This is a genomic window from Streptomyces sp. NPDC059452, assembly GCF_042750035.1.
Classification (GTDB): domain Bacteria; phylum Actinomycetota; class Actinomycetes; order Streptomycetales; family Streptomycetaceae; genus Streptomyces.
This window is the reverse complement of the sequence record NZ_JBHYVE010000015.1, coordinates 1-111,296: the sequence shown is the minus strand read 5'-3', so window position 1 is coordinate 111,296 and position 111,296 is coordinate 1. Positions and strand designations below refer to the sequence as shown.

Annotated in this window: 98 protein-coding genes and 1 tRNA gene; 43 read left to right on the top strand and 56 right to left on the bottom strand. The window is 72.2% G+C overall.

Translation table 11 applies throughout. The features are described from left to right. Positions 1-103: 103 nt before the first annotated feature. From ACFW9Z_RS20840 to ACFW9Z_RS20825, 4 genes are read left to right on the top strand one after another with little or no spacing between them, the layout of a single operon-like run. Positions 104-1,033, top strand: coding sequence for a branched-chain amino acid ABC transporter permease (locus tag ACFW9Z_RS20840; RefSeq protein WP_384642834.1), 930 nt, complete (start codon positions 104-106; stop codon positions 1,031-1,033). After that, on the top strand, positions 1,030-2,865 hold the full coding sequence (locus tag ACFW9Z_RS20835) for a branched-chain amino acid ABC transporter permease (RefSeq protein ID WP_384642832.1): 1,836 nt from the start codon (positions 1,030-1,032) through the stop codon (positions 2,863-2,865). The genes ACFW9Z_RS20840 and ACFW9Z_RS20835 overlap by 4 nt, the downstream gene beginning before the upstream one ends. A 2-nt stretch (positions 2,866-2,867) precedes the next feature. Beyond that, complete coding sequence (locus tag ACFW9Z_RS20830) at positions 2,868-3,878, top strand: ABC transporter ATP-binding protein (RefSeq protein ID WP_384642829.1); 1,011 nt, start codon at positions 2,868-2,870, stop codon at positions 3,876-3,878. Further along, a complete protein-coding gene (locus tag ACFW9Z_RS20825) occupies positions 3,875-4,591 on the top strand; it encodes an ABC transporter ATP-binding protein (RefSeq protein WP_384642826.1) in 717 nt (238 codons plus the stop codon). Before ACFW9Z_RS20830 ends, ACFW9Z_RS20825 begins: the two co-directional genes overlap by 4 nt. Positions 4,592-4,698: 107 nt before the next feature. On the opposite strand, the gene ACFW9Z_RS20820 is transcribed toward ACFW9Z_RS20825, so the two are convergent. After that, positions 4,699-5,355 carry an ANTAR domain-containing response regulator gene (locus ACFW9Z_RS20820; RefSeq protein ID WP_030567928.1) on the bottom strand — a complete coding sequence of 219 codons (657 nt, stop codon included), beginning with the start codon at positions 5,353-5,355 and terminating at the stop codon, positions 4,699-4,701. Positions 5,356-5,455: 100 nt separating this feature from the next. Between ACFW9Z_RS20820 and ACFW9Z_RS20815 the strand changes: the two genes are divergently transcribed. After that, a tRNA-Leu gene (locus ACFW9Z_RS20815) sits at positions 5,456-5,528 on the top strand. Positions 5,529-5,639: 111 nt separating this feature from the next. Beyond that, positions 5,640-6,419, top strand: a complete 780-nt coding sequence (locus ACFW9Z_RS20810; RefSeq protein ID WP_384642823.1) for a helix-turn-helix domain-containing protein — start codon at positions 5,640-5,642, stop codon at positions 6,417-6,419. A 6-nt stretch (positions 6,420-6,425) separates the two neighbouring features. Here ACFW9Z_RS20810 and pyk read toward each other — a convergent pair whose 3' ends face one another. Both pyk and ACFW9Z_RS20800 read right to left on the bottom strand, forming a co-directional pair. Beyond that, entirely contained in the window at positions 6,426-7,859 is a 1,434-nt protein-coding gene (pyk, locus tag ACFW9Z_RS20805; RefSeq protein ID WP_384642821.1) for a pyruvate kinase, read from the bottom strand. A gap of 120 nt (positions 7,860-7,979) precedes the next feature. Beyond that, positions 7,980-8,702: an SIMPL domain-containing protein gene (locus ACFW9Z_RS20800; RefSeq protein ID WP_384642818.1), complete on the bottom strand. Its 723-nt coding sequence runs from the start codon at positions 8,700-8,702 to the stop codon at positions 7,980-7,982. A 155-nt stretch (positions 8,703-8,857) separates the two neighbouring features. On the opposite strand from ACFW9Z_RS20800, the gene ACFW9Z_RS20795 reads away from it, so the two are divergent. Continuing rightward, positions 8,858-10,687, top strand: coding sequence for a bifunctional metallophosphatase/5'-nucleotidase (locus ACFW9Z_RS20795; protein WP_384642815.1), 1,830 nt, complete (start codon positions 8,858-8,860; stop codon positions 10,685-10,687). 74 nt (positions 10,688-10,761) lie between these two features. Here ACFW9Z_RS20795 and ACFW9Z_RS20790 read toward each other — a convergent pair whose 3' ends face one another. Next, complete coding sequence (locus tag ACFW9Z_RS20790) at positions 10,762-12,237, bottom strand: lysine N(6)-hydroxylase/L-ornithine N(5)-oxygenase family protein (RefSeq protein WP_384642812.1); 1,476 nt, start codon at positions 12,235-12,237, stop codon at positions 10,762-10,764. Then, positions 12,234-13,679: a pyridoxal phosphate-dependent decarboxylase family protein gene (locus tag ACFW9Z_RS20785; protein ID WP_384642809.1), complete on the bottom strand. Its 1,446-nt coding sequence runs from the start codon at positions 13,677-13,679 to the stop codon at positions 12,234-12,236. The genes ACFW9Z_RS20790 and ACFW9Z_RS20785 overlap by 4 nt, the downstream gene beginning before the upstream one ends. Positions 13,680-14,068: 389 nt before the next feature. On the opposite strand from ACFW9Z_RS20785, the gene ACFW9Z_RS20780 reads away from it, so the two are divergent. The 5 genes from ACFW9Z_RS20780 to ACFW9Z_RS20760 all read left to right on the top strand — a co-directional run bounded on the left by ACFW9Z_RS20780 (position 14,069) and on the right by ACFW9Z_RS20760 (position 17,543). After that, positions 14,069-14,410 (top strand): helix-turn-helix transcriptional regulator, encoded by a 342-nt coding sequence (locus tag ACFW9Z_RS20780; protein ID WP_028415692.1) that lies wholly within the window; start codon positions 14,069-14,071, stop codon positions 14,408-14,410. A gap of 14 nt (positions 14,411-14,424) precedes the next feature. Then, on the top strand, positions 14,425-16,263 hold the full coding sequence (locus tag ACFW9Z_RS20775; RefSeq protein WP_384643069.1) for a SulP family inorganic anion transporter: 1,839 nt from the start codon (positions 14,425-14,427) through the stop codon (positions 16,261-16,263). After that, positions 16,260-16,712 (top strand): ATP-binding protein, encoded by a 453-nt coding sequence (locus tag ACFW9Z_RS20770; RefSeq protein WP_384642806.1) that lies wholly within the window; start codon positions 16,260-16,262, stop codon positions 16,710-16,712. The genes ACFW9Z_RS20775 and ACFW9Z_RS20770 overlap by 4 nt, the downstream gene beginning before the upstream one ends. Before the next feature lie 75 nt (positions 16,713-16,787). Then, entirely contained in the window at positions 16,788-17,009 is a 222-nt protein-coding gene (locus tag ACFW9Z_RS20765) for an alkylphosphonate utilization protein (RefSeq protein ID WP_030079631.1), read from the top strand. 159 nt (positions 17,010-17,168) lie between these two features. After that, positions 17,169-17,543 (top strand): ArsR/SmtB family transcription factor, encoded by a 375-nt coding sequence (locus ACFW9Z_RS20760; protein WP_384642803.1) that lies wholly within the window; start codon positions 17,169-17,171, stop codon positions 17,541-17,543. A 135-nt stretch (positions 17,544-17,678) separates the two neighbouring features. On the opposite strand, the gene pepN is transcribed toward ACFW9Z_RS20760, so the two are convergent. After that, positions 17,679-20,204: an aminopeptidase N gene (pepN, locus tag ACFW9Z_RS20755; protein WP_384642800.1), complete on the bottom strand. Its 2,526-nt coding sequence runs from the start codon at positions 20,202-20,204 to the stop codon at positions 17,679-17,681. Between the two features lie 329 nt (positions 20,205-20,533). Between pepN and ACFW9Z_RS20750 the strand changes: the two genes are divergently transcribed. Next, the gene (locus tag ACFW9Z_RS20750) at positions 20,534-21,583 is read left to right on the top strand and encodes an MHYT domain-containing protein (protein WP_384642798.1); all 1,050 of its coding nucleotides are present in this window, start codon (positions 20,534-20,536) and stop codon (positions 21,581-21,583) included. 18 nt (positions 21,584-21,601) lie between these two features. On the opposite strand, the gene ACFW9Z_RS20745 is transcribed toward ACFW9Z_RS20750, so the two are convergent. Next, a complete protein-coding gene (locus ACFW9Z_RS20745) occupies positions 21,602-21,934 on the bottom strand; it encodes a chorismate mutase (protein ID WP_384642795.1) in 333 nt (110 codons plus the stop codon). A gap of 132 nt (positions 21,935-22,066) precedes the next feature. Continuing rightward, positions 22,067-22,945, bottom strand: coding sequence for an AraC family transcriptional regulator (locus ACFW9Z_RS20740; RefSeq protein ID WP_384642793.1), 879 nt, complete (start codon positions 22,943-22,945; stop codon positions 22,067-22,069). 236 nt (positions 22,946-23,181) lie between these two features. On the opposite strand from ACFW9Z_RS20740, the gene ACFW9Z_RS20735 reads away from it, so the two are divergent. Then, entirely contained in the window at positions 23,182-25,068 is a 1,887-nt protein-coding gene (locus tag ACFW9Z_RS20735) for a beta-galactosidase family protein (RefSeq protein ID WP_384642790.1), read from the top strand. 34 nt (positions 25,069-25,102) lie between these two features. Here ACFW9Z_RS20735 and ACFW9Z_RS20730 read toward each other — a convergent pair whose 3' ends face one another. Beyond that, positions 25,103-25,882, bottom strand: coding sequence for a S1 family peptidase (locus ACFW9Z_RS20730; protein WP_384642787.1), 780 nt, complete (start codon positions 25,880-25,882; stop codon positions 25,103-25,105). Positions 25,883-26,149: 267 nt separating this feature from the next. On the opposite strand from ACFW9Z_RS20730, the gene ACFW9Z_RS20725 reads away from it, so the two are divergent. Both ACFW9Z_RS20725 and ACFW9Z_RS20720 read left to right on the top strand, forming a co-directional pair. Then, entirely contained in the window at positions 26,150-27,052 is a 903-nt protein-coding gene (locus ACFW9Z_RS20725; RefSeq protein ID WP_384642785.1) for a hypothetical protein, read from the top strand. Between the two features lie 30 nt (positions 27,053-27,082). Then, positions 27,083-27,838, top strand: a complete 756-nt coding sequence (locus tag ACFW9Z_RS20720; protein WP_384642782.1) for an ankyrin repeat domain-containing protein — start codon at positions 27,083-27,085, stop codon at positions 27,836-27,838. 22 nt (positions 27,839-27,860) lie between these two features. Here the strand turns inward: ACFW9Z_RS20720 and ACFW9Z_RS20715 are convergent, their stop codons facing one another. From ACFW9Z_RS20715 to ACFW9Z_RS20705, 3 genes are all read right to left on the bottom strand, one after another. Next, complete coding sequence (locus tag ACFW9Z_RS20715; RefSeq protein ID WP_384642779.1) at positions 27,861-28,424, bottom strand: GNAT family N-acetyltransferase; 564 nt, start codon at positions 28,422-28,424, stop codon at positions 27,861-27,863. Positions 28,425-28,477: 53 nt separating this feature from the next. Next, complete coding sequence (locus ACFW9Z_RS20710; RefSeq protein WP_384642777.1) at positions 28,478-29,215, bottom strand: VOC family protein; 738 nt, start codon at positions 29,213-29,215, stop codon at positions 28,478-28,480. A 208-nt stretch (positions 29,216-29,423) separates the two neighbouring features. Then, complete coding sequence (locus tag ACFW9Z_RS20705) at positions 29,424-30,350, bottom strand: SDR family oxidoreductase (RefSeq protein WP_384642774.1); 927 nt, start codon at positions 30,348-30,350, stop codon at positions 29,424-29,426. Between the two features lie 96 nt (positions 30,351-30,446). Here ACFW9Z_RS20705 and ACFW9Z_RS20700 point away from each other — a divergent pair, with 96 nt between their 5' ends. Genes ACFW9Z_RS20700 through ACFW9Z_RS20685 form a run of 4 tightly spaced genes read left to right on the top strand, consistent with a single transcriptional unit; the run spans position 30,447 to position 33,888 of the window. Further along, positions 30,447-31,196 (top strand): enoyl-CoA hydratase family protein, encoded by a 750-nt coding sequence (locus ACFW9Z_RS20700; protein ID WP_384642771.1) that lies wholly within the window; start codon positions 30,447-30,449, stop codon positions 31,194-31,196. Positions 31,197-31,199: 3 nt separating this feature from the next. After that, positions 31,200-32,096, top strand: coding sequence for a CoA transferase subunit A (locus ACFW9Z_RS20695; RefSeq protein WP_384642768.1), 897 nt, complete (start codon positions 31,200-31,202; stop codon positions 32,094-32,096). Then, positions 32,093-32,842, top strand: coding sequence for a CoA-transferase subunit beta (locus tag ACFW9Z_RS20690; protein WP_384642765.1), 750 nt, complete (start codon positions 32,093-32,095; stop codon positions 32,840-32,842). Before ACFW9Z_RS20695 ends, ACFW9Z_RS20690 begins: the two co-directional genes overlap by 4 nt. Next, entirely contained in the window at positions 32,842-33,888 is a 1,047-nt protein-coding gene (locus ACFW9Z_RS20685; RefSeq protein WP_384642762.1) for an NAD(P)H-dependent flavin oxidoreductase, read from the top strand. Before ACFW9Z_RS20690 ends, ACFW9Z_RS20685 begins: the two co-directional genes overlap by 1 nt. Positions 33,889-34,163: 275 nt before the next feature. Here ACFW9Z_RS20685 and ACFW9Z_RS20680 read toward each other — a convergent pair whose 3' ends face one another. From ACFW9Z_RS20680 to ACFW9Z_RS20660, 5 genes are all read right to left on the bottom strand, one after another. After that, positions 34,164-35,759 (bottom strand): DEAD/DEAH box helicase, encoded by a 1,596-nt coding sequence (locus tag ACFW9Z_RS20680; protein WP_384642759.1) that lies wholly within the window; start codon positions 35,757-35,759, stop codon positions 34,164-34,166. 202 nt (positions 35,760-35,961) lie between these two features. Further along, on the bottom strand, positions 35,962-36,165 hold the full coding sequence (locus tag ACFW9Z_RS20675; protein WP_003969786.1) for a cold-shock protein: 204 nt from the start codon (positions 36,163-36,165) through the stop codon (positions 35,962-35,964). A gap of 287 nt (positions 36,166-36,452) precedes the next feature. Beyond that, complete coding sequence (locus ACFW9Z_RS20670; RefSeq protein ID WP_384642756.1) at positions 36,453-37,610, bottom strand: acetyl-CoA C-acetyltransferase; 1,158 nt, start codon at positions 37,608-37,610, stop codon at positions 36,453-36,455. A gap of 40 nt (positions 37,611-37,650) precedes the next feature. Further along, on the bottom strand, positions 37,651-38,262 hold the full coding sequence (locus ACFW9Z_RS20665; RefSeq protein WP_384642753.1) for a TetR/AcrR family transcriptional regulator: 612 nt from the start codon (positions 38,260-38,262) through the stop codon (positions 37,651-37,653). 36 nt (positions 38,263-38,298) lie between these two features. Next, positions 38,299-39,081, bottom strand: coding sequence for an SDR family oxidoreductase (locus tag ACFW9Z_RS20660; protein WP_384642746.1), 783 nt, complete (start codon positions 39,079-39,081; stop codon positions 38,299-38,301). Between the two features lie 108 nt (positions 39,082-39,189). Between ACFW9Z_RS20660 and ACFW9Z_RS20655 the strand changes: the two genes are divergently transcribed. Beyond that, positions 39,190-40,335 (top strand): acyl-CoA dehydrogenase family protein, encoded by a 1,146-nt coding sequence (locus tag ACFW9Z_RS20655; protein WP_384642743.1) that lies wholly within the window; start codon positions 39,190-39,192, stop codon positions 40,333-40,335. Next, positions 40,335-41,321 carry an acyl-CoA dehydrogenase family protein gene (locus ACFW9Z_RS20650; protein ID WP_384642740.1) on the top strand — a complete coding sequence of 329 codons (987 nt, stop codon included), beginning with the start codon at positions 40,335-40,337 and terminating at the stop codon, positions 41,319-41,321. Before ACFW9Z_RS20655 ends, ACFW9Z_RS20650 begins: the two co-directional genes overlap by 1 nt. Before the next feature lie 53 nt (positions 41,322-41,374). Here the strand turns inward: ACFW9Z_RS20650 and ACFW9Z_RS20645 are convergent, their stop codons facing one another. From ACFW9Z_RS20645 to ACFW9Z_RS20635, 3 genes are all read right to left on the bottom strand, one after another. Further along, positions 41,375-41,905 (bottom strand): pyridoxamine 5'-phosphate oxidase family protein, encoded by a 531-nt coding sequence (locus ACFW9Z_RS20645; RefSeq protein ID WP_384642737.1) that lies wholly within the window; start codon positions 41,903-41,905, stop codon positions 41,375-41,377. 64 nt (positions 41,906-41,969) lie between these two features. Further along, positions 41,970-42,527: a HutD family protein gene (locus ACFW9Z_RS20640; RefSeq protein WP_384642734.1), complete on the bottom strand. Its 558-nt coding sequence runs from the start codon at positions 42,525-42,527 to the stop codon at positions 41,970-41,972. Continuing rightward, entirely contained in the window at positions 42,524-43,273 is a 750-nt protein-coding gene (locus ACFW9Z_RS20635) for a vWA domain-containing protein (protein WP_384642731.1), read from the bottom strand. Before ACFW9Z_RS20635 ends, ACFW9Z_RS20640 begins: the two co-directional genes overlap by 4 nt. A 173-nt stretch (positions 43,274-43,446) precedes the next feature. Here ACFW9Z_RS20635 and ACFW9Z_RS20630 point away from each other — a divergent pair, with 173 nt between their 5' ends. Next, on the top strand, positions 43,447-44,364 hold the full coding sequence (locus ACFW9Z_RS20630; RefSeq protein WP_384642728.1) for a rhomboid family intramembrane serine protease: 918 nt from the start codon (positions 43,447-43,449) through the stop codon (positions 44,362-44,364). Between the two features lie 193 nt (positions 44,365-44,557). Here the strand turns inward: ACFW9Z_RS20630 and ACFW9Z_RS20625 are convergent, their stop codons facing one another. From ACFW9Z_RS20625 to ACFW9Z_RS20615, 3 genes are all read right to left on the bottom strand, one after another. Beyond that, positions 44,558-46,018, bottom strand: coding sequence for a glutamate synthase subunit beta (locus ACFW9Z_RS20625; protein WP_384642725.1), 1,461 nt, complete (start codon positions 46,016-46,018; stop codon positions 44,558-44,560). Beyond that, on the bottom strand, positions 46,011-50,570 hold the full coding sequence (gene gltB, locus ACFW9Z_RS20620) for a glutamate synthase large subunit (protein ID WP_384642722.1): 4,560 nt from the start codon (positions 50,568-50,570) through the stop codon (positions 46,011-46,013). The genes ACFW9Z_RS20625 and gltB overlap by 8 nt, the downstream gene beginning before the upstream one ends. 556 nt (positions 50,571-51,126) lie before the next feature. Then, positions 51,127-51,858 carry a VIT1/CCC1 transporter family protein gene (locus ACFW9Z_RS20615; protein ID WP_384642719.1) on the bottom strand — a complete coding sequence of 244 codons (732 nt, stop codon included), beginning with the start codon at positions 51,856-51,858 and terminating at the stop codon, positions 51,127-51,129. A gap of 334 nt (positions 51,859-52,192) precedes the next feature. Between ACFW9Z_RS20615 and ACFW9Z_RS20610 the strand changes: the two genes are divergently transcribed. The 7 genes from ACFW9Z_RS20610 to ACFW9Z_RS20580 all read left to right on the top strand — a co-directional run bounded on the left by ACFW9Z_RS20610 (position 52,193) and on the right by ACFW9Z_RS20580 (position 60,456). Continuing rightward, positions 52,193-53,287, top strand: a complete 1,095-nt coding sequence (locus ACFW9Z_RS20610) for an ADP-ribosylglycohydrolase family protein (protein ID WP_384643066.1) — start codon at positions 52,193-52,195, stop codon at positions 53,285-53,287. Then, positions 53,284-54,792: an ADP-ribosylglycohydrolase family protein gene (locus ACFW9Z_RS20605; protein ID WP_384642716.1), complete on the top strand. Its 1,509-nt coding sequence runs from the start codon at positions 53,284-53,286 to the stop codon at positions 54,790-54,792. Before ACFW9Z_RS20610 ends, ACFW9Z_RS20605 begins: the two co-directional genes overlap by 4 nt. After that, positions 54,716-55,912, top strand: a complete 1,197-nt coding sequence (locus ACFW9Z_RS20600; protein ID WP_384642713.1) for an ADP-ribosylglycohydrolase family protein — start codon at positions 54,716-54,718, stop codon at positions 55,910-55,912. The genes ACFW9Z_RS20605 and ACFW9Z_RS20600 overlap by 77 nt, the downstream gene beginning before the upstream one ends. Before the next feature lie 161 nt (positions 55,913-56,073). Then, a complete protein-coding gene (locus ACFW9Z_RS20595; RefSeq protein WP_384642710.1) occupies positions 56,074-57,513 on the top strand; it encodes an ADP-ribosylglycohydrolase family protein in 1,440 nt (479 codons plus the stop codon). Continuing rightward, positions 57,510-58,394 (top strand): ribokinase, encoded by an 885-nt coding sequence (rbsK, locus tag ACFW9Z_RS20590; RefSeq protein ID WP_384642707.1) that lies wholly within the window; start codon positions 57,510-57,512, stop codon positions 58,392-58,394. The genes ACFW9Z_RS20595 and rbsK overlap by 4 nt, the downstream gene beginning before the upstream one ends. Continuing rightward, positions 58,391-59,593, top strand: a complete 1,203-nt coding sequence (locus ACFW9Z_RS20585) for a CaiB/BaiF CoA transferase family protein (protein ID WP_384642704.1) — start codon at positions 58,391-58,393, stop codon at positions 59,591-59,593. The genes rbsK and ACFW9Z_RS20585 overlap by 4 nt, the downstream gene beginning before the upstream one ends. Positions 59,594-59,622: 29 nt before the next feature. Continuing rightward, positions 59,623-60,456 carry an HpcH/HpaI aldolase/citrate lyase family protein gene (locus ACFW9Z_RS20580; protein WP_384643063.1) on the top strand — a complete coding sequence of 278 codons (834 nt, stop codon included), beginning with the start codon at positions 59,623-59,625 and terminating at the stop codon, positions 60,454-60,456. 47 nt (positions 60,457-60,503) lie between these two features. On the opposite strand, the gene lgt is transcribed toward ACFW9Z_RS20580, so the two are convergent. The 11 genes from lgt to hisI all read right to left on the bottom strand — a co-directional run bounded on the left by lgt (position 60,504) and on the right by hisI (position 69,898). After that, positions 60,504-61,514, bottom strand: coding sequence for a prolipoprotein diacylglyceryl transferase (lgt, locus tag ACFW9Z_RS20575; protein WP_384642702.1), 1,011 nt, complete (start codon positions 61,512-61,514; stop codon positions 60,504-60,506). 118 nt (positions 61,515-61,632) lie between these two features. Further along, complete coding sequence (locus tag ACFW9Z_RS20570) at positions 61,633-62,460, bottom strand: DsbA family protein (protein WP_384642699.1); 828 nt, start codon at positions 62,458-62,460, stop codon at positions 61,633-61,635. A gap of 76 nt (positions 62,461-62,536) precedes the next feature. Next, positions 62,537-63,349: a tryptophan synthase subunit alpha gene (trpA, locus tag ACFW9Z_RS20565; RefSeq protein WP_384642696.1), complete on the bottom strand. Its 813-nt coding sequence runs from the start codon at positions 63,347-63,349 to the stop codon at positions 62,537-62,539. Further along, the gene (trpB, locus tag ACFW9Z_RS20560; protein ID WP_384642693.1) at positions 63,346-64,632 is read right to left on the bottom strand and encodes a tryptophan synthase subunit beta; all 1,287 of its coding nucleotides are present in this window, start codon (positions 64,630-64,632) and stop codon (positions 63,346-63,348) included. The genes trpA and trpB overlap by 4 nt, the downstream gene beginning before the upstream one ends. A 144-nt stretch (positions 64,633-64,776) precedes the next feature. Further along, on the bottom strand, positions 64,777-64,992 hold the full coding sequence (trpM, locus tag ACFW9Z_RS20555; protein WP_384642690.1) for a tryptophan biosynthesis modulator TrpM: 216 nt from the start codon (positions 64,990-64,992) through the stop codon (positions 64,777-64,779). A 17-nt stretch (positions 64,993-65,009) separates the two neighbouring features. After that, on the bottom strand, positions 65,010-65,819 hold the full coding sequence (gene trpC / locus ACFW9Z_RS20550; RefSeq protein WP_010064524.1) for an indole-3-glycerol phosphate synthase TrpC: 810 nt from the start codon (positions 65,817-65,819) through the stop codon (positions 65,010-65,012). Between the two features lie 115 nt (positions 65,820-65,934). Beyond that, positions 65,935-66,459 (bottom strand): DUF2752 domain-containing protein, encoded by a 525-nt coding sequence (locus ACFW9Z_RS20545; RefSeq protein ID WP_384642687.1) that lies wholly within the window; start codon positions 66,457-66,459, stop codon positions 65,935-65,937. 484 nt (positions 66,460-66,943) lie between these two features. Beyond that, positions 66,944-67,195, bottom strand: a complete 252-nt coding sequence (locus ACFW9Z_RS20540; protein ID WP_384642684.1) for an HGxxPAAW family protein — start codon at positions 67,193-67,195, stop codon at positions 66,944-66,946. Between the two features lie 119 nt (positions 67,196-67,314). Beyond that, positions 67,315-67,995: a TIGR02234 family membrane protein gene (locus ACFW9Z_RS20535; RefSeq protein WP_384642681.1), complete on the bottom strand. Its 681-nt coding sequence runs from the start codon at positions 67,993-67,995 to the stop codon at positions 67,315-67,317. 14 nt (positions 67,996-68,009) lie between these two features. Continuing rightward, the gene (locus ACFW9Z_RS20530; RefSeq protein ID WP_384642678.1) at positions 68,010-69,503 is read right to left on the bottom strand and encodes an anthranilate synthase component I; all 1,494 of its coding nucleotides are present in this window, start codon (positions 69,501-69,503) and stop codon (positions 68,010-68,012) included. Positions 69,504-69,514: 11 nt separating this feature from the next. Next, the gene (gene hisI / locus ACFW9Z_RS20525; protein ID WP_384642676.1) at positions 69,515-69,898 is read right to left on the bottom strand and encodes a phosphoribosyl-AMP cyclohydrolase; all 384 of its coding nucleotides are present in this window, start codon (positions 69,896-69,898) and stop codon (positions 69,515-69,517) included. Positions 69,899-69,982: 84 nt separating this feature from the next. Between hisI and ACFW9Z_RS20520 the strand changes: the two genes are divergently transcribed. After that, positions 69,983-70,615 (top strand): TIGR03085 family metal-binding protein, encoded by a 633-nt coding sequence (locus ACFW9Z_RS20520; protein WP_384642673.1) that lies wholly within the window; start codon positions 69,983-69,985, stop codon positions 70,613-70,615. Positions 70,616-70,699: 84 nt separating this feature from the next. Here ACFW9Z_RS20520 and ACFW9Z_RS20515 read toward each other — a convergent pair whose 3' ends face one another. The 3 genes from ACFW9Z_RS20515 to ACFW9Z_RS20505 all read right to left on the bottom strand — a co-directional run bounded on the left by ACFW9Z_RS20515 (position 70,700) and on the right by ACFW9Z_RS20505 (position 76,406). After that, on the bottom strand, positions 70,700-72,025 hold the full coding sequence (locus ACFW9Z_RS20515) for a PucR family transcriptional regulator (protein ID WP_384642670.1): 1,326 nt from the start codon (positions 72,023-72,025) through the stop codon (positions 70,700-70,702). A 181-nt stretch (positions 72,026-72,206) separates the two neighbouring features. Next, positions 72,207-75,347 carry a LuxR C-terminal-related transcriptional regulator gene (locus ACFW9Z_RS20510; protein WP_384642667.1) on the bottom strand — a complete coding sequence of 1,047 codons (3,141 nt, stop codon included), beginning with the start codon at positions 75,345-75,347 and terminating at the stop codon, positions 72,207-72,209. A gap of 135 nt (positions 75,348-75,482) precedes the next feature. Next, positions 75,483-76,406: an alpha/beta hydrolase gene (locus ACFW9Z_RS20505; protein ID WP_384642665.1), complete on the bottom strand. Its 924-nt coding sequence runs from the start codon at positions 76,404-76,406 to the stop codon at positions 75,483-75,485. Positions 76,407-76,745: 339 nt separating this feature from the next. Between ACFW9Z_RS20505 and ACFW9Z_RS20500 the strand changes: the two genes are divergently transcribed. Further along, positions 76,746-76,874, top strand: a complete 129-nt coding sequence (locus ACFW9Z_RS20500; RefSeq protein ID WP_384643060.1) for a hypothetical protein — start codon at positions 76,746-76,748, stop codon at positions 76,872-76,874. Positions 76,875-76,922: 48 nt separating this feature from the next. Here ACFW9Z_RS20500 and hisF read toward each other — a convergent pair whose 3' ends face one another. From hisF to hisD, 8 genes are read right to left on the bottom strand one after another with little or no spacing between them, the layout of a single operon-like run. Next, on the bottom strand, positions 76,923-77,678 hold the full coding sequence (gene hisF / locus ACFW9Z_RS20495; RefSeq protein WP_384642662.1) for an imidazole glycerol phosphate synthase subunit HisF: 756 nt from the start codon (positions 77,676-77,678) through the stop codon (positions 76,923-76,925). Further along, on the bottom strand, positions 77,675-78,088 hold the full coding sequence (locus ACFW9Z_RS20490) for a RidA family protein (RefSeq protein ID WP_384642659.1): 414 nt from the start codon (positions 78,086-78,088) through the stop codon (positions 77,675-77,677). Before ACFW9Z_RS20490 ends, hisF begins: the two co-directional genes overlap by 4 nt. Next, complete coding sequence (gene priA / locus ACFW9Z_RS20485; RefSeq protein WP_084745404.1) at positions 78,085-78,810, bottom strand: bifunctional 1-(5-phosphoribosyl)-5-((5-phosphoribosylamino)methylideneamino)imidazole-4-carboxamide isomerase/phosphoribosylanthranilate isomerase PriA; 726 nt, start codon at positions 78,808-78,810, stop codon at positions 78,085-78,087. The genes ACFW9Z_RS20490 and priA overlap by 4 nt, the downstream gene beginning before the upstream one ends. Then, a complete protein-coding gene (gene hisH, locus ACFW9Z_RS20480; RefSeq protein WP_384642656.1) occupies positions 78,810-79,451 on the bottom strand; it encodes an imidazole glycerol phosphate synthase subunit HisH in 642 nt (213 codons plus the stop codon). The genes priA and hisH overlap by 1 nt, the downstream gene beginning before the upstream one ends. Before the next feature lie 10 nt (positions 79,452-79,461). Further along, positions 79,462-79,629, bottom strand: a complete 168-nt coding sequence (locus tag ACFW9Z_RS20475) for a hypothetical protein (RefSeq protein WP_003969742.1) — start codon at positions 79,627-79,629, stop codon at positions 79,462-79,464. Then, on the bottom strand, positions 79,626-80,222 hold the full coding sequence (hisB, locus tag ACFW9Z_RS20470; protein ID WP_015607963.1) for an imidazoleglycerol-phosphate dehydratase HisB: 597 nt from the start codon (positions 80,220-80,222) through the stop codon (positions 79,626-79,628). The genes ACFW9Z_RS20475 and hisB overlap by 4 nt, the downstream gene beginning before the upstream one ends. Continuing rightward, positions 80,219-81,469 carry a histidinol-phosphate transaminase gene (locus ACFW9Z_RS20465; protein ID WP_384642652.1) on the bottom strand — a complete coding sequence of 417 codons (1,251 nt, stop codon included), beginning with the start codon at positions 81,467-81,469 and terminating at the stop codon, positions 80,219-80,221. The genes hisB and ACFW9Z_RS20465 overlap by 4 nt, the downstream gene beginning before the upstream one ends. Continuing rightward, entirely contained in the window at positions 81,466-82,788 is a 1,323-nt protein-coding gene (gene hisD / locus ACFW9Z_RS20460) for a histidinol dehydrogenase (protein WP_384642649.1), read from the bottom strand. The genes ACFW9Z_RS20465 and hisD overlap by 4 nt, the downstream gene beginning before the upstream one ends. A gap of 194 nt (positions 82,789-82,982) precedes the next feature. On the opposite strand from hisD, the gene ACFW9Z_RS20455 reads away from it, so the two are divergent. The 4 genes from ACFW9Z_RS20455 to ybaK all read left to right on the top strand — a co-directional run bounded on the left by ACFW9Z_RS20455 (position 82,983) and on the right by ybaK (position 87,134). After that, a complete protein-coding gene (locus tag ACFW9Z_RS20455) occupies positions 82,983-84,584 on the top strand; it encodes an oxidoreductase (RefSeq protein WP_384642646.1) in 1,602 nt (533 codons plus the stop codon). A 221-nt stretch (positions 84,585-84,805) separates the two neighbouring features. Beyond that, positions 84,806-85,846, top strand: a complete 1,041-nt coding sequence (locus ACFW9Z_RS20450) for a hypothetical protein (RefSeq protein WP_384642644.1) — start codon at positions 84,806-84,808, stop codon at positions 85,844-85,846. A 5-nt stretch (positions 85,847-85,851) separates the two neighbouring features. Then, positions 85,852-86,616: an LON peptidase substrate-binding domain-containing protein gene (locus ACFW9Z_RS20445; RefSeq protein WP_384642641.1), complete on the top strand. Its 765-nt coding sequence runs from the start codon at positions 85,852-85,854 to the stop codon at positions 86,614-86,616. A gap of 17 nt (positions 86,617-86,633) precedes the next feature. Next, positions 86,634-87,134, top strand: a complete 501-nt coding sequence (gene ybaK, locus ACFW9Z_RS20440; RefSeq protein ID WP_384642638.1) for a Cys-tRNA(Pro) deacylase — start codon at positions 86,634-86,636, stop codon at positions 87,132-87,134. A 79-nt stretch (positions 87,135-87,213) separates the two neighbouring features. Here ybaK and ACFW9Z_RS20435 read toward each other — a convergent pair whose 3' ends face one another. The 4 genes from ACFW9Z_RS20435 to ACFW9Z_RS20420 all read right to left on the bottom strand — a co-directional run bounded on the left by ACFW9Z_RS20435 (position 87,214) and on the right by ACFW9Z_RS20420 (position 91,378). Next, complete coding sequence (locus ACFW9Z_RS20435; RefSeq protein WP_384642635.1) at positions 87,214-87,891, bottom strand: ABC transporter permease; 678 nt, start codon at positions 87,889-87,891, stop codon at positions 87,214-87,216. An 86-nt stretch (positions 87,892-87,977) separates the two neighbouring features. Continuing rightward, positions 87,978-88,823, bottom strand: coding sequence for an ABC transporter permease (locus tag ACFW9Z_RS20430; RefSeq protein ID WP_384642632.1), 846 nt, complete (start codon positions 88,821-88,823; stop codon positions 87,978-87,980). 172 nt (positions 88,824-88,995) lie between these two features. Next, the gene (locus ACFW9Z_RS20425; protein WP_384643057.1) at positions 88,996-89,979 is read right to left on the bottom strand and encodes an ABC transporter ATP-binding protein; all 984 of its coding nucleotides are present in this window, start codon (positions 89,977-89,979) and stop codon (positions 88,996-88,998) included. Positions 89,980-90,109: 130 nt separating this feature from the next. Next, positions 90,110-91,378 (bottom strand): NYN domain-containing protein, encoded by a 1,269-nt coding sequence (locus ACFW9Z_RS20420; protein ID WP_384642629.1) that lies wholly within the window; start codon positions 91,376-91,378, stop codon positions 90,110-90,112. Between the two features lie 327 nt (positions 91,379-91,705). On the opposite strand from ACFW9Z_RS20420, the gene ACFW9Z_RS20415 reads away from it, so the two are divergent. Continuing rightward, positions 91,706-91,885 (top strand): hypothetical protein, encoded by a 180-nt coding sequence (locus tag ACFW9Z_RS20415; protein WP_019764018.1) that lies wholly within the window; start codon positions 91,706-91,708, stop codon positions 91,883-91,885. Positions 91,886-91,962: 77 nt separating this feature from the next. Here ACFW9Z_RS20415 and dnaE read toward each other — a convergent pair whose 3' ends face one another. Next, positions 91,963-95,502, bottom strand: a complete 3,540-nt coding sequence (gene dnaE / locus ACFW9Z_RS20410) for a DNA polymerase III subunit alpha (RefSeq protein WP_384642625.1) — start codon at positions 95,500-95,502, stop codon at positions 91,963-91,965. Positions 95,503-95,716: 214 nt separating this feature from the next. Between dnaE and ACFW9Z_RS20405 the strand changes: the two genes are divergently transcribed. From ACFW9Z_RS20405 to ACFW9Z_RS20390, 4 genes are all read left to right on the top strand, one after another. Continuing rightward, positions 95,717-97,042, top strand: coding sequence for a DUF2252 domain-containing protein (locus tag ACFW9Z_RS20405; RefSeq protein ID WP_384642622.1), 1,326 nt, complete (start codon positions 95,717-95,719; stop codon positions 97,040-97,042). A gap of 83 nt (positions 97,043-97,125) precedes the next feature. Beyond that, positions 97,126-97,854: a hypothetical protein gene (locus ACFW9Z_RS20400; protein ID WP_384642619.1), complete on the top strand. Its 729-nt coding sequence runs from the start codon at positions 97,126-97,128 to the stop codon at positions 97,852-97,854. 67 nt (positions 97,855-97,921) lie between these two features. Then, positions 97,922-98,737: a DsbA family protein gene (locus ACFW9Z_RS20395; protein WP_384642617.1), complete on the top strand. Its 816-nt coding sequence runs from the start codon at positions 97,922-97,924 to the stop codon at positions 98,735-98,737. Between the two features lie 195 nt (positions 98,738-98,932). Next, entirely contained in the window at positions 98,933-100,618 is a 1,686-nt protein-coding gene (locus tag ACFW9Z_RS20390) for an alkaline phosphatase D family protein (RefSeq protein ID WP_384642614.1), read from the top strand. A gap of 7 nt (positions 100,619-100,625) precedes the next feature. Here ACFW9Z_RS20390 and ACFW9Z_RS20385 read toward each other — a convergent pair whose 3' ends face one another. Further along, positions 100,626-101,204, bottom strand: coding sequence for a dienelactone hydrolase family protein (locus tag ACFW9Z_RS20385; RefSeq protein WP_384642611.1), 579 nt, complete (start codon positions 101,202-101,204; stop codon positions 100,626-100,628). Positions 101,205-101,241: 37 nt separating this feature from the next. Between ACFW9Z_RS20385 and ACFW9Z_RS20380 the strand changes: the two genes are divergently transcribed. Then, positions 101,242-102,393, top strand: a complete 1,152-nt coding sequence (locus ACFW9Z_RS20380; RefSeq protein WP_384643054.1) for a mechanosensitive ion channel family protein — start codon at positions 101,242-101,244, stop codon at positions 102,391-102,393. Between the two features lie 74 nt (positions 102,394-102,467). Here ACFW9Z_RS20380 and ACFW9Z_RS20375 read toward each other — a convergent pair whose 3' ends face one another. The 5 genes from ACFW9Z_RS20375 to ACFW9Z_RS20355 all read right to left on the bottom strand — a co-directional run bounded on the left by ACFW9Z_RS20375 (position 102,468) and on the right by ACFW9Z_RS20355 (position 107,315). Next, positions 102,468-104,054 carry a Na+/H+ antiporter gene (locus ACFW9Z_RS20375; RefSeq protein ID WP_384642608.1) on the bottom strand — a complete coding sequence of 529 codons (1,587 nt, stop codon included), beginning with the start codon at positions 104,052-104,054 and terminating at the stop codon, positions 102,468-102,470. A gap of 227 nt (positions 104,055-104,281) precedes the next feature. Beyond that, positions 104,282-104,767, bottom strand: coding sequence for a GNAT family N-acetyltransferase (locus tag ACFW9Z_RS20370; protein ID WP_384642606.1), 486 nt, complete (start codon positions 104,765-104,767; stop codon positions 104,282-104,284). After that, the gene (locus ACFW9Z_RS20365) at positions 104,764-105,705 is read right to left on the bottom strand and encodes an RluA family pseudouridine synthase (RefSeq protein WP_384642604.1); all 942 of its coding nucleotides are present in this window, start codon (positions 105,703-105,705) and stop codon (positions 104,764-104,766) included. The genes ACFW9Z_RS20370 and ACFW9Z_RS20365 overlap by 4 nt, the downstream gene beginning before the upstream one ends. A gap of 43 nt (positions 105,706-105,748) precedes the next feature. Beyond that, a complete protein-coding gene (lspA, locus tag ACFW9Z_RS20360; RefSeq protein ID WP_384642602.1) occupies positions 105,749-106,339 on the bottom strand; it encodes a signal peptidase II in 591 nt (196 codons plus the stop codon). A gap of 58 nt (positions 106,340-106,397) precedes the next feature. Beyond that, complete coding sequence (locus tag ACFW9Z_RS20355) at positions 106,398-107,315, bottom strand: TraR/DksA family transcriptional regulator (protein WP_384642598.1); 918 nt, start codon at positions 107,313-107,315, stop codon at positions 106,398-106,400. 576 nt (positions 107,316-107,891) lie between these two features. On the opposite strand from ACFW9Z_RS20355, the gene ileS reads away from it, so the two are divergent. Next, the gene (gene ileS / locus ACFW9Z_RS20350) at positions 107,892-111,035 is read left to right on the top strand and encodes an isoleucine--tRNA ligase (RefSeq protein WP_384642595.1); all 3,144 of its coding nucleotides are present in this window, start codon (positions 107,892-107,894) and stop codon (positions 111,033-111,035) included. Positions 111,036-111,296 lie beyond the last annotated feature (261 nt).

Here is a 111,296-nt window from a genome sequence, read left to right as displayed (position 1 = left end):
CCCAGAACAAACCCACCCCCCACACCCCCCCCCGGCCGCGGGGGGCCCCCCCCCCCGCCCCCCCCGCGGCTCTATATCCGGCGAAAGACACGGAGGACCCGCGGTGAACGAACTGCCGCAACAGCTGGTCAACGGCCTGCTACTCGGATCGATGTACGGGCTGGTCGCCATCGGCTACACAATGGTCTACGGCATTGTCCAGCTCATCAACTTCGCCCATGGCGAGATCTTCATGACCGGCGGCTTCGGGGCCCTCTCGGTCTGGCTCATGCTCCCCAGCGGCACCAGCGTGCTGCTCGCACTGCCCCTCATGATCATCGGCGCGATCATCGTCGCCACCCTCATCGCGGTCGGAGCGGAACGTTTCGCCTACCGACCGCTGCGCGGCGGACCACGCCTCGCACCCCTCATCACCGCCATCGGCCTCTCGCTCGCCCTCCAGCAAGCCGTATGGGCCTGGTACCCGGGCGCCAAATCCGCCCGCGCCTTCCCCGAGATCCCCGGCGGCCCCTTCGAACTCGGCCCCGTCACCATCCAGACCGGTGACGTCTTCCTGTTCATCGCCGCCCCCCTCTCCATGGCCTTCCTCGGCTACTTCGTCGTGAAGACCCGCACCGGCCGCGGCATGCAGGCCACCGCGCAGGACCCGGACACCGCCAAGCTCATGGGCATCAACACCGACCGCATCATCGTGGTCGCGTTCGCCCTCGGCGCCGCGTTCGCCGCCATCGGCGCCGTCGCCTACGGCCTCAAGTACGGCGAAGTCCAGTTCCGCATGGGCTTCCTCCTCGGCCTCAAGGCCTTCACCGCAGCCGTCCTCGGCGGCATCGGCAACATCTACGGCGCCATGATCGGCGGCCTCACCCTCGGCGTCGCCGAGACCATGGCCTCCGCCTACGTCTCCGAGATACCCGGCCTCGAACAGCTCGGCGGACAGTCCTGGGCCAACGCCTGGGCGTTCGTACTCCTCATCCTCGTGCTCCTCTTCCGGCCCCAAGGCATCATGGGCGAGCGCGTCACGGACAGGGCGTGACCACCATGACCACCACACAGACCACCACGGTCACCGCACCCGCACCGGCCGCCCCGGCCACCCGCGGCCCCCTCACCCTCCCGCCGCACATCGCCCGGGCCACCGCCACCGCCGGCGGCGCACTCTCCGTCGTCTCCGCCTTCCTCGCCTGGACCTGGACCTCCGCCTTCCCCGGCAACCTCACGGTCTACGGCTACCCCGGCGGCCTCCAGTGGCTCGTCCTCGTCAGCGGCGCACTGCTCGCCCTCTTCGGCCTCTCCTCCTACGGGATCAAGGGCCTGACCTGGCTCACCCCCCAGGGCGCCGACGCCGCGATCCGGCTCTCCGCCTACGCGGCACTGTTCACCGCCTGGTTCTCGATCATCGCCATCAGCGTCCAGCTCGGCGGCGTCGTCAACCTCGAACCCGGCGCCTACGTCGCCCTCGTCGCCACCCTCATCGGCTGGACCGGCGCCCGCTCCCTGCCCTACGAGCGGCCCGAGAACCACCCGGCCGACCCCGAGGACAGCTCCTTCGCACAGTTCAAGCACAACCTGGGCAACCGCTGGGCCACCTACAAGGCCACCTTCACCACCGGCACCGCCCAGCCCGCGAAGCCCCTCCCCTCGTACGTCGAGATCCTCATCGTCGCGGTCGTCCTCGCCCTCGGCCTGGTCGTCTTCACCTACGGCATCACCACCGAGTACGACGAGCTGTTCATCGGCTTCCTGATCACCGCCGGCTTCGGCTTCGCGGCGATCCAGAAAGCCGGACTCATCCAGCGCGTCGCCGCCCTCACGGCACGCCACCGCAACGTGACCCTCGTCGGCGCCTTCGCCGCCGCCGCGGCCTTCCCGTTCACCCAGTCCGACGACCAGTACGCGACCATCGGCGTCAACATCCTCATCTTCGCCACCGTCGCCCTCGGTCTGAACATCGTCGTCGGCCTCGCCGGACTCCTCGACCTCGGCTACGTCGCCTTCCTCGGCGTCGGCGCCTACGCCGCCGCCTTGGTCTCCGGCTCGCCCACCTCCCCGCTCGGCATCCAGCTGCCGTTCTGGCAGGCGATCCTGGTCGGCGCCGCCGCATCCATGGTCTTCGGCGTCCTCATCGGCGCCCCCACCCTGCGGCTGCGCGGCGACTACCTCGCCATCGTGACCCTCGGCTTCGGAGAGATCTTCCGCATCGCCGTCCTCAACCTCGACGGCACCTCCGGACCCGACATCACCAACGGCTCCAACGGCATCTCCTCGATCCCGAACCTCACCATCTTCGGCTTCGACTTCGGCGCCACCCACACCATCGCCGGATTCACCATCGGCCGCTTCGCCAACTACTTCTTCCTGATGCTCCTGGTCACCTTCATCGTGGTCCTGGTCTTCAGGCGAAGCTCCGAATCCCGCATCGGCCGCGCCTGGGTCGCCATCCGCGAGGACGAGACCGCCGCAGAAGCCATGGGCATCAACGGCTTCCGCACCAAGCTCATCGCCTTCGCCCTCGGCGCCACCCTCGCCGGCCTCGCCGGAGCCGTCCAGGCACACGTCACCTACACCGTGACACCCGAGCAGTACGAGTTCGCCCGCTCCGTCCCGCCCAACTCGGCCTTCCTCCTCGCGGCGGTCGTCCTCGGCGGCATGGGCACCATCAGCGGACCCCTCATCGGCGGCGCACTGCTCTTCCTCATCCCCAACAAGCTCCAGTTCATGAGCGACTACCAGCTCCTCGCCTTCGGGCTCGCGCTGGTCCTCCTGATGCGCTTCCGCCCCGAAGGCCTCATCGCCAGCCGACGCCAGAAACTCGAATTCCACGAGAAGGACGAAGCGCCCGCCACGCTCACCAAGGCAGGGACCTGACGATGACCACCGACACCACCACCGCCGAGGCAGCAGCCGTGAGCGCACCCGGCGAGACCGTCCTCGACGCCCGCGGCGTCACGATGCGGTTCGGCGGCCTCACCGCCGTCCGGTCCGTCGACCTCACCGTCAACTCCGGTGAGATCGTCGGCCTCATCGGCCCCAACGGCGCGGGCAAGACCACCTTCTTCAACTGCCTCACCGGCCTCTACATCCCCACCGAAGGCGAAGTCCGCTACAAGGGCACCGTCCTCCCCGCCAAATCCTTCAAGATCACGGCGGCCGGGATCGCCCGCACCTTCCAGAACATCCGGCTCTTCTCCAACATGACCGTCCTGGAGAACGTCCTCGTCGGACGCCACACCCGCACCAGGGAAGGCCTCTGGTCCGCCCTGCTCCGCGGCCCCGGCTTCCACCGCGCCGAGGCCGAGTCCAAGGCCCGGGCCATGGAGCTGCTGGAGTTCGTCGGCCTCGCGCACAAGGCCGAACACCTCTCCCGCAACCTCCCCTACGGCGAGCAGCGCAAGCTGGAGATCGCCCGCGCCCTCGCCAGCGAACCCGGCCTCCTCCTCCTGGACGAGCCCACCGCCGGCATGAACCCGCAGGAGACCCGCGCGGCCGAAGAACTCATCTTCGCCATCCGGGACAAGGGCATCGCCGTCCTCGTCATCGAGCACGACATGCGCTTCATCTTCAACCTCTGCGACCGGGTGGCCTGCCTCGTCCAGGGCGAGAAGCTCGTCGAAGGCACCGCCGCCGAGGTCCAGGGCGACGAACGCGTCGTCGCCGCCTACCTCGGCGAACCCTTCGAGGGCGACCCGGGCGCAGCCGAAGTCGCCGAGGTCGAAGCCGCCGAGGCCCACGCCGCCGCCGCAACGGAGACCGAGGCCCCCGCCCCGGCACCCGAGGCCACGCCCCCGGCCGCACCCGACGCCGAGGCCGCTCCGGCGCCCGAAGCCGACGACGCCGGCACCGCCCCCGGCGAGAGCACCAGCAAGGAGAACGACCGATGACCGCACTTCTCGAAGTCGAGGACCTGCGCGTCGCCTACGGCAAGATCGAGGCCGTCAAGGGAATCTCGTTCAAGGTCGAAGAAGGCGAAGTCGTCACCCTCATCGGCACCAACGGCGCCGGTAAGACGACCACGCTGCGCACCCTCTCCGGACTGATCAAGCCGCTCACCGGCCAGATCAAGTTCAACGGCAAGTCCCTGCGCAAGGTCCCGGCCCACCAGGTCGTGTCCCTGGGACTCGCCCACTCCCCCGAGGGCCGCCACATCTTCCCCCGCATGTCCATCGAGGACAACTTGCGCCTCGGCGCGTTCCTCCGCAAGGACAACGACGGGATCGCCAAGGACATCCAGCGCGCCTACGACCTCTTCCCCATCCTCGGGGAACGCCGGAAGCAGGCCGCGGGCACCCTGTCCGGCGGCGAGCAGCAGATGCTCGCGATGGGCCGGGCGCTGATGTCCCAGCCGAAGCTGCTCATGCTCGACGAGCCCTCCATGGGTCTCTCCCCGATCATGATGCAGAAGATCATGGCGACCATCACCGAGCTGCGTGAGCAGGGCACCACCATCCTGCTGGTCGAGCAGAACGCCCAGGCGGCGCTCTCGCTCGCCAACCACGCGCATGTGATGGAGGTCGGCAACATCGTCCTCTCCGGCACCGGCCAGGACCTGCTGCACGACGACTCGGTCCGCAAGGCGTACCTGGGCGAGGACTGAGGTCCTTCCCCCCTCGTGCGCGGAGAGGCCCGCACCCGGTTCTTTTGAGCCGGGTGCGGGCCTCTCTTCTCTTCCTTTGTACGTTGGCGTACCTACGGGGTACGGGGCTACTCGGCCGCCTTCTTCTTCTCCTCGGCGTCCTCGATCAGCGCCTCCGCGAGCTGCTGCATCGACATCCGGCGGTCCATCGACGTCTTCTGGATCCACCGGAACGCGGCCGGCTCGGAGAGCCCGTAGTCGGTCTGGAGAATGCTCTTCGCCCGGTCCACCAGCTTCCGGGTCTCCAGCCGCTGGGAGAGGTCCGCGATCTCGCTCTCCAGCGCCTTCAGCTCCGCGAACCGGGAGACGGCCATCTCGATGGCGGGCACCACGTCGCTCTTGCTGAACGGCTTCACCAGGTACGCCATCGCCCCGGCGTCCCGGGCCCGCTCGACGAGGTCGCGCTGCGAGAAGGCGGTGAGCATGAGGACGGGCGCGATGGACTCCTCGGCGATCTTCTCGGCGGCGGAGATCCCGTCGAGGACCGGCATCTTCACGTCCAGGATCACCAGGTCCGGCTTGTGCTCCCGGGCCAGCTCGACGGCCTGCTGCCCGTCGCCCGCCTCACCGACGACGGAGTAGCCCTCCTCCTCCAGCATCTCCTTGAGGTCGAGGCGGATGAGGGCCTCGTCCTCGGCGATGACGACACGGGTCGTCAGCGGCGGGACGTGCGACTTGTCGTCGTCGACGGCGTCTACGGGCTGGGGCGACTCGGGGGTGGTCACGGGGCTCCTTGGGAAGGACAGGGGTGCAGCTCCCAAGAGCCTACCTAGTTACGGTATGTTTGAGGCACGGAGGGTCCTCGGTATCCTTCGTTTCGAAGGGGCCCCGGTAGCCCAGCGGCAGAGGCGATGGATTCAAAACCCATACAGCGTCGGTTCGAATCCGACTCGGGGCACTTCTCCTTGGATTCCAAGGTCGAGCGATAATTTGGCGATCTTCACCCTTGCCGGTGAACGCACCTTCGATCCGGGCACGCGCCTTCGAAGGTCGCAGGAAACTGCGCTGCATGGAGCAGCACAACCCCTCGATACGTGATGAAGCGCTTGCCCTCCTGCGGAGCGGGACCACCAATCGAGCAGTGGCGGAACACCTCAACGTCCCACGCGGAACCGTCGGCTGGTGGCTGCACGAGGACCGCAAGCGACGCGGCGTGCAGTACGAGGAGCCCACCGACTGCCCCGTGTGCACGGGCCGGGAGCTCGACAGCCCCGCGTACGCCTACTTGCTGGGTCTCTATCTCGGCGACGGCCACATCACGTCGAAGCCCAAGCAGCATCATCTGTCGATCTTCTGCGACGCCATCTGGCCGGGCGTGATCGACGAGGCGGAATCGGCCATGCGCAAGGTCATGCCCATGCCGCGCACCGGTCGGCGGCAGAGAAACAACTGCGTCGAGGTGAAGTCGTACAGCAAGCACTGGACCTGCGTCTTTCCTCAGCACGGACCGGGCAAGAAGCACGAGCGGCCGATCATCCTCGAAGCATGGCAACAGGAGATCGTCGACGCCCACCCCTGGCACTTCGTCCGAGGCCTCGTCCACTCCGACGGCTGCCGGAACATGAACTGGACGACCAGGATCGTGAAGGGCGAACGGAAGCGCTACGAGTACCCGCGGTACTACTTCACCAACGTCTCCGACGACATCCGCGGGCTCTACACCGCCACCCTCGACGCGCTCGGCATCGTCTGGACGCACTGCACACGTGCGGGCAAGCCCTACAACATCTCCGTAGCCCGACGGGCATCCGTCGCCCTCATGGATGCGCACGTCGGGCCGAAGTACTGAGCTGCCCTACTTCGGGCTGTCGTCCTCGCCGATGTGGTGGACGCGGACCAGGTTGGTGGAGCCTGCCACGCCGGGCGGGGAGCCGGCGGTGATCACTACGATGTCGCCCTTCGCACAGCGGCCGATGCGCAGGAGTTCCTCGTCGACCTGGGCCACCATCGCGTCCGTGGAGTCCACCTTCGGGCCGAGGAAGGTCTCGACGCCCCAGGTCAGGTTCAGCTGGGCGCGGGTCGCTTCGTCGGGGGTGAAGGCGAGGAGCGGGATGGGTGAGCGGTAGCGGGAGAGCCGTTTGACCGTGTCGCCGCTCTGGGTGAAGGCGACGAGGAACTTGGCGCCGAGGAAGTCGCCCATCTCGGCGGCCGCCCTCGCGACCGCGCCGCCCTGGGTGCGGGGCTTGTTGCGTTCGGTGAGGGGCGGGAGGCCCTTGGCGAGGATGTCCTCCTCGGCCGCTTCGACGATGCGGGACATGGTGCGTACGGTCTCGACGGGGTACTTGCCCACGCTGGTCTCGCCGGAGAGCATCACCGCGTCGGTGCCGTCGATGATCGCGTTGGCGACGTCGGAGGCCTCGGCGCGGGTGGGGCGGGAGTTGTCGATCATCGAGTCGAGCATCTGGGTGGCGACGATGACCGGTTTGGCGTTGCGCTTGGCGAGCTTGATGGCGCGCTTCTGGACGATCGGGACCTGTTCCAGGGGCATTTCGACGCCGAGGTCGCCGCGGGCGACCATGATGCCGTCGAAGGCGGCGACGATGTCGTCGATGTTCTCGACGGCCTGGGGCTTCTCGACCTTGGCGATGACGGGGAGGCGGCGGGCTTCCTCGTCCATGATGCGGTGGACGTCGTCGATGTCGCGTCCGGTGCGGACGAAGGAGAGGGCGATGAGGTCGGCGCCGGTGCGCAGGGCCCAGCGGAGGTCGTCGATGTCCTTCTCGGAGAGGGCGGGGACGGAGACGGCGACTCCGGGGAGGTTGAGTCCCTTGTTGTCGGAGACCATGCCGCCTTCGATGACGGTGGTGTGGACGCGGGGGCCGTCGACGTCGGTGACTTCGAGGGTGACGCGGCCGTCGTCGACGAGGATGCGTTCGCCGGTGGTGACGTCGGCGGCGAGGCCGTCGTAGGTGGTGCCGCAGATGTTGCCGTCGCCTTCGAGGGGTTCGACGGTGATGGTGAAGGTGTCGCCGCGTTCAAGGAGTACGGGGCCTTCGCGGAAGCGTCCGAGGCGGATCTTCGGGCCTTGAAGGTCGGCGAGGATGCCGACGCTGCGGCCGGTCTCTTCGGATGCCTTGCGTACGTGCTGGTATCGCTGCTCGTGTTCGGCGTAGGAGCCGTGGCTGAGGTTGAAGCGGGCGATGTCCATTCCCGCTTCGACCAAGGCCTTGATCTGGTCGTATGTGTCGGTTGCCGGTCCCAGGGTACAAACGATTTTCGCTCGGCGCATGATTCGAGCCTAGACCTTACCTACGGGTAGGTATTTGGCTCCTCATGACACCTCAACAACCTTTGAGTGAAGGGTTATTGACAAGTGTTGAATTGTGCGGCGGTCCGCTCCGATGAGCGTTTATCCGAGGGCGGGCGGGATGAGGGTGAAGGACGCCTCGACCTGGGCGTCGATGGTCTGGCGTACGGGTTCGAGGTCGACGGGGGCGGCGTCGGCGGTCCCCGCTCCCCCTGGCGCTGCCGCGTAGGACATGGATTCGGCGAAGGCGGCGCGGCCGAGGGGGCCGATGTGGGTTCCGGTGTCGCTGAGTTCGAGGAGGGCGCCGAGGCGGGTGTCGAGGGCTTCGGCGTATTCGCGGGCGCGTTGGAGGGCTTCGCGGACGGCTTGGCGGCGGGCGGCGGCGTGGTGGGGGGAGGTGGGGCGGAGGGCCCACCAGGGGCCGTCGATGCGGGTGAGGTCGTGGTCGGCGAGGCGGCTGACGATGTCGCCGAGGATGGTGAAGTCGTTGATGGTGGCGGTGAGTTGGATGCGGCCGTGGTAGGCGCGGATGCGTTCGGCGCGGCCGTGGCGGGTGAGTTCGGGGTTGATGGTGAGGGTGCCGGTTTCGAGTTTTTCGATGGTGTCGCCGTAGGTCTTGATGAGTTGGAGGGTGGTGGTGTTGCGGCGGGTGAGGTCGTCGAGGGTGGTGCGGCGGTCGGTGCCGCGGGCGGTGAGGGTGATGGTGATGTGGGCGATTTCGGGGTCGACTTCGAGGTGGGCTTCGCCGCGGACGGTGACGTGGGGGGTGTCGGGGGTGCCGTAGGAATGGTGGGTGGCGGGCGCGGGTGTGGGGGTTTCGGTCATGCGTTCACTGTGGCATGCGGGTGGGCGGGGTGGGGGTGGTTGTGGAGGAGGTGTGTCGGGTGGCCATCGGATCCTCATCCGTAGGGGGTGTTGCGTGCAACGGGGGCGCGTCAGAATCTACGCGCGTTGCCCTACTGAACGAGGAGTGAGTGAGCATGGCGTTGGACCGGTGGGACCGTAGGACGTTTCTGGGCCGTTCGGCCGCTGTGGGTGCAGGTGCCGCCGGTGTGGCGATGGTGGGTGGTGAGGCGCGGGCGCAGGGCCGGGACCACGGTCATGGTCATGGGCGACCGGAGAGGGCGAAGCGGTACTCGTTCTCGGTGATGGGGACGACCGATCTGCACGGGAACGTCTTCAACTGGGACTACTTCACCGACAAGGAGTACGACGACGCGGCCCACAACGACATCGGGCTGGCGAAGATCTCCACGCTGGTGGACCGGGTGCGCCGGGAGAAGGGGCGCCGGAACACGTTGCTGATCGATGCGGGCGACACGATCCAGGGCACGCAGTTGTCGTACTACTACGCGAAGGTCGATCCGATCACGGCCCGGCGTGGTCCGGTGCATCCGATGGCGCGGGCGATGAACGCGATCGGTTATGACGCGGCGGCGCTGGGGAACCACGAGTTCAATTACGGGATTCCGGTGCTGCGGAAGTTCGAGGAGCAGTGTGATTTTCCGCTGCTGGGGGCGAACGCGCTGGATGCGAGGACGTTGCGGCCGGCGTTCGCGCCGTATGTGATCAAGCGGTTGCGGACGCCGTACGGGCGTGATGTGCGGGTGGCGGTGCTGGGGCTGACGAATCCGGGGATCGCGATCTGGGACAAGGCGCATGTGGCCGGGAAGATGGTGTTTCCGGGGCTGGAGGAGCAGGCGGCGAAGTGGGTGCCGAAGTTGCGTTCGATGGGTGCTGATGTGGTGATCGTGTCGGCGCATTCGGGTTCGTCGGGGACGTCGTCGTACGGGGATCAGTTGCCGTACGTCGAGAATGCGGCGGGTCTGGTGGCGGAGCAGGTTCCGGGGATCGACGCGATTCTGGTGGGGCACGCGCATGTGGAGATCGCCGAGCATTTCGTGGTGAACAAGGTGACGGGGAAGCGGGTCGTTCTTTCGGAGCCGGCGAAGTGGGGGCAGCGGCTGACGGTCTTCGATTTCGATCTGGTGTGGAGGAAGGGGCGCTGGGCGGTCGAGAAGGCCGGTTCGCAGGTGCTGAATTCGAATGCGGTGGCGGAGGACCGGAAGGTGGTGTCGCTGTTGCGGCGGGAGCACCGGAAGGTGGTGGGGTACGTCAACCAGGTGATCGGTACGTCGGTGGTGGCGATGTCGACGGCTCAGGCTCCGTGGCGGGATGAGCCGATCATCGATCTGATCAACCAGGTGCAGACGGAGACGGTGGCGGCGGCGCTGGCGGGCGGGGAGTACGCGGCGCTGCCGGTGTTGTCGCAGGCGTCGTGCTTCTCGCGGACGGCGGGGATTCCGGCGGGTGAGGTGACGATCCGGGATGCGGCGGGGCTGTATCCGTTCGAGAACACGCTGGAGGCGCGGCTGTTCACGGGGGCGCAGTTGAGGGAGTACTTGGAGTATTCGGCGCGGTATTACGTGCGGACGGCCGTGGGTGGTCCGGTGGATACGGCGAAGCTGACGAATGCGGAGGGGATTCCGGATTACAACTATGACGCGGTGTCGGGGGTGACGTACGACATCGATATCTCGCAGCCGGTGGGGTCGCGGATCGTGGGGCTGTCCTTCGAGGGGGAGCCGGTGGATCCGGGGGCGCGGTTCGTGTTCGCGGTGAACAATTACCGGGCGAGTGGTGGGGGTGCTTTTCCGCATGTGGCGGGGGCCCGGCAGGTGTGGGCGGATTCGGACGAGATCCGGAACACGATCATCGCGTGGGTGCGGGAGAAGGGGTCGGTGGATCCGGCGGGGTTCGCTTCGGTGGGGTGGCGGCTGACGCGTGAGGGGACGCCGGTGTTCCCGTAACCCTTGGGGTGTGTTCTTCGTTCGGCCCGGGTCTCTGTGGGTGGGAGTCCCGGGCCGTTGGGGTGTTTGGGGGGTCAGACGGACTGGGTGAGGGGGATGAGGGCGGGGGTCTGGGCGGGGATGCGGGGTGGCTGGGGGCTGAGGCCGAAGGTGGTGAAGGCGGTGCGTTCGGGGAGGGGGTAGGGGGTGGTGCCGGTGAGGTTGTTGAGGATGGTGGCGCTGCGCCAGGCGGCGAGGCCGAGGTCGGGGGCGCCGACTCCGTGGGTGTGGCGTTCGGCGTTCTGTACGTAGACGTGTCCGGTGACCGCGCGGTCGAGGACGAGGCGGTACTGGTCGTCGATGCGGGGGCGGTGGGAGGCGTCGCGGCCGAGGTAGGGGTCGAGGCCGCCGAGGATGGCGTCGAGGGGGCGTTCGCGGTAGCCGGTGGCGAGGATGACGGCGTCGGTGGTGAGGCGGGAGCGGGTGCCCTGCTGGGTGTGTTCGAGGTGGAGTTCGACGCGGGTGTTGGCGACGCGTCCTGCGGTGCGGACGTGGACGCCGGGGGTGAGGGTGGCGTCGGGCCAGCCGCCGTGGAGGGTGCGGCGGTAGAGCTCGTCGTGGATGGCGGCGATGGTGTCGGCGTCGATGCCTTTGTGGAGCTGCCATTGGCGGGGGACGAGTTCGTCGCGGGCGGTTTCGGGGAGGGCGTGGAAGTAGCGGCTGTAGTCGGGGGTGAAGTGTTCCAGGCCGAGCTTGGAGTACTCCATGGGGGCGAAGGCCTGGGTGCGGGCGAGCCAGTGGATCTTCTCGGCGCCTTCGGGGCGGGCGCGCAGGAGGTCGAGGAAGATTTCGGCGCCGGACTGGCCGGAGCCGATGACGGTGATGTGGTCGGCGGCGAGGAGTCTGTCGCGGTGGCGGAGGTAGTCGGCGGAGTGGAGTACGGGGACGGATTCGGCTTCGGCGAGGGGTTTGAGGGGTTCGGGGACGAAGGGTTCGGTGCCGATGCCGAGGGCGATGTGGCGGGCGTAGGCGCGGCCGAGGGCTTCGGCTTCGCCGTCGGGGTCGAGTTGGGTGAAGTCGACTTCGAAGAGGGCGCGTTCGGGGTTCCAGCGGACGGCGTCGACCTGGTGGCCGAAGTGGAGTCCGGGGAGTTGTTCGCTGACCCAGCGGCAGTAGGCGTCGTATTCGGCGCGTTGGATGTGGAAGCGCTCGGCGAAGTAGAAGGGGAAGAGGCGGTCGCGGGTGCGGAGGTAGTTGAGGAAGCTCCAGGGGCTGGCGGGGTCGGCGAGGGTGACGAGGTCGGCGAGGAAGGGGACTTGGAGGCTGGCGCCGTCGAGGAGGAGGCCGGGGTGCCAGTGGAAGGCGGGGCGTTGTTCGTAGAAGGTGGCGGCGAGGGGGCGGGGGTCGTCGGGGGCGGCGGGGATGTTGTGGGCGAGGGCGGCGAGGGAGAGGTTGAAGGGGCCGATGCCGATGCCGACGAGGTCGTGGGGGCGGTCGGTGGCGGGGGTGGGATGGCCGGTGGCGGGGGTGGGTCGGTCGGTGGGCCGGTCGGGGGCGGGCCGGTCGGTCATCGCGGGGTGTCGCCTTCCGTGCGGGGGGTGGGGTGGGGGTGGAGGGTCGTGGGGGTGGTGGTGCGGGCCAGGTCGGCCGTGGTGGCGGTGACGAGGTCGATGAGGGCCTGGAGGTCCTGGGGGGTGGTGTGGGGGTTGAGGAGGGTGGCCTTGAGCCAGAGGCGGTCCGCTGCGTGGGCGCGGCCGAGGACGGCGTGGCCGCGGTGGAGGAGGGTGCGGCGGAGGGTGGCGACGGTGTGGTCGTCGGCTCCGGTGGGGCGGAAGAGGACGGTGCTGATGGTGGGGCGGTCGTAGAGGTCGAGGGTGGGGGTTTTGGTGATGAGGTCGGCGAGGTGGTGGGCGGCGGTGAGGGTGCGGTCGATGAGGTCGGCGAGTCCGGTGCGGCCGAGGGCCTGGAGGGTGACGGCGATCTTGAGTGCGTCGGGGCGGCGGGTGGTGCGCAGGGAGCGGCCGAGGAGGTCGGGGAGGCCTGCTTCGGTGTCGTCGTCGGCGTTGAGGTAGGGGGCGTGGTGCTGGAGGGGGCTGAGGTGGTGGCGTTCAGGGACGGCGAAGAGGCCGGCGGAGGCGGGTTGCCAGCCGAGTTTGTGGAGGTCGAGGGTGACGCTGTGGGCGCGGCTCAGGCCGTGGAGGAGGGTGCGGTGGGTGGGGCTGAAGAGGAGGGGTCCGCCGTAGGCGGCGTCGATGTGGAGTTCGGCGCCGTGGGTGGTGCAGAGGTCGGCGATGGCGTCGAGGGGGTCGATGGCGCCGGTGTCGGTGGTTCCGGCGGTGGCGACGACGAGGAGGGGGCGGTGGAGTGTGGTGAGGGCTTCGTCGAGGGCGGTGAGGTCCATGGTGCCGTCGGGGGCGGGGACGGCGACGGGTTCGGGGAGGCCGAGGAGCCAGGCGGCGCGGGCGACGCTGTGGTGGGTGGTGGTGGCGCAGACGGTCTGGACGGGGCCGTGGCGTTCGCGGGCGAGGAGGAGGGCGAGTTGGTTGGCTTCGGTGCCGCCGGTGGTGATGAGGGCGTCGGGTGAGGGGGTGTGGGGGTAGATCTCGGCGGCGAGTGCGGTGGTGAGGTCGGCTTCGAGGGCGGTGGCGGCGGGGGCCTGGTCCCAGGAGTCCATGGAGGGGTTGAGGGCGCTGGCGGCGAGGTCGGCGGCGGCCGCGAGGGCGAGGGGCGGGGTGTGGAGGTGGGCGGCGCAGTGGGGGTGGGCGGGGTCGGCGGCGCCTTCGGTGAGGGCGGTGACGAGGGAGCGCAGGGCGTGGTGGGCGCCGGTGCCGTGGTCGGGGATGAGGGGGTGGGTGGCGGTGCGGGTGCGGGGGGTGACGGCGTCGGGGCCGCCGGCGGGGAGGGGGCCGTCCCGGAGGGCCGCGCCGTCGTGGAGTGCGGTGAGCACGGTGTCGATGAGGGGGCGCAGTGCGGCGGGGCCTGCGGTGCCTCCGGCGAGGGGTGGGGTGGGCATGGGTGGGGTGGTCCTTCGGGAGGGCGGGGGTGGACATGCCAGCTTGTCCCGGGTTTCGGGCGGCGCGGCCGAAGAGGTCAACGATCTGAACTCGAAAGGGGTACTGGTGGCCGGTGTGGGCCCTTTGCCGGGGGTTGGAGTGGTAAAGGTGTGCGGTTTCGGGATGCGCGTACGAGTGCGGCGGGCGGGCGGTCCGGGTCGGGTGTGCGCGGGGGCGTTTCCGGAGGGCCCGGTAGCCCTTCCGGAGGAGTTGGTGGATCAATGAATTGCTAAATTCTGCAATTCACTACATGCTGTGGGGGCCGTTCCGCCATCACCCGTGCGGTCCGGCCGCCGCTCGGCTCCCCCGCCCGCGGTGGTGGCGCACTGCCGAGGAGAGGCCCGGAGCGATGGCGGTCCCCCTGTACCAGGCCAAGGCCGAGTTCTTCCGGATGCTGGGTCATCCGGTCCGCATCAGGGTCCTTGAGCTGCTCCAGGACGGTCCGCTGCCGGTGCGGGATCTGCTGGCGGCGATCGAGGTGGAGCCGTCGTCGCTGTCGCAGCAACTGGCGGTGTTGCGCCGGTCCGGGATCGTCACCGCGACCCGGGAGGGTTCGACGGTGGTGTACGAGCTGGCCGGTGGTGATGTCGCGGAGCTGATGCGGGCGGCGCGGCGCATCCTGACCGAGATGCTGGTGGGCCGGGACGGGCTGCTCGCCGAGTTGCGGGAGGCCGAGGTGTCCTCGCGGTGACGGCGTCCACAGGCATGTGGGGCTGGGGGTGGGGCCGGGTGCGGGCGTTGCTGCCCGTGCGGGCGGACTTCGTGGCCATGACCCGTAACCCCCGGCGTGATCTGCTCGCCGGGCTCACCGTGGCGATCGTGGCGCTGCCGCTCGCGCTGGGTTTCGGGGTCTCCTCGGGGCTGGGTGCCGAGGCGGGGCTCGCGACGGCGGTGGTGGCGGGGGCGCTGGCGGCGGTGTTCGGCGGGTCGAACCTTCAGGTGTCGGGGCCGACCGGGGCGATGACGGTGGTCCTGGTGCCGATCGTCGCCGCGTACGGGCCGGGCGGCGTGCTCACCGTGGGGCTGATGGCGGGGGCGCTGCTGATCGGGTTGGCGCTGCTGCGGGCGGGGCGGGCCATGCGGTACGTGCCCGCCCCGGTGGTGGAGGGGTTCACGTTCGGGATCGCGGGGGTGATCGCCCTCCAGCAGGTCCCGAGCGCGTTGGGCGTGGCCGTGCCCGAGGGCGACAAGGTGCTGGTGGTGGCGTGGCGGGCGGTGCGGGAGTTCGCCGCGCAGCCGGACGTGACCGCTCTCTCGGTCACCGTGGGGGTGGCCGGGCTGATGCTGGTGGGGGCGCGGCGGTTCCCGGCGGTGCCGTTCTCGGTGGTCGCGGTGGCCCTCGCGACGGTGGCGGTGCAGGTGTTCCAGTTGGGCGCCGAGCCGATCGGGGCGCTGCCGGCCGGGCTGCCCGCCCCTTCGCTGGCCTTCCTGGATCTGTCGGCGCTGGGTTCGCTGGTGGCCCCGGCGGTCGCGGTGGCGGCCCTGGCGGCGCTGGAGTCGCTGCTGTCGGCGACGGTGGCGGACGGGATGACGGTGGGCCAGAAGCACGATCCGGACCGGGAGCTGTTCGGGCAGGGGGTCGCGAATCTGGCGGCGCCGCTGTTCGGCGGGGTGCCCGCCACGGCGGCGATCGCCCGTACGGCGGTCAATGTCCGTACCGGTGCGTCCTCCCGGCTCGCGGCGCTGGCTCATGCGGCGGTGCTGGCGGTGATCGTGTTCGCGGCGGCCCCGCTGGTCTCGCGCATCCCGCTCGCCGCGCTGGCCGGGGTGCTGCTGGCCACGGCGGTGCGGATGGTGGAGGTGGGGGCGCTGCGGGCGATGGCCCGGGCGACCCGGTCGGATGCGGTGGTGCTGGTGCTGACGGCCGCCGCGACCCTGGTGCTCGACCTGGTCCTGGCGGTGGTGATCGGGCTGGTGGTGGCGGGGGCGCTGGCGTTGCGGGCGGTGGCGGGCGAGGCGCGGATGGACCGGGTGGATCTGCGGGAGGGTGAGGCGGAGGACCGGGAGAGCGAGGCGGAGGGTACGGAGGTGGGGCTGCCGGACGCGCACGGTGACGAGGAGCATGCGCTACTGGCCGAGCACATCGTGGCGTATCGGATCGAGGGACCGTTGTTCTTCGCCGGGGCGCACCGTTTCCTGTTGGTGCTCGCGGAGGTCTCCGACGTACGGGTGGTGATCCTGCGGATGTCGCGGGTGACGACGGTGGACGCCTCGGGTGCGCTGATGCTGAAGGACGCGGTGGACCAGCTGAACCGGCGGGGCATCGCGGTGCTGGCTTCGGGCATCCGCCCCGGGCAGCGGCAGGCGCTGGAGTCGGTGGGGGTGCTGGAGCTGCTGCGGCGGGAGGGGCGGGAGTACGCGACGACGCCGGAGGCGATCGCGGGGGCGCGCGAGCGGTTGCGGGAGGCGGGGGTGCTGGCGCCCGGTGACGGTTCGGCGAAGGCGGGGGCGCCCGGGCCCGGTCACGGCTCGGCGAAGGCTGGGGCGGGGGCCGGGGCAGGAGCGGGGGCCTCGGTGGCCGCCGCTGAGGAGGGCGTCCGGTGATCCGGCCGCATGACTCGTTGCCGTACCGCCATGTGCTGACGCTGCCCACGACGGGCTCGGCGGTGCGGATAGCCCGGGAGACGACCGAACAGGTGCTCGCGGAGTGGGGGGTGGGGCCGCACGAGCCGTGTACGGGGCCCGCGCTGCTGATCCTGAGCGAGCTGGTCGCCAACAGTGTGCGGCACGCGGCGGTGGTCTCGCCGAATGTGACGGTGGTCTTCGCGGGCGGTCCGGATGCGTTCGCGTTCGGTGTGCACGACCGTCATCCCTACCGGCCCGCGCTCCACACCTCGGCCGTGGCCGGTTCCGGGCGGGGCCTGGCCACGGTGGTGGAACTGACGCTGGAGCTGGGCGGCAGCGCGGTGGTGCGGGGCGATGCGGACAAGGGCGGCAAGAGCATCTGGATCACGCTGCCGCTCCAGCGGACGGGCACGTCCCGTGGCCGGTGAGACATCCCGTCAAGTGGGTGGAACAGGATTCCCGCTGCAAGAGCTGCACGGGTGTGGGAAAGGCAGGAACGCACCATGAGCGACATCGTCGTGAAGGACAGCAACGGAACCGTGCTGGCGGACGGTGACTCCGTGACCACGGTCAAGGACCTGAAGGTGAAGGGCACGTCGGAGACGCTCAAGCGCGGCACCCTGGTCAAGAACATCCGGCTCACCGGGCGTGCGGGTGAGATCGAGTGCAACACGAAGAAGGTCAAGGGGCTCGTGCTGAAGACCGAGTTCCTGAAGAAGGCCTGAACCGCCCGGCCCCCGGTTCGTCCGCCCCCTCGGTTCATCCCCCGGTTCATCCCCCCGGTTCATCCTCGCGTCCGGAAGGCGCGAGGATGAACCCATGGAGAAGAGATCTGGTGCGGGGCGCCGCGATGGGTTCCCGGTGTACGGAACGGGGACCCGTCGGTGAGTACGCCCCTGTACCGGCTGAAGGCCGAGTTCTTCAAGACGCTGGGGCATCCGGTCAGGATCAGGGTGCTCGAACTGCTCAGTGAGCGGGAGCACGCGGTCTCGGAGATGCTGGCCGAGGTGGGGGTCGAGGCCGCCCACCTCTCCCAGCAGTTGGCGGTGTTGCGCCGCGCCGGTCTGGTCACCGCGCGGCGGGAGGGGTCCGCCGTGTACTACACGCTGGCCAACCCGCAGGTGGCGGAGTTGCTGAGGGTGGCCCGGACGATCCTGACCGAGGTGCTGACGGGCCAGGCCGAGCTGCTGGCGGACCTGCGGGCGACCGGACCGGGGAGTGGCGAGGGGCCGGGGGGCGAGGGGGCGGCCGGTACGTGACGGATGCTCCGTAGCGACTGTCACGTACCGGCTGTCGCACAACGGTCAGCCCCCGTCACATACCGGTCGGTCCCTCTCGGTCGGCCTCTGCCGACGTCTGTCGACTTGTCGGCCCGCCTCGGTCGGCTTATCGGCCTACTCGTTCGCCGTCCGTACGGCCAGGGCCCGGCGCAGGTCGTCGAGCTGGTCGACCAGCTTGCGGTGGAGGGCCGGGGTGAGGGCCGGGTCCTTGAGGGCTCGGGTGCCGGTGGCGAGGCTGTCGGTGTCGATGGCGTACGCGGGGAAGGCGTGGCGCCCCGCCGCCTCCGCGATGGCGGGGCCCCGGCGGGCGGCGAGCGCGGTGGCGTCCGGGTAGAAACGGTCCACGTACGCGCTCAGGAGTTCCTCCTGGCCGGGCTGCCAGAAGCCCTGGGCGGTGGCGCTGAACAGGTAGTTGGACAGGGTGTCGTCGCCGAACATCGCCTGCCAGGCGGCGGCCTTGGCCTCGGGGGTGGGCAGGGCGGCCCGGCAGCGGGCGGCGCCTTCGCGGCCGGTGGCGCTGGGGTCGGCGGCGAGTTCGGCGTCGATGGCCGCCTCGTCGGTGGCGCCGAGGGCGGCGAGGCGGGTGAGGATGCGCCAGCGCAGCTCCGGGTCGAGCTCCGGTCCGCCGTGGACGGCGCCTTCGGCCAGCCAGCTCTGGAGGGTTTCGGGCTGGGTGGCGGCGTCGATGAAGTGGCGTACGGCGGTGAGGCGCAGCCCCGGGTGGGAGCCGTCCTCCGTCCGGCGGATGAGGTCGCGGCAGAGGCCGGTGAGGACGGCGAGGGCGCCCGGGCGGGCCTCGGGGGTGACGTAGCGGGCCGCGATCTGCCCGTCGGCGAAGGCGAGGACGCCCCGGACGAGGGCGAGGTCGCTCTCGTACGGGAGGTGGGTGGAGGCGGCGGCGAGGTAGCGCGCGGGGGCCAGCTCTCCGTCGCGGACCATGTCGCGGGCGGCGTTCCAGACGACGGCCCGGGTCAGGGCGTCGGGGATGGCGGAGAGGTGGCCGAGGGCGGTCTCCCAGGAGGCGGCGTCCAGCCGGATCTTGGCGTAGGTGAGGTCGCCGTCGTTGAGGACGACGAGGGCGGGGCGGCGGCCGGTGCGGACGGTGAGGGTGCCGTCGCCGGGGAGGTCGAGTTCGAAGCGGTCGCGGGGGGCGAGGTGGCCGGGGCCCGCCTGGGTGTTGAGGGCGTGGTCGAAGGTGGAGACGGTGATGCGGTGGGGGCGGGTGCCGTCGCGGTCGACGGCCAGCGCCCAGGACTGTCCGGCCTCGGTGGGGCCGGTGGGCTCGTGGACGTCGGCGGTGAGGGTGTCGACGCCGGTGGTGCGCAGCCATCGCTCGGCCCAGGCGTGGACGTCGCGGTCGGTGGCGGAGGCGAGGTTGTCGATGAAGTCGGCGAGGGTCGCGTTGCCGAACCTGTGCCGGGCGAAGTGGGTGTTGATCCCGGCGAGGAAGTCCTTCTCGCCGAGCCAGGCGACGAGTTGGCGGAGGGCGGAGGCGCCCTTGGCGTAGCTGATGCCGTCGAAGTTGAGGAGGGCGGAGGCGGTGTCGGGTACGGCGTCGGGGTCGGGGGCGACCGGGTGGGTGGAGGGGCGCTGGTCGGCGTCGTATCCCCAGCCCTTGCGGGCGACGCCGAAGTCGACCCAGGTGCCGGTGAAGTGCGTGGCTTCGCCGAGGGTCTGGTAGCCCATGTACTCGGCGAAGGACTCGTTGAGCCAGATGTCGTCCCACCAGCTCAGCGTGACGAGGTCGCCGAACCACATGTGGGCCATCTCGTGGGCGATGGTGACGGCGCGGCTCTGGCGTTCGGTGTCGGTGACGGCGGAGCGGAAGACGTATTCGTCGCGGAAGGTGACGAGGCCGGGGTTCTCCATGGCGCCCGCGTTGAACTCGGGGACGAAGGCCTGGTCGTAGGAGTCGAACGGGTAGGGCTCGTCGAACTTCTCGTGGAAGCGGTCGTAGCAGGCGCGGGTGATGCCCAGGATCTCGTCGGCGTCGGCGTCCAGGTGGGGCGCGAGGGAGCGCCGGCAGTGGAGGCCGAAGGGCAGTCCGGCGTGTTCGGTGGTGACCGAGTGCCAGGGGCCCGCGGCGATCGCGGTGAGGTAGGTGGAGATGAGGGGGGTGGGCGCGATGGTCCAGTGGCCCTGCCCCGTGTGTTCGGCGATGCCGTTGCCGAGGACGGTCCAGCCTTCGGGGGCGGTGACGTCGATGGCGAAGACGGACTTCAGGTCGGGCTGGTCGAAGGCGGCGAAGACGCGCTGGACGTCGTCGAGGAACATCTGGGTGTAGACGTACGTCTCGCCGTCGGCGGGGTCGGTGAAGCGGTGCATGCCCTCGCCGGTGCGCGAGTAGCTCATGGCGGCGTCCACGTGGAGTTCGTGGGGGCCGGGGGTGAGGCCGGTGAGGGGGTAGCGGTTCCCGTCCAGCAGGGCGGGGTCCAGGGGCTGTCCGTCCAGGGTGACCGAGCGCAGGGCGGCGGGCCTGACCTCGACGAAGGTGTCACCTGCGGTGCGGGCGGTGAACCGGATGACGGCCTTGGAGTCGAAGGTCTCCTCGCCGGTGGTGAGGTCGAGGGCGATCGTGTACCGCTCCACGTCGAGGAACTGGGCTCGGGTCTGCGCTTCGTCGCGCGTCAGTACGGACATGGGGCCATGCTGCCGTACCGCTCGGGGGCTGTGCAGGGGGGTTCTCACAGGGCTGAGAGGGACCGGGGAGCAGGGCTGAGAGGGACCGGGGGGCAGGGTCCGGAGCTCCCCGGGTGTGTGCGGTGGCCGTTGCCGTCGCGCCTCGGCCGGTACGTCTTGATCTTGAGGACGCATAGCCCGAAATGCACCTAACGACCCATCACTTGGGGCGTTTTCTTCCATTTTTTAATAGTTCTCACCGTTGAAATTTGGACAAGGCGTAGTACGACCCTAAAGTCGCATCGCACACGCATTCTTCACACCTTCCCCATGCCAGGAGCGGCCGGCTCATGCAAGGCACCATCGACGGTTTCAACTACGGCGCGGTGACCCCCCTGGTGGCCTATGTGATGGCCTGCCTGGGCAGCGCGCTGGGGCTGCGCTGCACCATCCGTTCGCTGCGCAACGACAGCTCCTGGAAGCCCGGCTGGCTCGCGCTCGGCGCGGCCGCCATCGGCTCGGGCATCTGGACGATGCACTTCATCGCCATGATGGGGTTCCGCGTGGCGGAGACGCCGGTGACCTACGACCTCCAGCAGACGATCCTGAGCCTCGTGGTCGCGATCGTGGTGGTCGGCGTGGGCGTCTTCATCGTGGGGTACCGGGGGGCGACCCGTACGGCGCTGCTGTCGGCGGGGCTGATCACTGGTCTCGGGGTCGCGGGGATGCACTACATCGGCATGGCGAGCATGCGGATGAACGGCCGGCTGGAATACGACCCCGTGGCCGTCACGCTCTCCATCGTGATCGCCGTCGTCGCCGCGACCGCCGCCCTCTGGGCCGCCGTGTCGGTCAAGGGCTTCCTGCCGAGCCTCGGTGCCAGCCTGGTGATGGGGGTCGCCGTCACCGGCATGCACTACACGGGCATGAGCGGCATCTCCGTGCGGCTGCACGAGGTGCACAACTCCCAGGCGCTCACCGGGGACACCGCGGTCTCGATCGTGCTGCCGATGATGATCGGGCCCCTGATGTTCCTGCTGCTGGCAGGCGTCGTCGTGATGTTCGACCCGATCCTCGTCCTCGGCGAGGGCGACTGGTCCGCCCCGGCCGCCCGGAGCATCGGCCGCACCGCTCCGGCCACCCCGGCGGCTCCGGTCACTCCTGCGGCTCCTGCCGCCCCGGCGCCTCCTGCCGCCCCGGCCTACGACCGGCCCGCCGAGTACGGGTCGGCGTACCCGCAGAGCTACGACCGCCCCACCGGCCCGGGGACGTCATACCCGCAGGCCTACGACGCCCCCGCCGACCCTGGACCGGCGTACCCCCAGAGCTACAACCGGCCCACCGACCCCGGGACGGCGTACCCGCCGCAGCCCGGTCCCCCGTCCAACCCCTCCTGGTGACGCGGGCGGGGGTCCGTCTCAGGCCCCCGCTGCCTCGCCGTTCCCCGCTTCCTCCGCGATGCGCTCGTGGTGGCGGATGACCTCGGCGATGATGAAGTTCAGCAGCTTCTCGGCGAAGGCCGGGTCCAGGTTGGCGCTCTGCGCCAGCTGCCGCAGCCGGGCGATCTGACGGGTCTCGCGGGCCGGGTCGGCGGGCGGCAGCCGGTGGTCGGCCTTGAGGCGGCCGACCTGCTGCGTGGCCTTGAAGCGCTCGGCGAGCATATGGACGACCGCCGCGTCGATGTTGTCGATGCTCTCGCGCAGCCGGTTCAGTTCCGCCTGGACGGATGCGTCGATCTCGCTCGTACTCATGGTCAGCGAGCTTAGACGTCCGCCGTCGCGGCGCGATCACCGGCAGTCGTACGTCCGCCTCCGCAGCCCGGTCACCGCCGGTCGTACGTCCGCCGCCCCACAGCCCGGTCACGGGCGTTCGTACGTCCGCCGTCACGCCCCGATCATCGGTGGGTCGTCCGGGTCGGGCACCTGGTCGCTCCAGCCGCCGGGCACGGTGCGCCCCTGCTGTTCGCGGAAGCGTACGGGGGCGGTGCCGACGCGGCGCGCGAAGAGCCGGGAGAAGTAGGCGGGGTCCTCGTAGCCGACCCGGCGGGCGACGGCGGCGACCGGGAGATCCGTGGCGGCGAGGAGCTCCTTGGCCCGGCCCAGGCGGATGGTGAGCAGGTAGTCCTTGGGGCTGCACCCGGCGCCGCGCCGTACGGCGGTGCGCAGTTCGGCGGGGGTCATGCCGTGCTTGGCGGCGTGCTCGGCGACCGAGAGCGGCTGGTAGGCGTCGCGGGCCAGCGCCTGGAGGACCGGGTCGCCATCGGGCCCGAGGTCGGCGCGGGCGCGGCGCAGCGAGACCAGGAGCTCGTGGACGGCGGCCCCGGTCTCCACCTCCAGGAGGGGGTTGCCGCGGCGGGCGGCGCGCACGATCCGGCCGACGGCGGCGCGGGGGGCGGCGGTGTCGGAGAGCGGGATCAGGGGGCGGTCGGGCTCGATGTAGCCGAGCTCGGTGTACGTGGTGGTGGCGGGGCCGGTGAAGTCGACGAAGCTCTCGTCCCAGCCGGTGCCGGGGTCGGCGCCGTAGTGGTGCGGGGTACCGGGGGTCAGCCAGATGAGGGCGGGTGCGGTGACGGGGGTGCGGCGCCCGTCGGGGCCGCTGAACCAGCCGGTGCCGGAGTTGACGATCACGGCCACGTGGTGGTCCAGGGTGCGGGGACCGACGGTGGGCAGCGCCCCGTGTTGCAGGCCGACGCCGAGGCAGACGAGGCCGAGGCGGTGGTGGAGCGGGCTGGGGGTGAAGAAGCGCATCCAGGTGTGGTACATCGCGTCCTTCCTCTCCCTGAGCGTCCCTGAGCGTCCCTGAGCAGTGCCTTGCGTCCAATCAGCAGCGATCTTTGTCCATGGACCCGGTGCGCGCCAGGGGTGAGAGTGGTCGGACCAATTCGCCCCGGGGCCTCCGGTCGCCGGATCGCCGGGCCTCCGGTCGCCGGGCCGCCGAGTCGCCGAGTCGCCGAGTCGCCGAGTCGCCGAGTCGCCAAGCACAGGAGCGTACGAGCACCATGACCGAGTTCACCGTGGGGGACGGCCACTTCCGGCTCGACGGGAAGCCCGTACGGCTGCTGTCGGGTGCCCTGCACTACTTCCGGGTGCACGAGGAGCAGTGGGGCCACCGGCTCTCGATGCTGGCGGCGATGGGGCTGAACTGCGTCGAGACGTATGTGCCGTGGAACCTGCACGAGCCGCGCGAGGGCGTGTACCGGGATGTCGGGGCGCTGGGCCGGTTCCTGGACGCGGTACGGGAGGCCGGGCTGTGGGCGATCGTCCGCCCGGGCCCGTACATCTGTGCCGAGTGGGAGAACGGGGGGCTGCCGGTCTGGGTGACGGGCCGGTTCGGGCGGCGGGTGCGGACGCGGGACGCGGGGTACCGGGCGGCGGTGGAGCGGTGGTTCCGGGAGCTGCTGCCGCAGGTGGTGGAGCGGGAGACCGGCCGGGGCGGTCCGGTGATCCTCGTCCAGGCGGAGAACGAGTACGGGAGTTACGGCAGCGACGCAGTGTATCTGGAGTGGCTGGCGGGGCTGCTGCGGGAGTGCGGGGTGTCGGTTCCCCTGTTCACCTCGGACGGCCCGGAGGACCACATGCTGACGGGCGGGTCCGTACCCGGGCTGCTGGCGACGGCCAACTTCGGTTCAGGCGCGCGGGAGGGGTTCGAGGTGCTGCGCCGCCATCAGCCGGAGGGGCCGCTGATGTGCATGGAGTTCTGGTGCGGCTGGTTCGACCACTGGGGGGCCGAACCGGTCGTACGTGATCCGGGGCAGGCGGCCGGTGCCCTGCGGGAGATCCTGGAGTGCGGGGCTTCGGTGAACGTCTACATGGCGCACGGTGGCACGAACTTCGCGGGCTGGGCGGGGGCGAACCGTTCCGGCCCGGTGCAGGACGGGGAGCTCCAGCCGACGGTGACGTCGTACGACTATGACGCGCCGGTCGACGAGTACGGGCGGGCCACGGAGAAGTTCCGGCTGTTCCGGAAGGTGCTCCAGGAGTACGCCGAGGGCCCGCTGCCCGCGCTGCCGCCGGAGCCGGAGGGCTTGGCCGTACCGGTGCGGGCGGAGCTGGACGGATGGGCCGGGCTCAACGACGTACTGGAGGCACTGGGTGATCCGGAGGGACCGGAGCCGGGGGTGGCGCCCACCTTCGAGGAGCTGGGTGTGGACCGGGGCCTGGTGCGCTACCGGGTCGCGGTGCCGGGCCCGCGCATCCCGTATCCGCTGCGTGCGGCGGGGCTGCGGGACCGGGCGGTGGTGTACGTGGACGGGGTGCGGGCGGGGGTGCTGACCGAGGGGAACGACACGCTGCCGGAGCCGGTGGCGGGTCCGGCGGAGGTGGAGCTGTGGGTGGAGTCGCTGGGCCGGGTCAACTACGGGCCGCGCCTGGGTGAGGCGAAGGGGATCACGGGCGGGGTGCTGCACGAGCGGCAGTACCTGCACGGTGTACGGGCCCGGGGGCTGCGGCTGGACGCCTTCGAGGAGGCGGGCGCGGTGGCGGGGGTGCCGTTCGGGCCGGTGCCGGGGGTCACAGGAGGGACGGGGCTGTTCCGGGGGACGGTCACCGTCGCGGGGACGGAGGGTGTCGGTCACGCGGGGCTGCGGCTGCCCGGCTGGACGCGGGGCTTCGTCTGGGTGAACGGCTTCTGCCTGGGCCGGTACTGGTCCGCGGGCCCGCAGGAGACGCTGTACGTGCCGGGCCCGGTGCTCCGCGAGGGCGTCAACGAGGTGTGGGTGCTGGAGCTGGAGGGGGCGGGCGAGCCGTACGTGGAGCTGGGCCCGGGGGCACCCGTACGGTTGGGCACTTCCGAGCCCGGTCCGGAGGCACCCGTACAGTCCGGTACCCCCGAGCCCGGTCCGGGGGCACCCGTACCGTCGGGCACCCCCGGGGTGGTTCAGCCCTGATCACCCGCAGGGGCGCGGGTGGTGGGGACGGGCGTCAGAGCGTGGCGGCGGCTGAGGCGATGGCGGTGGCGAAGGTCGAGACCTCGGCGTAGACGCCCGGGTAGCCGGGCCGGGCGCAGCCGTAACCCCAGCTGACGATGCCGACCTGGACCCACTCATTGGCGTTGTCCTTGCGGAACATCGGGCCGCCGGAGTCACCCTGGCAGGTGTCGATTCCGCCGGTGTCGGGGTATCCGGCGCAGATCTCCTCGGCCGCGACGAAGCTGCTGCCGTAGGCGGCGCGGCAGGCGGCGTCCGAGACGAACGGGACGTTGGCCTTGAGGAGGTAGCGCTGCTGGCTGCCGCCCTCGCGGTTGGCGCCCCAGCCGGCGACGGTGAAGGTGCCCTGGTTGTACGCGGTCGTGGTGGCGATCTTGAGGGTGGGCTGGTTGATGGGCTGGGCGAGCTTGATCAGCGCCCAGTCCTTGCCGGTGCCGTTGTAGCCCGGGGCGCGCAGCACCTTGGTGGAGCGGACCTTGACGGCGTTGGGCGACTGGAGGTCGACGACGCCTCCGGTGACGGTGATCGAGGTGTTGTTGCCCGATCCGTTCACGCAGTGGGCGGCGGTGAGGACGATGTCCTGGGCGTAGAGGGAGCCGCCGCAGCCCATGGAGAGCCGGACCATGAAGGGGAACTCGCCCTGGGCGGCGCGGGATCCGCCGACGACGGGGTTGGGGGCGGCGGAGGCGGTGAGGGGCTGGAGGCCGACGGTCGCGATGGCGACGGCTGCTATGACGACGGAACATCTCTTCAGCGCACGCAGGAGCTGCTTCACGGATGTGCCTTCTTTCGTGGGGGGTTGCGGTGGGAACCGTGACGGGGCATACCAATGTGCGCCACACACCCGAACATTCGTCATGCACCCGTCAAGGCGATCCGATTATCGGGAGCCGGTGACCGCCGCCACAAGGCGCACTTTTCGGCCAGGTCCGCGGGCGGCCGTCTCCCCCTCCGCGCGGCACCCCGGCCTACAGTGGAGGTCCGTCACAGGGGAGGTCCGTCGAGGGCGGGGGTTCCCGAGGGAGCGGATGGGGGTACGGACGTGAGCAACGGCAGTCCGGGCGCACCGGTCGTCCACGGCTTTCCGCATCTGGACACGGTCCGGTCCGCGATCACCGCGCTGTACCGGCGGCTCTCCCCCGATGGCGTCCACTCCTACGGCACCAGCCTGGTCCCCTCCGACGCGGCCTTCTCCGACGCGGACGATCTCCATCTGGGCGCCCAGCGGGTGGCCCGCGCCCTGGTCCACCATCTGCATCTGCCCGACGCCCGCATGATCGTCGGCTTCCGCACGATGGAGCACGCGGCGAGTGTGGAACTGGCCGCCGGGCCGGAGTACTTCATCGAGCTCAACGACCGTTTCCGCACCCACCGCAGGGACATCGGCGCGGCGCTGGCCCACGAGATCACCCATGTCCTGCTGCACCGGCTGGGCCTGGAGTTCCCCGGCACGCGGAACAACGAGATCCTCACCGACACGGTGACCGCCTATCTCGGCGCGGGCTGGCTGCTGCTGGACGCCTTCCGGGAGGACGCCACCTCCCGGCAGAAGCTCGGCTATCTGACCCCGGAGGAGTTCGGATACGTCCTGGCCAAGCGGGCGTTGGTGTTCGACGAGGACCCCTCGCCGTGGTTCACCAGCCCGCAGGCGTACACGGCCTACACCAAGGGGCGGGCGCAGGCCCTGCACGATCTGCGCAGGCCTCCGCTGGCCGACGCCGGCTGGGCGGGGCGGCGGCGCTATGCCAAGGACCGGCGGTACGCCCGGGACCACCCCGGCACGGGCACGGACCCGGGTCTTCCGTACGCCTTCGAGACCGGCGCCGAGGGGCTGCGGGTCTCCTTCCCCTGCCCCACCTGCCACCAGCGCATCCGGCTCCCCGTCCGGGGCCGGGTCGCCGCGCGGTGCGGGCTGTGCCGCACACGACTGGAGTGCGACACGTAGGCATGGTTTCGGCCACCGTAGGCTCGAAACATGATGAACGAGCCGATCAGGGACGAACCAAGCCTGTTCGATGCGCTGTACGAGGACGATGACGCTGTCGTACGGGCGCTGCGCGCGGGTGCGCAGGCCGAGTCGAGCGATGAGGAGGGGGAGACGGCGCTCTATCTTGCGGCGGTCCAGGACCGGCCGGGAGCGGTACGGCTGCTGCTCGCGGCGGGCGCCGACCCGAACCGGGCGAGCGGCCCCGAGGCGGGTGACCTGCCGTTGTGCGGGGCGGCGTGCGGCGGGCACACCGAGGTGGTGGAGGCGCTGCTGATGGCCGGGGCGCGGCCGGATCTGCGCGAGGAGTTCGGGTTCACGGCGCTGCGCTGGGCGGTGGGGCTGGGCCACGCCTCCACGGTGAAGGTGCTGCTCGCCGGGGGCGCGGACCCGTTGCTGCCCGGTCCCCGGGGGGAGGCGATGCTGGTCCTGGCGGCGGAGCGCGGCTCGCTGCGGACGGTGCGGGCGCTGCTGGAGTACGGGGCCGGGGCGGCGGGGCAGGATGCGGTGGTGGGCGTGGCGCTGGCCGAGGCGCGGCGGCTGGCCGGCCTCGACCCGGAGCGGGAGCTGCTGCGGCGGCTGGAGGAGACGTACGGCCCCGGGCTCGACGCGGTGGTCCGGCGGGACGTGGTCGACGGCGAGGAGACGGTGACCGTGGAGCTGCTGCGGGACGGGGAGCCGATGGCGGGGGCGGACCTGCACACGGGGCACGGGGAGATCGTGGCGCTGCTGGAGGGGCGGGGGTGAACCGCGGCCCCGCCGGAGGGGGTTACGCCCGGCGCTTCTCCCACTCTGCCCGGGTGAGTACGTACTCCACCTCGCCGTGCTCCGAGCCCTCGATGGGGTCCGGCCACTCCTCGGTGTAGGCGCGGAGGAAGGTGAGCCCCGTCTTCTCCATCACCCGCCGGGACGCCGCGTTGACGGCCATGGTGTTGGCGGTGACGCGCTGCACCCCGAGGTCGGTGAACCCCTTGTCCACGAGGGCCCGTGCGCCCTCGGTGGCGTAACCCCGGCCCCAGGCGGCCCTGTTGAGCCGGTAGCCGAGCTCGACGACGGCGGGGACGTGGTCGGCCAGGGGCCGCAGCTCGAACCAGCCGAGGAAGCCCCCGGTGGCCTTCTCCTCCACGGCCCAGAACCCGCGGGTCCCGGTGCCCGGGTGGTCGTGGAGGAGCCTCGGCAGGGTCCGCTCCCGGATCTCCTCGCGGCTGACCGGGCGGCCGCCGTTGATGTACCGCATGACCTCGGGGTCGTTGTCGAGGGCGAGCAGGTGGGGGACATCGGCCCCCGTGAACGGGCGCAGGATGAGCCGGTCGGTCTCCAGGAAGGCGGGCATGCGGTGATCCTCTCCGTACGCGGCGGGGTCCCGCCACCGGACGGGCGCGGGGCTCACAGGCCCAGCGGGTGGATGCGGAAGGTCAGCCCCTCCGGGCTCCTCAGCCGGGCGCGGGGCCGGCCGCACTCCCGGGACAGGGTGACGAGGCCGCATTCGTGCGCGCAGGCCCGGGTGACGACGCCTTCCACGTCGTGCACGCCGATGGCCAGCTCCCACTGCGGTGCGGAGGCCGCTCCGTAGGGGCCCTGGGCGAATATGGCGCGGGCGAGAGGGGCGCCCGTCACCTCGGTGTAGAAGTCCCGGGCCCGCTTCGGGTCTTCGCAGACCAGGACCATACGGTGGGGGGCGGCCTCGATGTGGGGCGCACCCTTGTCCTCCTCCGGGGTCGGTACCGGCCACCCCGCGTACCCGGACGGCCGCCAGAGGGAGAAGACCGCTCCCGCCGGGTCGATCAGGGTGGCGATCCGGCCCTGGTCGCCCGCGTCGAAGGGCGGAAGGACGATCTGCGCCCCGTGCTCCGCCGCCACGGCCGTACGGGTGTCCACGTCGTCGACCGCAAGGTAGTAGGCGGTATGGGCGGGGGTGCCCGGCGGGTAGACCGGCTGGGCGAGGTCGCTGACCCCGCCGATGCGGTGGCCTCCGGCGGAGAACTTCACGGCCCGGCGCCAGTCCTCCTCGTCCACGGCGAAGTCCCAGCCGAGCACCGAGGAGAAGAAGGCTGCGGTGCCGGAGGGGTCGTGGGTCTTGAGGTCCATCCAGCAGAACTCGTTCAGGGGGCCGTGCCGCGTCATCGTGCGCTCCTCAGGTGTCCCCTGCTGGATACCGGACGCCCGGACGCCTCAGCAACCGAATAACTCCCCCCGCACGCGCCGTACGAGACCGCCGTACGAGATCGCCATAGGGGATCGCCGTACGAGACCGCCACGCAAGATCACCGTACGAGACTGCTGTGCAAGATCGCCGTACGAGATCGCTGCGCAAGGCCACGTACGAGATCGCCTACGACGCCCCGTACACCCCCTGCGCCACCTCCGCGTCCGCCAGCAGCCGCCGTACGGTCTCCCCCGCCTCGGCCGGGGATCTGCGCGCGCCCCGGTCGTCGGTGGGGCCCGGGCGCCAGCCCTCCATGACGGTGATGCGGCCCGCCTCGGCCTCGAAGACGCGGCCGGTCACCCCGTCGCTCGCGGCGGAGCCGAGCCAGACGACGAGGGGCGAGACGTTCTCGGGGGCCATCGCGTCGAACTCCCCCTCCCCCGGGGCCGCCATCGCCTCGGCGAAGGTCTGCTCGGTCATCCGGGTCCGGGCGGCCGGGGCGAGGGCGTTGACGTGGACTCCGTACCGGCCCAGTTCCGCCGCCGCCACCAGGGTGAGGGCGACGATCCCGGCCTTGGCGGCCGCGTAGTTGCCCTGGCCGACGCTGCCGAGGAGCCCGGCGCCGGAGCTGGTGTTGATCACCCGGGCGACGGGCGTGCGGCCCGCCTTGGCCTCGGCCCGCCAGTGGGCGGCGGCGTGCTTCAGGGGCAGGAAGTGGCCCTTGAGGTGGACGCGCATCACCGCGTCCCAGTCGTCCTCGTCCAGGTTGACGAGCATCCGGTCCCGGAGGAAACCCGCGTTGTTGACCAGGGTGTCGAGGTGGCCGAAGGCGTCCAGGGCGGTGGTGACCAGGGAGGCGGCGCCCTCGGCGGTGGCGATGTCCCCGTCATGGACGACCGCCTCACCGCCCGCCGCCACGATCTCCTCGACGACCCGGCGGGCGGGGCCGCCCGAGCCGCCGTCGCCGCCGGGCCCGACGCCGAGGTCGTTGACGACGACTGCCGCCCCTTCGGCTGCGAAGGCGAGCGCGTGGGCCCGGCCGAGGCCGCGTCCGGCGCCCGTGACGGCGACGACCCGGCCCGCGCAGAGCCGTCCGGTGGGGGGTGTGGTCATCGCATCTCCCGTTCGTGTGGGCCCGGTTGGCGGGCGGGGGTGTGACTGCTACCGTCCACCTAACAAATGTTTGGTGGAAAGGTAGCTGATCCTCCGATGACTGTCTCCACCGCGTCTCCGGCCGGGGCCGAGGGCGTCCGCGTCGTCACCGTCGACCACCCGCCCGTCAACGCGCTCCCCGTGCGGGGCTGGTACGAGCTGGCCGACGCCGTCCGGGCGGCGGGCCGCGACCCGGAGGTGCGCTGCGTCGTGCTGGCCGCCGCCGGGCGCGGGTTCAGCGCGGGGGTCGACATCAAGGAGTTGCAGCGCGATCCGGGGAACGCGGCGCTGATCGGCGTCAACCGGGGGTGTGCGGAGGCGTTCGAGGCCGTGTACGCGTGCGAGGTCCCGGTCGTCGCGGCCGTGCAGGGGTTCTGCCTCGGGGGCGGTATCGGCCTCGTCGGGAACGCGGACGCGATCGTGGCGGGCGAGGACGCCGTCTTCGGCCTGCCGGAGCTGGACCGGGGCGCGCTCGGGGCGGCGACCCATCTGGCCCGGCTGGTCCCGCAACACCTGATGCGGACGCTGTACTACACCTCGCGCACGGTGACGGCGGCCGAACTGCTCGCCCACGGCTCGGTCTGGCGGGTCGTGCCGGTGGATGAACTGCTGGAGAAAGCGGTGGAGTTGGCGGCCGAGATCGCCCGTAAGGACGGCCATCTGCTGCGGCTGGCCAAGGCCGCGCTCAACGGCATCGACCCCGTCGACGTACAGCGCAGCTACCGCTTCGAGCAGGGCTTCACCTTCGAGGCGAGCCTGTCCGGGACCGCCGGCCGGGTCCGTGACACCTTCGGCAAGGAGGCCTGAGAGATGACCGACCGGCCCGCCGCCGCCCGCGACAAGACCATGACACCCGAGGAGGTCGTCGCCCGGCTGGAGAGCGGCATGACCATCGGCATCGGCGGCTGGGGTTCGCGCCGCAAGCCGATGGCCCTGGTCAGGGCGTTGCTCCGCTCCCCCGTCACCGATCTGACGGTGGTCTCCTACGGTGGCCCGGATGTCGGCCTGCTCGCGGCGGCGGGCCGGATCTCCCGCCTGGTCACGGCGTTCGTGACGCTCGACTCGATCCCGCTGGAGCCGCACTACCGGGCGGCCCGGCAACGGGGGGCGTTCGCGCTGACGGAGATCGACGAGGCGATGTTCATGTGGGGGCTGCACGCGGCCGCCAACCGGCTGCCGTTCCTGCCGGTGCGGGCGGGGCTCGGATCCGATGTGATGCGGGTCAACCCCGAGCTGCGGACGGTGACTTCACCGTACGAGGACGGGGAGGAGTTCGTCGCGGTACCGGCCCTGCGGATGGACGCGGCGCTGGTCCACCTGAACCGGGCGGACCGGCTGGGCAACGGCCAGTATCTGGGCCCCGACCCGTACTTCGACGATCTGTTCTGCGAGGCGGCGGACACGGCGTACGTCTCCTGCGAACGGCTGGTGGACACAGCGGAGTTGACGGGGGAGTCCGGCGCGGCCCCGCAGACGCTCCTGATCCGGCGGCACTCCGTCACGGGGGTCGTCGAGACGCCGGGCGGCGCGCACTTCACCTCGTGCGTTCCCGACCATCCGCGCGACGAGCCGTTCCAGAAGGCGTATGCGGCTGCGGCGGCGGACCCGGCGGCCTGGGCGGAGTTCAGTGCGCGCTTCCTGCCTCCGGACGGCGACGAGAAGGGCTACCAGCAGGCGGTCCGCACCTGGCACGAGGAGCAGAAGTGAACACACCCGGCACTGTTGCCGCGACCCGCGCCGAGTACTGCGTGATCGCCTGTGCGGAGGCCTGGCTCGGTGACGGGGAGGTGCTGGCCAGCCCGATGGGCGCGGTCCCGTCCATCGGCGCCCGGCTGGCCCGGCTGACCTTCGCCCCCGAACTCCTGCTCACGGACGGCGAGTCGACGATCGTCGGCCCGGACGGCGAGACGGAGGGCTGGCTCCCCTACCGCAAGCACCTCGCCCTGGTCACCGGCGGCAGGCGGCACGTGATGATGGGCGCGAGTCAGATCGACCGGTTCGGCAACCAGAACATCTCCTGCATCGGCGACTGGGAGCAGCCTGCCCGCCAGCTCCTGGGAGTGCGCGGAGCACCGGTCAACACCCTCAACAACCCGGTGAGTTACTGGATCCCCCGGCACTCGCCCCGGGTCTTCGTCGAGCGGGTCGACATGGTCTGCGGGGTCGGCCACGACAACGCGCGGGCGGCGGGCCCTTCGGCCACGCGCTTCCACCGCATCCCTCAAGTCATCAGTGATCTGGGGGTGTTCGACTTCGCGACCCCGGACCGTTCGATGCGGCTGGCCTCGGTCCACCCGGGCGTCACGGTGGCCATGGTCCGCGAAGCGACGGGCTTCGCGCTGACGGTCCCCGACGCGGTCCCGTACACCCGGGACCCCTCCCCCGCCGAACTCGCCCTGATCCGCGAGGTCATCGACCCCTCGGCCACCCGCGACCGTGAGGTACGGCCCTGATGCGCACGGCGTTCACCGACCTCGCGGGCGTCCGGTACCCGATCGTGCAGACGGGGATGGGCTGGGTCTCCGGCCCGCGTCTGGTCACGGCGACCGCGCGGGCGGGGGCGCTCGGCATCCTGGCCTCCGCGACCATGACCCCGGACCAACTGCGGTCCGCCGTACGGGAGGTGAAGTCCCGGACGGACGACCCGTTCGGCGTGAACCTGCGCGCGGACGCCGGGGACGCGCGGGAGCGGGTGCGGATCATCGTCGAGGAGGGCGTACGGGTGGCGTCGTTCGCGCTCGCCCCGTCGCGGGAGCTCATCGCGGAGCTGAAGGACGCGGGTGTGGTGGTCGTCCCGTCGGTGGGGGCCCGGCGCCATGCGGAGAAGGTCGCGGCCTGGGGCGCGGACGCGGTGATCGTGCAGGGCGGCGAGGGCGGCGGCCACACGGGGGACGTGGCGACGACGGTGCTGCTGCCGCAGGTGGTCGACGCGGTGGACATCCCGGTGGTCGCGGCGGGCGGTTTCCACGACGGGCGCGGGCTGGTGGCGGCGCTGGCGTACGGGGCGGCGGGCGTCGCGATGGGCACCCGGTTCCTGCTGACCTCGGAGTCGACGGTGCCGGATGCGGTGAAGGCCCGATATCTGGCGGCCACGGTCAGGGACATCACCCTGACGAGGGCCGTGGACGGGCTGCCGCACCGGATGCTCCGTACGGAGATGGTGGCGGAGCTGGAGGGTGCGGGCCGCCTGCGCTCACTGGCACGGGCGGTGCGCCGGGCGTCCCGCTTCCGCCGGATCTCCGGCCTGAGCTGGCCGGGCATGGTGCGGGACGGCTTGGCACTGCGGCACGGAAAGGAGCTGACCTGGAGCCAGGTGCTGCTGGCCGCGAACACGCCGATGCTGCTGAGGGCGGCCATGGTGGACGGCCGCACGGATGTCGGCATCATGGCGTCGGGCCAGGTGGCGGCCCTGATCGAGGACCTGCCGAACGTGGCGGAGCTGGTGACCCGGATCATGCGGGAGGCGGACGAGGCGTTGGCGGCCCTGCCCGGCCGTTGACGAAGCTCTGGCAGCCCTGCCCGGCCGTCGACGAAGCTCTGGTGGCCCTGCCCGGCCGACCAGGGGCCGGGCCCGCACATCACGTCCCGGGCGGCAAAATCCAGCCCGTCCGGCGCTTGAGGACACCCACGTTGTCCGGCGACCGGGGCGGGGCCCTTCGGGGCTCTGCCCCGGACCGACCCCGGTCCTCGATCGCCGGACGGCTGAAGGTGGTCCCGGTCCTCCATGCCCGGACGGGCTCAAACGGTCCCCGGACGGGCTTGAAGCGGCCGCCCTTACGCGGCCCGACGCCCCCGCGCAGGAGCGCCGGAACGCCCCGTACCCCGGGACTCGCCACCGGAACGGCCCGCGCCACCACCGGACGCGCCACCCGCACCGGACCCACGCCGCCCCCGCCCCCGGCTCCCGGAGCGCACCGCGCCCCCGCCGGAGCCGGCCGAACCCGAACCGCCCGACCGCGTCCGCTGCTTCGGCGGAGTCGGCTGCGGGACCTCGACGACGATCGCGATCCCGGAGGGCTCACGCGCCCCCGTGATCCGGGACAGCTCCTCGTCGCTGGAGGTGACCCGCGTGGTGCGCGGCGCGATGCCCGCGTCCTGCATCAGCCGGGTCATCTCCCGCTTCTCCTCGGGCAGCACCAGCGTGACGACGCTGCCGGACTCCCCGGCGCGGGCCGTACGGCCGCCCCGGTGGAGGTAGTCCTTGTGGTCGGTCGGCGGGTCCACGTTGACGACGAGGTCGAGGTCGTCGACATGGATGCCCCGGGCCGCCACGTTGGTCGCGACGAGCGCCGTGACCTGGCCGTTCTTGAACTGGTCCAGGGTCCGGTTGCGCTGCGGCTGGGAGCGCCCGCCGTGCAGGGCGGCCGCCCGTACCCCGCTGGCGAGCAGCCGCTTGGCGAACCGGTCGGCGGCACGCTTGGTGTCGACGAACATGATCACGCGGCCGTCCCGGGCGGCGATCTTCGTGGCGACGGCCTTCTTGTCCGTCTCGTCCAGGACGTGGAGCACATGGTGCTCCATCGTGGTGACCGCACCGGCGGACGGGTCGACGGAGTGCACGACCGGGTCGGTGAGGAACATCTTGACGAGGCGGTCGATGTTCTTGTCCAGGGTCGCGGAGAACAGCATGCGCTGCCCGTCCGCCTCGACCTGCTTCAGCAGGGCGACGACCTGCGGCATGAAGCCCATGTCGGCCATCTGGTCGGCCTCGTCGAGGACGGTGATGGAGACCTGGTCCAGCCGGCAGTCGCCACGCTCGATGAGGTCCTTGAGCCGGCCCGGCGTGGCGACGAGCACTTCGGCGCCGCGCCGCAGGGTGGCGGACTGCTTGGTGATCGACATGCCGCCGACGACCGTGGCGAGCCGCAGGTTCACGGAGGTGGCGTACGGGGTCAGCGCGTCGGTGACCTGCTGGGCCAGCTCACGGGTGGGGACGAGGACCATGGCCAGCGGGGCGCGCGGCTCGCTGCGGCGCCCGGCGGTGCGGGCCAGCAGGGCCAGGCCGAAGGCGAGGGTCTTGCCGGAGCCGGTGCGGCCACGGCCGAGGATGTCCCGGCCGGCCAGCGAGTTCGGCAGGGTCGCGCCCTGGATCGGGAACGGCTCGGTGACGCCCTGCGCGGCGAGGGTCTTCAGCAGCGCGGCGGGCATGTCGAGGTCGGCGAAGGCCTCGACGGCGGGCAGTGCGGGGGTCACCGTCTCCGGCAGGGCGAACTCGCCCTGCGGCGGGGTGGCACGGCGGCGGGCCGGAGCCTTGCCACGGGCGGCGCCGCCGCCACGGTTGCCCGACGGGGCCTGCGCCGCAGCGCCCTGTCCCCGGCCACGGGCCGGGCGGGAGCGGGGGGTACGGTCCTGGCGTTCGAAGCGAGTCATACGGAATTGCCCTCCTGGGGATTCCTGGGCAACTGCGGATTCGGATGACTGCCGATGTGCTTGTCCGACCGCTTGTCGTGCGCCCCCAGGATGCGCGCACAAAGCGGGTGGTGGATCGGACAGCTCAAACCTCGGACAGCACAAACCGGGGCCCGCACCTTCACGGTGCGAGCCCCGGTCAGCGAGGTACGCGTCGCGGCAATTAGGCCGGGACGATGTTCTCCGCCTGCGGGCCCTTCTGGCCCTGCGTGACGTCGAAGGAGACCTTCTGGCCCTCCTGGAGCTCACGGAAGCCCGAGGTGGCGATGTTGGAGTAGTGGGCGAAGACGTCGGCGCCGCCGCCGTCCTGCTCGATGAAGCCGAAGCCCTTTTCCGAGTTGAACCACTTCACGGTGCCGGTGGCCATGTCATTCTCCTAAAACAGGTGCAGTGCCGAGAATCCGCACTTTACGGATTCCAAGTCGCCGCATTGAGCCCCATCCGGAGAAAGCCGGAAAACAATAAAGCGCCTGAGGAAGCATTCCCGTCAGGCGCACATAAAGTTCATGGGTACCAAAACTGCAACGGGAACACCGTAGCACGTCCTCTCCTCGCGCGGCGTGACGCACCACACGGCGGGAGGGAAAACTTGGCTGACCAGAGGGGGTACGGCCGGTGTCGCCCGGGTGATCCGCCCCGGGCGCCCGGGGGTCGTCAGAGGCGCTCCACGATGGTCACATTGGCCTGTCCGCCGCCCTCGCACATGGTCTGGAGCCCGTAGCGGCCCCCGGTGCGTTCCAGTTCGTGCAGGAGGGTCGTCATCAGCTTGGCTCCCGTCGCGCCCAGCGGGTGGCCGAGAGCGATCGCCCCGCCGTTGACGTTGACGCGTTCCGGGTCCGCGCCGGTCTCCTTCAGCCAGGCGAGGACGACCGGCGCGAAGGCCTCGTTGATCTCGACGAGGTCGATGGCGTCGATGGTGAGGCCGGTCTTCTTGAGGGCGTACGCGGTGGCGGGGATCGGGGCGGAGAGCATCCGGATCGGGTCCTCTCCCCGTACGGAGAGGTGGTGGACGCGAGCGCGTGGCGTGAGGCCGTGTTCGGCGACGGCCCGCTCCGAGGCGATGAGCAGGGCGGCGGCCCCGTCGGAGACCTGGGAGGAGCAGGCGGCGGTGATCGTGCCACCGGGCAGGACGGGGGCGAGGGCGGCCATCTTCTCCAGGGTGGTGTCGCGGCGCGGCCCCTCGTCGGCGGTGACGTCCCCGTACGCGACGGTCTCGCGGGTGAAGCGGCCCTCGTCGATGGCGCGGACGGCCCGGCGGTGGGAGGTGAGGGCGAACTCCTCCATGCCCCGGCGGTTGATCCCCCACTTCTCGGCGATGAGCTGGGCGCCGTGGAACTGGTTGACGGGCGCGTCGCCGTACCGGGCGCGCCAGCCCGCGCTGCCCGCGTACGGGCCCTCGGTGAGGCCGAGGGGTTCGGCGGCCTGCCGGGAGGCGAAGGCGATGGGGATCTGGGTCATGTTCTGCGTGCCGCCCGCCACCACCAGGTCCTGGGTGCCGGACAGCACGCCCTGGGCCGCGAAGTGCAGGGCCTGCTGGGAGGAGCCGCACTGCCGGTCGATGGTGACGCCCGGGACCTCCTCGGGCAGTCCGGCGGCCAGCCATGACGTACGGGCGATGTCCCCGGCCTGCGGTCCGACGGTGTCCAGGCAGCCGAAGACGACGTCCTCCACGGCCGCCGGGTCGACGCCCGCGCGCCTGACGAGCTCCTTCAGGACGTGGGCGCCGAGGTCGGCGGGGTGGACGGCCCCGAGGCCCCCCTTGCGCCGTCCGACGGGTGTCCGTACCGCTTCGACGATGTAGGCCTCGGCCATGGCTTCTGCTCCTCAAGGGGTGACTCGTACAAAGAGGTGGCTAGATACGCAGGGCGATCCCGTCCAGCACCATCGAGAGGTACTGACGGGCGATCTCCTCGGGGCTGTGGTGTCCGCCGGGCCGGTACCAGGAGGCCGCGACCCAGACGGTGTCGCGGACGAAGCGGTAGGTGAGGCGGATGTCCAGGTCGTCGCGGAAGGTGCCTTCGGCGACGCCGCGTTCCAGGGTGCCGAGCCAGGCCTTCTCGAACTTGACCTGCGAGTCGGCGAGGTAGGCGAAGCGCGGCTGGGTGGCGAGGTGCCTGGACTCCTTCTGGTAGATCGCGACGGCGGGACGGTGCCGGTCGATCTCCCGGAAGGACTCGGTGACGAGTGCCTCGATGGTCTCGCGGGGGCCGAGTCCGGCCGCCAGGACGGCGTCGTACCCCTGCCAGAGCTCGTCGAGGAAGGTGGAGAGGATCTCGTCGACCATCGATTCCTTGGAATCGAAGTGGTAGTAGAGGCTGCCGGCGAGCATCCCCGCCTCGTCCGCGATGCGGCGGACGGTGGTGGCGTTGTATCCCTGGGCGGCGAAGACCTCGGCGGCGGTGGCGAGGAGTTCGCGGCGCCGTTCGGGGGTGGGGGTCACCTGGGGCTTCTTCTTGGTAGGCACCCCGCCATTGTCCGCCCGCCGCCCGTGCGCCTACGCCTACGCATGCTGGCTGCTGACGGGGACGACCTCGCCGGTCATGTACGAGGAGTAGCCGCTCGACAGGAAGACGATCACGTTGGCGATCTCCCAGGGCTCGGCGTACCGGCCGAAGGCCTCCTTCCCGGTGAGTTCGGCGAGCAGTTCGGCGGAGGTGACCTTGGCCAGGTGGGGGTGCATGGCGAGGCTGGGGGCGACGGCGTTGACGCGTACGCCGTAGTCGGCCGCTTCGAGGGCGGCGCAGCGGGTGAGGGCCATGACGCCCGCCTTGGCGGCGGCGTAGTGGGCCTGGCCGCGCTGGGCGCGCCAGCCGACGACGGAGGCGTTGTTGACGATCACGCCTCCGGTACCGGCGGCCTTGAGGGAGCGCAGGGCGGCGCGGGTACAGCGGAAGGTGCCGTTCAGGGTGACATCGAGGATCTTCGTCCACTGGTCGTCGGTCATCTCGGTGAGTTCGGCGGTGCCGCCGAGCCCCGCGTTGTTGACGACGATGTCGAGGCGGCCGTGGGCGGCTTCGGCGTGGGCGAAGAGCGCCCGCACCTGGTTCTCGTCGGTGACATCGCAGGTCAGGGCGGTGACGCGGTCGGCACCGAACTCTTCGGCGAGGGCGTGCGCGCTCTCCTTCAGCCGCCGGGCATGGGCGTCGCCGATGACCACACGGGCGCCCTCCTCCAGGAAGCGGCGGGCGGTGGCGCCGCCGATCCCGGCCCCGGCGGCGGCGGTGACGACGGCGGTGCGGCCGGTCAGCAGTCCGTGTCCCGGCAGGTAGTCCGGTGCGCTCATCGGCTCATCCCCCGGCTTCTCGACGACCTCGGGACCGTACGTTAACCTACCAAACACTTGTTAGGGAACGGCTCCGCCGAAGACAGCCTCACGGAAGGCAGAGCGCTCATGGATCTGGCGCAGACGGCACGGACCGAGGCGCTGCGGGCCGAGGCGCGGCAGTGGCTGCGCGCCCATGTACCCGCCCGCCCGCTCCCCTCCCTGGAGACGGCCGAGGGCTTCGCCGCGCACCGGGAGTGGGAGGCGGAGCTGTACGGGGGCGGGTGGTCGGTCCCCTCCTGGCCCGAGGAGTACGGGGGCCGGGGCGCGGATCTCTTCGGGTGGCTGGCGTTCGAGGAGGAGTACTGGGCGGCGGGCGCGCCGGGCCGGGTCTCGCAGAACGGGATCAGCCTCCTCGCCCCGACCCTCTTCGACCACGGCACCGCCGAGCAGCGCGCCCGGGTGCTGGAGCCGATGGCGCGCGGCGAGGTGATCTGGGCGCAGGCCTGGTCGGAGCCGGAGGCCGGTTCGGACCTGGCGGCGCTGCGTTCGCGGGCGGTGCGTACGGAGGGCGGCTGGCTGCTGTCGGGGCAGAAGACCTGGTCCTCGCGGGCGGCGTTCGCGGACCGGGCGTTCGGGATCTTCCGTACGGACCCGGGGGCGGAGAAGCCGCACCAGGGGCTCACGTACCTGATGTTCGGCCTGCGCGACCCCGGGGTCACGGTGCGCCCCATCGGACGGCTGGACGGGAAGCCCGCCTTCGCCGAGATCTTCCTGGACGAGGTCTTCGTACCGGACGAGGACGTCATCGGGGAGCCGGGCCGGGGCTGGCGCATCGCCATGTCGGCCACCGGCAACGAGCGCGGCCTCACCCTCCGCTCCCCCGGCCGCTTCCTGGCCGCCGCCGACCGGCTGACGGCCCTGTGGCGGGAGGCCGGGGACCCCGGGGACACCGCCGTACGGGACCGGGTGGCGGACGCGGTGATCGGGGCGCGGGCCTACCGGCTGTTCACGGCCGCCTCCGCGTCCCGCTTCGCGGCGGGGGCGGCGCTCGGGGCGGAGTCCAGCCTGAACAAGGTGTTCTGGTCCAGCTTCGACATCGCGCTGCACGAGACCGCGCTCGATCTGCTCGGCCCGGACGCGGAGGCGGCGGACGGGGCGTGGGCGGAGGGGTACGTCTTCGCGCTGGCGGGCCCCGTCTACGCGGGGACCAACGAGATCCAGCGCGACATCATCGCCGAGCGGCTGCTCGGCATGCCGAAGGGACGGCGCTGATGCGCTTCCTCCTCACCGACGAGCAGCGGGAGTTCGCCCGCTCCCTGGACGCGCTGGCGACGGCGGCCGACACCCCCGCTGCCGTACGGGCGTGGGCCGCCGGGGACCACGGTCCGGGGCTGGCCCTGTGGCGGCGGCTGGCGGAGGCGGGGGTGTTCGCGCTGGCGGTCCCGGAGGCGTACGGGGGTGTCGGCCCGCTCCCCGTGGAGGTGGCCGTGGCCTGCGTGGAGCTGGGCCGCCACGGGGTGCCGGGGCCGGTGGTGGAGAGCGTGGCGGCGGGGGTGCTGCTGGGCGGGGTGGGCGGTCCGGTGGCCAAGGAGTGGCTGCCGAGGATCGCGGGCGGTACGGGGGTGGTGTCGCTGGCCATGGAGGGGTATGGGCCGTACGCGCTGGACGCGGATGTGGCGGACGCGGTGTTCACGGTGACCGGGGACGAACTGCGCCTCACGCGGGGGGCCGTGGAGCGGACGCCCTCCGTGGACCCGGCGCGGCGGCTCTTCCGCCCGGCGCCGGGCGGCGAGCTGGTGGCGGCCGGGGCGCGGGTGCACGAGGCGGCGCGGGCGGCGGGCACCTGGGCCGCCTTCGCGACGGCGGCCCAGGCACTCGGCTGCGGCGAGGAGCTGCTGCGGGCGACGGTGGCGTACGTCAAGCAGCGCACCCAGTTCGGTGTGCCCGTCGGCTCCTTCCAGGCGGTCAAGCACCGCCTCGCGGACACCCTGCTCGGCCTGGAGTTCGCGCGCCCGCTGCTGTACGGGGCGGCGGCGGAGCTGGCCGATGGCGCACCCGAGGCCGGGGCGGCGGTCGCGGCGGCGAAGGTGGCGGCGGGCGAGGCGGGGTACGCGGCGGCCCGCACCGCGCTGCAACTGCACGGTGCGGTGGGGTACACCGAGGAGCTGGACCTGGCCTGGTGGCTGCGCCGGGCCCGGCCGCTGCGGGACGCGTGGGGGACGCCGTCGGCGTGCCGGGCGCGGGTGCTTGAGGGGTGAGCGGAGCAGGCCTGCACGCCGGGGTCAGTCCGCCTCCGGCCTCCGGACCGGCGTCACTTCCGGCGTACCGTACGCAGCGGCTGTCCCGGCCGCCACGACTCGATGACCAGGAAGTCGCCGTCCAGCCCGATGCGGACCACCTCGGTCAGCTCCGCCCGGAAGAGATGGAACGGCTGGGGCGGGTCGGCGTCCTCGATGACGCGGGCCAGGAACTCCGGGTCGGTGACCTCCACGGCCCGGCCGCTGACGCGGACATCGCCGTCGGCCATCTCGGCGTCGGGCCCCGGGTTGGCGTGGAACGCGAAGCGCGGGTCGCGGCGCAGGTCCAGGGCCTTGCGGGAGTCCGGCATCATGCCGAGCAGCAGCTCGTCGAAGCGGAAGTCGGCCTCCAGGCCGGTGACGCGGGGCGAGCCGTCCGCGCGCAGGGTGGCGAGGACATGGTGCTTGTAGAGCTGGAAGCGCCGGCGCACGGTGTCGGCGAAGACGGGCTCGGCGGCGGCGAAGACGCCCCAGGAGACAGGTGAGGAAGGAGAGGAAGGAGAGGAAGGAGAGGAAGGCGAGGAAGGCGAGGGAGAAGACGTCATGGGCGCCATCGAACACCCGATACCCGACACCTTCTGTCCGGTATCGCCGACCGGCTCCGCCCGGTCACACGTCCGAGAACGTGATCACCACCGCCTGGCCCATCGTCCGCAGCACTCCGGGCGACGCGTCCTCGGCCAGCACCGCGTCGTAGCGGTCGAGCCGGATGTCCGTACCGTCGAGCACGGCCCCGTCGTCCAGGGAGAGGGCGAGGACCGCGCCGCCCGGGGGTGCCATCAGGCGTACGGTGCCGCAGACGACGGCGGTCTCCGCCCGCGTACGCCCCCTGCGGTACATCACGTTGAGGTTGACGACCGGTCCGGCCAGCAGGAAGCCCTCGGTCGGGCGGTCGCCGGGGAAGTCGTGCGGCCACAGAGGTTCGTCGACGATGTGGTGTTCGCCGCCGACGACGAGGTCCATGCCCGCGCCCTCGACGACGGTCAGGGTGCGGTCGATGCCGGGGAAGAGGGAGAACGGACCGTCGGCGGTGACATCCGCGAGGCTCACCCGCCAGTCGAACGCGTCGGTGCCTCCGGGAGCGGCCGCCACCTCGCGGGTGAGCCCGCCGCCGTTCTTCCAGGGGACGGGCTCACGGTCGGCGGCGCGCAGGACACGGACGCTCATCGGACGATCCCCTGGGCCTCGGCGGCGGCCAGCCAGTGCGGGAACTCCGCCACCAGCCGGTCGTAGAGTTCGGCGTCCGGGACCTTGCGGGGGTCGGGTCCGGCGTGGAAGTACCCGGCGTTGTCGACCGCCCGCTTGGCGGGGACGGCCAGCTCGTCGAGCTTGCGCAGGAAGTCGAACTGGGTGCTGCGGGTGTCGCCGAAGCCGATGAACTGCCAGAACAGCGGCAGCTTCGCGGCCTTGCAGAGGTAGCGCTCGGCGGCGAGCTTGCTGGTGGGCCCGCCGTCCGTCTGGAAGACGACCAGGGCGGGCGCGGTGGAGCCGCTGTCGAGGTAGTGGTCGATGACGGCGTCCATGGCGAGGTGGTAGTTCGTGCGGCCCATGTGCCCGAGGTTCGCCACGATCTTGTCGATGATCCCGTGGTGGTCGCTCAGCCCGGCCTCCCCGAACCCGTCGATGCCGGTGGAGAAGAACACCACGGGGACGCGCCCGTCGTCGTCGAGGTGGGCCGAGAGGCCCAGCACCTGGTCGGCCAGGGCCTGGACGCTGCCGTCCTTGTAGTACTCGCGCATCGAGCCGGAGTAGTCGAGCACGAGGTAGACGGCCGCCCGCCGGCCGTTCAGCCCGTGCTTGGCCAGCGAGACCCCGGCGCTCTTGTAGAGGCTGACGAGACCGGGAGCCGTCTCCTGGACCTTGCTCAGGCTGATGGCCGGGCCGGTGCCCACGGCCGTGTTCGAACCGTGCATGACGGCCCCCCGTTCTCCGTACTGCTCTCCGTACCGCGGACTGCGGACCTTGAGGGTAGGTCACCGCCCGGCCCCCGGTCCGTGGGTCCTTCACACCCGTTCGCTATCTTGATCGCCGCCGCCCACACCGGCCCCGCAACGCACTTCCCAGTGAAACAGTGAAGGAGCCGGTCATGGAGGCCGCCGCCACCACGTGTTACCGCCATCCGTCGTACGAGACGTATGTGCGCTGCACCCGCTGCGAGCGCACCATCTGCCCGGACTGCATGCACGAGGCCGCCGTCGGCTACCACTGCACGGAGTGCGTGAAGGAGGGGCACCGTTCGGTACGGCGGGCCCGGACGGTGTTCGGCGGGGCGGTGTCCGGGGCGATGGCTCCGGTGGTGACGTACGTCCTGATGGCGCTCAACGTGCTCGCCTACATCGGCGAGGTGGTCCGGCCCGAGATCGTGGACCGGTTCGCGGTGCTCGGTGCCGTACTCACCGGGCCGGACGGCGAGCAGTACTACTACCGGGGCGAGTCGTTCCCCGGGTACGAGCTGTCGGGGATCGCGGACGGCGAGTGGTACCGGCTGGTGACCGGGGCGTTCCTGCACCTGCCGCCGGACACCTCGTTCGGGGTGATGCACCTGCTGTTCAACATGTTCGCCCTGTGGAACATCGGCCGGGCGGTGGAGGGGCAGCTCGGCCGGGCCCGTTATCTGGCGCTGTATCTGCTGGCGGCGGTGGGCGGTTCGGTCGCCGTGTATCTGCTGGCGCCGGACACGTCCACCGTCGGCGCCTCGGGTGCGGTGTTCGGGCTGGCCGCCGCGTACTGGGTCATCAACCGGCGGCTGGGCCATGACATGGCGGCGGTCAACCGGTTCATGGCGGGGTTCCTGCTCTGGATGGTGCTCTCGGCCCTGTTCACCTCGTGGCAGGGGCACCTGGGCGGGCTGCTGACCGGGGCGCTGGTGACGTACGGGCTCGCCTACGCCCCGGCGAGGCTGCGGACCTGGCCGGTCCAGCTCGCGGGCGGGGTGGTGCTGCTGGGTCTGTTCGCGGTGGCGGTGGCGGTGCAGACCTCGGCGCTGACGGGCGGCGGGGTCTGAGAGAGCCGGCCGGTCGGACGTAACACCGGGCCGAACCGGCTCCGGACCCGACCGGCCCCGGACGCGCCACGGCGCCCACTGAGTCCGGTCGGGGACAGGCGGGCGCCGCGTTCAGTTCCGTACGCCGTTGTACGGGACGTATCTGGGGGCTCACCCCCGGGCCGCGTGGGCCCAGGGGGAACCCGGGTGGTGCTCAGACCAGCAGGGCGCGGTCCGTCGGGCGGACCGGGGCCGGCAGGGCGCTGGTCCCGGTCAGGAAGCGGTCCACTCCGCGGGCGGCGGAGCGGCCCTCGGCGATCGCCCAGACGATCAGCGACTGGCCGCGTCCCGCGTCACCGGCGACGAAGACGCCGTCGACGTTGGTCGCGTAGTGCTCGTCGCGGGCGACGTTGCCGCGCTGGTCGAGCTCCAGGCCGAACTGCTGGACCAGACCGTTGGACTGGTCGGTTCCGGTGAAGCCCATGGCGAGGGTGACGAGCTGCGCGGGAAGGCGCCGCTCGGTGCCGGGCTTCTGCTCCAGCTTACCGTCCTTGAACTCGACCTCGACCAGGTGGAGGGCAGCCACGTTTCCGTCCTCGTCCCCCTCGAAGTGGGTGGTGGAGACGGAGTAGACCCTCTCGCCGCCCTCCTCGTGCGCGGAGGTGACCTTGTAGAGCATCGGGAAGGTCGGCCAGGGCTGGTTGGCGTTCCGCTCCTCGCCCGGCTTCGGCATGATCTCCAGCTGGGTGACGGAGGCCGCGCCCTGGCGGTGGGCGGTGCCCACGCAGTCGGCTCCGGTGTCGCCGCCGCCGATGACGACGACGTGCTTGCCGCCCGCGTGGATCGGGGCGACGGTCAGGTCGCCCTCCTGCACCTTGTTGGCGAGCGGCAGGTACTCCATCGCGAAGTGGACGCCGTTCAGCTCGCGGCCGGGGACCGGCAGGTCGCGGGAGACGGTGGCACCGGCCGCGATGACGACCGCGTCGTAGCGGCGGCGGAGCTTGGCGGCGTCGATGTCCTGGCCGATCTCCACCCCCGTACGGAACTTGGTGCCCTCCAGTCGCATCTGCTCGATGCGGCGGTTGATGTGCGACTTCTCCATCTTGAACTCGGGGATGCCGTAGCGGAGGAGGCCCCCGATGCGGTCCGCGCGCTCGTAGACGACGACGGTGTGACCGGCCCGGGTCAGCTGCTGGGCGGCGGCGAGACCCGCCGGGCCCGAGCCGATGACCGCGACGGTCTTGCCGGAGAGGCGCTCGGGCGGCTGCGGGGTGACGTCGCCGCTGTCCCACGCCTTGTCGATGATGGAGACCTCGACGTTCTTGATGGTGACGGCCGGCTGGTTGATGCCGAGGACGCACGCCGACTCGCAGGGGGCCGGGCAGAGCCGCCCGGTGAACTCCGGGAAGTTGTTCGTGGCGTGCAGCCGCTCGGAGGCGGCGGTCCAGTCCTCGCGGTAGGCGTAGTCGTTCCACTCGGGGATGAGGTTTCCGAGCGGGCAGCCGTTGTGGCAGAACGGGATGCCGCAGTCCATGCAGCGGCCGGCCTGCTTGCTGATGATCGGGAGCAGCGAGCCCGGAACGTAGACCTCGTTCCAGTCCTTGACGCGCTCGGCCACGGGGCGGGTCTGGGCGACCTCGCGTCCGGTGGTCAGGAAGCCCTTGGGGTCAGCCATTGGTCGCCGCCTCCATCATCTTCTCGGTGGTCTCCTGCTCGGAGAGACCGGCGAGCTCAGCGGCGTCCTTGGCGGCGAGCACTGCCTTGTACGTGGACGGGATGATCTTGCTGAAGCGGGTCACGGCGGTGTCCCACTCGGCCAGGAGCTTCCCGGCGACGGTGGAGCCGGTCTCCTCCTGGTGGCGGCGCACCACGTCGTGCAGCCACCGCTGGTCGGTGTCGGTGAGCTCCTCGACGGCGCCGAGGTTGCCCACGTTGACGTTGTCGCGGTTCAGGTCGATGACGTACGCGACACCGCCCGACATACCGGCGGCGAAGTTCCGTCCGGTCTCGCCGAGGACGACGGCGTGGCCGCCGGTCATGTACTCGCAGCCGTGGTCGCCGACGCCTTCGGAGACGACGAGCGCGCCGGAGTTACGGACGCAGAAGCGCTCGCCGGTACGGCCACGCAGGAAGAGTTCGCCGCCGGTCGCTCCGTAGCCAATGGTGTTGCCCGCGATGGTGGAGTACTCGGCGAGGTGGTCGGCGCCCCGGTCGGGGCGGACGACGACCCGGCCGCCGGAGAGGCCCTTGCCGACGTAGTCGTTGGCGTCGCCCTCCAGGCGCAGGGTGACCCCGCGCGGCAGGAAGGCGCCGAAGGACTGGCCTGCCGAGCCGGTGAAGGTGATGTCGATGGTGTTCTCGGGCAGGCCCGCACCGCCGAACTTCTTGGTCACCTCGTGGCCGAGCATGGTGCCGACCGTGCGGTTGATGTTGCGGATGGCGACCTGGGCCCGGACCGGCTGGGCGGCCTCGGGGCTGTCGGCGCCGAGCGCGTCGGCGGCCAGCTTGATCAGCTGGTTGTCGAGCGCCTTCGTCAGCCCGTGGTCCTGCTCGACGATTCGGTGGCGGACCGCGCCCTCGGGCAGCTCGGGGACGTGGAAGAGCGGGGTGAGGTCGAGGCCCTGTGCCTTCCAGTGGGTGATGGCCCGGTCCTTGTCGAGGATCTCGGCGTGGCCGACGGCCTCCTCGATGGAGCGGAAGCCCAGCTCGGCGAGGATCTCGCGGACCTCTTCGGCGATGAACTCGAAGAAGTTGACGACGTACTCGGCCTTGCCGGAGAACCGGTCGCGCAGGACCGGGTTCTGGGTGGCGATGCCGACCGGGCAGGTGTCCAGGTGGCAGACGCGCATCATGACGCAGCCGGAGACGACGAGCGGCGCGGTCGCGAAACCGAACTCCTCGGCGCCGAGGAGGGCGGCGATGACGACGTCACGGCCGGTCTTGAGCTGGCCGTCGGTCTGCACGACGATGCGGTCGCGCAGCCCGTTGAGGAGCAGCGTCTGCTGGGTCTCGGCGAGACCGAGCTCCCAGGGGCCGCCCGCGTGCTTGAGGGAGGTGAGCGGGGACGCGCCCGTTCCGCCGTCGTGGCCGGAGATGAGGACGACATCCGCGTGGGCCTTGGAGACACCCGCGGCGACCGTGCCGACGCCGACCTCGGAGACCAGCTTCACGTGGATGCGGGCCACGGGGTTGGCGTTCTTGAGGTCGTGGATCAGCTGCGCGAGGTCTTCGATGGAGTAGATGTCGTGGTGCGGCGGCGGCGAGATGAGGCCGACGCCGGGGGTGGAGTGCCGGGTCTTGGCGACCCAGGGGTAGACCTTGTGGCCGGGCAGCTGGCCGCCCTCGCCGGGCTTGGCACCCTGGGCCATCTTGATCTGGATGTCGTCCGCGTTGACCAGGTACTCGCTGGTCACACCGAAGCGGCCGGAGGCGACCTGCTTGATGGAGGAGCGGCGCGCCGGGTCGTAGAGGCGGTCGGGGTCCTCGCCGCCCTCTCCGGTGTTGGACTTGCCGCCGAGCTGGTTCATCGCGATGGCCAGCGTCTCGTGCGCCTCGCGGGAGATGGAGCCGTACGACATGGCACCCGTGGAGAACCGCTTGACGATCTCGGAGGCGGGCTCGACCTCGTCGACGGAGATCGGGGCCCGGCCGGAGGTGAAGCCGAAGAGGCCGCGGAGCGTCATGAGGCGCTCGGACTGCTCGTTCACCCGGTCCGTGTACTGCTTGAAGATGTCGTAGCGGCGGTTACGGGTGGCGTGCTGGAGGCGGAAGACCGTCTCCGGGTCGAACAGGTGCGGCTCGCCCTCGCGGCGCCACTGGTACTCGCCGCCGATCTCCAGCGCGCGGTGCGAGGCCGCGATGCCGGAGGCGGGGTACGCCTTGGTGTGCCGGGCGGCGACCTCCTTGGCGACGACCTCCAGGCCGGCGCCGCCGATCTTGGTGGCGGTGCCGTTGAAGTACGTCCCGACGAACTCCTCGTCCAGGCCGACGGCCTCGAAGACCTGGGCGCCCCGGTAGGAGGCGACGGTGGAGATGCCCATCTTGGACATGACCTTCAGGACGCCCTTGCCGAGCGCGTAGATCAGGTTCCGGATGGCCTGCTCGGCCTCGATGTTCTCGATGAACGTACCGGCGCGGACCAGGTCCTCGACGGACTCCATCGCGAGGTACGGGTTGACGGCGGCGGCGCCGTAACCGATGAGCAGGGCGACGTGGTGGACCTCGCGGACGTCCCCGGCCTCGACCAGCAGCCCCACCTGGGTGCGCTGCTTGGTGCGGATGAGGTGGTGGTGGACGGCGGAGGTGAGCAGCAGCGAGGGGATCGGGGCGTGCTCGGCGTCGGAGTGCCGGTCGGAGAGGACGATGAGGCGGGCGCCGTCCTCGATGGCGGCGTCGACCTCGGTGCAGATCTCCTCGATCCGGGCGGCCAGGGCGTCACCGCCGCCGCTCACCCGGTAGAGACCGGCGAGGGTGGCGGCCTTCATGCCCGGCATGTCGCCGTCGGCGTTGATGTGTATCAGCTTGGCGAGCTCGTCGTTGTCGATCACCGGGAACGGCAGCGTCACGCTGCGGCAGGCCGCGGCGGTCGGCTCCAGGATGTTGCCCTGGGGGCCGAGCGAGGAGCGCAGCGAGGTGACCAGCTCTTCGCGGATGGCGTCCAGCGGCGGGTTGGTGACCTGGGCGAAGAGCTGGGTGAAGTAGTCGAAGAGGAGCCGGGGGCGCTCGGAGAGCGCGGCGATCGGCGAGTCGGTGCCCATGGAGCCCAGCGGCTCACCGGCGGTGCGGGCCATCGGCGCGAGGATGACGCGCAGCTCTTCCTCGGTGTAGCCGAAGGTCTGCTGGCGGCGGGTGACCGAGGCATGGGTGTGGACGATGTGCTCGCGCTCGGGCAGGTCGCTCAGCTCGATCTCACCGGTCCGCAGCCACTCCTGGTACGGCTGCTCGGCGGCGAGGGACGCCTTGATCTCGTCGTCCTCGATGATGCGGTGCTCGGCGGTGTCGACGAGGAACATCTTGCCGGGCTGGAGGCGGCCCTTGCGGACGACCTTGGCCGGGTCGATGTCGAGGACGCCGACCTCGGAGGAGAGGACGACGAGGCCGTCGTCGGTGACCCAGTAGCGGCCGGGACGCAGACCGTTGCGGTCGAGGACCGCGCCGACCTGGACGCCGTCGGTGAAGGTGACGCAGGCCGGGCCGTCCCAGGGCTCCATCATCGTGGAGTGGTACTGGTAGAAGGCGCGCCGGGCCGGGTCCATGGAGTCGTGGTTCTCCCACGCCTCGGGGACCATCATCAGCACCGAGTGCGGCAGCGAGCGCCCGCCGAGGTGCAGCAGCTCCAGGACCTCGTCGAAGGAGGCGGAGTCGGAGGCGTCCGGGGTGCAGACGGGGAAGATCCGGTCGAGCTGCGCCTGCCCGAAGAGGGAGGAGGCGAGCTGGGACTCGCGGGCCTTCATCCAGTTGCGGTTGCCCTTGACCGTGTTGATCTCGCCGTTGTGCGCGACGAAGCGGTACGGGTGGGCCAGCGGCCAGCTCGGGAAGGTGTTGGTGGAGAAGCGGGAGTGGACCAGCGCGACCGTGGAGGCGAAGCGGCGGTCGGAGAGGTCCGGGAAGAACGGCTCCAGCTGCCCGGTGGTGAGCATGCCCTTGTAGACGATGGTGCGGGCGGAGAGCGAGGGGAAGTACACCCCGGCCTCACGCTCGGCACGCTTGCGCAGGACGAAGGCCTTGCGGTCCAGGACGATGCCGGTGGACTCGCCGTCGGCGACGAAGACCTGACGGAACTCGGGCATGGTGGCGCGGGCGCCGTTGCCGAGGAGTGCGGGGGTGACCGGGACATCGCGCCAGCCGAGGACGGTCAGGCCCTCCTGGGTGGCGATCTCCTCGATCGCGCGGACGGCCTCGGTGGAGCCGTCGGCGGGGAGGAAGGCGATGCCGACGGCGTACGCACCCGCCTCGGGAAGCTCGAAAGGGGTCTCGGCGCGCAGGAAGGCGTCCGGGACCTGGCACAGGATGCCGGCGCCGTCGCCGGAGTCGGGCTCGGAGCCGGTGGCGCCGCGGTGTTCGAGGTTGCGCAGTACGGTCAGCGCCTGCTCGACCAGCTCATGGCTGGCCACACCGGTCAGAGTGGCCACGAACCCGACGCCACAGGCGTCGTGCTCGTTACGGGGGTCGTACATCCCCTGCTGGGCGGGGCGACCGTCCATGGGCGACCAGGCGTCGATACGCATCGGCTCTCCCGTCGTCGTCGTGGCATTTGCGGTGCCGAGGGACGACGTTGGCCCTCTGCGAAATTTCGTGCAGGTTACATGATGGGGCGCTTCTCAAGAAGCGGAAGGCCTGTTCCAACATGCGGACACCGTAGTGACCGGAAGTGACTGGGTGACCAGAGGCAACCGGCTCGACCAGGGGGTGTGGGTCGCTGTCGGAAGGATCGGCGCCCGGGGAGTCGCAGAGAGCAAGCGTCGTTGCCTGCGGTGCCTACGGCTCATGCCCGGCGGCAAGGGAAACGAAACCACCGAGTAACGGCTACTTATGTGTAGCCCTGCATAGGGTCTCATTTTAGGGCCGTGGGGCCCGCCCCGCCCAGGGGGCGGTGCCAAGACGTACGTCACACGGGTTGCCGGGCGGTTAAGCCGTTCGGGCGGCCCGGTTACGTCGTTCGCCCGGCGCCGCTCGGTCCCGCCCGGCACTTCGGGACGGTCGCCCGCCCGGCGCTCCGGGGACGGGCGGCCACGAGGGCGGGCGGTCATCGGGACGGACGGTCACGGGCGCCGCCGCCCCGGATCAGCCGACCGCGACACCGAACAGGGTGCCGAGTCCGTACGTCAGCGCCGCCGCCGCGCCACCGAGGGCGAGCTGCCGCAGCCCGCTGAACCACCAGCTGCGGGCTGTCACCCGGGCCACCACCGCACCGCAGCCGAAGAGACCGGCCAGTGCGAGGAGCACCGAGGGCCACAGGGCGCTCGCGCCGAGGAGGTAGGGCAGGACGGGCAGCAGGGCGCCGAGCGCGAAGGCGCCGAAGGAGGAGGCGGCGGCCACGAGCGGGGAGGGCAGGTCGTTCGGGTCGATGCCCAGCTCCTCGCGGGCGTGGATCTCCAGCGCCTGTTCCGGGTCGCGCGAGAGCTGCCGGGCCACCTCGCCGGCCAGCGGTGCGTCCACGCCCCGGGCCTCGTAGAGGGCGGCGAGCTCGGCCATCTCGTCCTTGGGGTGCTTACGCAGCTCCCGGCGCTCGACGGCCAGCTCGGCCTCGACCAGCTCGCGCTGGGAGGCGACGGAGGTGTACTCACCGGCAGCCATGGAGAACGCCCCGGCGGCCAGCCCCGCGAGACCGGTGATGATGATGGTCTGCTGGGAGACCGCGCCGCCCGCGACACCGGTCATCAGGGCGAGGTTGGAGACCAGGCCGTCCATGGCGCCGAAGACGGCGGGGCGCAGCCAGCCGCCATTCACATCCCGGTGGGTGTGGTTGTCCCGGTGCGCCTCGTGCAGGACGGCTTCGGTCTCGATGATGGCCACGGCGTGCGTCTCCCCTTGCTTCCCGGCGGACCGTTCTTCTCCGCCGGACCGTTGCGCGTACAACTTTCGACAAAGTCCAAAGTACGCCCGCCGGGCGATCTTCGCCAGGAAGGCAAGCCTGCCCTACCACCCCTCTGACCTGCGAAGAAAGGCCAGCCTCAGCTTCCCTGGCCGTCATCCGACCGGCCCCTTTCTGTCCCCTTCCCGCCTCCATCGGCCCTCCGCGTGGCACAGATGCGGACAGGGCCCGGAAACGGACTCGCCGGACGAGCGGAGGGCGACGCGGATGGACCAGCGGATGGACCGGCACACGGCCCGGCGGATGGACCAGCGGATGGACACGGCCGTCGGCAAGGAACGGGCCAGGGGTGCGCTGCTGGGGCTGGCCGTCGGAGACGCGCTCGGCGCCCCGGCGGAGAATCTGCGGCCCTCCGAGATCCGCCGCCGCTGGGGACGGATCGAAGGGTTCGTGAGCGAGGACCCGGCGGGGACCGACGACACGGAGTACGCGATCTTCTCCGGGCTGCTGCTGGCCCGGCACGGCTCCGCGCTCACCGTCTCCCATGTGGAGCGGGCCTGGCACCACTGGATCGCCGATCTGGACGAGGGCCCGTTCCGGGGGGCCGGGTTCAGCGAGCGCGGCACCCTGGAGAACCTGCGCCGGGGCCTGGCCGCACCGATCTCGGCCCAGCACCGGCACGCCTGGAGCGACGGCCTGGCCATGCGGGCGGCCCCCTTCGGCGTGTTCGCGGCCGGGCGCCCCGCCGAGGCGGCCCGGCTGGTGGCGGTGGACGGCCGGGTGAGCCACGAGGGCGAGGGAATCTACGGGGGCCAGGCGGTGGCGGCCGGAGTGGCGGCCGCGATGGTGGGCGCGGGCCTCGCCTCGGTGATCGCGGCCGCGCTGTCGGTGGTCCCGATGGACTCCTGGACGGCCCGCTCGCTGCGCCGCGCGGTGGCGGCGGCCCAGCGCCCGTACCCGGACCGGCTCACGATGGAGCGGGCGGTGCGTTCGGCGGTGGTGATCGGCGGCTACCCGTGGACGGACCTGGCGCCGGAGGCGGTGGGCCTGGCGTTCGGGGCGTTCACGGCGGCCCGGGGCGACTTCCGTACGGCGGTGCTGACGGCCGTGAACATGGGCCGCGACGCGGACACGACGGCGGCGGTGGCGGGGTCCCTGGCCGGGGCGCTGCACGGGGCGGGCGCGATCCCCCCGGAGTGGGCGTCGGCGATCGGCCCGGTGCGCGGGAGCTGCCTGCCCTCGATGCGGGGGTACCACGTGCTGGACATCGCGGACCTGCTGACACCGGAGGGAGCGGAGGCGGCGGGAAGCCCGCAGGAGCGGGGCGGCGGGGGCCGCGAGCCTTCGGCCGTACGGGAGATGGCATCGGTGTCGGCCGACTTCGAGCCCGTACGGGAGGACCGGCGATGACCACCGCACACGAGACGCCCACCGGAGGCCCGGCGATGACGACGGCACGGGAGGCGGGCGCGGGAAGCCCGGCAGTGACGGCCGTGGGCCGAGCGGCCACCCCGGGCACGGGAAACCCGACGGTGACCACCGCACGCGAGCCAGGCGCGGCAAGCCCAGCGGGGGTGGCCGCAGACCGGGCGGCCACCGGGAGCCCGGTGGTGACCACCGCGTACGACGCGACCGCAGAAGGTCCGGTAGTGACCACCGCGCGCGCAACGTCCGACCCGTCTGCCGTCGCCGCCCCGGCCGCCCCCTCTCGCCGCGCCCGGATCGAGGGGCTGCTCCTCGGGCTGGCCTCCGGGGACGCCGCCGGGTGGCCCGCCGCGCGGCATCGGGCGGCGCGGATGCCGGAGTGGACGCGGCGGCTCACCCGGGAGCTGGACACCTTCGCCGAGCAGAACGCGACGACCACCCTCCCCGTACCCATCGCCCTCAACCAGCCGCCCGAACCCCTGCGGCTCGGGCCGTCCGACGACGCCGAGTGGGCCGCGTTCGCCGCCCGTACGGTGCTGGCGGCGGCTGCCGACGCGGACGGGCTCTCCCCCGGCCGCCGGATGCGGGACGCGGTGAACCGGGCCTGGAACGCGCTGGCCGCCACCGTCGCCGAGGCCGGTGCGCGGGCCCCCGAGGTGGAGGCGGCCGTGCTCCCGCTGCGCGCCCGGATCTCGGTACGGGCCGGGCTCGGCAACCTGGCCGCCGGGCTGCGGCCGCCCGCCACCGGGCACGACAACCCGCACTACTTCGACGACGCCGCCTGCGTACGGGCCGCCGTCCTCGCCGTCGTCCACCCCGGCGACCCGGAGGAGGCGGCGGCGCTCGCGGAGTTCGACGCCCGCTACACCCAGGACGGCGACGGGGTGCACGGGGCACGGGCGGTGGCCGCCGCGATCGCCGTGGCGCTGGCCGGGGCGGACGTCGACACGGTGGTGAACGCCGCCCTCGCCCAGCTCCCCGACGGCACCGAGATCGCCCGCAACGCCACGCACGCGGTCCGCCTCGCCCGGGAGTTCGCGGACGAGCCCGCCGGGGCGTTCGCCCTGGTCCCGGTCCTGGAGCACCAGATCGTGGACCACGTCTACAGCTACGGGATCGCCGCCGCCGAGACCGTACCCGTCGCCCTGGCCCTCACCACCGCCGCCCGGGGCGAGATCGCCCAGGCCATCCCCGCCGCCGCCTGTCTCTCCCGGGTCGCGGACTCCGCGCCCGCCCTGGCCGGGGCGCTGACCGGGGCGATCGGCTCGGTCAGCGCCGTACCGGCGGGGTGGCGCGAGGCATGCCGGACGCTCGCGGGCTGTGCGCTGCCCCGGCTGGCGGGCCTGGACCTGATCGAACTCGCCGGGCTGCTGGCAGCCACGGAACCGGCCACCCCGGGTGGACAATTCCGACATGACGCCCACAACGGCCACGGCAGCCGAGCCCGTCCCCGCCCCTTCGACACCGCTGTCCCCTCCCGGCCTCGATGACCGCATCACCCGGGCCCTCGTCGGCGCCGCCGTGGGGGACGCCCTCGGCGGCCCGGTCGAGGGCTGGACCCCCGAGCAGATCGCCGAGCGCCACGGCGGCCGGGTGACCGGGATCGTCGGCCCCTGGCACGGCGAGAACTGGCGCACCGCCCGCCCCATCGCCCCGTACCACAAGGGCGACGGGCACGTCACCGACGACACCCTGATGACCCACGCCCTGGTCCGGGTCTACGGCCGGGTCCGCGACCACCTTGACGCGTACGCCGTCGCCGACCACCTCGTACCGGACCTCCTGTCCCCCCGCTGGATCCCCGAGCTGGAGGCCGAGGCGCTGCCGCTCCAGCGGATCTTCCTGGCGGAGAAGTGGCTCGTGGCCCGGCTGCACTACGGGCACGTCGACCCGCGCGAGGCCGGTACGGGCAACATCGTCAACTGCGGGGCCGCGATGTACATGGCCCCGGTCGGCCTGGTCAACGCCGCCCACCCGGAGGCCGCGTACGCCGAGGCGCTGGAGATCGCCGCGCCCCACCAGTCCTCGTACGGGCGGGAGGCCGCCGGAGTGTTCGCGGCAGCCGTGGCCGCTGCCTGCCACCCGGGCGCCACGCCGGGGACGGTGATCGAGGCCGCCCTCGCGCTCGCCAAGGACGGCACCCGGTCCGCGATCGAGGCCGTCTGCGAAGTCGCCGCGCACCACGACGACTTCGAGTCCGCGCTCGCCCCGTTGCGCGCCGCCGTGGAGCCCTTCGACACCGTCGGCCCCGACTACCGCTCCCCCTCGCTCGGCGCCCGCCGCCCCTCCCGGCTGCACGCGATCGAGGAACTGCCCATCGCGCTGGGCATGTTGCTGGTCGGGGGCGGCGACTACCGGCGTACGGTGCTCGGTTCGGTGAACTACGGGCGGGACTGCGACTCCATCGCCACGATGAGCGGGGCCATCGCGGGCGCGCTGGGCGGCGAGGTCCCGGCCGACTGGGCGGCCACCGTCGCGAAGGCGAGCCGACTGGACCTGGAGGCCCCGGCCCGCACCCTGGCGGAGGTCGCCCGGGAGGTCTTCGCCCGCGACCTGGAGCGCCGCCGCTCCCACGAGGAGGCGTTCACCGCGCTGGCCGGTGCACGGTGAGCGTCCACCCGCCCGGGGCGGAGCCCGAAGACGCACACGTACACGCCCCCCGGGCACAGCCCGAAGCCCCCCACACGCGCGTCCCCCGGGGAGAGCCCGAAAACCCCCACGTCCGACCGCCCCGGGAGCAGCCCCGAACCCCCCACGTCCGCCTCACCTGGGTGCAGCCCGAGGATCTGGTCGGGCACGAGCTGCGGCAGGCCGCGCAGGACGGGCGGGACGCCCGGGAGATCGCGGAGCGGTGGTACGCGGCCGGGGGCTCCCCCGCCCCGGACCGCGCGGGCGCCTCCGAGCCGCCCGCATCGCCGCGGCTGCGCGACCTCGCCGGGCAGCTCCTCGACGAACTCGCCCTGCTGGAATCGCCGTTGGCAGCCGACGAGCCCTCCGACCTGGACGGCGTCATCGCCGCCTGCCCGCACTGGCCCGGCCCTCCCGAGGCCGTGCCCGCCGACGGGGGCCGGACGCCCGTCACCGACCGGGACGGGCAGCCGGTCACCGGCCGGGACCGGACGCCCACCGCCCGCCAGGGCCGGACACCCACCGTCACCCACGCCCGCCTGCACGCCGCCTGGCTCGGCCGGGCGGCGGGCTGCCTGCTCGGGAAGCCGGTGGAGAAGCTGCCCCTCCACGGCATCCGCGCGCTCGCCCGAGCCACCGGCGACTGGCCCCTCACCACCTGGTTCACCGAGCGCGGCGTCCCCCCGGAACTGCTCGCCGCCCACCCCTGGAACCGCCGCTCGGCCCCCACCTCCCTCGCCGAGAACATCGACGGCATGCCCGAGGACGACGACCTCAACTACCCGCTCCTCACCCTGCTGTTGCTCCAACGCCACGGCCGCGCCTTCACCACCACCGACCTGGCCCGCCTCTGGCTCGACGAACTCCCGGCGGGCCGCACCTTCACCGCCGAGCGGATCGCGTACGGGAACCTCCTCGCGGGCGTCGAGCCCCCGCGGACGGCCCGCCACCGCAACCCGTTCCGCGAGTGGATCGGCGCCCAGATCCGGGCCGACGTGCACGGCTGGACCCACCCCGGCGACCCGGCCGGGGCCGCCGCCCAGGCCCACCGCGACGCGGTCCTCACCCACACCGCCAACGGGGTCTACGGCGCGATGTTCACGGCGGCCGCACTCGCCGTGGCGGCGGGCGGGGAAAGCGATGTGCACGGCTGCCTGGCCGCCGGGCTGCGGGTGGTGCCGCCGCGGTCGCGGTACGCCCGCGCGGTCCGGCTCGGCATCGAAACCGCCCGCGCGGAAGGGGAGTTCGACGCGGTCGTGGACCGGCTGCACGCCGCGTACGGCGCCACCCACCACTGGGTACACGTGCTGCCCAACGCCGCGCTGCTCGCCGCCGCCCTCACCCACGCCGACGGCGACTTCACCCGGTCGATCGGGAACGCGGTCTCCGGCGGCTGGGACACCGACTCCAACGGGGCCACCGCGGGCTCCCTCGCCGGACTCCTCGCGGGCACCCCGGCCGCCCTGCCCGACCACTGGACGGCTCCCCTGAAGAACCGCCTCGCCACCTCCGTACCCGGCTATGACCAGGTCGGGTTCGACACCCTCGCCGCACTGACCCACCAGGAGGCTCTGCGCCCATGACCCGTATCGCGGTGCTCGGCAGCACCAACATGGACCTCGTCGCCTACACCGCCCGCGCCCCGGAACGCGGGGAGACCGTCACCGGCCGGGAGTTCCGGACCATCCCCGGCGGCAAGGGCGCCAACCAGGCCGTCGCCGCCGCCCGCGCGGGCGGGGAGGTGACGATGATCGGCGCGGTCGGCGACGACGCGTACGGCGCCCAACTGCGCGACGGCCTCGAACACGCCGGGGTCGACACCGACCTGCTCCACACCGCCGAAGGCCCCAGCGGCACCGCGCACATCGTCGTCGACGACACCGGGGCCAACGCGATCGTCGTGATCCCCGGCGCCAACGGCGTCGTCACCGCGCTCGGCCCCGGGGAGATCGCCGCCATCGCCGCCGCCGAACTGCTGCTCATGCAGCTCGAACTCCCGCTCTCCGCCGTCGTGGAGGGCGCCCGCGCGGCCCGGTCCCAGGGCGTACGGACCATCCTCACCCCCTCCCCCGTACAGCCGCTGCCCGATGAACTCTGGGACCACATCGACCTGTTGGTCCCGAACGAGTACGAGGCCGCCGAACTCTCCGGGCAGGCCGAACCGCACGCCGCCGCCCAGGTCCTGCTGCGGCAGGTGCCCGAGGTGATCATCACGCTCGGGGCGAAGGGCTGCCTGTACGCGGCCCGGGGCGGCGAGCCCGTGCTGTTCGAGGCGCCCGAGGTGCGGGCCGTCGACACGACCGGGGCCGGGGACACGTTCGTCGGGGCGCTGGCGGTGGCGCTCGGGGAGGGGCGGCCCGTGGCCAAGGCTCTGGCCTTCGCCTCCTCGGCCGCCGCACTCTGCGTCCAGAAGCCGGGCGCGTCCACGTCCATGCCGTACCGCAGCGAGATCGAGGCAGCATGACCACCAGCACGGCATCAGGCCCGCTCACCGGGCTGAAGGTCATCGACCTCGCCACCCTCTTCGCCGGACCGCTCGCCGCCACCATGCTCGGGGACTTCGGCGCCGATGTGATCAAGGTCGAGCACCCCCGTAGGCCCGACCCCTCGCGCGGCCACGGACCCGCCAAGGACGGCGTCGGCCTGTGGTGGAAGCTGCTCGGCCGCAACAAGCGCACTCTCACCCTCGATCTGTCCGCCCCGGGCGGCCGGGACGTGCTGCTCCGACTGGCCGCCGAGACCGACGTCATCGTCGAGAACTTCCGGCCGGGGACGCTGGAGCGCTGGGGGCTCGGACCGGACGAGCTGCATGCCGTCAATCCTCGGCTGGTGCTGGCCCGGGTCACCGGCTTCGGCCAGTTCGGGCCGTACGCGCACCGGCCCGGGTTCGGCACGCTGGCCGAGGCGATGAGCGGGTTCGCGGCGATCACCGGGGAGCCGGACGGGCCGCCGACGCTGCCGCCGTTCGGCCTCGCGGACTCCATCGCGGCGCTGGCGACGGCGTACGCGGTGATGGCCGCGCTCGCCGGGCGGGAGAAGACCGGCGAGGGGCAGGTGGTGGACCTGGCGATCATCGAGCCGATCCTCACCGTGCTGGGGCCGCAGCCGCTCTGGTACGACCAGCTCGGTTACGTCCAGCCGCGTACCGGCAACCGCTCCCGCAACAACGCCCCGCGCAACACCTACCGCACCGCGGACGGCCACTGGGTCGCGGTCTCCACCTCCGCCCAGTCGGTGGCCGAGCGGGTGATGCGGCTGGTCGGCCGCCCGGAGCTGATCGAGGAGCCCTGGTTCGGCTCGGGCACCGGCCGGGCCGAGCACACCGAGGAGCTGGACGGGGCGGTCGGCCACTGGATCTCCCGGCACAGCCGCGAGGAGGTGCTGAACGGCTTCGAGAAGGCGGAGGCGGCCGTGGCGCCGATCCATGACGTACGGGAGGTGATGGAGGACCCGCAGTACCGGGCGCTGGGCAGCATCGCCGAGGTCGACGATCCGGAGCTGGGGCCGCTGCGGATGCAGAACGTCCTCTTCCGGCTCTCTCAGACCCCGGGCGCCATCCGCTGGGCGGGCCGCCCGCACGGCGCGGACACCGAGGAGATCCTGCACGGGCTCGGCCTCTCGGAGGCCCGGATCGCGGCGCTGCGGGAGCAGGGGGCGCTGTGAGCGACTGCCCGGCCGCGTCCGTTCCCCCTCTGCCGGAGGAGGTCTCCCCGGCCGGCCGCCCCCCGCTGACCTGGCTGTACGTCCCCGGGGACCGGCCGGAGGTGGTGGCCAAGGCGCTCGGCTGCGGGGCGGACGTGGTGATCGTCGACCTGGAGGACGCGGTCGCCCCCGACCGCAAGGAGTACGCGCGCGCCGCCACCGCCGAGCTCCTCGCGGACCCGGTGACCGCCGCCCCCGACGCCGTACCCCTCCATGTCCGGGTGCACGGCGAGGACGACGTCCGGGCGCTGATGGAGCTGCCGGGCCTGTCCGGTTTCCGGCTGCCCAAGATCACGCACGCGGTGTCCGTGCACCATGTGGCGGCGGTGGCCCCCGGCGTACCGCTCTATCCCCTGCTGGAGTCGGCGCTCGGCGTGGAGCACGCGTACTCGATCGCCTCGGCCGACCCCGCCGTCCGGGGCATCGCGCTGGGCGAGGCGGATCTCCGCGCGGATCTCGGCGTACGGGAGGACAGCGGGCTCGACTGGTCGCGCAGCAGGCTCGTGGTGGCGGCCCGGGCGGCCGCGCTGCCACCGCCCGCGCAGTCGGTCTTCCCGGACGTCCGCGACCTGGACGGGCTGTGGGCGTCCTGCGTACGGGGGCGGGGGCTCGGGCTGCTGGGGCGGGCGGCGATCCATCCGCGTCAGCTGGAGGTGATCGAGCGGGCGTTCCGGCCGACGGAGCGGGAGATCGAGGCGGCCGAGGAGATCATCGCGGCCTCGGCGATGGAGGCGGGGGCGCTGGCGCTGCCGGACGGGCGGTTCGTGGACGCGGCGGTGGTGGCGTCGGCGCGCCGCACACTGGCGATCGCCGGGCGGTCCTGAGTTTTCCTCAGGTCCGCCCGGCGATCGGGGGCAGTGCGCGCGGGAGGTCAGCTCTTGTCGGCTGCCTCGGGGGCGGAGTCCTTCTTCAGCGGGTCCTTGGCCGCGCCGCCGTCGTCCGCCGCGTCCTTCTTGAGCGGGTCGCCGTCCGTGCTGTCGGCCTCGGGTGCGTCCGTGCCGTCCGCGTCCGCTTCGTCCTTCTTCGCGGTGGCAGCGGTGGCAGCGGCGGCCTCAGCGGACTCGACGGCCCTGTCCGGCTCGACGATCTCCTCGCGGCCCGGGCGGAGCCGGGCGGAGACCACCATGTAGGCGACGGCCAGGACGAAGACGATGATCGCGGTCCATACGTTCAGCCGCAGGCCGAGGATGTGGTGGGCCTCGTCGACCCGCATGTACTCGATCCAGCCGCGCCCGGCGCAGTAGGCCGCGACGTACAGCGCGAACGCCCGTCCGTGGCCGAGCCGGAAGCGGCGGTCGGCCCAGATGACCAGGAGCGCGACGCCGATGCACCACAGCGACTCGTACAGGAAGGTCGGGTGGTACGTCCCGGCGACCCGGTTCGGGCCCTCGCTGATCTCCAGCGCCCAGGGGAGGTCGGTCGGCTTGCCGTACAGCTCCTGGTTGAACCAGTTGCCCCAGCGGCCGATGGCCTGGGCGAGGGCGATACCGGGGGCCAGCGCGTCCGCCCAGGCGGGCAGCGGGATGCCCCGGCGGCGGCAGCCGATCCAGGCGCCGACCGCACCGAGGGCGATCGCGCCCCAGATGCCGAGGCCGCCCTCCCAGATCTTGAAGGCGTCGACCCAGTTCTGGCCTTCGCTGAAGTAGAGCTGGTAGTCGGTGATCACGTGGTAGAGCCGGCCGCCGACGAGGCCGAAGGGCACGGCCCAGACGGCGATGTCGGCGACGGTGCCTGCTTTGCCGCCACGGGCGACCCAGCGTTTGTTGCCGATCCAGACGGCGACGAAGACACCGATGATGATGCAGAACGCGTAGCCGCGCAGCGGGATCGGGCCGAGCTCGATCACGCCGGTCGACGGGCTGGGAATGGAGGCAAGGTTCATGACGGGGTCGACGCTACCCTGCCGGGCGGTGGGTACGGCAAGCCGCCCGGCAACTTCTGGGTAACGGGGGCACGGTCACGGGCCCCTGAATCCGCCCTTCCAGGGCTCCCCCGGCCCCTCAGGAAGCGGGTGCGGACGGGGTGGCGGTGCCGGGCTTCTTGCCCTTGTTGGCCTCGGCGACCCACTTCTTCAGGTTCTCCACGGAGATCTGCTCGTCGCCCTTCTTCGGGAAGATCGACTCACCGTTGAGGAGTGCGGTCGGGGTGCCCTGGAAGCCTCCCTCGCGGAACGCGGTGTCGGACTTCTGCACCCAGCTGTCGTGCTCGCCCTCCTCCACACAGCTGCGGAAGCCCGGTGTGTCGAGCCCTTCGACTTCACCGGCCAGCTCGATCAGCCGGCTGTTCTTGGCGAAGGCGTCGTCGGGCTCGGGCGGCTGGTTGCGGAAGAGGACGTCGTGGTACGGGGCGAACTTGCCGACGTCCTGGGCGCAGGCGGCGGCGTTGGCGGCGCGCAGCGAGCCCTTGCCTCCCAGGTTGCCGTCGATGATCGTGGCCAGGTGGTAGTCCACCTTGAGCTGGCCCGCCTCCACCAGCTCGGTGATGGTGTCCCGGAAGGCGTTCTCGAACTGGGCGCAGACCGGGCAGCGGAAGTCCTCCCAGATCGTGAGCGTGGACGGGGCGTCGGAGGCGCCGACCGGCAGGGTCAGGGAGTCCTCGCCGGTCGCTCCCGACGGGGTGATGGCGGGGCCGGAGGCGCTGTCGCCGCCGCCCTCCTTGCCCACGTTGGCCGCGATCAGGCCGACCACTCCGGCCAGCGCCAGGACGCCGATCACGGCCGAGGAGACGATCAGCGTACGGCGGCGCTTCTCACGGCCCTTCTCCTGCTCGCGCTGCTGGGCCAGGCGCTCACGCGCACTTCTGTTTCCCTCAGGAATCTTGTCGCTCACACCCGCAGCAACGAACCGGGGAGGCACGTACGCGCCTCCCCGGTCCATATTCCACCCGTTCAGGTGACGCCGACGGTCAGCGCTTTCGAACGCCTTGCGCCAGCTCGCCCGCGAGCGAGCGTACGGCGGCGAGACCGGCGGCCTCGTCGGGGGCGTCCAGGATCGCCTTGACGAAGGCCGAGCCGACGATCACGCCGTCGGCGAATCCGGCGACCTCGGTGGCCTGCTCCGCGTTGGAGACCCCGAGGCCGACACAGACCGGAAGGTCGGTGGTGGCACGGGTGCGTCCCACCAGCTCCTGGGCCTGGGCACCGACGGAGGCGCGGGTTCCGGTGACGCCCATCAGGGAGGCCGCGTAGACGAAGCCGCTGCCCGCCGCCGTGATGGTGGCCAGGCGCGCGTCCTGGCTGCTGGGGGCGACGACGAAGACGGTGGCGAGGCCGTGCTTGTCGGCGTGCTCACGCCACAGCGCGGACTCCTGGACCGGCAGGTCGGGCAGGATGCACCCGGCGCCGCCCGCCTCGGCCAGTTCGGCGGTGAAGCGCTCGACGCCGTACCGGTCGATGGGGTTCCAGTACGTCATGACCAGGATCGGCACCCCGGTGGCCTCGTACGCCTCACGGACCGTACGCATCACGTCGGCGATGCGGACCCCGCCGCGCAGGGCGATGTCGTCGGCGGTCTGGATGACCGGTCCGTCGAGCACCGGGTCACTGTGCGGCAGCCCGATCTCGACCACGTCCGCGCCGCCCGCGATGACGGCCTTGACCGCCTCGATGCCGCCGTCGACGGTCGGGAAGCCGGCCGGGAGGTAGGCGATGAGCGCCGCCCGGTCCTCGGCCTTGGCGGCGGCGAGGGTGGTGCTCAACAGCTCGATGTTGCCGCTCACTTGGCGTCCCCCACGATCTCGGCACGGTCGCTGTCCGCGTCCGCCTCGACGGCGGCGTCGGTGTCGTACAGCCCGAAGTAGCGGGCGGCGGTGTCCATGTCCTTGTCGCCCCGGCCGGAGAGGTTGATGAGGATCAGCCCGTCCTTGCCGAGCTCCTTGCCCAGCTCCAGCGCACCGGCGAGCGCGTGGGCGCTCTCGATGGCCGGGATGATGCCCTCGGTGCGCGAGAGCAGACGCAGGGCCTGCATGGCCGCGTCGTCGGTGACCGCCCGGTACTCGCCGCGCCCGATGTCCTTGAGGTAGGAGTGCTCGGGGCCGATGCCCGGGTAGTCCAGGCCCGCCGAGATGGAGTACGGCTCGGTGATCTGGCCCTCGTCGTCCTGGAGCACGTACGACCGCGAGCCGTGCAGGATGCCCGGCTCCCCCGCCGTCAGCGTGGCCGCGTGCTCACCGGTCTCCACACCGTGCCCGGCGGGCTCGCAGCCGACCAGGCGGACGTCGGCGTCCGGAAGGAAGGCGTGGAAGAGGCCGATGGCGTTGGAGCCGCCGCCGACACAGGCGACGGCCGCGTCCGGGAGGCGGCCGGTCCGCTCCAGGAGCTGACGGCGGGCCTCGACGCCGATGACGCGGTGGAAGTCGCGGACCATCGCCGGGAAGGGGTGCGGACCCGCGACCGTACCGAAGAGGTAGTGCGTACGGTCCACGTTGGCGACCCAGTCGCGGAACGCCTCGTTGATGGCGTCCTTCAGGGTCCGGCTGCCGGACTTCACGGCGACGACCTCGGCGCCGAGCATCCGCATCCTGGCCACGTTCAGCGCCTGGCGTTCGGTGTCGATCTCGCCCATGTAGATGGTGCAGTCGAGGCCGAAGAGGGCGCAGGCGGTGGCGGTGGCGACCCCGTGCTGGCCGGCGCCGGTCTCCGCGATGACCCGCGTCTTGCCCATGCGCTTGGTGAGGAGCGCCTGGCCGAGCACGTTGTTGATCTTGTGTGAGCCGGTGTGGTTCAAGTCCTCGCGCTTGAGGAAGACCCGGGCGCCGCCCGCGTGTTCGGCGAAGCGCGGGACCTCGGTCAGCGCGCTGGGGCGGCCGGTGTAGTTGACCATCAGCTCGTTGAGCTCGGCGGCGAACTCCGGGTCGGACTTGGCCTTGTCGTACTCGACGGCGACCTCGTCCACGGCGGCGACGAGCGCCTCCGGGATGAACTTGCCACCGTACGCGCCGAAGTAGCCCTCGGCGCTGGGGATCAGACCCTCGGGGTCCGGAATGAAGAATTCGGACGTCATGCGACATGCTCCTTGGAGTGCATGGCAACGGGTGGGTTCACCGTATGCGCGGAGCAGCGAGCGCCACCGGGACCGGCGTGCGGTCGCGGTGGTGCGGTCGTACGTACGAGAAGGGGTTCCTGCGGTACGTCGGCCGGGGCTCGCCTACAGCGCGGACCCCGGGCGCCATCGCATCCCGTTGACCTGGCCGGGCTCGTCCCCGATCACGTACCGCACACGCCGTCCGTGGACGCGCCGGGCGGGGGCGCGGCAGCCGCGCGGCCTGCACCCGCGCGCCAGCGGGGCGTGCGGGTCCCGGGCCGGAGCCCCGGCGGGGCGCAGGCCCGGCCGGGTGCGGGGCACGGGGCGGCGGTCGGTCATGGTCGTGAGGCTCCCGGTCAGCCGCGGCCGTGGCGGAGCGCCGGGTGGGCGCCCGCGGCGACCAGGTCGGCGACGGCGGCGCGCGGGTCGCGGCCGGTGACCAGGGACTCGCCGACCAGGACGGCGTCGGCGCCCGCGTTGGCGTACGCGATCAGGTCGTGCGGGCCCCGGACGCCGGACTCGGCGACCTTGACGATGTGGTCGGGGATCTCGGGGGCGACGCGCTCGAAGGTGGAGCGGTCGACCTTGAGGTCCTTCAGGTTGCGCGCGTTGACGCCGATGATCTTGGCTCCGGCGTCCACGGCGCGCTCGGCCTCCTCCTCGTCGTGCGCCTCGACGAGCGGGGTGAGCCCGATCGACTCGGCGCGCTCGATGAGGGAGACCAGGGCCTCCTGGTCGAGGGCGGCGACGATCAGCAGGGCGAGGTCGGCGCCGTACGCCCGGGCCTCCCACAGCTGGTACGAGGTGACGATGAAGTCCTTGCGCAGGATCGGGGTGTCGACCTTGGCGCGGACGGCCTCCAGGTCCGCGAGCGAACCGCCGAAGCGGCGCTCCTCGGTGAGGACCGAGATGACGGACGCGCCGCCCGCCTCGTAGTCGGCGGCGAGCGCGGCGGGGTCCGCGATGGCGGCCAGGGCCCCCTTGGACGGGGACGAGCGCTTGACCTCGCAGATGACGGTGACGCCCTCGCCGCGCAGGGCGGCGACTCCGTCCTTGGCCTGGGGGGCGCGGGCGGCGCGCTCCTTCAGCTCGTCGAGGCTGACGCGCGCCTGCCGCTCCGCGAGGTCGGCGCGTACGCCGTCGATGATCTCGTCGAGCACACTCACGCGAGCGGCCCCCTTCCGGGACGGTTGACGGTGAACAGGATCAGCCATACCGATGGTATCCGCAGGAGGCCCCGGGGCCCGCATCAGGCCACGCCGCGTCCCACTCCCTGGGCAGTCAGGGCGCCAGTGCCGACCCGAACGGCAGGTTCCGGACCACGGAGAAGATCAGCAGGGCGGCGCCCAGGCCCCACCACCAGACGGGTGCCAGCGCGATCCGCATCGGCTGCCCGCGCCAGGAGCGGACCAGCCAGAGGGCCCAGACGGCGGCGAAGAGGAAGTAGCCGACGACGGCGACCGCGTTGGCGGAGAACGCGGCGCCGAGGTCGCCGTGGATGAACGCGTGGGCACTGCGGAGCCCGCCGCAGCCGGGGCAGAACGTGCCGGTCGCCCTGAGCAGCGGGCAGACGGGGTAGTGCCCGGGCTCGTTGGGGTCGACGGCCCCGACGTACGCGAAGGCTCCCGCGACGGCGGCGAGGGTGCCGAGGGGGGTGGCGAGGCCCTTCCACCCCTTCCGGGGCCCTTCCGGGCCCGTGCGGCTGCCGATCCAGCCCGTCCGGCGTTTGAGGACGGAACCGTGGCCGTGGGGGCCGGGGGGCTGCGAGGGTTCCTCGCCCGAGGGGCCTGTGAGCGCCGGGCCCACCCCGGCGAGGGTTCCGTCCTCAAACGCCGGACGGGCTGGAGTGGCGAGGGTTCCGTCCCCGGACACCGGAACGGCTGAAGTGGCGAGGGTTCCGTGCCCGGATACCAGACCGGCTGAAGTGGCCAGGGTTTCGTCCCCGGATACCAGACCGGCTGAAGTGGCCAGGGTTTCGTCCCCGGATGCCGAACCGGCTGGAGTGGCCAGGGTTTCGTCGCCAGATGGCGGAACGGCTGGAGTGGGGCGGGCCATGTCCGGGGTCGGGCAGACCGTCAGGGGCATGTTCCAGGGGCCGACGCCCTGGGGCGCGGCTTCGGGGCGGTCCTGGTCACCGGGACCGGGACCCGGGGCCGGGTCCGGGGGCTGGGCGGCGGCGGGGGTTGGGGAGGCGTCCACCCGGTGATTGTCCCCGTTCATACGGAAAGACGCAGCCCGGTTGGGGCTGCGCCTTTCTTCGTGTCGGCCGCCCGGCCGGGCCGCCTCCGGGTCAGCGCGAGATCTGGGCCTCTCCGGCGCGCGCCCGGGCCTCCACCAGTTCGGCGGACTCCTTCGGCATGCCGAAACCGGCGAGCTTCATGGCGTAACCGACGATGCCGCCGAGGAAGATGACGACGATACCGGCCCAGAAACCGAGGTGGTTGTTGGCCACCATGAAGACGCCTGCGACGCAGAAGCCGATGAAGGCGATGATGACACCGGTCCAGGCGGCCGGGGTGTGTCCGTGGCTGCTGCCCGCCATGAGTTGCTCCCTGTTGGTGTTGCGCTGTGGGTATCGCTGTAGCTGTCGCTCGACGGCTCACCTCCATTGTCCCGCACGGGACCACAGGAGGTGAGCGGGGGGTCACCCGTCGGGAGTGTCTAGCCCGTCGGGTCCTCGCCCCGGTCCAGGGCCTTCCACAGCTCCTCGGGCCGGTCCGGGTCGGGGGCGGTGCGGGGTGCCTTGCGGGGGCGCGGGGTGCCGTCGCGCTCGTAGCGGCCCGACATCGTGGGCCAGCGGCTGCCGAAGCGCAGGGCGAGGAGCCCGGCGAGGAGGATCAGCAGGCCCCCGGCGGCGGTGACGTACGGCCAGGCGGTGTGGGTGAGGGCGTCGATGGTGGCCGCCGTGTCACCCGTGGCGCGGGCGGCCTCCTCGTCCAGGGCCGCCCGGTCGGAGGCGCCCGCCCAGGCGCTGATCCCGGCCCCGAGGCCGCTGAGCGCGAGCAGGGCGGCGACGATGCGGCGGCCCGCGCCACGGACGGCGAAGACCGCGACGAGGGCGGCCAGACCGACGATCGCCAGGGCGGCCGGGACCCCGGTGACGTCCTGGCCGTCGGCGGTCAGCGGCAGGGCTCCGCCGCCGGTCGCCGCCCGGCCCTCGGCCCAGGTCCGGCCGGAGGCCAGGAGGACGACGGTCGCACCGGCCGCGCCGAGAAGCAGCCCGGCCGCGAGGGACCGCCGGCTGCCCGAGGAGTCGGGCGCGGCTCCGGAAGACGCGTCGGGCACGTCGTCAGCGGTTCGGGCACGGGGCTGGGGTACGGGGACAGCACTCACGCGTTCCACTATCCCCTACCGCCTCAGCGGTCGTGGAGCCGGTTGGCGGTATGGACGGCGCGCAGGACGGCGGCGGCCTTGTTGCGGCACTCGGTGTCCTCCGCGACCGGGTCCGAGTCCGCGACGACACCGGCGCCCGCCTGCACGTACGCCGTACCGTCACGCAGCAGCGCGGTCCGGATGGCGATGGCGGTGTCGGAGTCCCCGGCGAAGTCGAGGTAGCCGACGCAGCCCCCGTACAGCCCCCGGCGGCTCGGCTCCAGCTCCTCGATGATCTGCATCGCGCGCGGCTTGGGGGCGCCGGAGAGGGTGCCCGCGGGGAAGCAGGCGGTGAGGACGTCGAAGGCGGTGCGGTCCTCGGTGACGCGGCCGGTGACGGTGGAGACGATGTGCATGACGTGGGAGTACCGCTCGATCGACATGAAGTCGACGACCTCCACGCTGCCCGGTTCGCAGACCCGCCCCAGGTCGTTGCGGCCGAGGTCGACGAGCATCAGGTGTTCGGCGCGCTCCTTGGGGTCGGCGAGCAGCTCCTCGGCGAGCGCCTGGTCCTCCTGCGGGGTGGCGCCCCGGTGCCGGGTCCCGGCGATCGGGTGGACCATGGCCCGGCCGTCCTCGACCTTGACCAGGGCCTCGGGGCTGGAGCCGACGACGTCGAACCCGTCGAAGCGGAAGAGATACATGTACGGGGACGGGTTGGTGGCCCGCAGCACCCGGTAGACGTCCAGGGCGCTCGCGGTGCACGGGGTCTCGAAGCGCTGGGAGGGGACGACCTGGAAGGCCTCCCCGGCCCGGATGCGCTCCTTGATGTCCTCCACGGCCACCTGGTAGGCCTCGCCGCCCCAGAGCGCGGTGTACGGCGGCAGCTCGGAGGGGGGCAGGACGGCGGGGGCGTTCTCGACCGGGCGGCGCAGGTCCTGCTCCATCGCGTCGAGGCGGGCGACGGCGTCCGCGTACGCCTCGTCGACCCCGGTGGAGAGGTCGTTGTGGTTGATCGCGTTGGCGATCAGCAGGACGGTGCCGTTCTGGTGGTCGAGGACGGCGAGGTCCGAGGTGAGGAGCATGGTCAGCTCGGGCAGCTTCAGGTCGTCGCCGCCGTGTTCGCCGATCTTCTCCAGGCGGCGGACGACGTCGTAGCCGAGGTAGCCGACCATGCCGCCGGTGAAGGGCGGAAGCCCCGCGTCGTGCACCAGGTCGCGGGGGGTGTGCAGGGTCTCGACGGTGGCGCGCAGGGCCTCCAGCGGGTCGCCGTCCACCGGGACGCCGACGGGCGGGGTGCCCAGCCAGTGGGCCGAGCCGTCGCGGGCGGTGAGGGTGGCGTCGCTGCGGACACCGATGAAGGAGTAGCGCGACCAGGTCCGGCCGTTCTCCGCGGATTCCAGCAGGAAGGTGCCGGGGCGCTCGGCGGCGAGCTTGCGGTACAGGCCGACGGGGGTGTCGCCGTCCGCGAGGAGGCGGCGGCTGACGGGGACGACGCGCCGGTCTACGGCCAGTTTGCGGAAGGTTTCGAGATCCATGGCCGGTGACCTTACTGGTCGAGGAGCGGGAGGACATCGGCGTCGAAGCAGGTGCGGTCGCCCGTGTGGCAGGCGGCGCCGGTCTGGTCGACCTTGACCAGCACGGTGTCGGCGTCGCAGTCCAGGGCGACGGACTTGACCCGCTGGATGTGGCCGGAGGTGTCGCCCTTGGCCCAGTACTCCTGGCGGCTGCGCGACCAGTAGGTGCAGCGGCCCGTGGTGAGGGTGCGGTGCAGCGCCTCGTCGTCCATCCAGCCGAGCATCAGCACCTCGCCGGTGTCGTACTGCTGGGCGATGGCCGGGACCAGCCCGTCGGCGCCGCGCTTGAGGCGGGCGGCGATGGCGGGGTCGAGGCTGCTGGCGGGCGGCGTGGGGCCGGGCGTGCTGCTGGTCATGGGCCCATTGTGCCGTGGCCACGCCCGCTTCCCGGGCGGACGTCCACTGGGCGGACCCCGGGTGACGGCCGTACGCTGGCGGGCATGTCGACCCATGCGAAGCGTGAACGTCTTCTGCTCGCCGATCTGTTGGAAGCGGCGGGCCCCGAGGCCCTGACCCTGTGCGAGGGGTGGAAGACCCGTGATCTGGCCGCCCATGTGGTGGTCCGTGAGCGCCGCGCCGACGCGGCGGGCGGGCTGGTGGTCGCCGCCCTGAAGAACCGGCTGGAGCGGGTGCAGGCGGAGTTCGCGGCGAAGCCGTACGAGGAGCTGATCCAGCTGATCCGTACGGGCCCGCCGCGGTTCTCGCCGATGTCCCTGAAGCAGATCGACGAGGCGGCGAACACCGTCGAGTTCTTCGTCCACGCGGAAGACGTACGCCGGGCCCAGCCGGACTGGTCGCGGCGCGAGCTGGACCCGGTCTTCGCCGATGTGCTCTGGTCGCACACCGAGAAGACCGCCCGGCTGGTGGGGCGCAAGTCCCCGGTGGGGCTGGTGCTGCGCCGCCCGGACGGCCGGACGGCGGTGGCCCACAAGGGCGCCCCGGTGGTGACGGTGACCGGGGAGCCCTCGGAGCTGCTGCTGTTCGCGTTCGGCCGGCAGGACGCGGCGGACGTCCAGGTGGAGGGTGAGAAGGACGCGGTGGACCGGCTGCACCGGGCCGCGCTGGGGATGTAGGGCTCTCCTGGCTCCCCAACGGCCCGCCGGGGAGCACCGGGAAGCACCGGGAAGCACCGGGAAGCGTGACCGTCCGGGTGGCTTCTACGTTCCCAGCAGCCGCCGGGCCGCCAGGGCGAGGGAGACCTCCACGGCGTCCCGGGGGCGGGTCAGACAGCGGCCCGTGAGCTGTTCGAAGCGGCGCAGCCGGTTGAGGACGGTGTTGCGGTGGCAGTAGAGCCGCGCGCCCGCCCGCTGCGCCGAGCCGTCCGCGTCCAGCCAGGCCGTCAGGGTCTCCAGGATGACGTCCCGGTCGGAGGGGTCGAGCCGGTCCAGCGGGCCGAGCACCCGGTCGGCCAGGGCGGAGCCGAGGGCCGGGGAGGAGACGACGAGGGCGTCCGGGAGGTGCTCGTCGAGCAGCACCGTGCCCCCGGAGGCGGGACAGGCCCGCAGCGCGGTCTCCGCCAGCCGCCGGGCGTCCCCGAGCGCGGCCAGGCCGTCGACGGCGGAGCCGATGCCCGCCCGGGTGCCGGCGGGGGTCCGGGCGGAGGCGTCGAACGCGGCGGCGACGGCGTGCAGTTCGCCGGGCTCGCCCGCTTCGCCGGTGAGCCGGAGGATGGCGAACTCGGCGTCGGGTCCGGTGTGCCAGAGGGGGGTGGCGCCCGGGAGTGTCCCCGGGAGCGGGACCGGCAGAGGGAGCCGGTCGGTGGGCCCCGGCTGCTGCGGCCCGCGCGGGGCGGCGGCGACCGCGAGTACGGCGTACCGTCCCTGCTCCGGCAGCCCCAGCATGGCCGCCGCCTCGCGGAGGTCCGCGATCCGGGCGGTCCCGTCGAGCAGCGCCGCGACCATCAGCCGCTGCTGGTTCTCGCGGCGCCAGGACAGCCGCCGTTCGGCCTGCCGGTAGGCGTCCGCGACGATCCCGCAGTGCTCGTCGACGAAGTTCCACACATCGGCGGCGACATGGACGAGCAGCCGTACGTCGTCGGGGTCGCGCCGGGCCGTCTCGTCCACCAGGTCCTGCCAGACCATCGCGCCGCCCATCCGGAAGGCGTGCAGGACGGCGTCGAGCGGGACGCCCTGTCCGGCGCGGATCTCGCCGATCCAGCGGGAGGTGCGGTGGGCGGCCTCGCGGTACTCCCGGGGCTGGATCAGCGAGCCGACGTTGTGCCGCAGGGAGTGGTGGACCTCCTGCCAGACCTCGGCCCGGTCGGAGTCGATGGCCGCCCGGTAGCCGGGCTCCTGCTCGTACAGGGCCTCGACGAGCCGGTCGGTGAGCGCCGGGAGCGAGGCGACGAGGATCCGGGCGGCCCGGTGCAGCACCTCCACGGACTCGCGGTCGGCCAGGGAACGGAAGCGCTGGGGCAACGGCGTCGCGGGGTGGGTGCCGTGCGGCACCGGCACCGCGATCCGCGAACGTACGACCTGGGGCATGGCGGCCTCCACCGGGAATCGGCCGGCTGAGCGATCGGCCGGCTCGGAGCACCCGGCCCGGCAGGGCACGAGCGCAGCCGAATGATCCTGACGCCCGCAGAATGGCATACCGCCCGGTCGGTACCTAGGGGTCTGCGCGGAACTTGTCATCACGGTCCTGCAACCACCCGCTGTTCACGGCTCAGGGAGCGAGCAGCCGGGCCAGTTCGGTGCGGGAGCGGATGCCGAGGGCGGCGAAGACGTTACGGAGGTGGTGGTCGACCGTGCGCGGGCTGAGCGAGAGCCGGAGCGCGACCTCGCGGTTGGTGGCCCCTTCGGCGACACAGCGGGCGATGCGCTGCTGCTGCGGGGTGAGCGCGCGGAGCGCCCCGTCCGGTGCGGGCCGCACCGGCCTGCCCCGCTCCCCCGCCGCCCGCAGCTCGCCGCCCGCCCGTTCGGCCCAGGCGCGGGCCGAGCACCGCTGGAAGGCCACCAGGGCGTCGCGCAGCGGGGTGCGCGCCTCGCGGGTACGCCGGCGGCGCCGCAGCCACTGGCCGTAAAGGAGCTGGGTGCGGGCCCGTTCGAAGTCGCCGCCCGCCCGGTCGTGGTGGGCGAGGGCCTCCGCGTACCGGGCATCGGCCTCCCCCGTCGGTGCCAGCAGGGCGCGGCAGCGGGCCAGTTGGGCGGGGGCCTGGGGGTCGGCGGTCCGGCCGGTCCACCCGGCGAACTCGGCCACGGCGGTGCGGAGTTCCCCGGCCTCCTCGGCTCCCCGTCCCGCGAGGACGGCGGCCTCGACGTAGCAGGGCACGGCGAGCATCCGCGCGGCGAAGTGACCCTGCCGGGGTCCCGGGCGGACCAGCGGGCCGAGCCGGGCGGCCGCCTCCTCGGGGCGCCCGGCGGCCAGGTCGGCGCGGGCCCGGGCCCAGGTGGCGAGGGTCGCGGGCTGGGCGAGCCCGTGCGGCCCCGCCCCGGCCAGCGCGGCGTCGCAGTGGGCGGCGCAGGCCTCGGCGGGCCCTTCCACGGAGGCGGCGAGGGCGAGGACGGCGTGCAGGTGGACGGAGCTGTTGGGCTGCCCGGTACGGCGTGCCGCGTGCAGGCCCTCCAGGGCGTGGGCACGGGCCCCGGCGTGGCGACCGGCCCGGAGTTCGGCGTAGGCGAGGTGTTCCAGGGCCTGCGGCAGCAGGGCACCGGGCCCTCTGGTCCGTACGGCGGCGAGCGCCCGCGCCCCGGTCCGGCAGGCGGCGGCGACCTCCCCGAGGACGAGGGCGGCGACCCCGGCGCGGAGGAGGGCGGAGGCGTCGGCGGGGCCTTCGGGCCGGTGGGCCGAGTCCGCTCCGTCCGCCGGGTCCGCCGGGTCCGCCGGGTCCAGGCACTGGCGGAGCAGCGCGTGCCCCTCGGCCGTGCGCCCGGCGAGCACCGCGCACATCCCGGCCCGGTAGGAGGCGAAGTCACGGTCGTACGGGGTGGGGTCGATGCGGCCCATGGCCTTCAGGTAGCCGGGGGCGTCGCCCATCACCCAGGCCGCCTCGGCCGCACCGAGGAGGGCGTCGAGGGTGCGCCGGGGGTCGTGCGGGCCGAGCAGCGCGGCGGCGGCAAGAAGGGCTTCGTGGGCGTCGGCGGCGGGGCCGGAGCGGAGGGCGAGGAGGCCGTGGACGTAGGGGGCGAGGCCGTGGCCGGGTACGGGAGGCCCGGTGACCGGCTCCCCCACCGAGGACGCGGTCCGGGCGAGCAGGGCGCGGGCCAGGGCCGGGTCGCCCGCGAGGGCGGCCTGTTCGGCGGCCGCGGCGAAGCGGGCCGAGCGCAGGGCCCGGTCGGCGGTGAGCGCGGCGGCGCGGGCCAGGGCCGAGGAGCGTTCGGCACGCGGGTACGGGGCGGTCGCCGCCGCCTCCAGCCGGGCGGCGAGCCCGGCGTCCGGGCCGGGGGCCGCGCAGGCCCGCTGGACGAGGGAGGCGAGCGGGGCGGAACGGCCGCCGCCGGAGCGCACGAGCCGGGAGACCGAGGGGGCGGGCCGGCCACCGGACCCCGTCGGCAGCGGAGCCGAAGGGGCGGGGCGGTTGCCGGACCCCGTCGGCTGGGAGACCGAGGAATCGGGCCGGTCGCCGGACCCCGTCGGCAGCGGGGCCGAAGGGGCGGGGCGGCCGGTGGCCCTCGTCGACAGCGGAGCCGAAGAAGCAAGGCACCCGACGGCCCCCGCCGACAGCGAGGCCGAAGAAGCAAGGCAGCCGACGGCCCCCATCGACAGCGGAGCCGACGGGCCGAGCCGTTCGCCGGGCTCCGCCAGCAGGGCGGCGAGCAGTTCGTGGGTGGCGCGGCGGCGGGCGGGCGGGGCGTGGTGCAGGACGGCGCGGGAGACCAGCGGGTGGCTGAAGTGGACCCGACTGCCTGCCCGTTGGAGCAGGCCCCCGGTCACTGCGGGGCCGAAGAGCGCGCCGTCCAGGAAGTCCCGGGGCAGCCCGGTCCGGGTGCCCGCCCGCAGCAGGAGCAGGGCGTCCGCCCCGGCACCGGCAGGCTCGTGCTCCTGGGCGGCGGCGGCCAGCAGGAGCAGCGCGCGGGTGTGCGCCGGGAGCCCGTCCAGGCGGTCCGCGTGCGCGGCCAGCACGCTCTCGGCGCCGGGCAGCGGAGAGGGCAGCGGGGTGCGCCCGGTGAGCTGGTCCGGGGTGAGGCGGCCGGTGAGCCCGACGAGGAGCCGTGGATTGCCCGCCGCCTCCCGGAGAAGCTCGGCACGGACGACGGGGTCGAGTCCCCCCGTACCCACGCGTAGGCCGGGTCCCTCCCCGCCCCCCATGAGCCGGTCCAGGAGTGCGGCGGACGCGTCCTCGTCCAGGGGGCCGAGCCGGAGGGCGGGGAGTCCGGCGAAGGCGGGGCCGTCGTCGGACGTGATCAGGACGGCGACCCGGCTGCCCGCGCCGAGTCTGCGGGCCGCGAAGCCGAGGGCGGTGCGGGAGGCCGGGTCCCAGGCGTGGGCGTCGTCGGCGCAGACCAGCAGCGGGCGGGCGGCACCCAGTTCCCGTAGCCGGGTGAGCAGCGCGTCGGGAGTGAGGCCGGAGGGGGGGTGCGGCCCGGGCGGCGGTCCCGGGGCCGAGCAGAGCAGGGCGTGCAGTCCGCTGAAGGGCAGTCCGCGTTCGGCGGGGGCCGCGGTGGCGTACAGCACCGGCCCCCTGGGGCGGTGGGCGGCGGCGGCCTCGCGCAGCAGCGCGCTGCGGCCGAGGCCGGGTGGCGCCGCCAGGACGAGGGCCCCGCCGTCACCCCGCCGAAGCCGGGCCAACATGCCGTCCATGATGGCGAGTTCACCGCTGCGGCCGTACAGCCGGAGCGGACTGCGCACGGTCGTCGATGAGGTCACATCGGCACGTTACGTTCGGGGGTCCGACGGCGGAAGGTGTGCGTCCGGTCCCCCGGCCGGGGCGGTGCGGGCTCCCAGCCGGACGGCTCCGGCGCTGTGCTCGGGCACAGCGCCGGAGCCGCCGAAGGGGGCTCTCTACGAGGAGTGCGGGCAGGTGCCCCGGTACTCCGCGATGGTCGTGCTCGGGCCCGGGACCGGGCAGAGGAACTGCTCGTAGCGGGTGTCGTTGTCGATGAATCGCTTGAGCCACGAAAGGCTGTACTTCGCGATCGTGGTGTTGGACGTGTTGGGCGTGAAGTGCGAGGCGCCGCGCAGCTCCAGGTACGCCTTGTCCAGCGACCCGGGCAGCGACTGGTAGAAGGGCTTGGAGTGCGTGGCGACGGGGGCGACCGTGTCGCCGTCGGCCCCCACCACCAGGGTGGGCGTGCGCAGTTCGGGCCAGGTCTTGTCGGTGTTCCAGCCGGTCAGCGGGATCGCCGCCTTCAGGGACGTACGGCTCTTGGCGGCCTCCAGGGAGCCCCCGCCGCCCATCGAGTGGCCCATCACGCCGAGCCGGGTGGCGTCGACCCGGGTCCGTACCGAGCTGCGCTGGGTCAGGTAGTCCAGCGCGGACAGGAGCTGGCGGCCCCTGCTGTCGGGCTGGTCGAGGGTGGTGTTGGTGTCGATGGTGAAGACCACGAACCCCTGTGACGCGAGGCGCGGGCCGAGCCAGGCGATGGAGGACTGGTAGGCGGTGAAGCCGGGCGAGATGACGACCGCGCCGAAGGTGCCGTCGGCGGTGGACGTCGGGTAGTGGATGGTGCCGCCGCCGAACCCGCTCACCAGCAGCGAGGAGACGGAGGTCGAGGAGGTGGCGTACGAGCCCCGGCTCGCCTCGATGGAGGCGTTGGTGGGGGCCGGGCCGCGCTCGTAGGGGTTGGCGGCGGCGGCCTGGGCACCCGGGGCCAGGGCGGTCATCAGGAGTCCTGCGGTGGCCGCGGCGGCGGTCAGCAGGCTGGTGAACGTACGGCGGGAGCGGCTCGGGGGCGGGGGGACGGTGCCGGAGGGTAGGTGCTGCACGGGGGGGGATCCTCTCGGTGGTGGCGGGAACCACACCACGCGGGGCCCACGAGCCCGTCGTCCGGGGGCTGTCGGGGTGCGCCGCGTGGCTGCCGCCGTCGTCCGGCGGCGGTCGCCACTCTCCGGTCTGTCCCGTGCTCGCGCATCGGCGGTATCACCGGTCTCGGCGGACCGGGCCGCGCGGCAGGGGGCGTAAGGGGTGCGGCCGATCGGTTGACTGCCTGCGAGCGTGATGGGTGATGTCCCGTCCCGGACCGGCCCGGCCCGGCACGGTGGGGGCATGGCTCTCAGTCGCCGAGTCGCTCCGGCTGTTCGCCGCCTGCTACCCGCGCCCCGCCGATCGCCCGTGAGCTGTTCATCGGCGAGGCGACCGTCGAGAAACATCTGACCCACATCCACAGCGGGCTGGAGATGAAGGACCGGGCCGGGGCGGTGGCGGCCGCCTGCCGGCGGGGCATCCTGCGCTGACCCCCGTACCAGGCAGGGACAGACCGGTGACACCGCCCCGGCCCGGTCTCAGCGGACCGGGTGTCCCGCTTCCCGCAGCGCGTCCTTCACCTCGGAGATCCGCAGGTCGCCGAAGTGGAACACCGACGCGGCCAGCACCGCGTCCGCGCCCGCCTCGATCGCCGGGGCGAAGTCGGCGAGGCGGCCCGCGCCGCCGGAGGCGATGACGGGGACGGTGACGTGCCTCCGTACCGCCTCGATCATCTCCGTGTCGTAGCCGTCCTTCGTGCCGTCCGCGTCCATCGAGTTGAGCAGGATCTCGCCCGCGCCCAGCTCGGCGGCCCGGTGCGCCCACTCGACGGCGTCGATGCCGGTGCCCTTGCGGCCGCCGTGCGTGGTGACCTCGAAGGTGCCGTCCGGGGTGCGGCGGGCGTCGACCGAGAGCACCAGGACCTGGCGGCCGAAGCGCTCGGCGATCTCGCGGATGAGGTCGGGGCGGGCGATGGCGGCGGTGTTGACGCCGACCTTGTCCGCCCCGGCGCGCAGCAGCTTGTCCACGTCGTCGGGGGTGCGGACGCCGCCGCCGACGGTGAGCGGGATGAAGACCTGCTCGGCGGTGCGGCGGACCACGTCGTACGTGGTCTCGCGGTCGCCGCTGGAGGCGGTGATGTCGAGGAAGGTCAGTTCGTCGGCGCCCTCGGCGTCGTACAGCTTGGCCATCTCGACGGGGTCGCCCGCATCGCGCAGGTTCTGGAAGTTGACGCCCTTGACGACCCGGCCGTTGTCGACGTCCAGGCAGGGGATGACCCGTACGGCGAGAGTCATCGGGAGCCTCCCCGGTAGGCCTCTACCTCGACCTCGACGACCAGGCTCGGGTCGACGAACCCGGACACGATGATCATGGAGGCGGCGGGGCGTACGGCGTCGAACAGCTCCTTGTGGGCGCGGCCGACATCGTCCACGTCCCGGGCGTGCGTGATGTACATCCGGGTACGGACGACGTCCTCACGGCCGAGGCCCACCTGCTCCAGCGCCGCGAACGCGACGTCGAAGGCGGTGATCGTCTGCTCGTACGGGGAGCCGGCGGAGATCTGGCCGTTCACCACGGAGGTGCAGCCGGCCACCAGGACGAGGCCGCCCGGGAGCTCGACCGCGCGGGAGTAGCCGAACTTCTCCTCCCAGGGGGCGCCGGTGGAGATCCGGCGTACGGAGTCCGAAGCGGTGGCGTCCGTCATACGGCGACCGCCTTCAGCGCCTCTTCCAGCGTGAACGCCTTCGCGTACAGCGCCTTGCCGACGATCGCGCCCTCGACGCCTTCGGGGACGAGGAGGGAGATCGCGCGGAGGTCGTCCAGGGAGGAGACACCGCCGGAGGCGACGACCGGACGGTCGGTGACCGCGCAGACGTCCCGCAGGAGGCCCAGGTTCGGGCCCTGGAGGGTGCCGTCCTTGGCGATGTCGGTGACGACGTACCGCGCGCAGCCCTCGGCGTCGAGGCGGGCCAGCGTCTCGTAGAGGTCGCCGCCGTCGCGGGTCCAGCCCCGGCCGCGCAGGGTGGTGCCGCGTACGTCGAGGCCGACGGCGATCTTGTCGCCGTGTTCGGCGATGACCTTGGCGACCCACTCCGGGGTCTCCAGGGCGGCCGTGCCGAGGTTGACGCGGCGGCAGCCGGTGGCGAGGGCGGCGGCGAGCGAGGCGTCGTCGCGGATGCCGCCGGAGAGCTCGACCTTGATGTCCATGGCCCCGGCGACCTCGGCGATCAGCTCCCGGTTGTCCCCGGTGCCGAAGGCGGCGTCCAGGTCGACGAGGTGCAGCCACTCGGCACCGGCGCTCTGCCAGGCGAGGGCGGCCTCCAGCGGGGAGCCGTAGGAGGTCTCGGAGCCGGACTCGCCGTGCACGAGGCGGACGGCCTGGCCGTCGCGGACATCGACGGCGGGGAGCAGTTCAAGCTTCGGCATTACAGCGTCTCGATCCAGTTGGTCAGCAGCTGGGCGCCGGCATCGCCGGACTTCTCGGGGTGGAACTGGGTGGCCCACAGCGCGCCGTTCTCCACGGCGGCCACGAACCGTTCGCCGTGCGTGGCCCAAGTGACCTTGGGGGCACGGATCTTGGCGTTGGTCACTTCGAGGGACCAGTCGTGCGCCGCGTACGAGTGCACGAAGTAGTAGCGGGCGTCGGCGTCCAGGCCCGCGAAGAGCCGGGAGTCCTCGGGGGCCTCGACGGTGTTCCAGCCCATGTGCGGGACGACGTCGGCCTTCAGGGGGCCGACCGTACCGGGCCACTCGTCCAGGCCCTCGGTCTCCACACCGTGCTCGATGCCCTTCTCGAACAGGATCTGCATCCCGACGCAGATGCCCATCACGGGGCGGCCGCCGGAGAGCCTGCGGCCCACGATCCAGTCGCCGCGGGCCCGCTTCAGCCCATCCATGCAGGCGGAGAACGCGCCGACGCCGGGGACGAGCAGCCCGTCGGCGTTCATCGCGCGGTCGTAGTCGCGGGTGATCTCGACGTCCGCGCCGACGTGGGCGAGGGCCCGCTCGGCGGAGCGGACGTTGCCGAAGCCGTAGTCGAAGACGACGACCTTTTTCGTGTCAGTCACAGCGTGCCCCTCAGTCCCACAGGCCCTGGATCCGCAGGATGCCCGCCACCAGGCACATCACGGAGCCGATCGACAGCAGCACGATGACGCCCTTGGGCATCCCCTGCTTGGCGAAGGAGTAGACGCCGCCGGCCAGGAAGAGGCCGACGACGATCAGGATGGTGTTGAGGCCGGTCACAGGGCGCCCTTCGTGGAGGGCAGGATGCCGGCGGCGCGCGGGTCGTGCTCGGAGGCGTAGCGCAGGGCGCGGGCGAGGGCCTTGAACTGGCACTCCACGATGTGGTGGGCGTTGCGCCCGTACGGCACGTGGACGTGCAGGGCGATCTGTGCCTGCGCGACGAAGGACTCCAGGATGTGCCGGGTCATCGTCGTGTCGTACTCGCCGATCATCGGCGCCATCTTCTCGGGCTCGGTGTGCACGAGGTAGGGGCGGCCGGAGAGGTCGACGGTGACCTGGGCGAGCGACTCGTCCAGCGGGACGGTGCAGTTGCCGAAGCGGTAGATGCCGACCTTGTCGCCGAGGGCCTGCTTGAAGGCGGCGCCGAGCGCGAGCGCGGTGTCCTCGATGGTGTGGTGGCTGTCGATGTGCAGGTCGCCCTCGGTCTTGACCGTGAGGTCGAAGAGGCCGTGGCGGCCGAGCTGGTCGAGCATGTGGTCGTAGAAGCCGACCCCGGTGGCGACATCGACCTTTCCGGTGCCGTCGAGGTTGATCTCGACGAGCACGGACGTTTCCTTCGTGGTGCGTTCCACGCGGCCTACGCGGGGGCTCATGCGTCGTGCTCCTTCTTGAGTTCGCGTACCGCATCGAGGAACGCGTCGTTCTCTGCCGGGGTTCCCGCGGTGACCCGCAGCCATCCCGGTACGCCGTTGTCCCGGACCAGGACGCCCCGGTCGAGGATCCGCCGCCAGACGGCGTGGCTGTCGTCGAAGCGGCCGAACTGGACGAAGTTGGCGTCCGAATCGGTGACCTCGTAGCCGATGGCGCGCAGCTCGGCCACCAGCCGGTCGCGCTCGTCCTTGAGCCGTGCGACGTACCCCAGCAGCGTATCGGTGTGCTCCAGGGCCGCGAGCGCGGTGGCCTGGGTGACGGAGGAGAGGTGGTACGGCAGCCGCACCAGCTGGACCGCGTCGACCACGGCCGGGTCGGCGGCGAGGTAGCCAAGGCGCAGCCCGGCGGCGCCGAACGCCTTGGACATGGTCCGGGAGACGATCAGGTTGCGGCGGCCCTCGATCAGCGGCAGCAGCGAGGGGCGGTGGCTGAACTCGCCGTACGCCTCGTCGACGATGACGATCGAGGGCCCGGCGGCCTGGGCGGCGTCGTACAGGGCGAGGACGGTGTCGGCGTTCACCGCGGTGCCGGTGGGGTTGTTGGGCGAGGTGATGAAGACGACCTCGGGCCGGTGCTCGGCGATGGCGGCGCGGGCGGCTGCCACGTCGATGGTGAAGTCCGCCGAGCGCGGTCCGGAGATCCAGCCGGTGCCGGTGCCGCGCGAGATCAGGGCGTGCATCGAGTACGAGGGTTCGAAGCCGATCGCGGTGCGGCCGGGCCCGCCGAAGGTCTGGAGCAGCTGCTGGAGGACCTCGTTGGAGCCGTTGGCCGCCCAGACGTGGGCCGCCGTCACCTCGTGCCCGGCGGTGCGGGTGAGGTAGCGGGCCAGCTCGGTACGGAGCTCGACGGCGTCCCGGTCGGGGTAGCGGTTGAGGTCGCGGGCGGCCTCGCGGACCCGCTCGGCGATGCGGTCGACGACGGCTTCGGGGAGCGGGTAGGGGTTCTCGTTGGTGTTGAGGCGTACGGGGACGTCGAGCTGGGGGGCTCCGTACGGGGACTGGCCGCGCAGTTCGTCGCGGATGGGGAGCTCGTCCCAGGGGTTGCGGGGCTCGTTCCCGGCGTTCCCTGCGTTCCCGGCCTCGGCGTTACGGGGGGTGGTGCTGCCGTTCGCGTCCGCGGGCTTGCGGGGCGTGGTGCTGTCGTTCACATCCGCGTCTGCGGGCTCGCGGGTGGTGCTGTCGTTCGTCACTGCTGCGGAACCTTCCAGCCGAACCGTGCCTTGAGGGCCGCGCCGTGGGCGGGCAGGTCCTCCGCCTCGGCGAGGGTCACCACGTGGTGGGTGACCTCGGCGAGCGCGTCGCGGGTGTAGTCGACGATGTGGATGCCGCGCAGGAAGGACTGCACGGAGAGGCCCGAGGAGTGGCAGGCGCAGCCGCCGGTGGGCAGGACGTGGTTGGAGCCCGCGCAGTAGTCGCCGAGCGAGACCGGCGACCAGGGGCCGACGAAGATCGCTCCGGCGTTGCGGACCCGGTCGGCGACGGCGGCCGCGTCGGCGGTCTGGATCTCCAGGTGCTCGGCACCGTACGCGTCGACGACCTTGAGGCCGTCCTCGATGGAGGAGACCAGGACGATCGCGGACTGGCGCCCGGCGAGGGCGGGCTCGATGCGGTCCTTGATGTGCTTGGTGGCGGCGACCTGCGGGGCCAGCTCGGCCTCGGTGGCGGCGGCCAGCTCCGCGGAGTCGGTGACCAGGACGGCGGCGGCCATCGGGTCGTGCTCGGCCTGGCTGATCAGGTCGGCGGCCACGTGCACCGGGTCGGCGCCGGAGTCGGCGAGGATCGCGATCTCGGTGGGCCCGGCCTCGGCGTCGATGCCGATGCGGCCCTTGAGGAGGCGCTTGGCGGCGGCCACGTAGATGTTGCCGGGGCCGGTGACCAGGTTGACCGGGAGACAGTCCTCGGTGCCGTACGCGAACATCGCGACGGCCTGGGCGCCGCCCGCCGCGTACACCTCGTCCACGCCGAGCAGGGCGCAGGCGGCGAGGATCGTGGGGTGCGGCAGCCCGTCGAAGTCCTTCTGCGGCGGGGAGGCCACCGCGATGCCCTCGACGCCCGCCTCCTGGGCCGGGACGACGTTCATCACGACGGAGGAGGGGTAGACCGAGCGGCCGCCGGGGACGTAGAGCCCGACGCGCTCGACGGGAACCCACTTCTCGGTGACGGTGCCGCCGGGAACGACCTGGGTGGTGTGCGTGGTGCGGCGCTGCTCGCGGTGGACGAGGCGGGCGCGGCGGATCGACTCCTCCAGCGCTGCCCGGACGGCCGGGTCCAGCTCCTCCAGCGCCTTCGTCAGCGCCTCGGCGGGCACCCGGACCGACGCGATCCGGACACCGTCGAACTTCTCCCCCCACTCGATCACTGCCGCGGAGCCACGATGGCGTACGTCCTCGCAGATGGGCCGCACCGTCTCCAGGGCGGCTTCCACGTCGAACTCGGCACGGGGCAGCAGGTCGCGCAGGGCGGCGCCCTCGGGGAGGGCGTCACCGCGCAGATCGATTCGAGAGATCACACCGCAATTCTCGCAGACGGCTCAGGCCCGCCGGTCGCCCGTATCACTGGCTGATACATATCCCGGCCCGCCCGGCCAGTACCTGTCTCGGCCAAGTCCGGCCGGGCGCGACTGTCACTGGTGACCGATAGCTTTCACACCGTCACACAGAGGGAAGAACAGCACTACGGCATGTGTGCACGGAGGGAGCGGCAGTGACCGAGCCGCACGAAGGGGACATCCCGGACGGCCTCAGCGCAGCGGAGCTGGGCATGTGGCAGTCCTTCCGCAACGGGACCACCTACGACTTACGCACCTACGACTCCACCCGCAACGATCCGTTCGCCCAGCACACCTGGGGCCCCGAGCGGAGTGTCGGGGCGCGCACGGTGGCGCGGCTGCTGCTGAGCGGGCCGCCGGCGCGGCCCGGCCGGGTGGCGGCGCTCAAGCTCCGGGGGGTGCGGATCACCGGGAAGCTGGACCTGGCGGGCGGCCGGGTGGCTCCGTACGTGGAGCTGACGGGGTGCCGCTTCGAGCAGGAGGTGGTCCTCCCGGAGTGCCACTTCACGACGTTACGGATGGTGGGCTGCCTGCTGCCCCGGCTGGAGGCGGCCCGGCTGCACACGGAGGGCGATCTGCATCTGCCGCGCTGCCGGATCGACCGGGGCATCCGGCTCACCGACGCGCAGATCGGCACGGACCTGCTGATCAACCAGCTCAGCGTGGGGCCCGACCGGCACGGCCGGGCGTTCGTCGGGGACGGTATGGCGGTGGCCCAGGACCTCCAGGCCGAGATGATCGAGACGCACGGGGAGCTGAGCCTGCGCGGGGCGAAGGTGGGCGGTTCGCTGAGCCTGCGCGGCAGCCATCTGCGGGCGGCGGAGGACCGGCGCGCGCTGAACGCTCCGCAGCTGACGGTGGAGCGCACGCTCTACATGACCGAGGCGTGGGTGAGCGTCGAGACGGGGAACCAGGGCACGACTCCCCCGTACGGCGTGGTCTACGCCCCGACCCCGGCGCGCGGGACCCGGTCGCAGATCTTCGAGTGCAAGGGCGGGGTGCGGCTGGACGACGGGCGGTTCGGGGACGCGGTGGACCTGCACAAGGCCCGGTTCACGATGACCCGGCAGGAGGAGCTGTCGCTGCGCCGGATCGTCACGCCGGAGCTGCGGTTCAACGCGGAGCGCCCGGAGGAGGGCCGGGTCGTGCTGAACGGCGCGAAGGTGGTGACCCTGATCGACCTGTCCACCAGCTGGCCGGGGCCCGGGGGCCTGGCGATGGGCGGCTTCGTCTACGAGAACCTCGTCCCGTACGGCCACTTCCCGCTCTCGCGGCGGCTGGAGTGGGTGCTCGCGGCGACCCCGGAGTACGTCCCCGAGCCGTACGAGCGCCTCGCGACGGTGCTGCGCGGCAGCGGCGAGGACGCGGACGCGCGGGAGGTGCTGCTGGCCAAGCAGCGGCGCCGCCGGGAGACGCTGCCGCCCGCCGCGAAGGCGTGGGGGTTCCTCCAGGACTGGACGGTGGCGTACGGGTACCGGCCGGGGCGGGCGGCGGTGTGGATGGCGGTGCTGTGGGCGGCGGGGACGGCGGCCTTCTCGCAGTACTTCCCGGCGCCGATCAAGGACGACGAGTCCCCGCTGTGGAACCCCGCGCTCTACGCGCTGGACCTTCTCATCCCGGTGATCAACCTCGGCCAGGACGGATATTGGCGGATGGAGGGCGGCTGGCAGTGGGCGGCGGCCGCTCTGGTGCTCGTGGGGTGGATATTGGCCACGACGGTGGCCGCAGGAGCCTCCCGGCTGCTGCGGCGGGGCTGACCGAAAGAGCAGATGGAACCGGGTGCGGATGCCCAGGACCGGCGCATCCGAGGCTTCCACCGGACGGCTGCGACCCCACCGACAGCACATCCACAGGGTCACTTTCAAGCCATCGGCGAACATTTCCTTTGCCCGTTCTTGACCCGCCCCTGTACAACCCATTCACTCGCCACAGAAGCTTCACAGCGCACCCCTGGCGCGGCCCTCACCAGCGCTTTTCAATGGTCTGCACCATGGCCTTCCTTCGCGCTCTGCTCAGCACCGCGCGCATGATCCGGTACAGCCCTCCGCTGTCCGCCGGACTGCCCGCGGATGACGCCGTGCTGCTCGACGCCCCCGACGAGCGGCTCTCCCCGGCGCTGGTGGCCGCCGCCCTGGGCGACCACGAACCGGCCGCCGAGCTGCTCGCCGCCACCCGTGACACCGCCGACTGGGAGAACCGCGACCGCTATCTCGGCCGGCTCGTCACCTTCGCCCGGCATCGGGACGGCTGGCTCGCCCACTGGCTGGCCGCCGCCCCGCGCGACCCCGACGCCCTGCTGGTCAAGGCGGAGCTCGCGGTCCGCCGGGCCTGGGAGTCGCCCGCCCGCGCGGAACGGCTCCACGAGGTGGGCCCGATGATCAGCGCGGCCGCCCAGGCGGACCCGCGCGACCCGGTGCCGTGGCGGCTCGCCTTGGACCACGCCCGGGGCACCCACGCCACGCACACCGCCTTCGAGTCGTTGTGGGAGCAGGCCATACGGCGCTCCGCGCACCACTACGGCTGCCATGTGGCGGCCCTGCGCTACCTCTCCGCCGCCTGGTACGGCTCGCACCGCGAGTGCTTCGACTTCGCCGAGCGGGCCGCCGAGGACGCCGTACCCGACTCGCTGGTGCAGGCCCTGCCGGTCCGGGCGGCCTTCGCCCTCCTCCTGGACGCCCAGGCGCCGGTCCGGGCCGCCTCCGTACTGGAGGAGCGGATCGACGCGGCGGCCGACGCGGCCATCCGGCTCTCGGCCGCCTACCGGCCCGGCGACCCGTGGCCCGCCGAGGTCCGCAACCTGCTCGCGTACGTCCTCCTCGCCCGGGGCCGCTGGGCCGAGGCGCTGGACCAGTTCACGCTGATCGGGCTGCACGCGACGTCGTTCCCGTGGTCCTCGGTCTCCGACGACGCGCTGGGCCGATTCCTCGACGCCCGGGACGGCGCACGGCTCCAGGTGGCCGCCATGACCCCCTTGCGCGGCCGGGCCGACCGCGGCCGTCCGCGTGGCCATTACGCTTGAGCGCTGTGACCACCGCCCGTCTTCCCCTGTTCCCGCTCAACGTGGTGCTGTTCCCCGGCCTCGTGCTGCCGCTCAACGTCTTCGAGGAGCGGTATCGCGCCATGATGCGGGAGCTGCTGAAGAGCGACGAGGACGAACCTCGCCGCTTCGTCGTGGTCGCCATCCGCGACGGCCGCGAGACCGCGGTGACGGGCACCGGCATGCCGGACCCCGTCGCCTCCGCACCCCCCGCCGAACGCGCCCCCGCCGAGGGCTTCGGCCCCGACCCGATCCAGACCTTCCACCGGGTCGGCTGCGTGGCCGACGCGGCGACCATCCGCGAGCGTGCGGACGGCAGCTTCGAGGTCCTGGCCACCGGCACCACCCGGGTCAGGCTGCTCTCCATCGACGCGAGCGGCCCGTATCTGAGCGCCGAGGTCGAGGAGGTGGCCGAGGAGCCCCTCGCGGAGGACGAGGCCGACGAGGCCGGAGCCCTGGCCGAGGGCGTCCTGCGGGCCTTCCGCGCCTACCAGAAGCGGCTGGCCGGAGCGAACGAGCGCTCCCTCGCCACGAGCTCCGAACTCCCCGACGACCCCTCCGTCGTCTCCTACCTGGTCGCGGCGGCCACGGTCCTGGACATCCCCACCAAGCAGCGCCTCCTCCAGGCCCCGGACACCGCCACCCGCCTGCGCGAGGAGCTGACGCTGCTGCGCCGGGAGACCGCGGTCATCCGCCACCTCCCGTCGCTGCCCGCCCCCGACCTGACCCGCGCCCCCACCCACCCCAACTGAACGAGGACTCCGTACCGGTGGCGAAGAAGCCGAAGAAGCAGCCGGGCTCCACCCCCGCCACGGTCGCCCTGACCGCGGCGGGCACCGCCTTCACGGTCCACGCGTACGACCACGACCCGGCCTCCCCCTCCTACGGCGAGGAGGCCGCCGAGGCCCTGGGCGTCTCCCCCGACCGGGTCTTCAAGACCCTGGTCGCGGACGTGGACGGCGAACTGACGGTCGCGGTCGTCCCGGTGGCGGGCTCCCTGGACCTCAAGGCCCTGGCCGCCGCGGTGGGCGGCAAACGCGCCACGATGGCGGACCCGGCGGCCGCGGAACGCACCACGGGCTATGTGCGCGGCGGCATCTCCCCCCTGGGCCAGCGCAAGCGCCTGCGTACGGTGCTGGACGCGTCGGCCCGGTCGCACGCGACGGTGTGCGTGTCGGCGGGGCGGCGGGGCCTGGAGGTGGAGCTGTCGGCGACGGATCTGGCAGGGCTGACGGGGGCGGTGTTCGCGGAGATCGGCCGGCCGGCGTAGCCCCTTCCGGGGGCGCTGCCCCGGTTTCGGGAAGGGGCGGGTAGGGGAACAGCCCGCCGCAGGCGCCCCACCCGCACCGCTAGGACGCCCCCGGCCCCCCGTCAGACGTCGACCACCCCGCCCCACCCCACTCCGGCTCAGCCTCCCGAGGCCCGAACACCCCGGTCAGCGCCAGATGCGCACCCATCGCCACGATCGACCACACCAGCACCGCCGCCGCCACCCCATGCAGCTCCAGCGGGGCGTCGAAGGCCACCCCCTTGCCCACCTCCCGCGCCCGGGCCACCACGTCGGAGGACGGCCCCAGCCAGACCCCGACCCGCCAGGCCACCAGCGAGCCGAGCACCCCGCCCAGCGCGAGACCCACCACCACGAAGACACCACCGCGCCGCAGCCGCCAGAAGACGGCCGCCGCCGACGCCAGGCCGAACCCGGCCGCCAGCAGCACAAACGTTCCGGCCGCCCCGATCGCCTCCTCCCCCTCACTGTTCTCCAGGAAGACGGCGCTGCCGTCGGAGACCAGGGGAACCCGGGGCGCGAGCCACAGCCACAGCAGCCCCAGGGCGATACCGGTCAGCGCCAGGAGCGCGACGACCACGGCGGCCTGACGGAGCTCCGTGGCCGTGTCCGGGTCGTCGGGCGAGACGTACGCGGGCGCGAGGTGCGAGCCCGAGGGCGGGGCCTGCCACGGATCGTGGGGGTTCGGCTGGTGAGGCGGCGTCAGAGGTGCGGTCACCGTGCCATCGTGCCAGGCCACCCTGTGCGGCGCCTCACCGGCCGCCGCACACACGCGCACGGCGGGCCACCGGCGTACGGCGCCCCCTCAGACGCGAGCACCAGCCCCTACCGTACGGCCGCCCGCCGGTACGCCCACGTGGCCACGGCCAGCGACAGCACCCCCACCACCGCGCAGATCGCGAGGAAGAAGCCGATCATGCCCCAGTCCGGAGAGGCGTCGAAGGAGCGGGCCAGCGCCTCGACCCCGTACGTCGAGGGCAGCAAGTCACGCGCCCAGCCCACCGGCCCCGGCAGCCGGTCGGCCGGCAGTACGCCGAGGAGGAGGGCGGCGGACATCCCCAGCTGCCCCAGCAGGGTGGCCAGCTCCTGGCGCGGGGCGAGCAGCCCGAGAGCGGCCCCCAGACCGGCCAGCGCCGCGCCCGAGAGCGGGATGACGGCGACCAGGACCCACAGATGGGTCAGCGGGAGCTGGAACAGCACGCTCCCGGTGATCGCCGTGAAGACCGCGCCGGGCACGGTGAACGAGGCGTACGCGGCCGCCGCCCCCAGCACCACGGCCGCGGGCGGCACCGGCAGGGTGGCGTAGTGGTCGAGCCCGCCGCCGGCCCGCAGCTGGCCGAAGTACTGGGCGAGCAGGTTGAGCGCGACGAACGCCACCACCAGCACGCTGGAACCGGCGACCACCGCACGGGCCTCGGCCCCGCCGTCGACGACGCCCCGCATCAGGACCATGATCCCGACGGACTGGAAGGTCGCCACGAAGAGCAGGGGGATCCGGGCGACCCGCGCCCGGGAGAGCTGGGCGCGGTAGACGGCGGCCAGCGAGGGCAGCAGCCGGGCGCGCGGCGCGAGCGGGGCGGGCACGGTCCGCGCGGCGGAACCGGGGCCGGAGGGGCGGGGCTGGGGCCGGACACGCGACGGTGCGGTCCGGGCCGGAATGATGCTCGTCACCTGAGGCCGCTCCCCTTACACCCGTCCAGTACATCCACCGCGCCCACCGCGTCCCGTACACCACTCGCGTACAGCACGTCCCGCACCTCACACACGCACAGCACGTCCCGCACATCGACTACGTACAGCGCCCGCACACCGTTCAGCGCCCGCAGCCCGCGTCCATGGATCCTCACGCCTTCACCAGCCCTTTGCTCGCATTGGCCGCGTCCCCGCCGAGCGCCAGATACACATCTTCCAGGCTGGGTGTGGCCAGGGTGAAATCGTCGAGCGCGGCGAAGGCCGCGCCGCCCGTCACCGCGGCGACCGCCGCCCGCGCCTCGTCGGGGCCGAGCCGCAGCACCCAGCGCCGCCCGGACTCCTGGGCCAGGGCGCGCAGCGCCGCGACCTCCGGGACCTCCAGCGGGGCCCGCTCGCGCCACATGAGCTCGACGCGGACCTCCCCGGCCACCTTCTCCTTGAGCCCGGAGGGGGTGTCGCAGGCGATGACCCGGCCGCGCTCCAGGACGGCGACCCGGTCGAGGACGGTCTCGGCCTCGATGACGTTGTGGGTGACCAGCAGGACCGTGGCGCCGCGCTCGGCCCGGCGCCGGTCGACAGCGGCCCAGACGGCCCGCCGGGCCACCGGGTCCATCCCGGTCGTGGGCTCGTCCAGGACCAGCACGGGCCGGTCCCCGACGAGGGTGGCGGCGAAGCAGGCGAGCCGGCGCTGACCGCCGGAGAGCTTCTTCAGGGGCCGCCCGGCCAGTTCGGTGAGGCCGAGCTCCTCCAATACGGCGTCGCGTTCGGCGCGCGCCTCGCGGACGTGGAGCCCGCGCAGCCGTCCGGTGGTCTCGGCGGCCAGGGAGACGGTCAGCTCGTCCAGGGCGGTGGATTCCTGCCCGAGGTAGCCGATCAGCCGGGAGGCCCGCTCGGGGTGGCGTACGAGGTCGTGGCCGAGGACTTCCACGGAGCCGGAGTCGGGGCGCATCAGCCCGGTGAGCTGACGGACGAGCGTGGACTTGCCGGCGCCGTTGGGGCCGAGCAGTCCGAAGATCTCGCCGCGCTCGACATCGAGGCTGATCCCGTCGGTGGCGCGCACCTCGGGGGTGGCGGGTGCGCCTCGGCGGCCCCGGACGGCGGGGTAGGTCTTGACGAGGTCACGCACCGCGCACACGGTGCCGGTGTCGCTCTGCGCCTGTGCTGTGCCCGTACTCACGAGGTACGAGGGTACGGGGTCACATGCCCCGGTTCGCGCCCGGGGCCACCACGCGTCGCGGAGCCCGGCACGATCCGCGGGAAAGGCCCTATTCCCCGGCGGGCACGTGTTCGGCCGCCGCGCGCACGTCGATCTCGCGCCAGAACCCCGCCCGGATCGCATAGCGGTCGTGCTCGTCGATCTGGTCGTCCTTGTGGGCGAGGAGCCCGAAGCGGGCCGCGTACCGCAGGAGTTCGCCGTCGATGCGGTGCGGGATGCGGGGGTACATGGTGGAGAGCTTCTGGAGGTGGACGGTCTCCGGAAGGCGTTCCATCCAGCGCCGGGCGAAGACCTGGCCCACCTCGAAGGGGTCGCCGCCGACGGTGGTGATGTCCTCCTCCCGGTCGGCCCAGCGCTGTTCGGCGCTGGTGAGCTGGGCGAGGGTCGGCAGGGAGGCGGTCTCGGCCGGTTCGCCGAGGGGGCCGCCGCGCTCGATCCAGCCCTTGTCGGAGGACCAGCGCAGGGTGGCGTTGGCCGGGGTGGCGTTCTGGGCCGCGGTCCGCTCGGGGTGGGTGGCGTGGGCGCGGAGTGCGGCGAGGTCCTTGGGGGTGGGGACGGTCTTGTGGCCGGGGGCGGGCGCCGGGGCGGAGGAGCCGGTCCCGGCGGGTGCGGCGGGGCCGTTGCGGGCGGCGGCCGCCTGGGCCGCCGCCTCGGAGGCCCGCTCGGCGGAGGCGGCGAGGGCGGCCTCGGGCAGCGGCGCGGAGAGGATGGCGGCGATCTCGGGGCGCGGGGCGGGCGGCGGGGCGCAGCTGGAGCCGGTGTCCTTGGCGCGGACGGCCTTGGTGATCCAGGCCCGGTCGAGCACCCGCCGCTCGTCCGCCTCGGCGACCAGGTCCTCGGACTGGTTGTAGTCGCCGTCGGCGGCCTGGACGGCCCACAGGTGGACGGCGACCCCGTGCTCCTTGGCGGACATCAGGCCGGGCAGCAGATCGCCGTCGCCGGTCACCAGGACCACGTCGGAACAGGCCCGGTTCCTGGCCAGCTCGGTGAGCTCGGCGTGCATGGCGGCGTCCACGCCCTTCTGCGCCCAGCGTCCGTCGCTGCGGGTCAGGGCTCCCAGCCGTACGGTCACCCGGGGCATCACGCGGAGTCTGCGGTGCTCCGGCTGGGGGACCCGGTCGGGGGCCCCGTCGAACCAGTAGATCCTCAGCAGCGGCTGCTGGGTATCGGCCTCCGCCCGCTCGCGCAGCCCCTGGATGAGGGCCGCGTGGTCGACGGTGATACGGGAACGGGCGGGCTCTCCGGCCAGCAGACTCGCGGCTGCGCCCAGCAAGTAGCCGGCGTCCACCAGGACGACGCAACGGTCCACGCGTTCCACCCTCTTCCAGGAATTCGGGAACGGTTCAGCGGCCCGCCCCTCGATGACCGGGTCCGCTTACCCAGGGTTTCCTTCGAGTCTGCCCGACCGCGCAAGGGTTGACGGCCGGAACTGGATCATCGGCGTGGCGAATCGGGAAAGGGGCGGAAAAGGTCCGGCGCGGGCGGCCGGACACGGGACGGGCGGACGGGCCCGGAGCCGGGCCGACGACCGGGCCACCGCGGATACCACTACGCACGGTAATGATCCAACATGCACTGTTTGTGGGGCTATGTGAGTCTGACGATGGTCCTGGCCCCCCAGGATTCCCCACAGGAGGCATTCACCATGGCGAAGAACAAGAACCGCAAGCAGGGCAGCCAGCACGATCGCGCGTCCGCCTCGGAGCGCAGCGCCGAGCAGGCCAAGTCGACGGCGTACGAGTCGCAGACCCAGCCGCAGACGCAGGCCCAGGGCAGCCCGTCCGACGTGGCGCGCAAGCACCAGCGGCGCTTCGGCCACAACTGACGCGTCGGCCGCTCGCGGTCATGCACGAGAGGGGCGTCCCGCACCTGCGGGACGCCCCTCTCGTCGTCTCTCCCTGCTCAGCCGGCCAGGCAGGACGGGCCGAGCAGCACCTTCAGGTCGCCGAAGAGGGCCGGGTCGGGCTTGACCCGGTGCCGGTCCAGGCGGAGCACGGTGGTCTTGCGGGGGCCCTGGAGCCTGATGCGTACCTCGGTGTCGCCCCGGTGGTGGCTGAGCACCTCGCCGAGCCGGGTGACCATCGGCGGGGTGATCTTCACGGTGGGGATGGTGAGGACGACCGGCGCGTTGGTCCCTGCGTTGGAGATGTCGGGAACCTGCATCTCCATGGCGACCAGCCGGGGCACGTCCTCGCGCTTGTCGAGGCGGCCCTTGACGAAGACGACGGTGTCCTCGACGAGCTGGGTGGAGACCAGCTGGTAGGTGGCGGGGAAGAACATGCACTCGATGGAGCCCGCGAGGTCCTCCACGGTGGCGATGGCCCAGGCGTTGCCCTGCTTGGTCATCTTGCGCTGGAGGCCGGAGATGATGCCGCCGACGGTGACGATCGAGCCGTCGCTGTAGTCGCCGCCCATGAGCTGGGAGATCGAGGCGTCGGCCTTGTCGGAGAGGACGTGCTCCAGGCCGAAGAGCGGGTGGTCGGAGACGTACAGGCCGAGCATCTCGCGCTCCTGGGCGAGCAGGTAGGCCTTCTCCCACTCGATGTCGGAGAACTCCACGTCGAGCCCGAAGCCCGGCTCGTCGCTCTCCTCCTCGCCCATGCCGCCGAAGAGGTCGAACTGGCCCTCGGCCTCCTTGCGCTTGACCTGGACCACGTTGTCGATCATCGGCTCGTGGTGGGCGACCAGGCCCTTGCGGGTGTGGCCCATCTCGTCGAAGGCTCCGGCCTTGATCAGCGATTCGACGGTCCGCTTGTTGCAGACGACCGCCTCGACCTTGTCGAGGAAGTCGGGGAAGGTGCTGTACTTCCCCTTGGCCTTGCGGGAGCGGATGATCGAGTCCACGACGTTCTGGCCGACGTTGCGGATGGCGGTCAGGCCGAAGAGGATCACGTCGTCGCCCTGGGCGGCGAAGTTGGACAGCGACTCGTTGACGTTGGGCGGCAGCACCTTGATGCCCATGCGGCGGCACTCGTTGAGGTAGACCGCGGACTTGTCCTTGTCGTCCTTGACCGAGGTCAGCAGGGCGGCCATGTACTCGGCGGGGTAGTTCGCCTTGAGGTAGGCGGTCCAGTAGGTGACCAGGCCGTACGCCGAGGAGTGCGCCTTGTTGAACGCGTACCCGGCGAACGGCACCAGGACGTCCCACAGCGCCTTGATCGCCGCGTCGGAGAAGCCCTTCTCCTTGGCGCCCTTCTCGAAGAGGACGAAGTTCTTGGCCAGCTCCTCGGGCTTCTTCTTGCCCATCACGCGGCGCAGGATGTCAGCCTCGCCGAGCGAGTACCCGGCGACGATCTGGGCGGCCTTCTGGACCTGCTCCTGGTAGACGATCAGGCCGTAGGTGAGGCCGAGGACCTCCTTCAGAGGCTCCTCCAGCTCCGGGTGGATCGGGGTGATCTCCTGGCGGCCGTTCTTGCGTTCCGCGTAGTTCGTGTGCGAGTTCATGCCCATCGGGCCCGGCCGGTAGAGGGCCGAGACGGCGGAGATGTCCTCGAAGTTGTCGGGCTGCATCTGGCGGAGCAGGGAGCGCATCGGCCCGCCGTCGAACTGGAAGACGCCGAGCGTGTCACCGCGGCAGAGCAGTTCGTACGTCTTGGGGTCGTCCAGCGGCAGGGCGAGCATCTCCAGGTCGATGCCCTTGTTGGACTTCACCATCTTGATGGCGTCGTCCATGATCGTCAGGTTGCGCAGGCCGAGGAAGTCCATCTTCAGCAGGCCGAGCGACTCGCACTGCGGGTAGTCCCACTGCGTGATGGTGACGCCGTCGGTGTGCCGGACCCAGACCGGGGCGTGGTCGACGATCGGTTCGCTGGACATGATGACGCCGGCGGCGTGGACGCCCATCTGCCGGACCAGGCCCTCGACGCCCTTTGCCGTGTCGATGACCTTCTTGACGTCCGGCTCGTTCTCGTACATCCCCCGGATCTCGCCCGCCTCGCTGTAGCGCGGGTGCTTGGGGTCGGTGATGCCGTTGAGGTCGATGCCCTTGCCGAGGACGTCGGCGGGCATCGCCTTGGTGAGGCGGTCGCCCATGGCGTACGGGTAGCCCAGCACCCGGGCCGAGTCCTTGATGGCGTTCTTGGCCTTGATCTTGCCGTAGGTGCCGATCATGGCGACCTTGTCGGCGCCGTACTTCTCGGTCACGTACCGGATCACCTCGACGCGCCGACGCTCGTCGAAGTCGATGTCGACATCGGGCATGGAGACGCGCTCGGGGTTGAGGAACCGCTCGAAGATCAGCCCGTGCTCGATCGGGTCGAGGTCGGTGATGCCCATCGCGTACGCCACGATCGAACCGGCCGCCGAACCACGGCCGGGTCCCACCGCGATGCCGTTGTTCTTGGCCCACATGATGAAGTCGGCGACGACCAGGAAGTACCCCGGGAACCCCATCTGGATGATGATGTCCATCTCGTACTCGACCTGCTTCTGCCGGTCCTCGGGGACGCCCGCCGGGAAGCGGCGCTTCATCCCGTTGCGGACCTCCTCCTGGAACCAGGTGACCTCCGTGAAGCCGTCCGGGATCTCGAACTTCGGCATGAGGTTCTTCGCCTCGAACATGCCGGTCGTGTCGATCTGCTGGGCGACCAGCAGGGTGTTGGCGCACCCCTGCTGCCAGGCGTCGGAGGAGTCGACGGCGTACATCTCGTCCGTCGTCTTCAGGTAGTAGCCGGTGCCGTCGAAGCGGAAGCGGTCCGGGTCGGAGAGGTTCTTGCCGGTCTGGATGCAGAGGAGGGCGTCGTGGGCGGTGGCCTCGTGCGCGTACGTGTAGTGGGAGTCGTTGGTGACCAGCGGCGGGATGTCGAGCTTCCTGCCGATCTCCAGCAGCCCGTCACGGACCCGGCGCTCGATCTCGATGCCGTGGTCCATCAGCTCCAGGAAGTACTTGTCCGCCCCGAAGATGTCCTTGTAGTCGGAGGCCGCCTGGACCGCCTCGTCGAACTGGCCGAGCCGGAGCCGGGTCTGCACCTCGCCGGAGGGGCAGCCGGTGGAGGCGATCAGCCCCTCGGACCACTGGGCGATGGTCTCCTTGTCCATGCGGGGCCACTTCTGGAGCCAGCCCTCGGCGTACGCGTCCGAGGAGAGCCGGAAGAGGTTGTGCAGCCCGGTCTTGTTCGCCGCCCAGATCGTCTTGTGGGTGTAACCACCGGATCCGGACACGTCGTCGCGCTTCTGGTGCGGCTGTCCCCACTGCACCTTGCGCTTGTGCTTGCGCGACTCCGGGGCCACGTACGCCTCGATGCCGATGATCGGCGTGACGCCCGCCTTCGTCGCCGAGTGGAAGAAGTCGTAGGCCCCGTGGAGGTTGCCGTGGTCGGTCATCGCGATGTGCGACATGCCCATCTCGTTGCACGCCTCGAACATGTCCTTGAGCCGCGCCGCACCGTCCAGCAGCGAGTACTGGGTGTGCACGTGCAGGTGCGTGAAGGGCGGCTTGGTCACGGCGTCGGGCCTCCGGGAAGTCGGGCGATGACGGGCGGGGGGACAGCGTGGAAGTCTACGTCGTGATGGAGTCGGACGACGGGCACTCCCGGCTTCCGCCGAGCGTTGTAGAGGGCGGGACACGTGTCCGTTTTGTCATGACCGCCGTCAATCGCCGGTCGCGTGCTCCTTCGGTCCGGCCGGCCACGCCAGCTACAGCAGGAGGCAGCAAGAGATGTCGGAAACGCAGACCGGCGCAACGCAGCGCGGGGAGCAGATTCTCGCCGTTTTCGACACCGCCTTCGGGGAGCTGCTGGCCGCCGATCCGGCCGCCTTCCGGGTCAAGTTCCGCAAGATGGCGGGGTCGGCCTTCGCCTTCTACCGGGGCACGGCCTGCCTGTTCTACACCGACCTGGAGCGCGAGCAGCGCGGCGGCCCGTATCTGGACGAGCGCACCGGCCGGGTCTGGATCCACGGTGATCTGCACGCGGAGAACTTCGGCACCTATATGGACGCCAACGGCCGTCTCGTCTTCAACGTCAACGACTTCGACGAGGCGTACGTGGGCCCCTTCACCTGGGACCTGAAGCGCTTCGCCGCCTCCGTGGCGCTGATCGGGTACGCCAAGGCGCTGGCCGACGAGCAGATCACCGAGCTGGTCCGGATCTTCGCCGCGGCCTACCGGGAGCGGATCCACGCACTGGCCACAGGCGCGAAGAACGACGAGGTGCCGCCCTTCACGCTGGACACCGCCGAGGGGCCGCTGCTGGACGCGCTGCGGGCCGCCCGCTCGCTGACCCGCTTCTCGCTGCTGGACTCGATGACCGTGATCCGGGACTTCGAGCGCCGGTTCGCCGACGGCGGCGGCGCGATCGACCTGGACGCCGCCACGCGGTACAAGGTGCTCGCCGCGTTCGACGGCTATCTGGAGACGCTGCCGGAGTCGAGCCTGACCCGCCCGGACTCCTACCGGGTCAAGGACGTGGTGGGCCGCCGGGGCATCGGCATCGGCTCCGCCGGGCTGCCCTCGTACAACATCCTCCTGGAGGGCAACAGCGACGCCCTGGAGAACGATGTGGTGATCTACCTCAAGCAGGCGCAGACCCCGGCGGTCTCCCGGCACATCACGGACGCCGCCGTGCGGGACTACTTCCAGCACGAGGGCCACCGCACGGTGATCTCGCAGCGGGCGCTCCAGGCGCACGCGGACCCGTGGCTGGGCTGGACCGAGCTGGACGGGGCGGGCCAGCTGGTCGCCGAGGTCTCGCCGTACGCGGTCGACCTGGACTGGTCCGAGATCGACGAGGTGGACGAGATCGCGGCGGTCGTCGCCGATCTGGGCCGGGCGACGGCCACCATGCACGCGGCGGCGGACGACGAGAGCGGGCACTCGCTGGTGCCGTTCTCCACGGAGCGGGCGATCGACGCGGCCATCGCGGCCGACGAGGAGGGGTTCGGCGAGCTGCTGGTGGAGTTCGCCCACAGTTACGGGGCCAGGGCCCGTGCGGACCACCAGATCTTCGTGGACCTCTTCCGCAACGGCCGCATCCCGGGGCTGTAGGCGCTCACGCCCGGTTGGGGGCTGTGCGACTCTCAGCCTCTTTTAAGGTCCGCTTACCTCCCCACATGACACACTTTCCGGCGATGGACATCTCAGGTACGCAGTTCAGGGTGGCGCGCGCGGCGCTTTTCGCCGCGCTCGCCGTCACCCTGTCCACGGCGTCCCATGTGCTGCTCTCCGGGGTCCCGCTGCCGCTGACCGCGGTCGCGGTGCTCGCCGCCGCCGTCTTCGCCGTGGCGTACGCGCTGGCCGGCCGGGAGCGCGGCTTCGGCGCGATCGCGGGGCTCCTCGTCCCGCTGGAGCTGGCCGCCGACACGCTCTTCACGACGGGCCAGCACCTCTGTTACGGGGCGGCGGGCGGGCCCATCGCGGGGCCCCTGCGCTCCGTGGGCCTCGACGTGCTGTGCGGGGGCGGTGAGGTGGGCGCGGCCGGGGCGCAGCTCGCGGGTGTGGGCACGGTGGGCACCCCGCTCGCCGGGGTGGCCGGTGCGGGCGACCGCGCGGCGGCCCTGCTGGCCCAGCCCGGTCCGGCCGTGCCGTGGCTGCTGCTGGCCGCCCATGTGGCCGTCGGCCTGCTCGCCGCCGCCTGGCTGCGGCACGGGGAGGCGGCCCTGGCGGGGCTGCTGCGGGCGGCGGCGCTGGTGGCGTTCCGGCCGCTGCTGGTCGCGGTCGCCGTGGTGCGCGGGGCGATCCGGTCCACGGCCGGTCTCCCCCGGGCCGCCGGGCGCGCGCACCCGCTCTTCCCGGCCCGTCTCCTCGTGCACTCCGTGGGACGGAGAGGGCCGCCGCTCACGGCGTGCGCCGCTGCCTGAGGGCAGGGCGGCCGACGCGGAGCAGCAGCACCTCTTCCACTCCCCACGCATTCACGGAGAACGAACCATGAGCAAGCGCAACACCCAGGAGAACAAGGCAGCGGCCCGTGAGCGGCTGCGCGCCGAGCGCGAGCGCCAGGCGAAGAAGGACCGGACGCGCAAGCAGCTCGTCGTCGCGGTCTCGGTCGTCGCCGCCATCGCCGTCGTCGGCGGGGTCAGCTACGGCGTGATGCAGCTGAACAAGCCCAGCGCCTGGGACGCGGCCGCCGACGCGAAGAACGTCAGCGCGCCGAAGAACACCTCGGGCGAGAACGGCACCACCGTGGTGATCGGCAAGTCCGACGCGAAGAAGACCCTGGAGCTGTACGAGGACTCGCGCTGCCCGGTCTGCGCCACGTTCGAGCAGGGTGTCGGCGAGACCCTGGCCAAGGACGTCGAGGACGGCAAGTACAAGGTCCAGTACGTCGGTGCGACCTTCATCGACAACATCGACAACGGCGAGGGCTCCAAGAACGCCCTGAGCGCGCTCGGCGCGGCGCTGAACGTGAGCCCCGAGGCCTTCATGGACTACAAGGCCGCGCTGTACTCCGCGGAGTTCCACCCGGAGGAGAGCCAGGACAAGTTCGCCAAGGACAGCTACCTGATCGAGATCGCGGACTCGGTGGACGCCCTGAAGGGGAACAAGGCCTTCCAGAAGGACGTCGAGGACGGCACGTACGACGCCTGGGCGATGAAGATGTCCGAGGCGTTCAGCAAGAGCGATGTCGAGGGCACGCCGACGCTGAAGATGGACGGCAAGAAGGTCACGACCGAGGGCACCGACAACGCCCCGATGACGGCGGGCGAGTTCAGGGCGGCGGTCGACAAGGCGCTGAAGGCGTAACGCCTCCGGGGCGGCCGGGGCCGGGGCGGCAGGAGCCGAGGCGGCCGGGGCCGGGGCGGCCGAGGCCAGGCGGCCGTCGACGGCCGCCCGTCCGGCCCCTTCCCGCCCACCTCCAGGCGACCGTTTCCCGACGGGCGGGCGAACTTCCGCTGTTCGCCCGCCCGTTCGCCGTACGCGCCAGTAGGGTGATGGTCCGTGACCAGTCGACACGCTTCCTCGCCGAGCCGCCGTACCGTCGTCCGGGCCGCCGCAGCGACCGCCGCCGCCGTCCCCGTACTCCCCACCACCGCTTCCGCTTCCGATTCCGCCGCCTCGTCGGAGGCGGAGCAGGCGGCGGCCCCCGTGCCCGCCTTCCTGCACGGCGTCGCCTCCGGTGATCCGCTGCCCGACGGCGTCCTGCTGTGGACCCGTGTCACCCCCGAGCCCGGCGCGGAGCCCGGTTCGGGGCGCGGGGCCGATACGCCGGTGTGCTGGGAGGTCGCGGAGGACCGGGAGTTCACCGCGATAGCCGCGAGCGGGGCGACGCTCGCCTCCGCCCCCTCCGACCACACGGTGAAGGCCGACGTCCGCGGACTGCGGCCGGCCACGACGTACTACTTCCGCTTCACGGCGGGCGCCCCGGACGGCGAGGTGCGCTCCCCCACCGGCCGCACGCGCACCGCGCCCGCCGTCGGGGCGAGCGTGGCCCAGATCCGCTTCGGGGTGGTGTCCTGCGCCAACTGGGAGGCCGGCTGGTTCTCCGCGTACCGCCACCTCGCCGCCCGTGCCGACCTGGACGCGGTCCTGCACCTGGGCGACTACCTGTACGAGTACGCGTCCGGCGGCTATCCGACCCAGGGCGCGGCCCTGCGGGAGCACCGGCCCGCCCACGAGATTCTGAACCTCGCCGACTACCGCCTCCGGCACGGGAACTACAAGACCGACACCGACCTCCAGGCGCTGCACGCCGCCCACCCGGTCATCGCGATCTGGGACGACCACGAGTTCGCCAACGACGCCTGGTCGGGCGGGGCGCAGAACCACACGCCGGGTGCGGAGGGGGCATGGGCCGACCGGGTGGCGGCGGCCAAGCAGGCGTACTTCGAGTGGATGCCGGTCCGCGCCTCCACCGAGGGGACCGTCTACCGGCGGCTGCGGTTCGGGCGGCTGGCCGATCTGCACCTGCTGGACCTGCGGAGCTTCCGTTCCGAGCAGGCGTCCATCGGCAGCGGCTCGGTGGACGACCCGGAGCGCACGATCACCGGCCGGGCGCAGCTGGACTGGCTGAAGGCGGGTCTTGCCGGGTCGGACGCGGTGTGGAAGCTGGTCGGTACGTCGGTGATGATCTCGCCGGTCGCCTTCGGGGCGCTCCCCGCCCATCTGCTGGAACCGCTCGCCGGGCTGCTGGGGCTGCCGAAGGAGGGGCTCGCGGTCAACGTGGACCAGTGGGACGGGTACACCGACGACCGCAGGGAGCTGATCGGGCACCTGCGGGAGCGGGGGATCACCGACACGGTGTTCCTGACCGGCGATGTCCATATGGCCTGGGCCAACGACGTGCCGGTGCGGGCCGCCACGTATCCGCTCTCCCCCTCGGCCGCGACGGAGTTCGTCGTCACGTCGGTGACGTCGAGCAACCTGGACGACATCCTGAGGGTGGCGCCGCAGACCGTGTCGCTCGTCGCCGCGGCCGCCGTGCGGGGTGCCAACCGCCATGTGAAGTGGGTCGACATGGACTCGCACGGCTACGGCGTCCTGGACGTCACCGCCGAGCGCTCGCAGATGGACTACTACGTGCTCTCCGACAGGACGGCCAAGGACGCCACCTCCTCCTGGTCCCGCTCCTACCGGACCCGGCGGGGCACCCAGAAGGTGGAGCGGGTGGACCGGCCGGTCCGCTGAGGCCCGCCTAGAGGGTGGCCAGGAAGCCGAGTGCGACCTTCCAGGTCTGCTCGGCGGCCGCCTGGTCGTAGTCGTGCAGATCGGGGTCGGTGAACAGGTGGCCGGCCCCGGGGTAGCGGTAGATCTCCACGTCCGCCCCGGTCCGCTGCATCTGGAGGTACCAGCTGTTCAGCCAGCCGTGGGACTCGAAGGGGTCCGGGTCCGCGACATGCAGCTGGACGGGCAGCTCCTCCACCGACGCGTTCTCGGCGAGGTCCGAGGTGCCGTGGAAGAGCAGCAGCCCGCGCGCCTTCGCGTCGCCGAGGGCCAGGGTCTGCGCGGTCGCCGCCCCGAGGGAGAAACCGGCGTAGACGAGCCCCTGGTCCGAGTAGGGCGCCGCGGCCAGCACCGCACGCTTCAGCAGCTCCTCCTTGCCGACCTCCTCCTTGAAGGCCATGCCCTCCTCCACCGTGTCGAAGGTGTGTCCCTCGAAGAGATCGGGCACGCGCACCTCGTGGCCGGCGTCCCTCAGACGTGCGGCCGCCGCGTGCACCGCGGGCGTGAGCCCGTAGGTCGAGTGGAAAAGCATGATGTTCATGAGGCCCATGGTGCCAGTTGTGCCCCGAAGCTTGGAGGACGAGGCGATGGAGAACGTGCTGCGCCCGCTGATCGTCATCGGCGGTTCCGTGGTGATCACCCTGCTGGTCGGCTGGCTGGTCGACCGGCTGCTGCGGAGGGCCGACCGCCGTCACAGCGAGACCCCGCTGTGGGGGCTGCTGCGGCGCTGCCGGCCACCGTTGCAGGTGGTGCTCATCGCCGCGCTGCTGCGGGGCAGCTACCGCCAGATGGGCATCGCCTGGGTGTGGGAGCACCGGGCCGGGATCGGCCAGGTGCTCTCCCTGGTGCTGATCGGGGCCTCCGCGTGGCTGGTGGTCCGGATCGCCGCGACGGTCGTCGAGTCCAGTTACGCCCGGTACGCGACGTCCACCCGCGACCCGGCGCGGGTGCGCCGGGTCCGTACGCAGGTGACGCTGATCCAGCGGGTCGTCATAGCTGTCGTGACGGTGGTCGCGATCGCCGCGATGCTGCTGACCTTCCCGGCGATGCGGGCGGTCGGCACCTCGATGCTGGCCTCGGCCGGTGTGCTCGGCATCGTCGCCGGTGTGGCCGCCCAGTCGACGCTCGGCAACCTGTTCGCCGGGCTCCAGATCGCCTTCGGCGACATGGTCCGGATCGGCGACACGGTGGTGGTGGACGGCGAGTGGGGCACCATCGAGGAGATCACGCTGACGTTCCTCGCGGTACGGACCTGGGACGAGCGGCGGATCACGATGCCGGTCTCGTACTTCACCGCCCGGCCGTTCGAGAACTGGTCGCGCGGCGGGGTCCAGATGACCGGCACGGTCTTCTTCCATCTGGACCACGCCGCGCCGGTGGCCGCGATGCGCAAGAAGCTGCGGGACATCCTCGGTGACATCGCCGCCTGGGACGGCCGCGACTGGTCGCTGGCCGTCACCGACACGACGCCGACCACGATCCAGGTGCGGGCCGTGGTCACGGCGAAGGACGCGGACGACATCTGGACGGTGCGGTGCGCGGTGCGCGAGCAGCTGATCGGCTGGCTGCGCGACCACCACCCGTACGCGCTGCCGCGCCTGGCCACCTCCCCCGCCGCGCTGCCGCCGGGCGAGCAGTGGGCGGAGCTGACGGGGGCGGAGCCCGGCCCCGGCCGCAACGGCTCCGGCCCCTCCCGCGACCCGGACGACTCCAAGGCGCCCCGGACCGGGCGCGGCTGAGAGGCCGGAGCAGATGATTCCGATACGCCCTCGGGGCCGCGCGGCCGACTCCGTACGCCCCGGGGCCCAGAGCCTCAGCGCAGGGAGCGGACGTCCAGGTGGCGCAGCACCCGGTCCACGACCTCCGGGTCGGAGCCGGCCTCGTTGCGGGCGGAGAGCACCGCGTGGCGGGCGGCCGACATCATCTCGCGCTGGACGCGGCTGACCGCCTGGAACCGCTCGGCGCGCCGGGCGTACGCCTCGCGCCGCTCCTCGTCGACGATCTCCGGGTTGATCCGGGCCCCGATGTCGTACGCGGCCCGCTGGAGCCGTTCCACGACGTCCTCCGGGAACTCCTCGACCTCCTGGATCTCCTTGAGCCGGTGCTTGGCCGCCTTGGCGGCGCGCAGGGCGAGCTCCCGCTCCAGGGCCTCCTCGGCGTCGGCGTCGGCGCGGACGCCGAGCTTGCGGACCAGCCAGGGCAGGGTCAGGCCCTGGAAGACGAGGGTGGCCATGATCACGCAGAAGGCGATGAAGATGATCTCCTCGCGGCCGGGGAAGGGCTGCCCGTCGTCGGTCTCCAGCGGGATGGCGAGCGCCAGCGCGACGGAGGCCACCCCGCGCATCCCGGCCCACCACATGACAACGGTCTCCCGCCAGCCGGCCGGGATCTCCTCGCTGACGTCCCGGCGGGTGTGCAGCCGTTCGGCGAGCCAGGTGGCGGGCAGCAGCCAGGCCAGCCGGACGCCGACGACGACCGCGACGATGGCGAGCCCCCAGCCGAGCATCTGGAACTCGCGCCCGTCGGAGGTGCCGAAGACGCTGTGCAGCTCCAGGCCGATCAGCCCGAAGGCCACCCCGGTGACCAGGGTGTCGACGATCTCCCAGAAGGTACGTCCGGTGAGCCGGCCCAGCACGTCGTCCGCGTCGGCGGTGTGTACGGCGAGGTAGAGCGCGACGGTCAGGACGGCGAGCACGCCGGAGCCCATCAGCTCCTCCGCGAGGACGTAGGCGGCGAAGGGGACGAGCAGGCTCAGGCCGACCTGGAGGGTGGCGTCGCCGAGCATCCCCATCACCTTGATGGTGAGCCAGCCCAGCGCAAGGCCGACGGCGATGGCGACCACGGCGGAGAGGATCAGCAGCCCGAAGGCCTCGGGGACCGAGAAGGTGCCGCTCACCGCTGCGGCGATGGCCACGTGGTAGAGCACGATGGCGGTGACGTCGTTGAAGAGCCCCTCGCCCTCCAGGATCGACACCAGCCGGCGCGGCAGTCCGACCGAGCCCGCCACGGCGGTCGCGGCGACCGGGTCGGGCGGGGCGACGAGCGCGCCCAGCGCGACGGCGGCGGCGATCGGCAGTCCGGGCACGATCGAGTTGGCGACGGCGGCGACGGCGGCCGTGGTGACGAAGACCAGGGCGACGGCCAGCAGGAAGATCGGGCGTTTGTTGGCGGCGAACTGACGCCAGGAGGTCCGCTGGACGGAGGCGTAGAGCAGCGGCGGCAGCAGGGCCGGGAGGATGATCTCGGGCGGGATGTCCACGTTCGGCACGAAGGGCGCGAACGCCATCGCGACCCCGGCCAGCGTCATCAGGACCGGTGCCGGCAGCCCCAGGCGGGCGCCGAGCGGCACCGTGACCACGGCTCCGAGCAGCAACAGGAGCAGCAGGAGCATTTGATCCACGGGGGGCACCTTCCGGAGCGTGCGATTCCGGGCCGGTCACCGGGCCGACGCCCAGGTCACGGCGGTGCCGCGGCCATGGGTCCGGCCGGGGTGAGCGGCCGTCAGGAGCTCGGCCGGGCCGGTGACCGAGCGGGCCTCCACCCTGCCACGCACGGTTCACCGGAAGGGCGAGACCCCCCGGGGGCCGGGGGGCGGGCCGAACCCGGGCCGAGGTCCGGACCCCGGGCTCAGGCGGGCCCGATCCCCCGTCGCATCGCCCGGTGCGGAATGCCCGCGTCCGGGAACTCGGGGCCGTACGCGAGGTATCCGAGCCGCTCGTAGAAGCCGAGGGCGTGGGTCTGGGCGTGCAGGTCCACGGCGGTCAGGCCGAGCCCGGCCGCCTCGTCCTCGATGGCGCGCACCAGGGCGGCGCCGACGCCGAGGCCGCGCGCCTGCCGGGTCACCGCGAGCCGCCCGAGCGAGCCGACGGTGAGGTCGCCGCCGGTCTTCCCGGCCGCGTCGGCGCCGTACAGCAGCCGTCCCGTACCGAGGGCGGTGCCGTCCGCCGCGACTGCCAGGACGTGCACGGCGGTGGCGTCGTACGTGTCGTACTCGATCTCCTCGGGCACGTTCTGCTCACCGACGAAGACGTCCTTGCGCACCTGGAAGCAGGCGGCGAGGTCGCTCTCCTCGACGGCCCTGCGGGTGGTGTACGGGGGTGGGGCGGCGGTCACTGGCTCTCCGCGGAGATGGTGTCCAGGGCGTGCTGGAGGTCGGCCGGGTAGGTGCTGGAGAACTCCACCCAGCCGCCGTCGCTCGGGTGCTCGAAGCCCAGGCGCACCGCGTGCAGCCACTGCCGGGTCAGCCCGAGCCGCTTGGCCAGGGTCGGGTCGGCTCCGTACGTCAGGTCGCCGACGCAGGGGTGGCGGTGGGCGGACATGTGGACCCGGATCTGGTGGGTGCGGCCGGTCTCCAGCTTGATGTCCAGGAGGCTGGCCGCGCGGTACGCCTCGATGAGGTCGTAGTGGGTCACCGACGGCTTGCCCTCGGCGGTGACGGCCCACTTGTAGTCGTGGTTGGGGTGGCGCCCGATGGGGGCGTCGATGGTGCCGCTCATCGGGTCCGGGTGGCCCTGGACGAGCGCGTGGTACTTCTTGTCGACGATCCGGTCGCGGAACTGGGCCTTGAGCAGGGTGTACGCGCGCTCGGACTTGGCGACGACCATCAGGCCGGAGGTGCCGACGTCGAGGCGGTGCACGATGCCCTGGCGCTCGGCGGCGCCGGACGTCGAGATGCGGTACCCGGCGGCGGCGAGGCCGCCGATGACGGTGGTGCCGGTCCAGCCGGGGCTGGGGTGGGCCGCGACGCCGACCGGCTTCATGATGACCACGATGTCGTCGTCGTCGTGGACGATCTCCATGCCCTCGACGGGCTCGGCGACGATCTGGACGGGGGCGGGCGCCCCCGGCATCTCGACCTCCAGCCAGGCGCCGCCGTGCACGCGCTCGGACTTGCCGGCCACCGAACCGTCCACCTGGACCTTCCCGGCAGCGGCCAGCTCGGCGGCCTTGGTGCGGGAGAAACCGAACATCCTGGAGATGGCGGCGTCGACACGCTCGCCTTCCAGGCCGTCCGGTACGGGCAGGGTGCGGATCTCGGGGTGCGTACTCACCTGTCGAGTATGCCTTGCGCCCGCCGCTCCCCGCGCAGCCCGGTCAGTCCTTGTGGACGGTCCCGTCGGGGTCCAGCCCCTTGAAGGAGAGGATCACGATGAGGATGCCGCCGCAGACGATGGCGGAGTCGGCGAGGTTGAAGACGGCGAAGTGCTTGGGGGCGATGAAGTCGACCACCGCCCCTTCGAACACGCCGGGCGCCCGGAAGATCCGGTCGGTGAGGTTGCCGAGCGCACCGCCCAGGAGCAGCCCCAGGGCGATGGCCCACGGCAGGCTGTAGAGCTTGCGGGCCAACCGGATGACGACCACGATCACCCCGGCCGCGATGATCGTGAAGATCACCGTGAACGCCTCGCCGAACCCGAAGGCGGCGCCCGGGTTGCGCAGCGCCCGGAACTGGAGCCAGTCGCCGATGATGTCGATCGGCGGCTGGTGCTCCAGCTTGGCGACCACGATCAGCTTGGAGACCAGGTCCAGCAGATAGGCGACGATCGCGACGCCGACGAGCACCAGGATCCTGCGCTTGCCCGTGCCCGCGTTCACGGCGGCGTCGGCGGCCGTGGAGCCGCCTTCTTCCGCGTGCCCGGTCTCGGGATCGTCCGGCGTACCGATGATGCGCTCCGCCTCTGCCACGTGAGTCCCTCAACCTAGGTGCCTGACTGAGGACGAGGGTACGACACACCTGTACGGGTCAGCCGCGCCGCTCCTGCTTCTGCTTGTCCTCGACGCAGAGGGTGGCGCGGGGAAATGCCTGCATCCGTGCCTTGCCGATCGGTTTGCCACAGATCTCGCAGAGCCCGTACGTCCCCGCCTCCAGCCGCGCGAGCGCCCGCTCGGTCTGCTCCAGCATCTCCTGGGCGTTGGCGGCGAGCGACAGCTCGTGCTCCCGCGTGATGTTCTTGGTGCCGGTGTCGGCCTCGTCGTCGCCGGCCCCGTCACCGGAGTCCCGCATCAGCCCGGCGAGCGCCGCGCCCGAGGCCTCCAGCTCACTGCGCAGCCGCACGATCTCGCTGGTCAGCAGCGTGCGCGCCTCGGTGACCTCCTCGGGCGTCCAGGGGTCCTCCCCGGGCCGTACCGCCAGTTCGCCGGGAGCGGTCGCCGCGGCGGCCCGGGCCGGCGGCACGGCCGCCTCGTCCGTACCGGCTGCGGGGCGACTCGCGCTCTTCTTGGCTACCACCGTGTGGGCTCCCGTCTCCTCGGCGGCTGCAGCCGCCCCCGTGGCCGTCTGAGCGGCCTTCTTCGAAGCCTTCTTGGCCGCGCTCTTCTTCGTGGCGCCCGTGGCGCTCTTGGCGCTCGTGGCGCTCTTCTTGGCAGCGGTCTTCTTGGCCGCCGCCTTCTTGGCAGGCGCTTTCTTCGCGGCTGTCTTCTTGGCAGCCGTTTTCCTGGCAGCCGCCTTCTTTGAGGGCACCTTTTCGGGCACCTTCTCGTCAGCTGTCCCGTCGTGGGAGGTCCCGTCGGCCGCCCCATCCGGGGAGGTCTCGTCAACCGTCCCGTCCGGGGACGTCTCGTCGGCAGTCCCGTCCGCGTCCGGGGACGTCTCATCGGCCGGTGGCTTCCCGTCGGCCTTCTGCCCGGCCGCGGTCTCTTCCGCCGTCTTCTTCGCCACCATGGCCGCGGCCCCTTCACATATTGTGATCTTGCTCGCGAATCGTGCTGGGACGATAAATCGACCCCAGCCCCGCGGCAACGGGGCACGCCGCCCTTTCGCCCCTCCCCGTACCCGCTCGTGGCGCGCCTGCATCCGTTGTTCCCAGCTCCCCGCCCGGTAATCCAGCCCCCGGACGCCCCCGCACCCCGCAGCCAACTCCGTACGGCCCCGACTGGCCATTCGGGTCACGCCCCGGGCCACGGTTAAACCGGTCGGCCGTCAGCCGTACGGGCCCGTACACTGGGCGCAGCGAGAGGCGTGGATGGGACGAGTAGCGTCGTACGCAGCCAGCAGCGACCCGGGGACGGTGGGAGCCCGGGGGCGAGCGCGTCGTGAAGATCACCCCGGAGCCGCCGGAAGAAAGCCTTGGACGCGTGGGTTCCGCCCACCGGCCCCGGGCCACTAGACCCGGCATCGCGACCCCAATGAGGGGGCCAGGGGCACACGCCCAGGGCCAAGGAGGGTGGTACCGCGGGAGCAGATCCGGCTCTCGTCCCTCCGACGGAAGTGGAAGACATCCGCCGGAGGAAGCCGCACATGACATCGCCGCAGTACCGTCAGGTACCCGCCCAGGTCGACCTGCCCGCGCTGGAGCACGCCGTTCTCGACTTCTGGCGCGAGAACAAGGTGTTCGCCAAGAGCCTCGACCAGTCCGAGGGCCGCCCGGAGTGGGTCTTCTACGAGGGCCCGCCCACCGCCAACGGCATGCCCGGCGCCCACCACATCGAGGCCCGCGTCTTCAAGGACGTCTTCCCCCGCTTCCGCACCATGCAGGGCTACCACGTGGGCCGCAAGGCCGGCTGGGACTGTCACGGCCTGCCGGTCGAGCTCGCGGTGGAGAAGGAGCTGGGCTTCAACGGCAAGAAGGACATCGAGGCGTTCGGCATCGCCGAGTTCAACGCCAAGTGCCGCGAGTCGGTGACCCGGCACACCGACGCCTTCGCCGAGCTCACGACCCGTATGGGGTACTGGGTCGACCTGGACGACGCGTACCGCACGATGGACCCGGAGTACGTCGACTCCGTGTGGTGGTCGCTGAAGGAGATCTTCAACAAGGACCTGCTGGTCCAGGACCACCGCGTCGCCCCCTGGTGCCCGCGCTGCGGCACGGGCCTCTCCGACCACGAGCTGGCCCAGGGGTACGAGACGGTCGTCGACCCCTCGGTCTTCGTCCGCTTCCCCCTCACCAGCGGCCCGCTGGCCGGCGAGGCGGCCCTCCTGGTCTGGACGACCACCCCCTGGACGCTGGTCTCCAACACGGCCGTCGCCGCGCACCCCGAGGTCCGCTACGTCGTCGCGACCGACGGCGAGGAGAAGCTCGTCGTCGCCGAACCCCTCCTGGAGAAGGCCCTCGGCGAGGGCTGGGAGGCCACCGGCCAGTCGTTCACGGGCGCGGAGATGGAGCGCTGGACCTACGAGCGCCCGTTCACGCTGGTCGACTTCCCGGCGGAAGCCCACTACGTGGTCAACGCCGAGTACGTGACGACCGAGGACGGTACGGGTCTGGTCCACCAGTCCCCCGCGTTCGGCGCCGACGACCTCCTGGTCTGCCGTGCGTACGGCCTCCCGGTGGTCAATCCGGTCCGCCCCGACGGCACCTTCGAGGAAGGCCTCCCCCTGGTCGGCGGCGTCTTCTTCAAGAAGGCCGACGAGGCCCTCACCGCCGACCTGGACGCCCGCGGCAAGCTCTTCCGCCACGTCCCGTACGAGCACAGCTACCCGCACTGCTGGCGCTGCCACACGGCGCTGCTCTACTACGCGCAGCCGTCCTGGTACATCCGTACGACCGCGATCAAGGACCGTCTCCTCCAGGAGAACGAGAAGACCAACTGGTTCCCGGACTCGGTCAAGAACGGCCGCTTCGGCGACTGGCTGAACAACAACGTCGACTGGGCGCTCTCCCGCAACCGCTACTGGGGCACGCCGCTGCCGATCTGGCGCTGCGAGGACAACCACCTCACCTGCGTGGGCTCGCGCGCCGAGCTCACCGAACTCACGGGCCGGGACCAGTCGTCGCTCGACCCCCACCGCCCGTTCATCGACGAGATCACCTTCACCTGCACGCAGGAGAACTGCCAGCTGGAGGCGTACCGCGTCCCGGAGGTCATCGACGCCTGGTACGACTCGGGTTCGATGCCGTTCGCGCAGTGGGGCTACCCGTACAAGAACAAGGAGATCTTCGAGAGCCGCTACCCGGCGCAGTTCATCTCGGAGGCCATCGACCAGACCCGCGGCTGGTTCTACACGCTGATGGCGGTAGGCACGCTGGTCTTCGACAAGTCGTCCTACGAGAACGTCGTCTGCCTGGGCCACATCCTGGCCGAGGACGGCCGCAAGATGTCCAAGCACCTGGGCAACATCCTCCAGCCGATCCCGCTGATGGACCAGCACGGGGCGGACGCGGTGCGGTGGTTCATGGCGGCGGGCGGCTCCCCGTGGGCGGCGCGGCGCGTGGGCCACGGCACGATCCAGGAGGTGGTCCGCAAGACGCTCCTGACGTACTGGAACACGGTGGCTTTCCAGGCCCTGTACGCCCGCACCTCGGGCTGGGCACCCTCGGCGGCCGACCCGGCCCCGGCGGACCGCACGGTGCTGGACCGCTGGCTGCTCAGCGAACTCAACGCACTGGTCGACCAGATGACCGTCGCGATGGAGAGCTACGACACCCAGCGCGCGGGCAAGCTGCTCTCAGCGTTCGTGGACGACCTCTCCAACTGGTACGTACGCCGCTCGCGCCGCCGCTTCTGGCAGGGCGACAGGGCGGCGCTGCGCACGCTGCACGAGGTCGTCGAGACGGTGACCCGGCTGATGGCGCCGCTGGTCCCGTTCATCACCGAGCGGGTCTGGCAGGACCTGGTCACCCCGGTCACGCCGGACGCGCCGGAGTCGGTGCACCTCGCCTCCTGGCCGAAGCCGGACGCGTCGGCGATCGACCCGACCCTCTCCACCCAGATGGCACTGGTGCGCCGCCTGGTGGAGCTGGGCCGGGCGACGCGCGCGGAGTCGGGCGTGAAGACGCGCCAGCCGCTGTCGCGAGCGCTGGTGGCGTCGGCGGGCTTCGACGCTCTCCCCGCCGATCTGCGAGCGCAGATCACAGAAGAGCTGAACGTCACATCGCTCGCCTCGCTCTCCGAGGTGGGCGGCTCGCTGGTCGACACCACGGCGAAGGCGAACTTCCGGGCACTGGGCAAGCGGTTCGGCAAGGGCGTGCAGGCGGTGGCCAAGGCGGTAGCGGACGCGGACGCGGCGGCGCTCTCCCTGGCCCTGCGCGAGGGCACGGCGTCGGTGGAGGTGGAGGGCGAGCAGATCACCCTCGCCCCCGATGAGGTCATCATCACAGAGACCCCGCGCGAGGGCTGGTCGGTCGCCTCGGACTCGGGCGCCACGGTCGCCCTGGACCTGGAGATCACCCCGGAGCTGCGCCGGGCGGGCCTGGCCCGTGACGCGATCCGCCTGATCCAGGAGGCCCGCAAGAACAGCGGCCTGGACGTGGCGGACCGCATCGCCGTCCGCTGGACGTCCACGTCCCCGGCAACGGTGGAAGCCCTCACGGAGCACACCCCGCTGATCTCCGATGAGGTGCTGGCCCTGGACTACGCGGAGGGCGAGGCGGACGACACGTACGGCGCCCCGTTCGAGGACGAGGGCCTGTCCCTGACGTTCCGCCTGCGCAAGCGGTAGCCAGTACGTCTGCGAGGGGCCCGGCCGGTACGCGTATCCGGCCGGGCCCCTTCACGTACCCCCTCAGGGGCTTCGCCCCCGAACCCCCACGCCTCAAACGCCGGCGAGGCTACATATAGCCCTCCGGCGTTTGAGGAGCGGGGTCCGGGGCAGCGCCCCGGTTTCGGGAAGGGGCGGGTAGGGGAACAGCCCGCCGCAGGCGCCCCCACCCGCCCCCAGAACCACCGCTGTCTCTTATAAACAAAATACGCTGCCGACGAC

Bases quoted from the DNA above. Each gene is read 5' to 3' on its own strand.
- ACFW9Z_RS20830 (WP_384642829.1), top strand. From the start codon at position 2,868: ATGACCACCGACACCACCACCGCCGAGGCAGCAGCCGTGAGCGCACCC.
- ACFW9Z_RS20825 (WP_384642826.1), top strand. From the start codon at position 3,875: ATGACCGCACTTCTCGAAGTCGAGGACCTGCGCGTCGCCTACGGCAAG.
- ACFW9Z_RS20810 (WP_384642823.1), top strand. From the start codon at position 5,640: ATGGAGCAGCACAACCCCTCGATACGTGATGAAGCGCTTGCCCTCCTG.
- pyk (WP_384642821.1), bottom strand. From the start codon at position 7,859: ATGCGCCGAGCGAAAATCGTTTGTACCCTGGGACCGGCAACCGACACA.
- ACFW9Z_RS20800 (WP_384642818.1), bottom strand. From the start codon at position 8,702: ATGACCGAAACCCCCACACCCGCGCCCGCCACCCACCATTCCTACGGC.
- ACFW9Z_RS20795 (WP_384642815.1), top strand. From the start codon at position 8,858: ATGGCGTTGGACCGGTGGGACCGTAGGACGTTTCTGGGCCGTTCGGCC.
- ACFW9Z_RS20790 (WP_384642812.1), bottom strand. From the start codon at position 12,237: ATGACCGACCGGCCCGCCCCCGACCGGCCCACCGACCGACCCACCCCC.
- ACFW9Z_RS20785 (WP_384642809.1), bottom strand. From the start codon at position 13,679: ATGCCCACCCCACCCCTCGCCGGAGGCACCGCAGGCCCCGCCGCACTG.
- ACFW9Z_RS20780 (WP_028415692.1), top strand. From the start codon at position 14,069: ATGGCGGTCCCCCTGTACCAGGCCAAGGCCGAGTTCTTCCGGATGCTG.
- ACFW9Z_RS20775 (WP_384643069.1), top strand. From the start codon at position 14,425: ATGTGGGGCTGGGGGTGGGGCCGGGTGCGGGCGTTGCTGCCCGTGCGG.
- ACFW9Z_RS20765 (WP_030079631.1), top strand. From the start codon at position 16,788: ATGAGCGACATCGTCGTGAAGGACAGCAACGGAACCGTGCTGGCGGAC.
- pepN (WP_384642800.1), bottom strand. From the start codon at position 20,204: ATGTCCGTACTGACGCGCGACGAAGCGCAGACCCGAGCCCAGTTCCTC.
- ACFW9Z_RS20750 (WP_384642798.1), top strand. From the start codon at position 20,534: ATGCAAGGCACCATCGACGGTTTCAACTACGGCGCGGTGACCCCCCTG.
- ACFW9Z_RS20745 (WP_384642795.1), bottom strand. From the start codon at position 21,934: ATGAGTACGAGCGAGATCGACGCATCCGTCCAGGCGGAACTGAACCGG.
- ACFW9Z_RS20740 (WP_384642793.1), bottom strand. From the start codon at position 22,945: ATGTACCACACCTGGATGCGCTTCTTCACCCCCAGCCCGCTCCACCAC.
- ACFW9Z_RS20735 (WP_384642790.1), top strand. From the start codon at position 23,182: ATGACCGAGTTCACCGTGGGGGACGGCCACTTCCGGCTCGACGGGAAG.
- ACFW9Z_RS20720 (WP_384642782.1), top strand. From the start codon at position 27,083: ATGATGAACGAGCCGATCAGGGACGAACCAAGCCTGTTCGATGCGCTG.
- ACFW9Z_RS20715 (WP_384642779.1), bottom strand. From the start codon at position 28,424: ATGCCCGCCTTCCTGGAGACCGACCGGCTCATCCTGCGCCCGTTCACG.
- ACFW9Z_RS20710 (WP_384642777.1), bottom strand. From the start codon at position 29,215: ATGACGCGGCACGGCCCCCTGAACGAGTTCTGCTGGATGGACCTCAAG.
- ACFW9Z_RS20705 (WP_384642774.1), bottom strand. From the start codon at position 30,350: ATGACCACACCCCCCACCGGACGGCTCTGCGCGGGCCGGGTCGTCGCC.
- ACFW9Z_RS20700 (WP_384642771.1), top strand. From the start codon at position 30,447: ATGACTGTCTCCACCGCGTCTCCGGCCGGGGCCGAGGGCGTCCGCGTC.
- ACFW9Z_RS20695 (WP_384642768.1), top strand. From the start codon at position 31,200: ATGACCGACCGGCCCGCCGCCGCCCGCGACAAGACCATGACACCCGAG.
- ACFW9Z_RS20685 (WP_384642762.1), top strand. From the start codon at position 32,842: ATGCGCACGGCGTTCACCGACCTCGCGGGCGTCCGGTACCCGATCGTG.
- ACFW9Z_RS20680 (WP_384642759.1), bottom strand. From the start codon at position 35,759: ATGACTCGCTTCGAACGCCAGGACCGTACCCCCCGCTCCCGCCCGGCC.
- ACFW9Z_RS20675 (WP_003969786.1), bottom strand. From the start codon at position 36,165: ATGGCCACCGGCACCGTGAAGTGGTTCAACTCGGAAAAGGGCTTCGGC.
- ACFW9Z_RS20670 (WP_384642756.1), bottom strand. From the start codon at position 37,610: ATGGCCGAGGCCTACATCGTCGAAGCGGTACGGACACCCGTCGGACGG.
- ACFW9Z_RS20660 (WP_384642746.1), bottom strand. From the start codon at position 39,081: ATGAGCGCACCGGACTACCTGCCGGGACACGGACTGCTGACCGGCCGC.
- ACFW9Z_RS20655 (WP_384642743.1), top strand. From the start codon at position 39,190: ATGGATCTGGCGCAGACGGCACGGACCGAGGCGCTGCGGGCCGAGGCG.
- ACFW9Z_RS20650 (WP_384642740.1), top strand. From the start codon at position 40,335: ATGCGCTTCCTCCTCACCGACGAGCAGCGGGAGTTCGCCCGCTCCCTG.
- ACFW9Z_RS20645 (WP_384642737.1), bottom strand. From the start codon at position 41,905: ATGACGTCTTCTCCCTCGCCTTCCTCGCCTTCCTCTCCTTCCTCTCCT.
- ACFW9Z_RS20640 (WP_384642734.1), bottom strand. From the start codon at position 42,527: ATGAGCGTCCGTGTCCTGCGCGCCGCCGACCGTGAGCCCGTCCCCTGG.
- ACFW9Z_RS20635 (WP_384642731.1), bottom strand. From the start codon at position 43,273: ATGCACGGTTCGAACACGGCCGTGGGCACCGGCCCGGCCATCAGCCTG.
- ACFW9Z_RS20630 (WP_384642728.1), top strand. From the start codon at position 43,447: ATGGAGGCCGCCGCCACCACGTGTTACCGCCATCCGTCGTACGAGACG.
- ACFW9Z_RS20625 (WP_384642725.1), bottom strand. From the start codon at position 46,018: ATGGCTGACCCCAAGGGCTTCCTGACCACCGGACGCGAGGTCGCCCAG.
- gltB (WP_384642722.1), bottom strand. From the start codon at position 50,570: ATGCGTATCGACGCCTGGTCGCCCATGGACGGTCGCCCCGCCCAGCAG.
- ACFW9Z_RS20610 (WP_384643066.1), top strand. From the start codon at position 52,193: ATGGACACGGCCGTCGGCAAGGAACGGGCCAGGGGTGCGCTGCTGGGG.
- ACFW9Z_RS20605 (WP_384642716.1), top strand. From the start codon at position 53,284: ATGACCACCGCACACGAGACGCCCACCGGAGGCCCGGCGATGACGACG.
- ACFW9Z_RS20600 (WP_384642713.1), top strand. From the start codon at position 54,716: ATGACGCCCACAACGGCCACGGCAGCCGAGCCCGTCCCCGCCCCTTCG.
- rbsK (WP_384642707.1), top strand. From the start codon at position 57,510: ATGACCCGTATCGCGGTGCTCGGCAGCACCAACATGGACCTCGTCGCC.
- ACFW9Z_RS20585 (WP_384642704.1), top strand. From the start codon at position 58,391: ATGACCACCAGCACGGCATCAGGCCCGCTCACCGGGCTGAAGGTCATC.
- lgt (WP_384642702.1), bottom strand. From the start codon at position 61,514: ATGAACCTTGCCTCCATTCCCAGCCCGTCGACCGGCGTGATCGAGCTC.
- trpB (WP_384642693.1), bottom strand. From the start codon at position 64,632: ATGACGTCCGAATTCTTCATTCCGGACCCCGAGGGTCTGATCCCCAGC.
- trpM (WP_384642690.1), bottom strand. From the start codon at position 64,992: ATGACCGACCGCCGCCCCGTGCCCCGCACCCGGCCGGGCCTGCGCCCC.
- ACFW9Z_RS20540 (WP_384642684.1), bottom strand. From the start codon at position 67,195: ATGGCGGGCAGCAGCCACGGACACACCCCGGCCGCCTGGACCGGTGTC.
- ACFW9Z_RS20530 (WP_384642678.1), bottom strand. From the start codon at position 69,503: ATGGATCTCGAAACCTTCCGCAAACTGGCCGTAGACCGGCGCGTCGTC.
- hisI (WP_384642676.1), bottom strand. From the start codon at position 69,898: ATGACCAGCAGCACGCCCGGCCCCACGCCGCCCGCCAGCAGCCTCGAC.
- ACFW9Z_RS20520 (WP_384642673.1), top strand. From the start codon at position 69,983: ATGTCGACCCATGCGAAGCGTGAACGTCTTCTGCTCGCCGATCTGTTG.
- ACFW9Z_RS20515 (WP_384642670.1), bottom strand. From the start codon at position 72,025: ATGCCCCAGGTCGTACGTTCGCGGATCGCGGTGCCGGTGCCGCACGGC.
- hisF (WP_384642662.1), bottom strand. From the start codon at position 77,678: ATGACTCTCGCCGTACGGGTCATCCCCTGCCTGGACGTCGACAACGGC.
- ACFW9Z_RS20490 (WP_384642659.1), bottom strand. From the start codon at position 78,088: ATGACGGACGCCACCGCTTCGGACTCCGTACGCCGGATCTCCACCGGC.
- priA (WP_084745404.1), bottom strand. From the start codon at position 78,810: ATGCCGAAGCTTGAACTGCTCCCCGCCGTCGATGTCCGCGACGGCCAG.
- hisB (WP_015607963.1), bottom strand. From the start codon at position 80,222: ATGAGCCCCCGCGTAGGCCGCGTGGAACGCACCACGAAGGAAACGTCC.
- ACFW9Z_RS20450 (WP_384642644.1), top strand. From the start codon at position 84,806: ATGGTCTGCACCATGGCCTTCCTTCGCGCTCTGCTCAGCACCGCGCGC.
- ACFW9Z_RS20415 (WP_019764018.1), top strand. From the start codon at position 91,706: ATGGCGAAGAACAAGAACCGCAAGCAGGGCAGCCAGCACGATCGCGCG.
- ACFW9Z_RS20405 (WP_384642622.1), top strand. From the start codon at position 95,717: ATGTCGGAAACGCAGACCGGCGCAACGCAGCGCGGGGAGCAGATTCTC.
- ACFW9Z_RS20400 (WP_384642619.1), top strand. From the start codon at position 97,126: ATGGACATCTCAGGTACGCAGTTCAGGGTGGCGCGCGCGGCGCTTTTC.
- ACFW9Z_RS20395 (WP_384642617.1), top strand. From the start codon at position 97,922: ATGAGCAAGCGCAACACCCAGGAGAACAAGGCAGCGGCCCGTGAGCGG.
- ACFW9Z_RS20385 (WP_384642611.1), bottom strand. From the start codon at position 101,204: ATGGGCCTCATGAACATCATGCTTTTCCACTCGACCTACGGGCTCACG.
- ACFW9Z_RS20380 (WP_384643054.1), top strand. From the start codon at position 101,242: ATGGAGAACGTGCTGCGCCCGCTGATCGTCATCGGCGGTTCCGTGGTG.
- ACFW9Z_RS20355 (WP_384642598.1), bottom strand. From the start codon at position 107,315: ATGGTGGCGAAGAAGACGGCGGAAGAGACCGCGGCCGGGCAGAAGGCC.
- ileS (WP_384642595.1), top strand. From the start codon at position 107,892: ATGACATCGCCGCAGTACCGTCAGGTACCCGCCCAGGTCGACCTGCCC.